This window comes from Chlamydiota bacterium, assembly GCA_012729785.1.
Lineage (GTDB): Bacteria > Auribacterota > Tritonobacteria > UBA1439 > UBA1439 > UBA1439.
In genome coordinates this window covers 1-113,293 of record JAAYCL010000036.1, presented here as the reverse complement: position 1 = coordinate 113,293, position 113,293 = coordinate 1, and the positions used below count along the sequence as shown (strand labels likewise).

The window sequence follows — 113,293 nt, the reverse complement described above, 5'->3', positions numbered from 1 at the left end:
CAGGTCGACCACCGGCATCCCCTCCCGCCGAACGTAACGCCAGATGTCGGTCTCGGTCATGTGGAGGATCGGATGCACGCGGAGGTGGTGGTGCCCCTCGCTGCTGGACTTGAACTGGTCCCAGAGCTCGGGGGGCTGGTTCTGGTAGTCCCACTCGAACTTCTCGTCGCGCGGCGAGAAGTAGCGCTCCTTGGCCCGGATGCCGTGCTCGTCGCGGCGGATGCCGAGGAGGATGGCGTCGAGCTTCTCGCGGGCGATGAACTCCTTCAGGGCCTGCGTCTTGAGGGCATGGCAGCAGTCGAGCTTCGCCCCCTTGTCGGGCCCCATCCCGGCGGCGAGCGCCGCGTCGTTTTTCGCGACCCGCAGGTCGAGCCCCCACTCCTTCGCGTAGCGGTCCCGGAATGCGTAGATCTCCTTGAACTTGTGGCCGGTGTCGATGTGGATGACCGGGAACGGGACCTTCCCGAAGAACGCCTTGCGGCAGATCCAGAGGAGCGAGGTCGAGTCCTTGCCGATCGACCAGAGCATCCCGATGTTGCGGAAGCGGCTGTACGCCTCCCGCACGACATAGATCGTCTTGTGCTCGAGTTCAGAGAGGTGGTCCAATGGTCGTCCTTTTGTTGCCGGGCGCACTGTTTGGAGAGCGACAGTATAGCCGCCCCGAGGTCAGAAATCAACTCCGAACGGCCTTTTCAGAAGCAGGCCGAAGGCGAGGGCGAGCACGAAAAAGGAGGCGCTCCAGTGCAGGCGCATCCCCGCCAGGCGGACCCGCTCGGGGGGGTAGGAGACCCGCACCGCCCGCACCGCGCTCCCGCGGGGTATCGGATCGCCCGCGGGGCAGAGAAGCCCCTGCCGCACGGGGGACCGAAGCCGCCGGCGGCAGAGCGGCCGCGCCGCCCCGCCGACCGCGACGGGGAGGGCGAGCGTCTCCTCGCCGACGGCGACCGTGACCGCCTGCGCGCCCTGCGCGACCGCGCGCACCCTCCAGTTCGTCTCCCCGGTGCCGCCGATCGCCAGGGGCGCCGTCTCGATCTGCAATCCGCCGGTGGAGGAGAGCGCGGGGGGCGGGGCGCTTGGGTCGAGCTCGACGGAGACGGTCATGCGTTCACCCGGGCGAAGCGGACGGTGCGCGTAGCGGAGATCGAGCTGCAGGCAGACGAGCGCCACGGGGACGAACGCGACCGCGAACGGGACGAGGGAATATGCCAGGTACCGCATGGAGTTTGACCAGACCCGGCCGAGGGAGCCGAGCATCGCGCGCGGGTCGTCCCGGTACAGGTAGATGCCGAGGAGGTGCCCCTGGACGCGCTTCTTGAGGCGGCGTATCGCATCCTGGTCGGAGACGAGCCGGTAGGAGATGAGGACGCCCGCGGCCGTCAGGAGGGCGGCGAGGGCGATCCCCCAGACCGGCGCGGCGCCCCTCGCCGGGAGGAGAATCAGATCGAAGAGGCGCGTCAGCGCCTGTCCCGCGGCACTGATCATGAGAGGTACCCGAGCCCCCTGAGCCGCTCCTTCACCCGTTCCGCGTCGTCGTCTCCGCCGCCGACTCCGGCGACGGCCTTCTCGAGAAGATGGACCACGAACTCATCGACGTTCGGATAGCCCGCCGCGGCCGCGGCCTTCTCGATCTTCCCGTACAGCCCCTCCTCGATCCTCACCTTCCTGGCCATCTGCGCCTCCCCTGCTCGTGCCGCGGATCTTCGCGGATCGTTTCGTCTGTCCCCGTCGCCCGCGTCCGTCGCGACGCTCCGCCTCCGTCTAGGAGCCGCGTTGCGTCCCCCGGCGGCGCCGATCGACCCCTCACTGTTCGAAGACGTTGCGGCCGATCATATCCGCGGGCTTCGGGAGCCCGAACTCCGCGAGGATGGACGGCGTCAGATCGTAGAGGTGCGGATCCGTGAGGGCGATCCTCTTGTTCGAGAAGAGGATGCCCGGCACGACCTCCATCGCGCCGCAATGGTCGCCGCTCCACTCCTCGGTGCTCGTGGCGAGGAGCGTCCCCTTCACGTCGCCCAGGGCGCTCTCCCACGAGGTCCGGTACCCCCAGTCGTAGCCGACCACAAGGTCGGGGGCCCGCCCCGCATACTCGCCCGAGTAGACCTCGTCCGCGCGGTAGACCCGCTTGATCACGGCCGAGCCGTTCCCCGGGTCCCGCACCGCCTCCAGCTTCGCGGCGAGCTCCCGCAGGAGCGCGTCCCGCTCCGCCCCCGGATCGACGATCCCGTCCCGCTCCCTCCCCGCCAGGTTCAGGTAGAGGGAGTTCAGGCCGATGGCGTAGGCGCGCGTCTTCCGCCAGTCCACGTTCGTGAAGAGCGACCCCTCCGCCGCCCCGTCCCTCAGGACCAGGTAGCCGTTCTCCCGCAGCCAGCCGTTCAGATTGAACGAGACGTAGAACGGCGCGAAGCCGTGGTCCGACATCACGATGAGCGTGGCGCCGTCGCCGATCTCGGCCATCACCTTCCCGACCACCCCGTCCATCTCCGCGTAGGTCTCCTCGATCACGTCGCCGAGGCGCGCGCGCGCCTGCGCGTTGTGGATCGGATGCTTCGGGTCGCGGAGGTGCCAGAAGATGTGCGTGCCGAGGTCGGTGCTCGAGTAGTAGTAGAAGAGGAGGCCGTCGCGGTACCGTTCCCAGATATGGTCGAAGAGGCGGTGGTTCTCGTCCAGAACCATCCGGAAGTGCGTGTAAAACTCGTCGATGGTGAAGGTGTCGTTGGTGAGCGTCTTCGTGTTCTCCGGCATCCCCTGCGTGTAGAAATAGCCGACCGCCTCCGCCACCCCGGCGGCGTAGCCGCGGGGGGTGTCGATCGGGAGTGCGGGGGCCTTCGGGTCGATGTTGATCGGAGTGACGTACAGTCTGAATCGGGGCCGGACCTCCTTCAGGTACAGGCGGCAGATCCCCCGCACCGCCGGGGCCAGCGCGAGGGGCTTGAACTCGAGGACCAGCCAGTCGCTCCACTCCCCCTGCCGCAGGATCAGGCTTTCGCCGGGCAGATCGATCCTGGCGGCGCCGTGCGCCTCGTCGATCCAGGCGGTGAAGGCGATGGAGAGCCGCGGCGCCTCCTTGCGGTAGGAGTTCGCGGGGCCCGCGATCTCCGCCCGCACGGCGCCGTCCCGGGGCTCGACCAGCGTGAACTCGGCGCCCGAGGGGTCCTTCGGGATGTCGGCGGGGTCGCTCGTGAAGAACTGGTAGATCCCGTAGGTGCCCATCAGGTCCGGCGTTCCCATCCCGGAGAGGCTTTGCGCGCGGCCCGGGACGGGGGGGAAGTTGGAGGGGATCCTGAAGATCGTCGCCGGTATCCCGCCCTCCTCGAGGTACTCCCAGAACGCCTTCCCCTCGCGCTTGAGGAGCACGGTCCCTGCGGAGAGGGGCAGGATGTAGTCGCCGAGGGCGAGCGTGCGGCGCGGGGGGATCGTCTCCGAGGTGGAGAGGAACGGCAGGTAGGTGGCGGGATCCCGGTGGATGAAGTCGAAGATGGCGTGCCCCCCGGGGTTCTTGCCGGTGATGAAATTGGACCAGGCGACCGGGCTCTGCGGCGGGACGCTCGACCAGAGCTCGGTGAAGCCGCCGGTCTCCGACAGTCTTTTCATGTTCGGCAGCCCGCCTTTGGCGAACATCTCGCGCACGATCCGGGGGTCCATCCCGTCGAAGGCGAGGACGACGACCCGCTTCCCGCCGGAGCGATCCCGCGGCGCGCAGCCCGGGAGGAGGCACGCGCAGACGAGCGCCGCGGCCACCGCCGCCGTCGCCGTTCTCCGTCTGTTCATCCGTTCCGCATCCCTTTCCCCGCCACGCCGAGCGGCCGGCCGTCCATGTGCGCGGGGGGCGCGACGCCGAACAGGTCGAGCACGGTCGGGCCGATGTCCACGATGCGCGGTGCCTCCGCCGCCGCCGGCCGGCTGCAGAAGAAGACCCCCGGCACGAACCGGTGGTCGATGCAATGGTCGGCGCTCCACGCCTTGTCGTTGTCCGAGAAGACCTGCGCGCCGACCCTGCCGGTGACCGATTCCCACGAGCAGCGGAACCCCGGCGCGTACCCCACCACGAGGTCCGGGGCGTTCTCGACGTAGGGGCCGGCGTAGACGGCGGCGGTATCGTACACCGCTGCGACCGCCTCCGCGCCCCCCGCGACGTCCCTGAGCCCCGCGAGCCTCCCCGCGATCTCCCGCTTCAGCGCCCCCGCCTCCGACGGCGTCACCGTGCCCCGGCTCTCCCGCCCCTTCAGGTTGAGGTAGAGCCCCGAAAGGCCGAACCCGTACGCCCTCGTCCGCTCCCAGTCGACCCCCTCGAACCAGTCCCCGCACGACGAGGCGCCGTCCTTGAGGGCGAGGTAGCCGTTCTCGAACAGCCACCGGTTCAGGTTCACGCAGCGTTTGAACAGCGTGAAGCCGTGGTCGGAGACGACCATCAACACGTCATCCGGCCCCAGCGCCGCCCGCACCCTCCCGATCAGGCCGTCCATCCTCCGGTACAGTTGTTCGATCACCGGGGGGCCGGGGGGGGGCTCCCCTCCCTTCAGCGCCGGGTGGCCGTCGGCCATGTAGCGCCAGAACTCGTGCTGGACGGCGTCGGTGGTGTCGAAGACGCAGCAGAGCATCCCTCTCCGCATCCTCTTCAGGGAGTGGAAGAAGATCTCTTCGAGCCTGTCGTGGATCCGGTACGCCTGCTGGAGGAACGCATCGTCGGTGAGGATCCCCTCGTTCAGCGCCCAGGTGTCCTGCGGGAGCCCCAGCGTGGCGAACGGGCCGACGACCTTGGCCAGGTACGAGGCGTAGACGCGCGGGTGCGACACCGGGAGGGCCGGGTTCTCGGGGTCGATGTTGACGGGGGAGAGGTAGAGCTCCACGCGCGGGGCAACCTGTTTCAGGAAGAACTGCGCGATGCCGCGGACCCGCGTGCCGAGCGGGGCGCGGAAGACGAGAGGGATCCAGTCCGAGAGCGTCCCCGCCCGCACCGTGTGCGAGCGTCCGGCTATCCGCAGGCGGGCGAGCCCCCGCGCCGCATCGACCTCGATCCGCATCGGGATCGACAAATCGAACCCCCTCCCGTACGGGTCGCGGGGACCGGAGATGCGCGTCTCGAACACCGGACCGTCCCCCTCCAGGCGCACGCGGCAGCCCCCGGTGACGGAGCCGGCGGGAGGGTCGGCCGTGGTGTAGAAGGCGAATGTCCCCTGGGAGCCCTTGAGATCAGGCGCGCAGAGGCCGGAGAGGAGCATGCCGCGGAATCTCTCCGGGGGGAAGGTGATCGGCACCTTGAGCACGACGCTGCGGATCCCGTGCTCCCCGAGTATCCTCCAGAACGGGACCCCTTTCCGGAGGAGCCGGATGGTCGGCTTCCCGAGGGGGACCCGCAGCCGCCCGAGGCGCAGCGTCCTCCGCGTGGGTTCGATCGAGGCGGAGGAGAGGGCGGGGAGGCAGTTCCGCCGGTCGGGCATCAGGAAATCGAATACGTTGTGCTTGCCCGGGTTCGAGCCGGTGATGAACGACGACCACGCCACCGGGGAGATCGGGGGATTCGAGGTCGCCAGCGGGGAGAAGCACCCCTCGGCGGCGAGGGCGGAGAGATTCGGCAGCTTCCCCTCCCGCATCCACCCCGACGCGAGGGCGGGGTCGAGGCCGTCGAGGCCGACGATGACGACCCGCTCCGCCGCGGCCCTCCGGAACGCCTTCCTGCCGCGCAGGCGCGCCAGGAGGATGCGCGCGGGGAGGGTGAGCAGCGCGACCACCGCCAGGAGCATCCCCCCCAGTATGAAGACGAACGAGCCGAGGAAGGCGAACCCCGCGCCCGGCCCGATGTAGGCGGAGGCCGCCGTCGCGCGCAGGCAGATGCCCGCGGCGGCCAGAAAGGCGATCCGCCTCGATGCTCCGTTCATGCCGCTCTCCGTGCGAGCGACCCTCCAAACGGCGAAACGGCCGCGGAAGGTCAGAACCGCGCGCGGGCCTGGACGCCGGCCCCCTCATCCAGCAGCACCGGTTCGATCGAGACGGCCGGATGGACCCTGAGGTTGTAGCGCGACACCGCGTGCCCGAAGATGCAGCCCACGGCGGCGCCCGCCACCACGTCGCTCACGAAATGCTTGTTGTCCTCGACCCGGCTCCAGGCGACGAACGCCGAGACGAGGTACGCCGGGACCGCCGCCTTCCACCCGTAGTACTCCGCGAGGACGGTGGCGTTCCCGAAGGTCGCGGAGGCGTGCCACGAGGGGAACGACATATGGTCGTCGCCGTCGGGCCGTTCGCGGTTGAAGATCCCCTTGAGGGCGACCGTGGCGAGGGAGGTGAAGATCATCGTCTCCGCCATCGACTTCCCGGTTTTGGCGAGCGTCTCGTCGCCGAGCGCCTGGCCGAGCGTGTAGGTGAGGCCCATCACGCCGGCCTGGACCCCCGGGTGCCCGACCAGGTCGCCGACGTCGCAGAGGTCGGCGCCGATCAGCCTGTCGCCGTCGCGCCACGGTTTCTGCATGTCGGCGTCGAGGAAGGCGAGCCCCCCCGCGAGCCCCGCGGTCGCGGCGACCGCGGCGAGGTTCCAGCCCCTGAACGTCTCCGTGGTCTCCCCCCAGAGGTCGGCCGGCCGCGGGGCGAGCTCCCGCCAGAACTCCGCGTCCGCGGGGCTGAGCCGCCGGGGGGCGGCGGACGGGGCGGCCGGGCGCGGCGACTCCTCGGCCCCGAGGCCGACGGCGGCCGAGGTCGCGAGCAGCAACGCCGCCACACGCGCCGACATATGCATCCGCACCCCTCCGTGACGGGTCAGACGATACCGTATTTCTTCAGCTTGTACCACAGGTTCCGCTCGCTGATCCCCAGCAGCTTCGCCGCGCGTGCCTTCACCCCGTTGGAATCGCGGAGCGCCTGTTCGATCAGCTCCCGCTCGAGGGCGGCGACCGCCCCGTCGAGGCCCGGCGGCGGAGCGGGGGAAACGCCCCCCTCCGGCGTCGCGGCGGCGCCCCGGACGATCTCGGGGGGGAGGTCCTCGAGGCCGATCCTGCCGGTGCTGTTCACCGCCACCGCCCGTTCGATGACGTTCTGCATCTCCCTGACGTTGCCGGGCCACGGGTAGGCGGCGAGGGCCCGCAGCACCTCCGCCGGGGGCGGGGCGGTCTCCTTGCCCCACTCCCGCGAATATTTCGCGACGAACTGCTCCACGAGCGCCGGGATATCCTCGGTCCGCTCGCGGAGCGGCGGGACCGTGATGCTGACGACGTTCAAACGGTAGTACAGATCCTCCCGGAAGAGACGGTCCCGGATCATCTGACGGAGGTCCCGGTTCGTGGCGGCGATCACGCGCACGTTGACGATGATCGTCTCGTTGCTCCCCACCTTCTCGAACTCCTTCTCCTGCAGGACGCGGAGTATCTTCGCCTGGAGCGCGGGCTCCATATCCCCGATCTCGTCGAAGAAGATGCTGCCCCCGTCCGCCTTCTCGAACCTGCCGGTCCGCTCCGCGGCCGCCCCGGTGAACGCCCCGCGCACATGGCCGAACAGCTCGCTCTCCAGGAGGGGAGCGGGGATCGCCGCGCAGTTCACCGCCACGAAGAGCCCCTCCCGCCGCGCGCTTTTTTCATGGATCGAGCGCGCGAGGAGCTCCTTCCCCGTGCCGGTCTCGCCGAAGAGCAGCACCGAGGCGTCGGTGGGGGCGACACGGTCGATCAGGGAGTGGATCGCGCGCATCCTCCCGCTCGCGCCCACGATCTCGGGGGCCGCGCGGGCGCGGACGAGCTCCTCCCTGAGGTAGACGTTCTCCCGCTTCACCTTCTCCAGTTCGAAGACCTTCGCGATGACCGTCTCGATGCTCTCGACGTCGAACGGCTTGAGGACGAAGTCACTCGCCCCGTGCCGCATCGCCTCGACGGCCCCCTTGATGGTACCGAAGGCGGTCATGATGACCACCGGGGTCGAAATCTCCCGGCGCCGCATCTCCCGGAGCAGGTCGATCCCGCTCATCCCGCCCGGCATCTTGAGGTCGGTCAGCACGAGGTCCACGCGCCGCGCGGCGAGGAGGTCGATCGCCTCCGCGGCGTTGGAGGCCAGGAGCGGCTCGTAGCCGGCCCGTCCCAGCATCATCTCCGCCAACCGGAGCATGTTCCGCTCGTCGTCCACCACCAGCACCCGCCGCTTCATCCTCTCCTCTCTTCCGCCGGCGCCCTGCGCGGCGGAACCGGTTGCCCCGACGTCAGACGACCGCCTCGGCTCCCGTCTCTTGTCGCCCGTCTCAGGCAGCCGGCAGCGTCACCGTGAAGGTGGTCCCCTTGCCCGGCGTGCTGTTCACCTCGATCCGCCCCTTGTGCGCCTCCACGATCCGGTAGACGATGGCGAGGCCGAGGCCCGCGCCGCCCTCCTTCGTCGAGAAGAACGGGTCGAAGATCTGCTCCAGGTCCTTCCCAACGATGCCGCCGCCGCTGTCGCCCACGCTCGCCACGACCGTCTCCCCCTCCCCCGTTCCGGTGGAGAGGGAGAGGCGCCCCTTCCCCGACATCGCCTGCACGGCGTTCAAGATCAGGTTCAGGAAGACCTGGCAGAGCTGCTCCCCGTCGGCGCGCACGCGCGGGATCCCCGGGGCGTAGGCGCGATCCACCTCCACGTCCTGGAGACGGTGCTGCGGGCCGACAAGGGCGACCGCGCGCTCCAGGATCCCGGCGAGGTCGCACGGAGCGCTGTTGGGCGCGGAGGGACGCGCGAAGTCGAGGAGTCTCGTCACGACGCGGTTCAGACGGTCGACCTCCTCCATCAGGAAACCGGCGAGCTCCCAGTTCTGCTCCCCCTCTTTGCTGCCCCGTCTGATCATGTCCGCCGAGGCCTTCATGATCCCCAGCGGGTTGCGGATCTCGTGCGCCACGCCCGCGGCGAGGGTGCCGATCCCGGCGAGCTTGGCCGACTGGAACAGCTTCCGCTCGAGCGCCTTCCTCTCGCTGACGTCCTTGGCGTACTCGATGACGTGCGTCACCGCCCCCTCCTCCTCGATGAGAGGGAAGCTGAAGATCTCCACGTCCCTCGCCTTGCCGCCGGGGACGTCCCAGCGGACCTCCCCGGAGGAGGTCGTCCCGCACCTGAAGGTCTCGGCGACGGGGCAGCCCGGGCACGGGCTGTCGCTCCCCCGGTAGACGCGGTGGCAGGTGCCGCCGACAAGCTCCGCGCCGTTACGTCCAACCATGGCGGCGATGCCGTCGTTGACGTTGACGATCCGGAATTCCCTGTCGATGACCGAGATGCCGTCGGAGATGCCGTTGAAGAGCCGGCGCAGCTGCAGGTTCGACGCCTCGAGCTCGCGCGTCCGTGCGCGGACGCGCTCCTCGAGCTCGCCGTACGACGCCTTCAGTCTCTTTGCCATCGTGTTGAAACGCTCGGCGAGGTCCTGCAGCTCGTCCCCGGTGTCCAACACCATCCGGTGATCGAAGTCCCCCTCGCCGATGAGACGCGCCCCGCGGTCGAGATCGGAGATCGGCCGCGAGAACGACCGCGACAGGTAGAGCGCCAACACCAGCCCGCAGGCGAGGACGATCACCCCGCCGACGAGGCTGATCTTCCTCGCCCGCCGGTCGGCGAGCGTGGCCGTCCCGATCGCCTGGAGCCCCTCCCGCTGGGCCAGCTCATGCAGCTCGGCGATCTTCTCGAGCGCCCGGTCCTTCGCCTCGACGAGCTGGAGCAAGAGCTCCTTCAGGCGCGACTCGGACTCCGAGATGGTCCGGCTCAGCACCTCCAGCTCCGCGAGGCGCCGCTGGGCGTCGCGGGTGCTGACGCCGAGCAGCCCGCCGAGCATCGCGAGCTCCTGCGACGGCGCGCCCCCGCCCCCCCCCTCCGCCTTCTTCTCGAGCGCGTCCTTCACCGAGGCGGCGACATCCTGGATGAGGCGGTGCCCCTGCGCCCGCTCTATCCTGTCGACGAGGGAGAGGATCTCGCGGGCGTTCCGGTCGATGACGGCGATCTCGGCCTTGAGCGCGGCGACGGCGGCGCGCTCGCGGGCGTCGCCTGTCCCTTTCCCCGCCGGGCCCGCGAGGGAGGACCGCTCGAGCGCCTCGATGTTCTTCGTGTAGAAGAGGACCAGCTGGATGAACGTCGCCCGGCGCGACTTCTTCCCCGAGACCATATACTCGCCGAGGGCCGTGACCGCCCGGTCGAGCGTCATCTGGAGGTCGGTGATGAGCCCCGACTTCTTCTGCACGTAGACCAGCCGGCGGGTGCCGTCGGCCATGATGCGGATCGAGAAGAGCGTGAAGAGCAGCAGGGCGATGATCAGGGCGACCATCGCCATGAAGCTGGCGAGTATCTTCGATTGGATCCTGATGCGCATGGGACGCACGGCGGGCGGGCGCCGCGGTCTACTCGACCGTGACGCTCTTGGCCAGGTTCTTCGGCTTGTCGATGTCGCAGCCCCGGGCGCGGGCGATATGGTAGGCCAGGAGCTGCAGCGGCACGGCGTTGACGATGGGCGACAACTCCTCCCGCGTCGGGGGGACCTGGATCAACTCCTCGGCGATCTCCGCCAGGGCGTCATCGCCCTCGGTGGCGAGCGCGATGATCCTCCCCCCCCGCGCCTCCACCTCCTTTATGTTGGAGAGCATCTTACCATAGTTCTCCCCCTTCGTGCAGATGCAGACGACGGGGAATTCGCGGTCGATGAGGGCGATCGGCCCGTGCTTCATCTCGCCCGCCGGATACCCCTCGGCGTGGAGGTAGGAGATCTCCTTCAGCTTCAGGGCCCCCTCGAGGGCGGTCGGGTAGTTGAACCCGCGCCCGAGGTAGAACGCGCTCCTCGCCCCGGCGTAGTTGGCGGCGATCTCTCGGATCTGCGCCTCCAGACGCAGCGCCCGGGCCACCTTTTCCGGCAGCGCCTCCAGCTCGGCCAAAATCCCCCGCGCCTCCTCGCCGTCCATCTGCCCCCTGATCCTCCCGGCGTGGACGGTCAGGAGGACGAACGCCGCGAGCTGGGCGGTGTACGCCTTGGTCGAGGCGACGCCGATCTCGGGCCCCGCCCGCGTGTAGAGCACCCCGTCGCTCTCCCGATCGATGCTGCTCCCCATCACGTTCACGATCGAGACGATCCGGCACCCCCGCTCCTTCGCCATCCTGAGGCTGGCGAGGGTGTCGGCGGTCTCGCCGGACTGGCTCACCGTCACCACGAGCGTGTTCCGGTCGAGCCTCGGGTTGCGGTAACGGAACTCGCTCGAGTAGTCGACCTCGACGGCGAGATCGGTGTACCGCTCGAGGAGGTAGCGCCCGCCCATCCCGGCGTAACAGGCGGTTCCGCAGGAGATGATGAAGATCTTGGTCAGAGACCGGATGGCCTCCTCGTCGACGCGGGGGAGTTCGAGGACGACGCCGGTCTTGTCGGGGAGGATCCTCCCGATGAGGGTGTTCCGCAGCGCCTCGGGCTGCTCGTGGATCTCCTTGAGCATGAACTTTTCGAAGCCGCCCTTCTCCGCCTGCTCGATCGTCCATTCGACACGGTGCGGGGTGCGGGAGACCGGGGCGAGGGCGCCGTCGAAGATCTCGATACCGTTTCGGGTGAGGCGCGCGAGGTCGCCGTCCTCCAGATAGACGACGCGGTCGGTGTACTCCAGGATCGCCGGCACGTCGGAGGCGACGAACTGTTCCCCCTCCCCGAGCCCGATCACCAGCGGGCCGGCCTTGCGCGCGACCACGATCTCCCCGGGGCTGTCCGCCGAGATCGCCGCGATGGCGTAGGCGCCCTCCGCCTCCGCGACCGCCTCCCGGACGGCGGGCAGCAACTCCCCGGCGTAGCGCTTCTCGATGAGGTGGACGAGGACCTCGCTGTCGGTCTCCGAGGCGAACCGGTGCCCCTCCTCCCGCAGCGCCTTCCGCAGCGCGGCGTAGTTCTCGATGATGCCGTTGTGCACGAGGGCGATCCGGCCGGTGCAGTCGGTGTGCGGGTGTGCGTTGGGCGTGTCCGGCTCCCCGTGCGTCGCCCAGCGGGTGTGCCCCACGCCCACGCGGCCGGCCAGCGGCGAGGCGCCGAGCAGGGCGGCGAGGCCCGCGAGGGGGCCCTCCTTCTTGCGGACGCTGATTGTTCCGCCGTCGAGTATCGCCACCCCCGCGGAGTCGTACCCGCGGTACTCGAGCCGGGAGAGCCCCCTCAGGAGGATCTGTTGCGCGTCCCTCCCGCCGATGTAGCCGACGATGCCGCACATCGCCGTCGCCCCCCTAGTGCGCCGCTTCGAATCCCGCCGCCGCGTAGACGAGCGCCCCGCCGACGAACGCCGCCTGCACGTCGAACCGTTCGTCGAAGATCGCGATATCCGCGTCCATCCCGGGCAGGAGCGCCCCCTTCCGGTCCGCGAGCCCCGCGAGCCGCGCCGGGACCGTCGTGGCGAGCGCCGCGATCTCCTCCGGGCGCTTCCCGGTCCATCGCGCCGCGTTGCGCAGCGCCCCGCCCATCGTGAGCACGGAGCCGCAGAGCGTCCCGTCGTCCCGCACCGGGGCGCCGTTGCGCACCGAGAAGACCTCCCCGTCGATGCTGAAGATCTCCGCCTCCGCGTCGAGGGCCTGCATGGAGTCTGTGACGAGGACGATGCCGTCTCCCCCCTTCTGCCTGAACGCCATCTTCGCCATCTCGGGGTGGACGTGGACGCCGTCGGCGACGAGCTCCGCCGCGACGCGCCCGTCCGCGAGGGCGGCGGCGGCGAGGCCGGGCCGGCGGTGGTGCATCCCGCTCATCGCGTTGAACAGGTGCGTGACGAGACGGACGCCCCCCGAGAACGCCGCGCACGCCTCGTCGAACGTCGCATCTGAATGCCCGGCCGCGGGGACCGCCCCGCGCGCGGCGACGGCCTCGACGAGCCGCATCGCCCCGGGGAGCTCCGGGGCCAGGGTGACGATCAGGGGGCAGCCTTCCGCCCCCTCGAGGAGCGCGTCGAGCGCGGCCAAATCGGGCGCGCGCAGCCAGCGGAGCGGGTGCACCCCCGCGCGCGCCGGGTTGATGAAGGGCCCCTCGAGGTGGATGCCGACGACGCCCGGGGCGCCGCCCGAGCGGATCAGTTGCCCGAGGAGGGAGACCGCCCGCCGCATCTCCTCCGGCGCGGCGCTCCGCACCGTCGCGAAGAGGGCGGTGCTGCCGCGGCGGGCGTGGGCCGCCGCGATGTTCCGCACCCCGGCGGGGTCGGCCGAGAGGAAGTCGCACCCGGCGGCCCCGTGCACGTGGAGATCGATGAACCCGGGGCAGACGTACCGCCCCCCCGCGTCGATCGCCCTCCCGGACGGCGGCGGGGCCCCTCCCGGCGGGCCCGCGTAGGTGACGACACGCCCGCGGACGCAGACCACGGAGTCCGCCTGCGCCACCCCGTTCCGGATCAGGCGCCCGTTTCTGATCGTCAGCGTCGACTCGGCCACGTCCCGTATCTCCCGTATTCTCCGCCGAAGTGCGCGAGAAGCCGTCCCCCGTCTCAGGTCTCTCCCCGTACGCCTTTCGTCAGCTTCATCGCCTCCGCGGCCAGATAGATGGAGCCGGCGACGAGCACCCCGTCCGCCGCGCCCGAGGACACCGCGCGTTCCGCGCGCCTCAGCGCCTCCGCGGGGCCCGCGGCGGCGGCGGCGCGCCTGCCGGTCCGGGCCCGACACAGCGCGGCGAGCGCCGCCGCGTCGGCGGTGCGCGCGCTCGGCACGGCGGTCGTGAACAGCTCCGTCGAGAGGGGGGCGAGGGCGTCGCAGACCCCCCCCGCGTCCTTGTCCCGGAGCAGCCCGAGCACGAGGGCCCACCGCAGCCCCGGGAAGAGACGCCGGAGGGCGGCGGCGGCGGCGCGCGCGCCGTCGGGATTGTGCGCGCAATCGACGACGGTCAGCGGAAGGCGGCGGACGATCTCGAGCCGGCCCGGCCACCGCGTCGCCCCGATCCCGCGGGCGACCGTTTCCGGGGCGACCGCCGCCCCCCGCCTCCGCACCGCCTCGACGAGGGCGACCGCCACGGCGCAGTTGGCCGCCTGGTGGCGCCCGGCGAGGGGGAGCGCAAGGGGGCCGTAACGCCCCCACGGGCCGCGCACCTCCACGACGCTCCCCTCCGGCCCCTCCCGGAGCACGGAGACGCGCACCTCGTCCCCCACGCGGAGCAGGGCGGCGCCTCGTTCCGCGGCCCGGCGCCGGATCGGATCGAACGCCTCGTCCCCCATCTCACCGCAGACGACCGACGCCCCCTCGGCGATGATCTCCGCCTTCTCGGCGGCGATCGCCGCGACGGTGCCGCCGAGGATCTCCGTGTGCTCCAGGCCGACGGAGACGATCGCGGAGACCGGGGCCTCGATCGGACGCGTCGCGTCGAGCCGCCCGCCGAGGCCGGTCTCGACGACGGCGTAGTCGACCTTCGCGCGACTGAATCCGAGGAAGGCCATCGCGGTCATAAACTCGAACCAGGTGGGCGGCCCCGCGGGGCCCGCCGCGATCCGCTCCGCGGCGGGGATCAGCTCCTCCGCGAGCGCGTCCGCCTCCTCCCCCCCTATCGGCTCGCCGAGGCGCCAGATCCTCTCCCTGAAGGAGAACAGGTGCGGGGAGGTGTAGAGACCCGTCCGCAGCCCGGCGGCGCGCAGCGCCGACTCGGTCATCGCGCAGACGGACCCTTTCCCGTTCGTCCCGGCGACGTGGATGCATTGGAAGGAGCGCTGCGGCTCGCCGCAGGCGGCGAGCAGGCGCCGTATGCGCTCGAGGCCGGGACGCATCCCGAAACGCTCGAGGGAGGCGAGGTACGCCTCCGCCGCGCCGGGCATGCGGCGGGGCGCGGAAGCGCTCACCCCTCCCCGGCCGCCCCGCTGCCCCGGGCGTCCGGCGGCACCATCGCAGGCGAGAAGGAGGGCGCGCCGAACATCCCGAGGAGCTCGGCAAGCGCCCCCTTGAGCTCCCTGCGCCCGACGATCATGTCGACCATCCCGTGCGCGATCAGAAACTCGGCGGTCTGGAACCCCTCGGGGAGTTCCTGCTGGATCGTCTGCTTGATGACCCGCGGCCCCGCGAACCCGATCAGGGCGCCCGGCTCCGCGATGATGATGTCGCCGAGCGAGGCGAACGAGGCGGTGGTCCCGCCGGTGGTCGGGTTCGTCATCACCGAGATATAGGGGAGCCCCTCCGAGGCGAACCGAGCGAGGGCGGCACTGGTCTTGACGAGCTGCATCAAACTGAGCGCCCCCTCCTGCATCCGGGCGCCGCCCGAGGCGGAGACAATGATCAGGGGCAGACGAACCCGGAGGGCGAGCTCCGTCAGCCGGGTGATCTTCTCGCCGACGACCGAGCCCATGCTCCCCCCCATGTACGGGAAGTCCATCGCCGCGAAGGCGGTGCCGTACCCGGCGAGGGACCCGACGCCGGTCACGATCGCCTCCGGGATCCCCGCCTTCTTCTCGGCGATCGCCTGGCGTTTCGGGTACGGGAGGGTGTCGACGAACCGGAGCGGGTCGGTGGGGCGCATCTCCGGGTCCGTCTCGAAGAACTCCCCCTCGGCGAAGATGCTGCGTATCCGCTGCCACGCCGGGAGCGGGTAGAGGTAGTCGCATTTCGGGCAGGTCTGGAGGTTGGTCGCGACCTCCTGGCGCGTGACCATCTCGCCGCAGCTCTTGCACTTCATCCAGAGCCCGGCCGGGATGTCGCGCTTCTTGACCTTGATCTGCGTGGAGAAGAATCTCATAGGCCGATCGTTCGCGGACACGCGCGCCTAACTGCAAGCGTACTACGGAACCGCCGTCTCGTCATCCGGTTTCTCCCGCCGGTTTCTCCCGCTCCCCCCCGGCCGGGCGGGGGCGCCGCTACCCCAGTCTCTCCTTCAGCAAGGCGCGCATTCGCTGCGGGTTTCCCTTCCCCTTCGTCGCCTTCATCGCCTGCCCCATCAGGAAGCCGAGCGCCTGTGTTTTGCCGGCCCGGTAATCCCGGGCGGAGTTCGGGTTGGCGGCGATCGTCTCGTCGACGATGCGGGCGAGTTCCCGCTCGTCGCTGATCTGGGCGAGGTTGGCGGCGGCGACGATTCTTTTCGCCCCCTCGCCGGTCCTGCGCATCTCGGCGAAGACCTTCTTGCCGGTCGCGGCGCTGATGCTCCCCGATGCGACGAGCGTGAGCAGCTCGGCAAGGCCCTCCGGGCGCGCGCGGCACGCGGAGGCCTCGATCCCCTCCTCCTTGAGCGCCCGCAGCATCTCCCCCATCATGAAGTTCGCCGCCGCCTTCGGAGCCGCCCCGGCCGCCACCGTCGCCTCGAAGTAGTCCGCGAGGCCGCGCTCCGAGGTGAGCAGATCCGCGTCGTAGGCGGAGAGGCGGTACGAGGCGACGAACCGGTCGCGCCGCGCGAGGGGGGCCTCGGGCAGCGCCGCGGCGAGGGAGCGCAGCCACGCCTCGCCGGGGACGACCGGGGGGAGATCCGGATCGGGGAAGTAACGGTAGTCGTGGGCCTCCTCCTTGCTCCGCATCGGGCGCGTCTCCTCGCGGTCGGCCTCCCAGAGGCGCGTCTCCTGCGCGACCTGTCCGCCCGCATCGACGAGGCGCGTCTGCCGCTCGATCTCGTGCGCCAGCGCCTTCCCGACCGCCCGGAACGAGTTCATATTCTTCACCTCGACCTTCACGCCGAGCGCGGAGGCGCCGCGGGGGCGGATCGAGACATTCGCATCGCACCGGAGGCTCCCCTTCTCCATGTCGCAGTCCGAGACGCCGAGGTACTGAAGCGAGAGCTTCAGGGCCTTCAGGTACGCGCACGCCTCCTCGGGCGAGGCGAGCTCCGGCTCGCTGACGATCTCGAGGAGCGGGACGCCGGCCCGGTTGTAGTCCACGGACGAGTCCCCGCCGGGCGTTTCGGAGTGGATGAGCTTCCCCGCGTCCTCCTCGAGGTGGACGCGGGTGATGCCGACGCGCCGCCGGCCCCCGGGCGCCTCGATCTCGAGAAAGCCGCCGGAACAGAGCGGGAGGTCGTACTGGGAGATCTGGTAGTTCTTGGGGAGGTCGGGGTAGAAGTAGTTCTTCCGGTCGAACTTGCTGAACGGGGCGACGCGGCAGCCCAGCATCATCCCCGTCAACACCGCGCACCGGAGCGCCTCCTCGTTCAGCACCGGGAGCGAGCCGGGCAGGCCGAGGCAGACGGGGCAGACCGCCTGGTTGGGCGGCAGGCCGAAGGCGACCGGGCAGCCGCAGAAGACCTTGGACCGGGTCTTCAGCTGCACGTGCACCTCGAGCCCTATGACCGCCTCGTAGTCAGGCATCTTTCGCCTCTCCGGCCGATCCGGGGCCCCGGGCGGGGGGCGCCGTCGATCGAATCGTCGTTCGCCGCCGCGTCATACCGGCGGCTTTCTCGTGTGCCACTCCGTGGCGCGCTCGTAGGCGTGCGCCGCCCTGAAGATCTCCGCCTCGCCGAACGGGCGGCCGAGGAGCTGGAGGCCGACCGGAAGGCCGCCGGAGGTGAAGCCGCAGGGGATCGAGAGGGCGGGGACGCCGGCCAGATTGGCGGAGATGGTGAAGATGTCCGAGAGGTACATCCGGAGCGGGTCGGCCGTCTTCTCCCCGAGCCTGAACGCCGCCGTCGGCGTGACCGGGGTGGCGATCATGTCGCATCGCTGGAACGCCTTCTCGAAGTCCTCCTTCATGAGCGTGCGCGCCTTCTGGGCTTTACGGTAGTAGGCGTCGTAGTAGCCGGAGCTGAGGACGTGCGTGCCGAGCATCACCCGGCGCTTCACCTCGTCGCCGAACCCCTCGGACTTCGTGCGCTCGTACATCTCGAGGAGGTCCGCCGGGCGCGAGGCGCGGTACCCGTACAGGACGCCGTCGAAGCGGGCGAGGTTCGAGCTCGCCTCGGCGGTGGCGATGATGTACTGGGCGGCGACGGCGTAGCCGGTGTGGGGCAGGTTCAGCTCCACCGTCTCGGCGCCGAGGGCCTGCATCCGGGCGATCGCGGCCTCGACCGCCGCCCGCACCTCCGCATCCATCCCCTCGATGAAGTACTCACGCGGGACGCCGAGGCGCATCCCCGCGAGGCCGGCCTCGAGTTGGCCGGAGAGACCGGCGACGGGGACGTCGACGGAGGTCGAGTCGCGCGGGTCGCGCCCCCCGATGATCTCCAGGAGCAGGGCGATGTCGCGCACGCTTCGGGCGATAGGCCCGATCTGGTCGAGGGAGGAGGCGAAGGCGATCAGACCGTAGCGGGAGACGCGCCCGTAGGTGGGCTTGAGGCCCGCGACGCCGCAGAAGGCCGCCGGCTGGCGGACGGAGCCGCCCGTGTCGGAGCCGAGGGCGGCCGGGATTTCACGGGCGGCGACCGCCGCGGCCGCGCCGCCGCTCGACCCCCCCGGCACCCGCTCCGTGTCCCACGGGTTCCTCGTCACGCCGTGGCAGGAGTTCTCCGTGGAGGAGCCCATCGCGAACTCGTCCATGTTCAGCCGGCCGAGGAGCACCGCCCCCTCGCGGCGGAGGCGTTCGACCGCGGTGGCGGTGTACGGGGCGGCGAACCCCTCCAGGCTTTTCGACGCGCACCCGGCGACCCTCCCCTCCACGCAGAGGTTGTCCTTCAGGCCGATCGGGACCCCCTCGATCCGTCCGGGCGCCTCGCCGGAGGCGAGGCGCCTGTCCGCGGCGTCCGCCTCCTTCAGGGCGCTCTCCTCGCAGCGCTCGATGAACGCATGGACGGCGCCGTCGGCCGCGGCGATGCGCGCGAGACAGGCGGCGGTGAGCTCGCGGGAGGAGCAGTCCCGTTTCCGCACCGCCGCAGCCGCCTCCGAAACCGTCAGATCCGTCAGTTCCACGCCACGCTCCCGTTCAGGCCGTTCACGCCTCATTCGATGATCTGCGGGACCCTGAAGAACCCCTCGCCCGCCTTCGGGGCGAGCCGCAGCGCCTCGTCGCGGTCCAGGCAGGGGCGCACCTCGTCCGGGCGGGTTATGTTCCGCAGCGGGAGGACGTGCGCGGTCGGCTCCACGTCCGCCGTGTCGAGCTCGTTCAGCTTCTCGACGTAGCCGACGATCTCCCCGAGTTGCACGGTGAGGCGTTCCTTCTCCTCCTCGGAGAGGCGGAGGCGCGCGAGGCGCGCGACGTACTCCACGTCCTTCCGGCTGATCGGCATACCTCCCCCCCCTCGAGATACCGTTCGAGAACTAGGCATTCTAGCATACGCGGCCCGCGCGGGAAAGGGGTACCGGGGATCGGCGGGGATTCGGGGGATTGCGGCGAAGACGCTACGAGGCGCGCGGGCGCCAGTTCGTCAGTTCGACCACGTTCCCCTCGGGGTCGGCCGCGAAGACGAAGGTGAACCTCCCCCGTTCGTCCTCGTGGGCGGTCACCTCCCCGAGCGCGGATCCGCCGCCCGCGACGATCCGTGCGAGCGTGCCCGCGACGTCTTCGACCTCGAAGGCGAGGTGGCCGAACCCCCGCCGGTTCGCCCGCGGGGGGTGCTTCTCCTCCTCCTCGGAGAACTGGAAGATCTCCAGGAGCGGCCCGTCTGCGCCGCAGCCCGGGAGCGTCAGCTTCAGCCCGCGCAAACTCGCCCCCGGCACGCCGGTCCCCCGCGTGAGCCACGGGTCGGAGATCCGGCGCTCGGGCGGGATCCGGACGCAGCCGAAGATATCCTCGTAGAACCGGGCGAGGGCGTCCCAATCCGCCGCGATGATATTGACGTGCGTGAATCTCACCGGTGGATCCTTTTCGCCGCGTCTGCGCGCGACCGATGCCGGCGGGCATGAGCTGGAGCGGGTGAAGGGAATCGAACCCTCATAGCCAGCTTGGGAAGCTGGAGCTCTACCACTGAGCTACACCCGCTCGCTGAAGAGCGGACACAGTATAGCACCGCGGACGTCCCGATGGCAACCTGCACCTCGGCGTTTCCGGGCGTCCCCCTTCCCCGCAACGGGGAGAAGGAATCACCGGTCGCGGGGGAAAGGATTGCCGCGGCTCCGCGGCCCGGGCGCGCCCCGCCTCCGCCGCCGCACGGGAAGACGGGGAAGACGCCCCCCCCTACTCGAAGCAGGCCAGCGTGACGAACTGGCGATACCGGTAGGCGATCTCCTTGTCGGTGAGCGTCCGCATCCGGTCGAGACTGAAATCCTCGACGTTGAACGACGCCATCACGCTGCCGTAGATCGTGGCCTGCCTGAGCGTCTGCCAGTCCGCCTTCTTCTCGCGCGCCAGGTGCCCCATGAACCCGCCCGCGAAGGTGTCTCCCGCCCCCGTCGGGTCCGCGATATCCTCCATCGGGAAACCGGGCGCCGAGAAGATCCCCTCTTTGCCGAAGAGGAGCGCGCCGTGTTCCCCCTTCTTGATCACCACGTTCGACGGGCCCCACGCCATTATGATCTTGGCCGCCTTCACGAGGTTGGGCTGCTCCGTGAGCTGGCGCGCCTCCGCCTCGTTCAGCACCACGATCTGGACCTTTTTGAGGAGCGCGACGAGCGCGTCCCGCTTCCCCCGGATCCAGAAGTTCATCGTGTCGCAGGCGACGAGCTTCGGGTTCTCCATCTGGTCGAGCACCGACATCTGGAGCTCCGGGTCGATGTTCGCGAGGAACAGGCACCCTTTGCCGCGGTACTCCTTCGGGATCTCGGGCTTGAACTGCTCGAAGACGTTCAGGCAGGTCGAGTGGGTGATCGCCTCGTTCATGTCGTACTTGTACGACCCGATCCAGTGGAACGTCTCTCCGTCGAGGACCTTCAGGCCGCGCGTGTTGATCTTGCGTGACTTGAGGAACTCGACGTGCTCCTTCGGGAAGTCCTTCCCCACCACGGCCACGAGGTTCACCGGGGCGAAGAAACTCGCCGAGACGGAGAAGAAGGTGGCGGAGCCGCCCAGCGCCCGCTCCCTCCTGCCGAACGGCGTCTCCACGGTGTCCAGCGCCACCGAACCGACCACGAGGATGCTCATCTGCACGTCCTTTCCGTTGCGCCGCGCGTATTCTCACCCTTTCCCGAGATACTTTTCAACCGTTTTTATCGCGCAAAACTCCCCGCACATCGTGCAGACGTCGGCGAGGCGCGGCGGGCTGGCCTTCCGGATCAGGCGCGCCCTCGCCGGATCCAACGCGAGCCGGAGCATCCCGTCCCAGTCCCGCCGCTTCCGCCGCCGCGCCATCTCCAGGTCCCACTGCGCCGCCCCGGGGACCCCCTTGGCGAGGTCCGCGGCGTGCGCGGCGATCCGGGCGGCGATCACCCCCTCGCGGACATCCGCGGGACCGGGGAGGCCGAGGTGCTCGGCGGGGGTCACGTAGCAGAGGAAGTCCGCTCCTGCCGCCCCGGCGACGGCGCCGCCGATCGCGCAGGCGATATGGTCGTACCCCGGGGCCACGTCCGTCACGAGCGGCCCCAGGACGTAGAACGGCGCGCCGCCGCAGAGCGCCTTTTCGAGCTTCACGTTCTCCTCGATCTGGTGAATCGGCACATGCCCGGGCCCCTCGATCATCGTCTGCACCCCCTCCCGGTGCGCGTGCGCCCGCAGCTCCCCGAGCGCGATCAGCTCCTGGAACTGCGCCCGGTCGTTGGCATCGGCGATGCATCCGGGCCGCATCGCGTCGCCGAGACTGAGCGCCAGATCGTACCGCGCCGCGATCTCGACGAGGCGGCCGAAGTCGCGCCAGAGCGGGTTCTCCCGGTCGTTGGCGACCATCCATGTCACGAGGAACGCGCCCCCGCGGCTCACCACGTCCATCAGGCGCCCCTGCCGGCGCATACGGTCGAGGGCGGCGCGCGTGACGCCGCAGTGGACGGTGACGAAATCCACCCCGTCCGCGGCGTGCTCCTCGATCGCCTCGAAGATCTCGTCCTCGGTCATCGAGGCGATCCCCCCGCCCGCCCGCGCCCTGCCCACCGCGGCCTGGTAGACCGGCACCGTGCCGACGGGCAGGCGGCTGGCGGCGAGGATTTTCCGCCTGATCGCCGCGAGGTCGCCGCCGGTGGAGAGATCCATCACCGCGTCGGCGCCGGCTCCGACCGCCGCCCGGAGCTTCGCGACTTCGAGGCCGAGACCCGCCACGTCCGCGGAGGTGCCGAGGTTGGCGTTCACCTTGGTCCGGAGGCCCGTTCCGATGCCGCACGGCCCGGCGTGCCGGTGCCGCCGGTTCCGCGGGATCACGACGGTCCCCGCCGCCACCGACTCCAGCACGAATCCGGGCGCCACTTTTTCGAGGCGGGCCACCGCCCGCATCTCGGCGGTGAGGTTCCCCTTCCTGGCCTCGACGATCTGCCTGACCGGTCTCTTCATCGCCCCCCCGCCCGCCGCGCCCTCCCGATCTCCTCGATGAGCAGCCGCGCCTCGGCGGCGGGATCGCCGGCGCGCAGCACCGCGGAGGCGACGGCGATTCCGGACGCGCCCGCCGCGAGCGCCGCCGCGACCCGGGTCCGGTCGATCCCGCCGATCGCCACGACGGGGATCTTCGCCGCCCGGCATATCCTTGCGAGGCCGTCCAGACCCAGGACCGCCGCGTCCTTTTTCGTGGCGGTCGGAAAGACCGCCCCCGCGCCCAGATAATCGGCCCCCGCGGCCGCGGCGCGCAGCGCCTCCCCGACCGTGTCGACGCTCCCGCCGATCAGCTTCCCCGGCCCGAGGGTCCGCCGCGCATCAACGACCGGCATATCCGACGCGCCCAGATGCACCCCGTCCACGCAGGCGGCGGCGGCGAGGGCCGCGCGGTCGTTCACGATGAGTTTCGCCCCCGCCGCGCGGCAGAGGGGCCCCAGCCGCCCCAGTTCGGCGGCGACCTCCCGGTCCGCCGAGCGCTTGTCGCGGTACTGGACCCACTCGACGCCCGCGGCGAGGAGCGATTCGAGCAGCGCCGCCGCGTCGCGGCCGCCGAGGAGATCGCGGTCGAGGACGAGGTAGAGGCCGTTGCGGGGGCGGCGCGCGTTCTGGTCCGCCGGACCGTGCGCCCCGCGGGGCGGGAGGGAGCGCGGTCGCCGTCTCATCGAACCGGCTTCTTCCCCGGGGTGCGGAGGCGCGCGGCCCTCGCGATGAGGCCGGTGGTGGAGCGCCCCTCCACCAGCGGGACGATGGCCACCCTCCCGCCCGACGCGGCGACCGTTTCGGCCCCCGCCACCTCCTCCGGCCGGTAGTCCCCGCCCTTGACGATGACGTCGGGCCGGATCTCCGCGACGAGCGCCGCGGGGGTCTCCTCGCCGAAGATCGTCACGTAGTCCACCGCCTCGAGCGCGGCGAGCATCTCCGCCCTGTCCGCCTCGGGCACCAGCGGCCTCCCCGCCCCTTTGAGCCTCCGGACGGAACGGTCGCTGTTGAGGCCCACGATAAGGACATCGCCGAGCGCCCGGGCCTTTTCCAGGTAACGGGCGTGGCCGAGGTGCAAAAGGTCGAAACAGCCGTTCGTGAAGACGATCTTCCTCCCCGCCGCCTTCAGGCGGCGCGCCTCGGCCCGCATCCCGCGCCTCGATCGGATCTTCGTCTTCATGGACTGCACAGCCCGACGGGATGCGCAAAGCCGCGGCCTCAGCTCCCGAAAAGCTCCTGCTCGACGAGGCCGCAGAGGATGTGGCCGAGCGCGGCGTGGGCTTCCTGGATGCGCGGAGAACTACGCGAGGGGACCGTGATGCACAGATCCGCCTCCCGGGCGAGCGGCCCCCCGTCCCTCCCGCTCAGGGCCAGGACGCACATCCCCCTCCGCCGCGCCTCGCGCGCCGCCTCGAGGAGGTTCGGCGAGACCCCGCTCGTCGAGAGGAGGAGCAGGACGTCCCCCTCCCGCCCGTGCGCGGCGACCTGCCGCGCGAAGACGTGCGCGAAGCCGTAGTCGTTCCCGACGGCGGTGATGACCGCGATGTCGGAGGAGAGGGCGAGGCAGCGCAGCGGCGCGCGCTCGAGCATGAACCGCCCGACGAGCTCCCCGGCGAGGTGCTGGGCGTCCGCGGCGCTCCCGCCGTTGCCGCAGACGAGGAGCGCCCTCCCCTCCCGGAGACGGTCCGCGACGGCCCCCGCCATCCGGCAGAGCGCGCCGCTCTCCTCCTTCGAGAGGCGCAGCAGGAGGGCGGCCGACTCGCCGAGCTCCGCCTCGACACGGGCCCGCATGCTAGCCAAAGAAAAGGCGCGCTTCTTCATAGAGCTCCCGCGGCACCGTCTTCAATCTCGACACGGCGTCCGCCAGGGGGACGGAGGTCACCGTGTTCCCCTGGAGGCTGACCATCCTGCCGAACCGCCCCTCCTTGACCAGCTCGACCGCGTGCGCCCCGAACCGGAGGCCGATGAACCGGTCGAGCGCCGTCGGCCTCCCGCCCCGTTGGAGGTGTCCGAGGACGACGTGCCGCGTCTCGTAGCCGGTCCGCTTCTGGATCTCCGCGGCGAGCCGTTCCCCGATGCCGCCGAGGCGAACGTGCCCGAACGCGTCCTTCTCGCCGCACTGGAGATGCATGTCGCCGCCGAGGTCCGCCCCCTCCGCCACGGCCACGATGCTGAAGTCGCAGCGGGTCTCGTGGCGCTCCCGCAGGACGCGGCAGAGGTCGTCGAGGTCGGTTTTGGCCTCCGGGATGAGGATGTACGCCGCCCCGCCCGCGAGGCCGGCCCAGAGGGCCATCCAGCCCGCGTGCCGGCCCATGATCTCGACGACCATCACGCGCTCGTGCGACTCCGCCGTCGTGGCGAGACGGTCGCACGCCTCCATCGCCGTGTTGACGGCCGTGTCGAAGCCGAAGGTGCGGTCCGTGCCCGAGAGGTCGTTGTCGATCGTCTTGGGGATCCCCACCGTGAAGAGCCCCGCGTCGAAGAGCTTCTTCGCCGCCCCCAGCGTGTCGTCCCCGCCGACGGCGACCAGGGCGTGGAGCTTCATCTTCCGGAAGTTCTCCACGACCTTCGTCATCAGGTCGGGGCTGGCGCACGGGTTCGTGCGGGAGGTCTTGAGGATGGTCCCCCCCTCGCGCACGATGCCGATGACATCCTCGATCCCGAGCGGGATCTCGTCGCACTCGAGCATCCCCTTCCAGCCGCGGCGTATCCCCGCCACCTCGAACCCCTCCCGCATCGCCCTGCGCACGACGCCCGCGATGACCGGGTTGAGGCCCGGGCAGTCGCCCCCGCCGGTGAGGATCCCTATCTTCTTCATCCGCCCCCTCCCGATTCAGTCCAGCGTGTCGTCGGCCTCGACCGTCTCGGCCGCGTCGCCGAGTATCCTGCCGACGCTGACGCTCACCCCGCTCACGTTGACCCCGAGCGAATCCTGGACCTTGTTCTTGATGGCGTTCTGCATATCCTCGATCAGCCGGGGTATGTTGACCCCCGACCAGACGTCCATCCGCACGGCGATGCCGATCCCCTCCGCCTCGGCGTGGATCCTCGGCACGAGGCTCTTGACGCCGTTGAACCCCGCGCCGACGCGTCGGATGAACTCCTCGACCGCGTCCATCGAGATCGCCACCTCGCCGCTGGGGTTGTCGAAGGCGATGCACTGCTCCCGGCGCATCTCGCGCATCTTCAGCAGGATGACCGCCGCCCCCGCCGCCAGGAAGACGAGCCCCGCGCGCCAGTTCCAGGGCGTCTGGAAGAGGGCCGCGACGGTCTCCGCCGGGTCGAACGGCATCGGGGCGAGGCCCGCGTCGGCGAAAAACGCCCAGAGCAGGATCGCGCCGAACGAGAGCGCGGCGGCGGTGAAGACGACCAGTATCGCGGATCGGACGAATCTCATCGGGTACCCCCCTCTGCGCGGCTACCCCCGTTTCTTCCGCTGGATCTCCATCAGCTCGTCCACGAAATCGGTGTAGTACCTCCCCTTGCGGAAGCGCGGGTCGCTCATGATGAAGCGGTGGCAGGGGATCGTGGTCTTGACCCCCTCGATCTGGTACTCGTCGAGGGCGCGCAGCATCCTGGCGATCGCGCTCTCGCGCGTGTGCCCGACGCAGATCAGCTTCGCGACCATCGAGTCGTACTGCGACGGGATCTCGTACCCGGCGCAGACGTGCGAGTCCACCCGCACCCCGGGGCCGCCCGGGGCGCGGTAGGCGGTCACCCTCCCCGGGCACGGGGCGAAGTCCCGCTCCCAGTCCTCGGCGTTGATCCGGCATTCGATGGCGTGGCCGTGAACCTTGACTTCGCCCTGCGAGATCCGCAGCGGATCGCCGGTGGCGATGCGGAGCTGCTCCTTGACGATGTCGACCTGCGCCACGATCTCGGTGACCGGGTGCTCGACCTGGATGCGGGTGTTCATCTCGAGGAAATAGTAGGCGTCGTTGCGATCGAGCAGAAACTCCACCGTCCCGGCGTTCACGTAGCCGATCGACTCGGCCAGGCGCGCCGCGGCCCGCCCCATCCGCGCCCGGAGCTTCGGGGAGAGGCGCGGCGAGGGGGACTCCTCGATCAGCTTCTGGTGCCGCCGCTGGATGCTGCAGTCGCGCTCGTTCAGGTGGACCACGGTTCCCCGCGCGTCGGCGAGGATCTGGACCTCCACGTGGCGCGGCTGATCGAGGCGCTTCTCGATGTAGACCCCGGGATTCCCGAAGGCGGCCTCCGCCTCGGTCTGGGCGGTCAAGAACGCGTTGACCAGACTCACATCGTTGTGGGCGAGCCGCAGCCCCCTCCCCCCGCCGCCGGCCACCGCCTTGATCATCACCGGGTAGCCGATGCGCCTGGCCACCTTGAGCGCCTCGTCGCGGTCGGTCAACGCCCTCTCGCTCCCGGGGAGGATCGCGATCCCCGCCGCCCGCGCGGCGCGCAGCGCCTGCACCTTGTCGCCCATCAGGCGGATATTCTCCGGCTTTGGGCCGATGAACCGGATGCCGCAGCTCTCGCAGATCTCGGCGAAGTGCGGGTTCTCCGCGAGAAAACCGTAGCCGGGGTGGATCGCCTCCACGTCGGCGATCTCCGCCGCGCTGATGATCGCGGCGATGTTGAGGTAGCTCTTGGCGCTGGAAGCCGGGCCGATGCAGATCGCCTCGTCGGCCATCCGGACGTGCAGGGAGTTGACGTCGACGTCGGAGTAGACCGCGACGGTGCGCACCCCCAGCTCCTTGCAGGCGCGGATGACGCGCAGGGCGATCTCCCCGCGGTTGGCCACCAGGATCTTCTGGAACATCCCCCGTCCTCCGCCCTACCCGATCCTGAAGAGCTGCTTCCCGAACTCGACGGCCTCCCCGTTCTCCGCGAGGATTTCGACTATCCTCCCCTTCCGTTCGGCCTTGATCTCGTTCATCACCTTCATCGCCTCGATGATGCAGACGACGGTCTCCTCGTGCACCTCGGCGCCGACCTCGACGAACGGGGGGGAGTCGGGGGAGGCCGCGGAGTAGAAGGTGCCCACCATCGGCGACACGATGTAGACCCCCGCGGGTTCCTCCTTCGCGGGCGGCGCCGCGGACGGGGAGGCCGCCGCGGCGGGGATCGCCGTCTGGACGATCGCGGGCGCGGCGCCCGCCCCGGGGTTTTTCCGGATCGCCAGCTTGATCCCCTCCCGCTCGATCACGAACTCGGTGATCTCGTTCTCGTTCATCATCCCCACGATCTCCCTGATCTCCTTGATATTCATAGCACGCTGTCTCCCAGTTCCCTGGCGGATCCGGTGAGCACGACGCAGCCGGTCGAGGTGACCGCCGCCATATCCTCGATCCGCACGCCGCCCCACCCGGGCAGATAGATCCCCGGCTCGACGGTGAAGACCATCCCCGCCTCGAGTTTCGTGGCGACCCCGGGCCCCAGGCGCGGCTCCTCGTGGACCTCGAGGCCTATCCCGTGCCCGAGGCTGTGCCCGAAGCAGGCGGCGTGGCCCGCCGCGGCGATCACGTCGCGCGCCGCCCGGTCCACGTCCCCCGCGCGCACCCCCGGCCTTATTGCCTGCAGGGCAGCGCGTTGCGCATCGAGAACGGTCCGGTAGACCCCCTCATACCGTGCGGTGACTTTACCGAAATGGAACGTGCGCGTCAAGTCGGAATTGTACCCGCGCATCCTCGTTCCGAAGTCGATGAGGAGCGGCGCGCCGCGGCGCGCGGTCCCGGCCCCCGGGCGGTGGTGCGGCATCGCCGCGTGCGCCCCCGCGGCGACGATCGGCCGGAACGCCGCCTCCTCCGCCCCCGCGTCGAGCGACGCCCGCTCCAGAAGGGCGGCGATCTCGCCTTCCGTCATCCCGGGCCTCAGGCGCGGGCGGCAGGCGGCCAGGACCGCGTCGGCCATCCGGGCGAGCCGCCGGAGGAGCGCGATCTCGGCGCGGTCCTTGACCGCGCGGAGCCGCGCGGCGAGCGGCGGGGCCGGCGCGAGGCGGACGCGGCGCCCGCATGCGCGGGCCAGGGCGCGCCAGTCGGCGTAGGTGATGGCGTCGGGTTCGAACGAGAGTGTGCGCACGCCGTCCCGCCGCAGGGCGTCGGCGACCGCCTCGAACGCCTTCCCGGGAGCGGCGACGGCGACGCGGCACCGGAATGCCTCGCGGGCGGCCTGGATTCGGTAGCGGCCATCGGTGACGAGGTGGGCCCGCCGCGGCGTGACGAGGAGCCGCGCGGCGCTCCCCGTGAAGCCGGCGAGGTGGCGGATGGAGGGGAGGTCGGTGACGAGGAGGGAGGCGACCCCCTCCGCGCGCATCAGCGCCCGAAGCCGAACGAGCCGGTCAGCGGTCGGCATTCCCGCGCCCCTTGAGCAGCCCGGCGACGGCCCGAAGGCCGAGGTAGTAGCTGCCGGGGCCGAAGCCGCAGATCATGCCGACGGCGACCGGGGCGATGAGCGAGATGCGGCGGAACTCCTCGCGGGCGTGGATATTGGAGAGGTGGACCTCCACGGCGGGGATGCGCACGGAGGCGATCGCGTCGCGTATCGCCACGCTCGTGTGGGTGTACGCCGCGGGGTTGATGAGGAGCGCGTCATAGCGCCCCGGCGCGCGGCCGATCAGGTCGACGATCTCCCCTTCGTGGTTCGACTGGACGATCTCGATCTCGAGCCCCTCCTCCCCGGCGACGGCCCTGAGCCGCGCGTCGATCTCCTCGATGGTCGTCTCGCCGTACGTCTCCGGCTCCCGCGCCCCCAGGAGCTGGAGGTTGGGACCGTGCAGCACCAGCACCTTCATCTCTCCCCCTCCGCGGCAGGCGGCGCCGCCTCCCGCTCCGCCTCCTCGATCTTGGCGATGATTGCCGCCTGCAGTCTCTCCATCGCCGCGGGGCCGTGGCGGCGCGTCCGGTGCGGCTTCGCGCGCGCCGTCTCGACGAGGGCGAGGCCGCGACGGTATTCTATCAGAGACGCCTCCCCCTGTCCGGTGATTTCGAGCCAGTGCCCCAGCAGGAGGCGGTAGTCGAAATCGTGCGGGTTGCACCGGACCGCCTCCTGGAGCTCGGCGATCGCCGCGGCGGCGAGTCGGGGATCGGCGTCCGCTTTTGACAGGCGCCAGAGGCAGAACGCGTGCTGAAGATGGTATGTCGGGATCCCCCTCCCGAGGGAGGCGGCGCGCGCGTAGGAGGGAAGCGCGTGCCTGTCGCCTCCCCGGTGCGCCTCCAGCGCGGCGTTGCGCAGCCAGTAGTCGGCGTTGTCGGGCTCCGCCAGGAGCGCCTTCTCCATCTCCGCGAGCGCCTCCGCGCGCCTCCCCGCGCCGGCGAGACGTTCGGCGGCGAGGCGGCGGATCTCCGCGCGCGCCCGGGGCGCGACGCCCCCCGCGGCGGCGGCGAGGAGCAGCGCCGCGAGGGAGACCCCCGCCGCGCGCGAGAGCCGTCTCCGCTCCCCCGGGCGCGTCGCCGCGCCGGCCCCGAGACCGGCGAGGTACCAGAGGGCGAACGTCGTCCCCGGCACCGTAAGGCCCACATCCCCGGCGTTGTGCATGAGGAAGGCGCAGACCGCCACGAAGGCGGCCGCGGCGAGCGGCTCTCCCTTCCGGGCCCCCGCGTGCAGGGAGACGAGCCACGCCCCCGCCATCGCGAGGAACGCGGCGAGCCCCGCGGCGCCGGTCTCCGCCGCGAGACCGAGGTAGGCGCTGTGCGCCATCCGCCCCTCCTCGGATCCGGGAAGCCTGTAGGCGGGATAGGCCCCCGCGAACGTCCCGGGCCCCAGCCCCGCGAGCGGGTGCTCCCGCCAGATCGCCGCCGCCGCGCGCCAGTAGTCCATGCGCACGTCGAGACTCCGCGCCAAACCGTCCGGGAGCGTCCCCGTGAGCAGGAGCGCGGCGAAGAGGACGGCGACGGCGAGAAACAGCGCCCCGGCGGCGATGAGACGCCCGGAGAGGAGGAGCGCCCCCAACGCGCAGGCGGCCGCGAGGGAGAGCCAGGCCCCCTCGGAGTCGGTGAGGAGGATGGCCCACACGGCCAGGGCCGCCGGGGAAAGCAGGAGGAAGGCGCGCAAAAGCCTTCCCGCCCGCAGCTCCGCAACGCGCACGCACGCGGCGAGGGCGGAGGCGGCGAGGAAGAGCCCCGCGAAAAGAAGCGGCTTCCCGCGGAGGCCGGGGAGGAAACCCCACGCCGCCGTCGCCGCGGCGAGGAGGCCGAGGCAGCCGGCGGATACGACCGGCGACGCATCCTCCCTCCGCAGCAGGGGGATCGAGGCCGCGAACGGGATCGCCACGACGAGAAACCCCGCGAGCGCGTTCGGGTAGAAGAAGGTCGAGAAGACCGCCCCGGAACGCAGACGGATCGCGAACGCGGAGTCCTGGTCCGCCCGCGCGCCCCCCGCCGCGGCGAACGCCAGGCGCGTCTCCTCGAATCCTTGAAAATGCTGGTAGAGGCCGTAGAGGGCGACGGCCAACGTCCCGGTTATGAAGGCGGCGCAGAGGAGGAGGCGCGCGCGGCGGGAGACGGCGGCGTCGGCGGCGACGAGGTAGGCGGCGGTGCAGGCGGCGGCCTGCAGGAGGACGCCCCGCGCCAGCCAGCGGCGCGGGGCGGCGATGGAGAGGGCGACGAGCACGAGCAGGTAGAGGAAGGCGCCCCCGTCCGCGGAGGCGCGCAGCCGCCACTCCCCCCCCGCGCAGCCGACCGCCGCGAGCAGCGCCGCGAGTAGCGCGAGGGCCGCGATGGAGACGAACGCGTCGCTCTCGGGATAGGTCACGCCCGTCCAGAGGAGACGGACGACGAGCAGCCCCCCGAGCAGGAGCGCCGCGGCGACGCGCGCCGCGTCGAGAAACCGGTTCGCCTCGAGACGGGGATTATGCACCCGCGCCCCCCGCTCGCCTCCGCGCCCGCCAGCGGCGCCGGAACGCCAGAACCGGCTCCGGCACGACGCGGCGCGCGCCTCGCTTCACGGCATGGGGGAGCAGGTCCCGCATCGCCGCGCCTCTTCCCGCCGCCCACGCGCGCAGGGCGCCCAGTGGCGCCGAGGAGTGCGCCTCCTTCGCCGCGGCGAACAGGCGCGGGTCGTACACATCCAGCGGGCAGACGCACCTGCCGAACGGGCAGCGCAGCAGCCCCCTCCTGAAGCGGATGCCCGAGTAGATGTTCCCAAGCCGCTCCCCGAGCGCGTCGCACGGCCGGATCTCGCCGTTCTCCCTGACCACGGCGACGTTGTACCCCGCGTTGCACAACCGCCCGTCGGGGGAGAAGATGCGCAGGTCGTCGGGGCCGAGGCCGAACACCGCCAGCTCCCCGGCGCTGAAGGCGTTCGGGTACCGTTTCCCGCGGTACGATCCGAAGAACGGGAAGAAGGACAGTTCGATCCCCCGCGCCCCGAGTCGGGAGCGCAGCGCGGGGACCCCCCGCAGCAGCGCCGGATGCGCCAGCTCCGCGCACCTGAGGGCGAACCCGTTCTCCTTCAGCAGCAGGAAGTGGCGGATGTAGGTCTCCAGCAGGCCGCGTTGTTCGAGCGCCGCGCTGTGCAGGGAGGCGTGGATGACGGTGACCCGCGCCGGATCGATCGTGCAGGCGAATCGCTCGACCGCGGGGGGGGTCAGGTTGGTGACGAATTCGACGTAGTGCCGCTCCGTGAGCCGTCGGCACGCCTCCACGATGTTCGGCACCAGGAAAGGCTCGCCCGCGCCGGTGAAGCTTATCTTGAAGACCCTGCCGGCGCGTTCGAGCGTGCGCAGGAGGGCGGGTATGTCGATCACCGTCACCGGGGCCACGGGCTTCGGCAGGCCGCTCGGGGGGACGTAGCTGCAGAAGTCGCAGTTGAGGGTGCACCGCTCGGACAGGTACCAGTGCAGCCAGGCGTCATACGGCGCCGTTCTATCCGCCTTCATGCCGGTTCCCGTTTTTCCCCGCGCCAAAATACTCGAGGATGGCGATCACGGAGACGACCATGGCGACCTGGACGAAGACGACGGCCCCGCCCCTCCAGCCGACGCGCGGCAGGAAGAAGGCGGAGAGCCCGGTGCAGAGGGAGACGAGCCAGACGAAGAGGACCGCCCCCCGCGCGCTCATCCCGAGCTTGACGAGGCGGTGCGAGAAGTGGCGGCGGTCGGCCCGGAAGATGCTCTCCCCGCGCGAGAGACGGATGCCGACGACCGACAGGGTGTCGTAGAGGGGGACGGCGAGGATGACGAGCGGCATCGCCACGGCGAGCGGGCCGGCCTCGGCGGGCCGGTACCAGGTCTGCATCACGCTCAGCACGGCGATCAGGTAGCCGATGCACATGCTCCCCGCGTCCCCCATGAAGATCGAGGCGGGGGGGAAGTTGTAGCGCAGGAAACCGAGGAGCGCCCCGGCCAGAACGGCGAACAGGGAGGCGATGAAGCAGTTGCCGTTGAGCGCGGAGATGCCGCCCATCAGGGCCGAGGCGATGAGGGCGACGCCCGCGCAGAGGCCGTCCATGTTGTCGAGCAGGTTGAACGAGTTGACGACGACTACGATCCAGGCGACCGTGACGACCGCCCCGACGAAAGCGCTCGGGATGAAGAGGGTGATACGCACGCCGAGGGCGGCCATCGAGACCGCCACGAACAGCTGCCCGAGAAGCTTGCGGCCGGGCGGGAGGTCGACCGCGTCGTCGCGGATGCCGAGCAGGAGGACGATGAGTCCGCCGAGGAGGATCGCCGCCAGCCTCGGGAAGGCCGAGAGGGCGCCCGCGAGGTACGGCGAGAGGCCGGCGGGGACCCGCGCCGCGAGCGGGCCGCCGCGGGAGGCGAGAAAGGCGAGGGCGGCGTTGAGGAGGATGACGAGGGCGACGGCGGCGAAGATCGCGAGGCCGCCGAGGAGGGGCGTCGGCCTGCGGTGCGCCTTCCTCGCGCCGGGGACGTCCACCATCCCGGCCCGGAGCGCCGCGCGCCGCGCGAGCGGCGTGAGGAGCAGGCTCAAAAAGAGCGCGGAGACGAACAGGTAAAGGTAGACGGCGGCCCACATCGCGGCACCAGTGTAACGGCCGAAGCGCCCCGTGTAAATACCGATCGCGCGCGCCGGAGGGGCGACGCGGAACGCTTCAGCGCCCCGCCTGCCGGTAGACCGCCCAGTGCAGTACCCCCGTGCCGTCCACGCGGCGATACCGGGCGGCGAGGAGGTCGAACAGATTCCCCATTGCGGGAGGGAGGGGATCGAAGGCGGACGGCAGGCGCCGTCTCCTCCTCGACGCCGGGTCAAGGGGGGGGACCAGGAGATTGGTGGCGGAGGTGTCGATGACGACCGCCGGGGGGCGGGAGGAGAGCTCGGCCAGGAACGTCTCCGCCGCCGCCGCCGCGTTCCGGTACCCGTTCGTATACAGCGGGTACTGGAACGAATATCTGGAGGGCGATTTCCTCCTCGAGAGGAAATTGACCGACGGCTCCGCTCCCCAGACGAGCACCGTCTCATCCGGCCCGGTGTGCGTGCGCAGGTAGTCGACCGCCGTCCTCTTCGCCGCCGTCTCCGGCGCGGAACGAAACAGGGCGATCCGCCGCGCCGGCGCATGGACCGGCCCGCCCGCCATCACCGCGAGGAGGGCGAAAAGCGCGAGGCCCCGGACGCGGTACGCGCCGGCCGCCTCCCCGCCCGAGGCGGCGAACCGGAGGGGGATGGCGCGGAGCACGGCGTAGGCGAGGAAGCCGGAGAGCACCGCGAAGACAGGCAGCCACGCCATGTAGTAGTGCGGATACGCGCGCCCCGAGACGGACGCGGCCGCGAGTTCGATCGGAAAGGCGACGACCGCGCACTGCACGAGCGCGCCCCGCGTCCCCTCCCCCGCCCCGCCGCCGCGCAGGAACACGCACCCGCCGCACCAGCCCAGCAGCGCGGTGAGGGACAGCCCCGACACCCGCATCAGTCGCCACCCCCTGGCGAGCGCCGCGAGACGGTCGCGCATCGTCGCGGCCGCGTACGCGCGGTTGTAGACGAAGACCGCCTCCAGCGCGTCGGGGAGCGCGCCGCGGGCGGCCAGACAGAGGGCGAACGGGAGGAGCGTCAGCGCCCCGCCGGCCAGAACGGCCGCGGCGGCGCCCGGGCGCACCCGTCCCCGTCGAAACGCGCGCAGCGCGACGCAGAGGAGGATCGCGCACCAGATCCCCGCGAGGTTCGGCCTGATGCAGAAGGCGAGGCCGCCCGACGCGCCGATCAGCATTCCCCTCGCCGAGAAGCCGGCCGCGGGGTCTGATCGGGCGAAAAGATACAGCGCCGCGAACTGCAGCGGGAGCGCGTACCCCTCGGGGAGGTTTCCGCCGTCGTGCACGAGGGAGAGGGTGAAGATCCACGCGACCGTGGCGAAGAACGCCGGCGCCGCGCCGAACGCATCCCGGAGCGCGGACCAGCCCAGCATCGCCGCCGCGAGGAGGAGGAGCAGCTCGAGGCCCGCGACGCCCCAGGTCGAGCCCCCGCCGAGGAGGAGGCCGAGCGCGTTGATGCAATAGATCGCGGGCGCCTTGTGGTCCCACGCGTCCCGGTAGAGAACGTCCCCCTGGAGGATCCGCCACCCCGCGTAGAGCGCCCCGCCTGAATCCCGGCCGGGGAGCGTTCGGTAGCAGACGAGCGCGGGGAGCGTCGCGAAGACGATCAGCAGCCCCAGGCACAACGCGCGCACCGCCCCTGTCGCCATTTCGATCCTATCCTTCCGCCATGGAGCCTTTGAACAGGTACTCGGTATTGGCCTCGCCGGTCCGGATGTTGCGCAGCTCGAGGCCGAGTTTCCTGTTGCAGAAATGCAGCACCTCCCCGATCTCCGCATCCTCGTACGGCCACCCCCCCAGCCAGTCCCGCACGTCCGTCAGGTACGACATCCCGCGCGACCTCCGGTAGTGTCGGATGAAGGCGAGGGGGCTTTTCCCGCGCACAAGGTTGGACGCGCAGGTGTGGCGCAGGAAATACGCGGCCTCCATGAGCCGCCTGCGCGCCGGCGAGGCCGCGTTATACCGTTTCTTCACCCGTACCCAGTGCGTCGACTGCGGGGTCGTGGTGTAGAGCGCGAGGTAGAACAGCCCGCCGTCGGCGACGAGCCGGGATGCGCGCTCGACGGCGTCCCACATCCGGCCGGTGTGGTGGAGCACCCCCCAGGCGTAGACGATATCCGCGCGGCCGAGCGAGGCGATGAACGCGTCGTCGAGGACGGAGCCGCGCACCACGGCCCAGTGCGGCGGGTTCCCGCTCATTTCCCGCACCCGTTCGGTTGCGCGCACCGAATCGGGATCGCAATCGAAGCTTATGATCCTCGCCGCCCCCGCGTCGAGGGCGGCGCGCGAGGAGAGCCCGCTCCCGCACCCGACGTCGATGAACGAACGGCCGCGGAGGTCCGGCAGTTCGAGGAACTCCAGGATATGCCGGCGCGCGATGTCGATCCGCCCGTCGTCGAGGGCGCGCGCGACGAACCGCTCCCAGTTCCGCCCGAACTCGAACGCCGTCTCCGTTTCGCTCACCCCGCACCCCCTTCCTCCAGGAGGCGCCCGTACAGCTCCCCAACGTCGCGGACGAGCCTCGCGCTCGTGAACCGCTCGAGGACGAACCTCCTCCCCTCCTCCCCCATCGCGGCCGCGCGCGCGGGGTCGTCGAGGAGCCGCAGGATCAGGGCGGCGATCTCCGCCGGGTCGCGGCCGGCGGCGAGGAGGCCGCTCCCGCCGTCCCGCACGACGTCCCCGACGCCGCCGACCGCCGTCGCGACGATCGGGCGCCCCGCCGCGGACGCCTCGATCAGGCTGACCGGCGTCCCCTCGTTCCGCGAGGTGAGGACCACCAGGTCGGAGTCCGCGTAGACGCGGTCGAGGTCGTCGCGCCAGCCGGTGAACCGCACCGCGTCCGCGAGCCCGCTCGTGCGCGCCTCCCGCTCGAGCGACGGCCGCTCCTCGCCGTCGCCGACGACGAGGAAGACCGCCCGCGGCCGCGCCGCGAGGACGAGGCGCGCCGCGGCGAGAAAGAGACGGTGGTCCTTGACCGGCGCAAGGCGCCCCGCCAGCGTGATCACGGACGCCTCCGGCTCCAGGCCGAGCTCCCTGCGCAGGGAGCCCCGGAGGGCCCGGCTCGCCGCGAACCGTTCGAGGTCGAGCCCCAGCGGAATGACCGCGTACTGCCCGGGTCGGCCGATGCGGCAGGCGCCGACGAGCTCGGCCCGCTGGGCCTCCGAGAGGGCGATGATCTTGTCCGTGCCACGCGCCAGCAGCCGTTCGACGGCGAGGAAGATTCGCGTGCGTGCGGGGGTGAAGTAGCCGCTGAAGACGTGCCCGTGGAAGGTGTGGACGGTCCGGATGCCCGGGACGGTTTTCGCGGCAATGCGGCCGAGCGCGCCGGCCTTGGCGAGATGCGTGTGGACGATGTCGGGCCTCTCGCGGCGGACGATCTCGATGAGCCGGGCCAGCGCGGCGGCGTCCGCCACGGGCGAGGGATCGCGCCGCAGGGAGCGGATCTCGATCAGCCGTATCCCGCGCTCCCGCGCCCGGGACGCCAGGTTCCCCTCCGCCACGCCCGGCCGGCCGCAGACGAGCACGGTCTCGAACCTGTCCCGGGGGAGGCCGGCGCTCAGTGCGATGGCGTTGATCGACGGGCCCCCGATATTCAAACGGGTGATGATCCGGAGGATCCTGGCCGGGCGGGGGTTCACGCGCCCCCCCCGCCGTCGATGAACTCGCGGTGCCACAGCTCGAGCGCCAGGAGGGCCCAGAGCCGGTAGCTGTGGTCGCGGAACCCGCGCTGGTGATGGTCGACAAGCTCCCGCACGCGGGCCGGATCGAAGTAGCCGCGCCCGAGGCTGGAGGGGTCGAGCAGAATCTCCCGGAGATATTCGCCGAGCTCGCCGCGGAACCAGCGGCTGATCGGAACGCCGAATCCCTGCTTCCCGCGGCGGAGGATCTCCCCAGGCAGCAGATCCGCGCAGGCGTCACGGAGGATCCGCTTCCCCTCCCCGCCCGAGATTTTCCACCGCGTGGGGAGCGCGGCGGCGAATTCGACGAGGCGATGGTCGAGGAACGGGGACCGGGCCTCGAGGGAGACCGCCATCGTGGCGATGTCCACCTTCACCAGGAGATCGCCGGGGAGGTAGCTGCACAGGTCGGTGAAGAGGAGCCGGGCGGTCTCGTCGTGTATCCGGCACGCCTCGTAGATACGGCGAATCTGGCCGGGGGCGTCGAAGGCGCCCGCCGCCTCCCGGAACCGCGGCGCGTAGAGTCGGGCCTTCTCCTCCTCTCCGAAGTAGGCCACATAGCGCAGGTACCGGGCGGGCCCCGGGAGGCCGAACGACTCGGCGAACCGCCGCGCGCGGTCCCGGAGGCTGTCGCGCGGTGCGCCGGCGAGAAACCGGGCGAGCGTCCGTCCGAGCGGCGCGGCGCCCGGTATGGCCCCCATCCGGCCGGCGAGGGAGAAGGCGCGGTATCGGTCGTAGCCGGCGAACAGCTCGTCGCCCGCGTCGCCGTTCAAGGCCACCGTGACCTCGCGGCGGCTCATCCTGGCGACGTGGTAGGTCGGGAGCGCGGAGGAGTCCGCGAACGGCTCGCCGTAGTGCCGGACAAGCTTCGGGAGGAGGCCGACGGCGTCGGGTTTCACGATGAGCTCATGGTGGTCGGTGCCGTACCGCTTCGCGACCATCCGGGCGTAGGGGAGCTCGTTGTAGCGCTCGTCGTCGAAGCCGATCGAGAAGGTCTTGACCTGCGCGCCCCCCTCCCGGCTCATCAGGGCGACCACGATGCTCGAGTCGATCCCCCCGCTCAGAAACGCCCCCAGCGGCACGTCGCTGACGAGCCGGAGGCGGGTCGCCTCGACGAGGAGATCACGCAGGCGCGCCCGCGCCTCGTCGTAGCCGATCTCGAGGGGGCGCTCCGGGTTCGCCTCCCAGTACCGCTCGACCGTGACGTTGCCGTTCTCGAGCACGAGGAAATGCGCGGGGGGGAGCTTGTGCATCCGGGCGAAGATCGAGAACGGCGCGGGGACGTACTGGTAGGTCAAATAGAGGTCGAGCGCCTCGAGGTCTACGCGGCGCTCGACGCCGGGATGGCTGAGGATCGGCGCGGGGCCCGAGGCGAAGATGAAGTCGCTCCCCGCGTGCCGATAGAAGAACGGCTTGACGCCGAGACGGTCCCGGGCGCAGAAGAGACGACGACGACGCCCGTCCCAGAGGGCGAACGAGAACATCCCGCGGAGCCGCTCCAGGCACCCGGTGCCATGCTCCTCGTACAGATGGAGGATCACCTCCGTGTCGCAGCGGGTGCGGAAGCGGTGCCCGCCGGCCTTCAGTTCCTCGGTGAGCTCCCGGAAGTTGTAGATCTCCCCGTTGTAGACCAGCCAGAGCGTGCCGTCCTCGTTCGTCATCGGCTGGACGCCGCCCTCGACGTCGATGACGCTCAGGCGCCGGTGCCCGAGGCCCACCGGGCCGTCGAGGTGAAAGCCCTCGCCGTCGGGGCCGCGGTGCGCCATCAGGCGCGTCATCGCCTCGAGCGTGGCGCGATCGACCGCCCTCTCCCGGTCGCCGTAGACGATCCCGCAGATTCCGCACACGTGAATACCGTTCCTCGTTTCTAGTTTCTCGGGAGACGACTTCCGTCCGACGTCTTCCGCTTCAGCAGCTCCCCGTACAGTTCCTCGTGCGCCAGGACCATCCGCTCGACGCTGAACAGCGTCCGCGCGCGGGCGAGCCCCCGCCGCCCCATCCCGGCGGCCTCCTCCGGGTTCCCGATCAGCCGGACGAGCGCGGCGGCCATCGCGGGCGGGTCGCGGGGGGGGACGAGGAGGCCGGTGCCGCCCTCCTCCACCGCCTCGGGGACCCCCCCGACCCGCGTCGCGACCACCGGTTTCGCCCGCGCCATCGCCTCGAGGACGACGTTCGGAAACCCCTCCTGGTGCGAGGCGAGCGCGAGCACGTCCGCAGAGGCCATGATCTCCCCGCTGTCCATGCGGGAACCGAGGAGAACGACGCGCCCGCGGAGGTCCGGCTCGGCCGCCCTGCGCTCGACCGCCTGCCGCAACCTCCCGTCGCCCACGAGCACGAACCGGGTCTCGGGGAAGGAGCCCAGCACGATCCGCGCCGCCTCGAGAAAATCCAGGTGCCCCTTGTAGGGAAAGAAATTCGCGACGAGGCAGACCACCGGCCCCCGGATCTCCCGCCCGGCGATCTCCCGCCGCCCGACTCGCGGCGGGGAGGAGGGGATCCGCACCCCGTTGTAGATGACGCGGAGCCGTTCCGGAACGATCCGCTCCCGGGCGAGGACGTCCCGGAGGACCGCCTCGGAGTTGGGGACGATCGCGTCGGCCCAGCGATTCACCAGATTCTCCAGAAACCGGAGGAGGGGCCGCCCCTCCTTGTAGCGCCCGAGCCCCCTTCTCCCCGTCACGAGGACCGGCACCCCCGCCCGGCGGGCGGCGAACCCCGCCGTCACCAGGGCGGCCGGCAGCAGCCCGTGGACGATCGCGATGCGTTCCCGCCGCATCAGGTTCGAGAGGGCGAGGATCTGCGGCAGAAAGACCCGCCACGGCCGCGCCCGTCCGGCGCGGCCACGGGCGCGCGGGGCGAGGACGGTGAGCGGAACGCCCGCGGCGGCGAGGGTATCGGCGAGCGGCCCCCCGCCGCGCAGGCAGCATACGCGCGGGGCGAAGCGCCGGCGATCGAGCCCGGCCGCCAGTTCGCAGAGCTGGCGCTCGGTCCCGCCGAGCTCCATGTTGATGGTGACGAACAGCACGGGCGCGGCTTCGCCCGCGGGCCGGGCAGTCGGCGCCGCAGGCACCTCATCCCTCCTTGGCGCCGGGCGTCTCCGCCTCGTCGACCAGCATGATCGGGATGCCGTCGCGGATCGGGTAGCGGCGCCCGCAGCCGAGGCAGACGATCTTCTCCCCTTCGAGCTTCACCTCCGCCTTGCAGGCCGGGCACGCGAGTATCTCCAGCAGCTCCTTGTCGATCATCGTTCCCCCCTCCCTGAAACGGGTTCAACCGGTTCGATCGGCGAGACGTTTCTCCCGTGGCGCCGGCGTGCAATCCGTGACGTGCGGCTTCGGCATCTTGTCCACCCCGGGCGTATCCGCACCGATCGGCGGCACAGACCTCAGAGCAGGTTCTCCTCCGCGAAGCTGAAGTGCCCTCCCCTGCCGACCACCAGATGGTCGAGCACCCGCACGTCCACGGTGCCGCAGGCGTCCGCGACCGCCCTCGTGATGGAGCGGTCCTCCGCGGAGGGCTCCGGGTGGCCGCTGGGGTGGTTGTGGACGAGTATGACGCCCGCGGCGTGCCGCTGGAGCGCCGCCTCGACGACCAGCCGCGGGTACACGACCGCGCGGTCCACCGTCCCCTTCTGGATCACCTCGTGCGCGATCAGCTCGTTCTTGGCGTTGAGGAGCAGCACCAAAAACTGTTCCCGGGGCAGGCCCGCGAGCTTGGCCCGGGCGAAGTCGACCGCCGCCTGCGGGGAGGAGACGAGGTTTCTCCCCCGCATCCTCGTCTCGCTGCAGGCCACGAACAGCTCCTTGACGAGCAGAACGAGCGACGCCGCGGCGGGGCCCATCCCCCTCACCGACTCGAGTTCCGCCGCCCCGGCGTCAAGGACCTGGGCGAGGCCCCCGAACCGGGCGAGCAGCGCCTTCGCGATCGGCTTGACGTCGACGCGCGGGACGGCGAAGGTGAGGAGGAGCTCCAGCTTCTCGTACTCCTGCAGCCCCGCGCCCCCCGCCCTTAAAAACCTCTCCCGGAGCCGGGCGCGGTGCCCGGCGTAGTGGGGACGGCCCGATCCGTCCATCGCCTCACCCCCGCGGCGGGGGACCGCCCGCGCCCGGGCGCTCCCTTTCAACCAGATACTCCGCGACCGCCTCGCGCCAGTGCCGCATCGGCGCGCCGGCGAAGGCGGCGTAGCGCCCGCAGTCGAGCGCGGAGCACGGCGGCCGGGGCGCGGCGCGGTTCAGCCGGTCGCTCGTGATCTCCCGCACGGCGACGCCGCCGATCCCGGCGATCTCGAGGATCGCCCGCGCGTAGTCGAACCAGGAGCAGACCCCGCTGTTGGCGACATGGATGACGCCGGCGCGCCGCGCCGCCGCGAGCCCGCAGAGCGCCCCCGCGAGGTCCCGGGCGTAGGTCGGGCTGCCCCGCTGGTCGCCGACGACCTCGATCTCCCGCCGCGTCTCCGCGGCCCGCAGGATGGTGTCCACGAAGTTCTTCCCGTGCGCCCCGAACATCCACGAGGTCCGCACGATGAGGAAGTCGGCGCCGGCGCGCCGCACCGCCTCCTCGCCGTCGCGTTTCGATCTCCCGTAGACGCTCGCCGGATTGACCGGGTCGTCCTCTGCGTACGGACTCCCCTTGAGGCCGTCGAAGACGTAGTCGGTGCTCACGTGGACGAGGCGCGCCCCCGCGGCCCGGCAGGCGCCCGCCAGGGTGCCGGCCCCGCGGGCGTTGACCGCGAACGCGGCCCCGGGATCGGCCTCGCAGCCGTCCACGTCGGTCATCGCGGCCGCGTTGACGACGATCGCCGGGCGGGCCGCCTCGACGAAACGGCGCGTCGCCGCCGCGTCGGTGATGTCGAGTTCGGGGAGATCGGCGCCCTCGACGTCGCCGCCGCGGGCGCACGCCTCCATCAGGGCGCGCCCGAGCATCCCGTTCGCCCCGACCACCAACATCTTCCCGCGCGCGGCCATGCCCCTTCCGCCCCCCCCGCCGCCTCGCTTACGATCGTTCGCGGTCGACGTACTGTCTCCGGTAGTAGTCCAGGTACTCGCCGCTCTTGAGGGGGCGCCACCACCAGTCGTTCTTCGCGTACCAGTCGACCGTCTCGCGGATCGCCTCGGCGAACCCCGCGCGCGGCGCCCAGCCCAGCGCCCGCAGCTTGCCGCAGTCGAGGGAGTAGCGCCGGTCGTGCCCCTGCCGGTCCTTGACCCTTGTGATCAGGGAGGCCGGTTTCCCCAGGCAGTCGAGGATGATGCGGGTGAGCTCGACGTTGGGGAGCTCGTTGCCGCCCCCGATGTTGTAGACCTCGCCGTCCGCCCCCTTCTCGAGGAGGAACTCGATCGCGGCGCAATGGTCATCGACGAAGAGCCAGTCCCGGACGTTCATCCCGTCGCCGTAGAGGGGGAGCGGGATGTCGTCCAGGGCGTTCGTGACGAAGAGCGGGATCACCTTCTCGGGGTACTGGTACGGGCCGAAGTTGTTGGAGGCCCGGGTGATGACCACCGGGAGGCGGTACGTCGCCCAGTACGAGTAGGCGAGCCGGTCGGCCCCGGCCTTGCTCGCGGCGTACGGGTTGCGGGGCATGAGCGGGTCCGTCTCCCTGAACGACCCCTTCTCGATGCTCCCGTAGACCTCGTCGGTCGAGATCTGGATGAACCTCCCGATCCTGTGTTTGCGCGCCGCCTCCAGCAGCACGAACGTCCCGTAGACGTCCGTGCGGATGAAATCGCCCGCGTCCCCGATCGAGCGGTCCACGTGCGTCTCCGCGGCGAAGTTGACGATCGCGTCGAACCGCTCCGCCGCGAGGCGGTTCACCAGTTCCGCGTCGGCGATATCGCCCCTGACGAACCGGTAGCGCGGGTCCCGCGCGACCTCCTTCAGGTTGTCGAGGTTCCCCGCGTAGGTGAGCTTGTCCAGGTTCACCAGCTCCGTCGCGGTGCCGCGGCGGAGGCAGCGGCGGATGAAGTTGGAGCCGATGAACCCCGCCCCCCCCGTGACCAGCATCCTCATCGTCATCCCCTCCCGGGGCCCTACAGGGCCATCTTGTTGGCGCCGCTCTCGTAGACCAGCGCATTGACCTTCAGCAGGCGGTCGATCGAGGCCCCCGCGTCCGCCCACCATCCGTCCAGGATGCCATAGGTCATCGTCCCCGCGGCGATGTAGGCGTTGTTGACGTCCGTGATCTCGAGCTCCCCCCTCCCCGAGGGCTCGAGGGTCCTGACGATGTCGAAGACCGCCGCGTCATAGAGGTAGATGCCGATGACGGCGTAGTTGCTGACCGGCTTCGCGGGCTTCTCCACGATGGCCACGATCTTGCCGTCCCGTATCTCGGCGACCCCGTACTCCTGCGGGCTGTCCACCTCCTTGAGGAGGATCTTCGCCCCCTTCTCCTGGCGGGAGAACTCCTCGACCGTTTCGACGATGTTCCCCTCGATGATGTTGTCCCCCAGCATCACCACCAGCTTCTCCCCCTCCGCGAAATGCTCCGCGAGGGAGAGCGCCTGGGCGATGCCGCCCTCCTTCTCCTGGTAGGCGTACTGGAGCCGCTTCAGGCCGAACTCGGCCCCGTTCCCGAGGAGACGCAGGAAGTCGCCGGCGTTGTTGCCGCCGGTCACCACCAGGATGTCCTCGACCCCCGCGTTGACGAGCGTCTGTATCGGGTAGTAGATCATCGGCTTGTCGTAGATCGGGAGCAGATGCTTGTTGGTGATCTTGGTGAGCGGGTGCAGCCGCGTGCCGAGACCCCCCGCGAGGATGACGCCCTTCATCTCTCCTCCTTTCGCCCCTTACGGCGGCGGCCGCACAGGGGAGCTCAGCGCTCCTTGATCGCCCAGTCGTACGGGATGTCGTTGTCGTGCGGGGGCACCCTGAACTCGTCCGGGTCGTTCGGATCGTAGCAGCGGGTGGGCAGATTGATCAGCAGGCACGGCTCAACGCCGATCGTCTTGTAGCCGTGCATCACCATCGCGGGGATGCGGATGAGTATCCGGTGGTGCTCCCCCACGAAGAACTCGTCGATCTCCCCGCGCGTCGGCGACCCCTCCCTCGCGTCGTAGAGGACGATCTTCGCCATACCCTTGACGACGGTCATGAAGTCGTTCTGCTTCCGGTGGTAGTGCCAGGCGCGCACGACGCCGGGGTAGTTCAGGGACACGTACAGCTGGGCGAACTCCTCGAAGATCTTTTCGTCTTTCCGCACAATCTCCTGGAGGTACCCCCGCTCGTCCGCGTGGGGCGTGAGTTCCTTGACCTTCACTCCCTCGATCATCGTTCCGACTCCTTTCGATTTTCGGCGCCACCGGACGAGTATACCACGATGCCCCCGTCAATTCAGCGAGGCAGTGCACCCGGCGGTCTGCCGCGGGGGAACGGCGTACAGCACGCCTCCGACAAGCCCCCACGAGATGGTCAGGGCGCGCGTCGCGAGATCCAAAGCCAGTGCCTGCTCGGCCGTGACCCCGAGGGCGGGGAAGAAGTAGACGAACGCCCACTCCATCGTCCCCCAGCCGGAGGGGGTGACCGGGACGGCCGCGATGGTACCGATGAGCGGCATGAGAAGGAGCAGGTGCCGATAGGCGACGCCGCGCATCCCGAGGGAGCGCGCGATCCCCAGCAGCACCACGATGAACACCAGTTGCATCAGGCACGAGATCCCGAGCGCCCGCGCGACGGCGCGCGGCCGGGCCCGGTAGATCTGCAGGGAATCGTAGAGGCGCCGCAGATGGTCCCCGAGCGTGCCGCGGTCGAGGATCCTCCTCGCGAACGGGAGCTTGGCGAGGAGATCCCGGCGGGAGAGGAAGGCCAGGCCGAGACAGATGGCGAGGAAAAGGGCGACGAAGATCTGCGACGCTTGGCGGAGGCCCGGGGCGCCGAGGTTGACCGCGAGGCCGAAAAACCCGATGGCGAAGAGTGAGAGGAATCCGACGATCCGGTCGGCGAACACCGAGCCCACCGCCGCCTCCTGCCGTGACCGGTCGACCTTCGCGCAGTACCAGGCCTTGAGGATGTCCCCCCCCATCGAGCCGGGCATGACGTTGTTGAAGAATGCCCCGATGAGGCAGAACCGGAGCAAGGACCCGTACCGCACGCGGATCCCGTGGACAAAGACCAGGGCTTGCCACCGGAAGGCGCTGAAGACGAAGAGCAGACCGTAGCCGAGCCCGCACGCCGCGAAGAGCCGAGGGTCGATCCCGCGAAGGCGGACGGCGAGTTCACCGGGATCGATTTTCCTCCAGAGGATACACGCGATGACCGCCGCCGCGAAGGCGAACCTGGCCGCGACGCCCGCCCTGCGGGCCCGCTCCCGTTTCATCCCGCACACCGGTTGCGCGGGGCGCAGCGCTGTGGTAGCATATATCGGTATTCGCGTTGGAACCCGGTCACGGAGTAGAACAGATGCGTGTGCGTGTCGTGCCCCTGTGTCTCGCAATCCTTCTCGCGGCCTCGTCCCTGGGCGCGCAGGAGTTCCGGGCGGAGGTTCCCCCGCTCCCATCGCGCGTCGCGACCGCAGGCCAGACGGCGGGCGAAACCGCCGGGGGGGCTGTCGTCTCCGCGGGCCGCCTGATCGGCGATGCCGGGAAGCGGCTGGGCGGCTTCTTCGCCCGCGGAGGGAAGAGTTTCGGGCGGATGTGCGCCGACCTCTCGGTCGGCCTCGGCCGGTACTGCCGGCGGGTCTTCGTCGGCGTCTTCACCGACTTCCAGGAAAAACCCGCGGGCACGCCGCTCCGCTACGATCAGATGTGAGCGGCGAGAAGCGCCCCCGCCCTGCAGCCCACCGCGCCTTTGAACTGCCTCCCCACGTACGCCTTGGCCTCCCGCACGGCGGCATCCAGCGCCAACCCGCGCGCCAGCCCCGCCGCGATCGCCGCCGAGAGGATGCACCCCGACCCGTGCAGGCGCGCCCCGCGCACGCGGACGGCGCTGAACGGCCGTTTCCCCTCCCGGTCGAAAAGCCAGTCGGTCGCCTCCCCCTCGCCGTGCCCGCCCTTGATCAGCACCGCCCGCGGGCCCTTCCCGAGGATGCGGCGCGCCGCCTCCTCGAGTCCGACCGCGCCGCGGATCTTAACCCCGCTGATCTCCTCCGCCTCCCGGAGATTCGGCGTGACGAGCGCCGCGAGGGGGAACAGGCGCCGGACCATCGCCCGCCCGGCGCCGGGGAGGGCGAGCGGATCCCCGCCGTGCGTGGCGAGAACCGGGTCCAGCACGAACCGGCGCAGCCGCCGCGCAGCCAGGAAACGCGCCACCGCCTCGACGATCCCGGCGCTCCAGAGCATCCCGGTCTTCACCGCCTCCGGGCGCCCGGCCCGCAGCGCCGCCTCGGCCTGCGCGACCACCGCGGCGGGCCGCACCGGGAAGACCCCGTAGACCCGGACGCCGTCCTGGGCGGTGACCGCGGTGACGGCGCAGAGGCCGTAGACGCCGCAGCGGCCGAACGTCTTCAGGTCCGCTTCGAGCCCGGCGCCGCCGCACGAGTCGGAGCCGGCGATCGTGAGCACCGCGGGCATCAAGAGACGTTCCGCCGCCATTTCCGCCTCAGTTCGCCCAGAGCCGCGCGACGACCTCCCCGACCACCGGGACGTCCGCGGCGGCGAAATCGTGGGCGACGATCTCGCCGGGTCCCACCCACCGCAGGTCGTGGCACTCCAGGGGGCGCGGCTCACCCGAGAGGTAGGTGCAGAGGTAGCAGAGCAGGAGGACGTGGCGGATTTCGCCGTCCTTGCGGTAATTGTGCGAGGCGACCTCGAAGATCCTTTCGACCTCGATCTCGAAGCCCATCTCCTCCCGGATCTCGCGGACGAGACAGGCGCGGGGGTCCTCCGCGAACTCGATCTTCCCCCCGGGGAACTCCCATTTGAGCGGCTCGAGCGACGAGTCCGGCTTCCGCTGGGCGATCAGGACGCGGTCCCCGCGCCGTATGATCCCCGCCGCGCAGACGATCGTCTTCCTCACGGCGCCCCTCCGGCGACGGCGCCCGGATTCGGGCGCGCGCAGCAATGCTTGATCAGGGCGACGAGCTTGGCCTCTATCGCCGCCGACACGGCGTCCTGCTCCTCGCCCGCCCGGATCCCCCGGCGCGCCCGGGCGATCTCCTCCAGGATCTTGGACGCCGCGTCCGCCGACGCCTCGTCCGCGAACACGCCGGCGCGGGCGAGGCGGCGCGCGGCGCGGCCGAGCGTCCAGCCGGCCCGCCACCGGGAGCCCGCCGCGGCCATCCGCCGGGCGTGGGCGGCGAGTATCTTCGCCCGCGCGAGCTGCATCCCGATGATCGCCGCGCGGAGTCTCTCCTTCGCCTCCCCCGCGCTCCGCAGCGCCTCGAACACCCTCCCCTTCGAGAGGAAGCCCCTCGCCACTGCGGTCTGCTCCCCCGCCCCGACCAGCGCGCGGCGGACCGGGTCGATCCGCGCCGCCTCGATGAGCGCGGGGATCCCGGAGAGGGCCGCCGGGCAGTCGCCCTTCTCCGCGAGCGCCAGGAGCGCCGCGCAGTTCGGCTCGGCGTCGCCCACGTCCCAGACGGCGGCGAAACGCCTGAGCTCCTCGCCGCCGCGGGACAGGAAACGGGCAGCATCGCCCGGCCTGTTTTCGCGGAGGAGACGCTCCGCGACGGAGATCTCCCTGAGCGCGTCGGCATCCGGGAGCGCGTCGGCGGCGTCGCGCAGCATCACCTCCGCGGCCCAGAGCAGCCAGTCCGCCAGCGTCCGGTGCCCGGTGTCGAGGGACTGCTCGGCCTGGGTGACGACGACGAGGGCGTCGCGGGCCCTTCGCGCGGCGCCGTCTCCCGTGTAACGGAGGAGATACTGGGCCTCCGCCGTTTCGGCGCCGACGCCGCACGCCGCGGCCGCGCACAGCGCGGCGACACACCATCCCGCCCGGCGCTTCTTCATCGCGGTCACCCCCCCTCGGCGGCTTCCGCCCGGCCGGACAGGCGCCGGGCGGGCGAACTGTCACTGGTCGGCGAAGCGGCCCCGGTAGTGGCCGTGGCCGATGGTCTTCTCGAAGACGAACTGGCAGATCCGCGTCCCGGGGTGCACCGCGAGCGGGAACGGGCTCGCGTTGTACATCTCGAGGACCTGGTGGTTGGAGATGCCGGGGTGCATGAAACTCGCGGTGATGTGGACCAGCAACCCGAGGCGCGAGAACCGGCTCCTCCCCTCGAGGCGGCCGCAGATGTCGTCGGGAAGGGTGATCCGCTCGACCGTCCGTGCGAGCGCCGACTCCCCCGGCATCAGGACGAAGAAGTCGTTCACGCGGATCGTCTCGCTGATGGTGCGGTAGTCGGTCTCGTCGGTGATGTGGAGAACCTCCCGCACCTTCTTGAAGACCGTGAACTCGTTGGCGAGGTGGAGGTCGATCGATCCGGGGCCGACCTGGTCCATCGAGAACGGCTCGACCTTGATGATCCCCTCCCTCAGGAGCCTCTCGAGCTCCGACTGCGCGATCACGCTCATGCTGCCTCCTGGACTGTGCGCCGGTGGAGAGTATAGCACAAACCCCGTGCGGTGGCGGGCGGATACCGGCCTCCGCCCCGTGGAGCGGCCTCAGGCGGGCTGCGGGCTCGGGCAGACGTCCCTTCCCCCCGGCGCGAACGGCGGGAGCTCGATGATGTCGAGCAGCTGGTCGAACCGGTCCACCGTCCAGGTCGGGGTGTAGGAGGCGTCGCCGGGTTGCGAGACGTTCCTGCGCTGTATCGCGGGGGCCGAGTAGAAGGAGAGCTTGTCGCGCATCTCCGTGGAGATCACCGTGCCGTAGCGGGCCCAGACATCGGCGATGCCCATCTCCTGCGCGATACGGATATCCTTCTTCAGGCTGTCCCCGATGATCAGCACGCGTTCCGGTTTCAGTCGTTCGTCCTCGAGTATGCGGGCGATGCCGCGCGTGCTCGGCTTCTCGAACGAGAGCGGCAGCTCGACCACCTTCTCGATCAGGGACTTGTAGTAGCCGACCCGGATGCGGTTGACGATCTCGCCGTCGAGCTCCCCGTGGCGCGGGACCGGGTACGACTTCAACGCGTAGAGGGCGTGCAGGTACCGGTCCACGCCGAGGTGCTTGATCCGCTGCTCCGCGGGGAAACAGGGGGCGTCGCTCAGACCGATGACGCGGATCCCGCGGCTGCAGAGGATCTGCAGGGTCTTGTGGACGCCCGGGTAGACGCGAAGGTTCGACTTCCGCGCCCTGTTGAACGAGTAGCGCGCCGGATCGACCACGTGCGTCTGGAACCAGCGGAAGTCTTTGCGGCGCATCCCCTCGAAGATGTCGGCCTCCTGGAGGACGAAGGCGTACTCGTTGGTGTTGTACGCGGTGAACACCTTCTTCATCGACTCCACGATCGCCTCGCGGGAAAAGCCGGTGATCCGGTGGAGCGTCTCGGTGAGCGCCTCGAGGCTCGGCACGATGTAGTCGATCCAGCTGTAGAGCGTGTTGTCCGCGTCGGTGATGACCGCCTTGATCCCCTTCAGCTTTTTCATCCGTCCATCCCCTCTCCCCCGGAAGAACCGGTCTCCTTGTCGCCGCCCTGTTCCCTCCTCAACCGCGCGGCATAGTATAGAGGGGGAGTTCCCGCAGCGCAAGGAAACGAAGAAGGCGAACCGTCCCGCCGATTCAAGGCAGCGCCTCGCCGACCCCCGCCATGCAACACTTTCGCCTCATTTTGTAAACTCTTTGCATATCGTTATTATTCGCGTTACTTCCCTTGACAAGAGCTCTGGATAGGTGTATCTTTAAACGAAATTGGGTGAAGGGCAGCTCGAAGATCGCGGGGAAGCGAACTCTGGAGGGGTTGAGGTGTTCTCGTTCATTGCCCAGTTGAGCATCATACTCATGATCGTCGCCATCGCCTGCACGCAGGTGTTTCTTATCCTGAAGTACCTGCATGTGCGAGGAACCATCCGCCGGATGCAGGAGACATCGTCCGGGGACCATATCCGCTACAAGAACGGCGCCGCCGCCAGGCGCCGGAACGGGAATGGAAACTCGGCCGCCCTCAACAAGCTCTATGCGCGCGCGCCGAAGACCGAACCTCCTCCCTCCGGCGGTCCCCGGTTCGCCGCCGCCGTGATCCCTCCGCTCGAACGCCCGGTCGCCCGGGCTCTCGACAGCTCGGTCGCCCGGTAGCTCATCTCCCCCGGAGCAGCAGCTGGTTCCTGTGCGGCAGCAGGCACCTGGCCTGCACGGATGCGGAGGCGGGCAGCGTCCCCTCCCCGACCAGGCTGTCGTAGACCTTCTCCCTGACGAGGACCACGTTCCCCCCCGACGCCTGAAGCGCCGCATCGAGCTCGGCCGGCGTCTCGAGCACCGGCAGGACGGCCCGCCGGTGGAAGCCCACGACGCCCAGTTCGCGCTCGCCCGGCCTGTACATGAAGAGCGTCTCCCCCTGCCGGACGTTGGCCTCCAGCATCGCGGCGAGCGGCGCGTATCCCTTCTCCCTCTCGAGCATCTCCCAGACGGCGGGCGTGAGGGGCGCCGCCCAGCCGATGATCGCCAGTGCGACCATCGACCAGGCGGGAATGCGATCCGGGGGCTTTCGGAGCTCACGCCGAAGCACCGCCGCGGAGGCCGCCAGGCCCGCCGCGGCCCCTGCGGCCGCCGCGACCGCCCCGTGGCGCGCGTAGACCGCGACGCCGAGCGCCGCGCACCAGGCGGCGGCCGCCGCCGCGGCGAAGACGACGAGGGCCGCGCGCGCCCACCGCCCTTCCCACCGGGCCGGCGGGGCCGCATCCGCCGACGCGGCCCAGCGGGCGACCGCGATCGCGAAGCCGGGGAGCAGCGGCAGGAGGTACAGGTGGCGCTTCCCGCTCGCGACGGAGAGGATCGCGAACGGCACCGCGAGGACGGCGAGAACGAACTGCCGCGACCGGCGATCCCCTTCCGACTCGCCCGGGCGGCGCCGGAGCCCGAGGAAGGCCGGGGGGAGAAGAAGCGCCCACGGGAGGAAGATTTCGAAGATCGCCGGCAGGTAGAACCACGGGGCCTTCGCGTGGTCGGCGCCCGGCGAAACGAACCGGAGGACCTGGTTGTCCCAGAGGAAGACCCTGAGCGCTTCCCGCCCGCCGCGGGCGGCGAGGAGCAGCACCCACGGCGCGGCGACGACGAGGAGCCCCGCGGCGGAGACGAGGGCGAGGAGGGCGAATTCCCGGTACTCGCGGCGGAGGAGGAGATAGGCCGAAACGGCGGAGAGCGGGAGCGCCACCCCCACCGTCCCCTTGGAGAGGAACGCCGCCCCCGCGGCGAAGGCGAAGCCGAGATAGCCGAGGGCCTTCGGCGCGCCCCGGCGCCGGTACCCCGCCTGGAACAGGGCGAACGAAACGACGACGGAGGCGGCCAGCGGAACGTCGACGAGGAGATGGCGGGTGATGTACAGCCACTCCACGCTCGTGGCCAGGATGAACGCGGCCAGGAGCCCCGCGCCGGGCCCCAGGAGCATCGCCCCGAGCCAGGCGGTCGCGAGGAGCCCCGCGAACCCCCACGCCGCGGAGGGGAGGCGGCACAGCCGGGCGTCGGGCCCGCCCGCGAGGTCGAAGACGATCACCGCCCCGAGGTGCGCCAGCGGCGGCTTCTCCAAGAACGGCTCCCCGTTCAGGCGCGGGACGACCCAGTCGCGCGAGGCGTGCATCTCGCGCGCGATCGCGGCCTCCCGGGGCTCGTCGCCTCCCCACAGCCCGTGCCGCTGCCCGGCGAAGGAGAGGACGGCAAGGGCCGGCACCGCCCAGAGCAGCGTCACGCCCGCCGATCTCTTCATAGTCCAGGCCCTCCGCATCGTACCGCCGCCATTCTAGCCGTTCCGCCCCCCCGCGGTCCAGAGCCGTGCGTCCGGCGCGGGGGGGGCGGATATGGACGATCCGCCCCGGAGCGCATATACTGTGCGCAGCGGGGGGCCTCCCCCCGGTTACGGAGGGTTCCTGCCATGCACGACCTGGTCATCATCGGCGGCGGCATCACCGGGCAGACGGCCGCCATCTATGCCGCCCGCAAGCGGATGGACTTCCTCCTCGTCGCCAGGGAGATGGGGGGGCAGTTCCTCGAGTCCGGCGAGGTCTTGAACTACCCCGGCATCGTCAAGACGACCGGCGCGGCGTTCAGCGAGCGGATGGAGAAGCAGCTCCACTTCAACGGGATCACGCCGCGGGACGGCGAGACCGTGCAGCGCATCGAGAAGATTTCGAACGGCTTCAGGGTCGTCTCCGACCGCGGCGTCCACGAGGCGCACGCCGTCATCGTCGCCACCGGCGCCCGGGCGCGCAAACTCGGCGTCCCCGGGGAGGAGCGGCTCGCCCGGAAGGGGGTCACCTACTGCTCCATCTGCGACGGGCCCCTCTTCTCCGGGATGGATATCGCCATCGTGGGTGGGGGCAACTCCGCGCTCGAGGGTGCGAACTTCACCAAGGATCTGGCGCGCACAATCACGCTCGTGAACCTCGGGCCTTCGTTCACCGCCCACGAGTACCTGGTCGAGAACATCGCCCACTACCCCAACGTCGAGACGATCCACGGGGCCAGGACGATCGAGATCGCGGGGGAAACGTCCGTCAGCGGGCTCGTCTACGAGAAGGACGGCGTTCGACACACGCTCCCGGTGCGCGGCGTGATCGTCGAGATCGGGAGGGTGCCGAACACCGAATTCCTCGAAGGATTCCTCGACCGCAACAGCCAGGGGCACGTCGTGATCGACTGCTGGACCCGGTCCTCGGTCACGGGCGTCTTCGCGGCGGGGGACTGCGCCTCCGGACAGGAGTACCAGTACGTGATCGCCGCGGGGCAGGGATGCATGGCGCTCCTCAAGGCGTCCCGCTACCTCGCCGGCCTGAAGAACGCCTTCTGACCCGGCGGCCCCAACGGGAAACGGCGCCGGCAACGGCGTCTCCGTCCTCTTCGCCGGCCATGCGGGGGGCCGCCGTCAACTGATCGTCCCCTGCACGTACTCCCTCGTCAGCTCCTCCCGCGGGGATGCGAAGAACTCCTCCGCGGGACCGTGCTCGATCAGCTCCCCCATGTACAGGAAGACGACATAGTCCGCAAGCCTCCTCGCCTGCCTGAGGATGTGGGTGACCAGCACGAGCGTGTAGTCCCTCTTCAACTCGAGGAAGATCCCCTCGATCCGGCGGCTCGAGATCGGGTCGAGCGCCGAGGTGGGCTCGTCCCCGAGGATGATCTCCGGCCCGACGGCGAGCCCGCGGGCCAGGCAGAGCCGCTGCTGCTGCCCGAGCGAAAGCCGGGAGGCGGGGAGATGGAGCCGCTCCCGCACCTCGTCCCAGAGGCCGGCGATGCGCAGGTGCCGTTCCACGATCGCGGCGAGCTCCCGCCGGTCGCGCACCCCGTGCAGGCGCGGCCCGTAGGCGACGTTGTCGAATATCGACATCGGGAGGGGGTGGGGCCTCTGCGACAGGAGCCCCATATGCCTCCTGATCTCCGTCACATCCACCCCGGGGGCGTAGACGTCGCGCCCCTCGACGATCACCCGTCCCGTGACGCGGGCCCCGTCGGAGAGATCGATGAGCCGGTTGAACGAGCGCAGAAGGGTGCTCTTGCCGCAGCCGGAGGGGCCGATGATGGCCGTGATCCGGCGCCGCGGGATATCCACGCTGACGTTCTTGAGGGCCTGCTCGGGGCCGTAGAAGACGTGCAGCCCCTGCACCCGTATGTGGGCTTCCGCGTGCATCGTATGCTCCTATCGCACCACGTGCCTCGAATACCGGTGGCCGAACAGACGCGCGGCCGCGCTGATCGCGAGGATGAGCGCGGTCAGCACCAGGGCGGAGGCGTACGCCCTGGCCTGCACCTCCGGGAACGGCGTCCCGAGCTGGAAGAAGATCGCAAGCGGCAGCGTCGCCGCCGGCCGGAACAGCGAGACGGGGATCGAGTCGGTGAAGCCGGCGGTGAAGAGCACCGACGCCGCGTCGCCGATCCCCCTCCCCATCGCAATCAACACGGCGGTGACGAGGCCGGGGAGGGTTTGGCGCACGACGACCTTCAGCGACGTCTCCAGGCGCGTCGCCCCCATCGCGTAGGAGGCGTCCGTGAGCTCCTGCGGCACGGTCCGGACCACCTCGTCCATCGCGCGCGCCATGATGGGGAAGATGAGGAGGGCGACCGCGATGATTCCGCCGAGCAGCGAGGCGCCGATGCCGAACCAGAGCATCACGACGAATCCGAAGGCGCCGTAGACGATGGAGGGGATCCCCCAGAGGACGTCGAGGGCGAAACGGGCGGCCGAGGCGAGCGGCGACCGGGGCGGGAGGTAGGCGTTGAGGCAGAGGACCACCGGGAGGCTCCAGGACAGGGCGAGCGCGGTCGCCCCGGCGGTAATGGCGAGCGACCCCAGGATGGCGTTCAAGATCCCCCCCTCCTTCCCGAGGTAGAACCCCCCGCGGGGGGGTTGGCTGATCATCGCCCAGCTCATCGCGGGGACGCCCCGCACGATCACCGTCCCGATGATGAGCAGCAGCACGGCGAGGACCGTGGCGACCGACGCCGCCATCAGCGCCCGGGCAATCCCCTCCGCAACCCGTCTCCGGTTCATCTACCGCATCCCCCGTTCGATCCGCGCCAGCACGCAGCGCGAGACCGCGTTGAACGCGACCACGACGGCCAGGAGGAGGAGCGCCGCGAGCATCATGGCGGCGTCGTAGAGCGGCACCGAGAGCATCTCCCCGTAGTTGTTGGCGATCAGGGCCGGAAGCGGGTACGCCGGATCGAAGATCGAACGCGGCGACACGGCGACGTTCCCCGCGACCATCAACACCGCCATCGTCTCCCCGAACGCCCGCGAGACCCCCAACACGACCGCCGCGATGACGCCCGGCATCGCCTTGCGCAGCACGACACGGGTGACCGTCTGCCATTGCGTGGCGCCGAGGGCGAGCGACGCCTCCCGCATCCCCCGGGGCACGGCCCCGAAGACCTCCGCGGCCACGTGGATGATCACCGGGAGGATCATGATCGCGAGCACGACGCCGCCCGCCAGGACGCAGTAGCCGCTCGACGAGACGCCGAACAGCGGGGCGACGCGGTCCCGCACCAACGGGACGACCGCCAGCACCCCCCATATCCCGTAGATGACCGAGGGGATGCCGGCGAGGAGGTCCACCAGCGGGGCGGCCAGCCGCCGCACGGCGGCGGGCGCGTACTCGGAGAGGTAGATGGCGGTGAAGAGGGAGAGCGGGACCGCGAGGAGCACGGCGGTGCCGGTGACCCAGAGCGTCCCGAGCAGAAACGGAAAAAAGCCGAACTCCCCCCGGAGCGGCTGCCAGGAGCTCGACCCGAGCAGCGTCCAGATCGAATGACGGGCCAGGACCGGGGCCGATTTCAGGAGGAGGGCGCACACGATGACGACGACGAGCAGCACGGTGCCCGCCGCGCAGAGCCGCATCGCGGACGCCGCGATCCGATCTGTCCGAACCCTCACCCGCCGGTGCATGCCGCCCCTAGAATGCGTACGAGACCCCCGTGCCGATCACGTGGCCGCCGTCCCAGTCGCCGCCGCGCCCCGCGCGCTCCGCCAGCCGCATATAGTAGACGTCCAGATTCAGGTGCGCGAGGAGCTTGAATGAGAGGCCGCCGTAGATCCGGTTCTGCCGGTACGCGATGCCGTCGGCGAGATCGAAGTAGAACGCGTCGGCGACGAACGGCGAGATCTGGAACCGCTCCCGCTTCACGATCGGGTAGGAGATCTTCGGATAGATGCGGTACTGCCAGCTGTTGCGGTGGGCCTTGTGCGGCCGGATGCGCCAGTCGAGCCGGTTCTCGAGCGTGCACGCCAAATCCCCCAGGCCGTGCCTCTCGATCCCGAGGTCCCGCAGCTTGAATCGCGGGGTCACGAAATGCATGAAGCGGTGCTCGGTCCGGAACTCCCCCGGCTCCCCCTCCTGGATGTTGCCGTACTGCCACCCCAGGGTGAGCCAGGGGTACAGATGGTAATCCGGCCCCATGTAGAACTGGTAGCGGTAGAACTCGTCGATATCCTCCCGGAAGCGCGTCTCGAAGCTCGCGTTCAAGTCCGCCTTCTTTTTGACCAGCGGGAGCTTGAACGCGTACTTGTTCCACATCTTCCAGTCGTCGCCCGCACAGACCGTTGCCCGGACCGCGAGGATCGCCGCCGCCCCGGCGATGACGATGCCCCGTTTCATCCGCCTCTCCTTTCGCCGCTACTCGTCTCCGCGCCGTCCAGCTTGTTCAGCTCCCCCCGCAGCGTCTCCGCGGCGAGCCGGATATATCCCGCCTCGGGCACGTACGCCTGCCCGTCGGTGAGCACCCACCGGATGAATGCGCGCACCGTCTCCCGCGCGGGCCTGCCGCCGCAGACGAAGTAGAGCTCCCGCGCGGGCGGGGACGGGTAGCGGCCGTCCCCGATCGCCGCCACAAGCCGGTCCCGGTCGTCGTAGAACCGTTCCCGCTCCCCGATCGTCCCGTCGCCGTCGAGGTCGATCGGGAGGACGCGGAGGCCCGCGAGCGGTTTCCGGGTCGCGGCGTCGTAGGCGAAGTTGACGTTGTTGTAGCCGATCCCGCGAGGATCCTTGCGGACCGCCTCGGCCAGGCCGGGATCGCCGTAGACGCCCACCCCCTTCAGCGCCTCCTGCGTCCCCCCGAGGTAGCCGGCCCATGTTTGGGCCGCGCCGCAGGCGTCGGAACGGGTGTAGACGCGGACCGGGTCGGGCCGCGCGGTCCCGGAGAGCTCGCCCCAGGTCGCCGGTCTCCCGGCAATCCAGAGCGCCGCGAACCGCTCCCGCGTCACCCCGCGTCGGAGCAGCTCCCGCAGCGCCGGGTTCCCCGCGTTGACGGTGGGCACCACCGCGTCCCTGGTGACCGCGACCGCCCAGGCGCCCTTGGCGAACTCCGCGGGGGCGATCGCCCGCGATACCATCCCGATGTCGGCGGCCCCCGCCAGCGCGTCGGCCATCCCCTTCCCCGCGCCGCCGGCGGCGATGTCGATGGAGACGGACGGATGCAGTTTCCGGTACTCCTCCGCCCACCGCACCGCCATCGGGTAGAGCGCCCACGCCCCCGAGATCGTGACCGTCCCGGCCCCCTCCGCCGCACACGCGGTGCCGCCGCCCGCAACCAGGCACAGCGCGGCGGCTACAGCGATCCGTCTCATCCCGCGCACCCCCTTCCAACCGTTCCGCCCCTCCCCGCGGAGGGGCGCCGCGCCGTGGCGCGGATGTCGGCGAACGTCGTCTTCTCCAGTATCCCCGCGATGGCGTTCCGCACCCTCCGCATCACCCGGTAGAGACCGCACCCCGCCTGGGCGGGGCATTCCAGGCGCGCCCAGTCGCTCGCGCAGCCGATCGGCGCCAGCGGCCCGTCGATGATCCGGATCACCCGCGCGAGCGTGATCAGGCGCGGCGGCCGCGCCAGGGCGTACCCCCCGTTTCTCCCGCGCACGCTCAGGAGGATCCCCGCCTTCTTCAGGTCGAGGAGGATCCGCTCGAGGAACCTCTCCGGGATCGCCTGCCGCGCGGCGATCTCGCGCGCCCTGAGCAGGCCCCTTCCGTGGTGGAGGGAGAGCATCGTCATCGCGCGGAGCGCGTACTCGCCCTTCCTGGATATCTTCACCCCGCCCCCTATAGTCGATAATGTCGACCAAGATAGAAGACATTATCCCCCCGGCGGCCGGACGCGTCAAGCGCTAACGATGGAAAAAGCGCTGGATGGTTCCCGCGAAAGGATGGGGGCGCGGCGAGGCGCCGTTCACTCGTAGCGCAGCGCCTCGATCGGGTTCAACGAGGCGGCCCGGCGCGCGGGCCAGACGCCGAAGACAAGGCCGACGACGATCGAGAAGAGGGTCGCCAGGGCGATCGAGGCCGCGGAGACCTTGACCGCCCACCCGGCGAGCACCGTGATCAGCATCGAGGCCCCGATCCCCAGGGCGACCCCCGCCGCCCCCCCGCTGACCGTCATCACCACCGACTCGATGAGGAACTGGTACATGATGTCCGCGTAGCGGGCGCCGAGCGCCTTCCGCAGGCCGATCTCGCGCGTCCGTTCGGTGACGGAGACGAGCATGATGTTCATGATCCCGATGCCGCCGACGAGGAGGGAGATCGCCGCGATGGAGCCCAGCAGCCAGGTCATCGTCTTCGTGGTGCTCTCCAGCGCCTCCTGCATCTCCGCCATGTTCCTGATCTCGAACGAGTCCTCGTTCTCCTTGCTCAGCCGGTGATTCTTGACGATGCGCGCCTTGATCTCGTCCTCGACGGCGTGCATCCGGGACGCCTCGGCGACCTCGACATAGAGCGAGTCGAGGTAGTCCTTCCCGAGGAGGCGGTACATCGCCGTCGTGACCGGCACGATGACCGTGTCGTCCTGGTCGCGGGGGCCCATCGCCCCCTTCTCCGGCAGGAGGCCGATCACCTGGAAGTTCACCCGGTTCAGCTTGATGATCGACCCCACCGGGGAGGAGTCGCCGAACAGCTCCCGGGCGACGGTCGCGCCGACGAGCGCCACCTTCCTCCGCCCCCGCACGTCGTCCTCGGTGAAGAAGCGCCCCGCCGTCGGGGAGGAGGCCCGGATCCCCTCGTACTCGACCCCCGTCCCCTCGACCTGCGTGTTCCAGTTCCTGTTCCCGTAGACGGCCTGCGCACGCCCGGTGACCGACGGGGAGATGCGGCGTATGTCGGGGAGGCGCGCGATATCCTCCAGATCCTTGAAGTTGAGGCGGGTCACGGAGCCGGCCTCGAGCGCCACCGCCCCGCGACGGTGGGACCCCGCGCGCACCCGGAGGAGGTTGGACCCCATCGAGGCAAGGCGCTGGCGGATGGACTCCCGCGCCCCCCCGCCGAGGGCGAGCATCGCGATCACCGCCGCGACCCCGATGAGGATCCCCAGCATCGAGAGGGCGGAGCGCATCGGGTGCGTGAGGATCGCGCGGAGCGCCTGGCGGAGATGGTCCGCGATGACCGCCCCCTCCCCGGGGGCGTGCAGGTCTCCGGGCGCCTCTTCCGGTTCGGCGCGGAGCGGCCGGCCTGTCCCGCGCACCCGCTCGTCGGAGACGACCGCGCCGTCCCGCATCCTGATGATCCTGGCGGCGTGGGCGGCGATCTCCGCCTCGTGCGTCACGACCACGATCGTCTTCCCCTCCCGGTTGAGCCGCTCGAGCACCGCGATGATCTCCGCCTCGCTCGCCGTGTCCAGGTTCCCGGTCGGCTCGTCGGCGAGGAGGATCGGGGGATCGTTGACCAGCGCCCGCGCGATCGCCACCCGCTGCTGCTCCCCGCCCGAGAGCTCTGACGGCCGGTGGACGGCGCGCGCCGCGAGGCCGACCTCGCGCAGGCGGTCCTGCGCGGACTCCCGCAGATGGCGCCTGCCCGCGTAGATGAGCGGCAGCTCGACGTTCTCCCGCGCGTCGGCATAGGGGAGGAGGTGGAACTGCTGGAAGACGAAGCCGAAGAGGCGGTTCCGCGCCGCCGCGAGCTCATCGTCGCCGAGGCGGGTGAGATCCATCCCGCCCGCGCGGTACGAGCCCTCGTCGGGCCTGTCCAGACATCCGATGATGTGGAGGAGGGTGGACTTCCCGGAGCCTGAGGGGCCCATGATCGCGACGAAATCGCCGGCCTGGATGTCAAGCGACACCCCCCGCACGGCGCGCACCTCCTGCGCCCCCATCCGGTAGGTCTTGACGATCCCCCGGATCTCGATCATCGCCGGCTCCCCATCCGCCGCGGCATGAACGGGTTGGTCCCCTGGGAGGCGGCGCTCCTCGGGGCCGTTGCCGGCTCCTTCCGCACGACGACCGTCTCGTCTTTCCCGAGCCCCGAGACGATCTCGACGTGCCGCTCGTTTGAGACGCCGGTCTCGATCTTCCGGACGACCTGCCGCCCCCCCTCGAGCACCGTCACCGTCGCCCTCCTCCTGCCCCGCGTCACCGCGCTGACCGGCAGGCGCAGGACGTTGTCCCTGTGCCGCGTGACGATCTCGACCACGGCGCTCATCCCGGAACGGAAGACGGAGGGGATCGTCCCGGGGAGGATGTCCACCTTGTAGATCGTGACGTTGTTCACGACCGTCGATTCGTAGGAGATGTGCGAGACCTTCGAGGCGACCTTGACATCCGGGTAGGCGTCCAGGCTGACGACAGCATCCTGGCCGACCTCCACGCTCCCGATGTCGGTCTCGTCCACCTGCGCACTGACGATAAGGCGGTCGGAGAGGACGAGGACCGCGTCGGCGGCGGTCACGGTCTGTCCCGGCTCGAAGGCGCGGACGATGACCTCCGCGTCGATGGGGGCGATCAGCGGCGTGGCCTTGTAGGCGTCCTTCCAGTAGGCGACCTGCTCGGGGCCGCGGGTGAGCGCCGCGTCGAGGAGCGCGGCCCGCTCGGTCGAGGACATCCAGGCGAGCGTCTGCCCCGCCTTCACCGTGTCCCCCTCCCTGACGAGGATCTCCTCGATCCGCCCGCCGATCGGCGGTTTGATCTGGAGCCGATTCTGCGGCTCGACCGTGCCGGTCGTGGAGACAATCTCCCTGATGTCGCCGATTTCGGGGCGGATCTCCTCGAACGCGGCCGCGCCGCTGTTCGGGCGGCAGCCGCGCACCGCGGCCGCGACGAGAACGAGGGCGGCGAGCCCCCCGATCGCGATCTTCCGGTTCTTCGTCATCCGCTGAGCCCCCTTTGTGGCCGTGCCCGTCACCGCAGCTCGTCCTCGAGCGTCCCCCCCCGCGCCTGGACCCACGCCGCCTCGGCCGTCCCCTCCGCCCAGAGGGCGTTGAGGTGCGACTTCTTCGCCCGGACCAGGGCGTCCTCGATGATGGTCCACGCGTCGAAGTCGATGATGCCGATCGCGTACTGCGCCTTGGAGATCTTGGACCGCTCCTCGGCGGCGGCGAGGACCTTGCGCTCTACCTCCACCGTCTCGAGGGCGTTGCGGAACTCCGTCCACGTCTCCGTGAGTGTCAGCACGACCCCGAGGCGCCCGCTCCGCTCGTCGGCCTCCGTCTGGAGGAGGTACTGCCGCGACTTCGCCACCCCCGCGACGCGCTCCCCCCCCTGGAAGAGGGGCCAGTCGACGCTGACGCCGATCTCCCTCTCGTCGCCGCGGGGCGGCCAGCCGTCGCCGGCCTTGTTCACGCCGAGGGTGCCGTACACGGCCGGGAGGAACTCCGCCTGGGCCGACTTCACCCCCCAGCGCGCCGCCTCCTTCACGGCCGCCAGCCGTTTCAGGAGCGGGACCGTGTCGCAGAGCCCCTCGAAGTCGGGCCGCGCGGGCCCCGGCGGGTCGAGGACGAAGTCCCCGGAGGTCCCGAGCGGCGCGGTGTGCGGCCTCCCCATGACCCTCGTCAGGCGCCGGCGCCCGAGCTCGACCGCCCGGAGCGCCGCGGCGATGTCGTACTCGGCCTGCGCGAGGTCGGCCTGCGAGAGCATCAGCGAGCCCTTGTGCTCGCGCCCCGCCTCGTAGCGGAGCTGGACGAGGTCCGTGTTCTGCTTCCTCCGGTCCGCGATCTCCCGCGCAATCGTCACGAGGTCCTGCGCCCTGAGTAGGTCGACGTAGGCCTTGCGGAGGGAGAGGCGCACGTCGGAGGAGGTCACCGCGTAGGCCCACTGCGAGGCCGTGACCCCCTCCCCCGCCCTCCCCATCTCAAACGGCGTCCGGAAGCCGTCGAAGAGGAGCTGCCGGGCGTCGAGGCCCCACGCGTGGGACTCGCCGCGGGTCCCGTCCGTGCCCTTGGACTCCCCCGCGCGCCCCGAGGCCGTCACCTCGGGGAAGAGGGGGCTCGCGGCGATGCGCCGCTCCGCCTTCGACTGCCCGAGTCTCGCCAGGGCGGCGGCGAGATCGGGGTTCCCCTGCCACGCCTCCCGGACGCACTCCTTCCAGGCGATCGTCTCCCCGGGATCCGTCCCCGCGGCGGGGCCGGAGGAAGCCGCCTGCGCGGCCATGAGCACGATCAGAAGCGCTGTGCACGTCATCGCGTTTCCCATCCCGCTTGCGGCGCCCCCTGTGTATTCCCGAAGCGGGGGGCGCGAAGGGCCGCGGCGCCTCCACCGACGGCGGCGGCGCGCCTCGTGGATCCGATGCAGCGGCCGCCGGAACGAGGCTGCCCGGCGTCCCGGGGGGGTCGGCGGGGACGGCGATCCCCTCTTTCCCTCTTTGACGTCCCCGAGCCCCCGAAAGTTCCCCCCGCCGCGCGTCTCTTCCGAATGCGGTATAGTAGCACGCGGCCGGCGTTGTTCAAAGCCGCAACCGCGCGGACGTCTTCCCGCGTCGCGGGCGCGCGCGATTTTCCGGATGCCTCCGCGGCGCCGGTGTGGTATGGTGATGCTGCACGTCGGCCGTCATACGGGAGGAACTCATGCACCGCGCACTGCGCACCGCCTTTGCCGTCCTGCTGGCCCTCGGCGTCTCCGCCCGCCACTCCGCAGCCCGGGCCGAGAATCCGCCGGAGGTGACTACCGCCGGTTCCGCCAAGACGCTCCGGTTCATCTCGGACTTCAAATCCCCCCCCTTCTCCTACCGCGAGGGGATGCGCAGGGTCGGCATCGAGGTGGACATCGCCGAGGCGCTCGGGAGGCAGATGGGGCGGGAGATCGAGTGGGTCCCGATGAACTTCAGCGCCTCCGCCTACGCATCCGCCCTTGAGATGGGGAAGGCCGACGCGGCGATCGCCTGCATCAGCATCACGGACGCGCGGCGCAAATCCCTCTCCTTCACCAAGCCGTACGCGCGGATGGGGCTGGCCCTGGCGGTGAAGAGCACGGTCGACTGGCGGCGCCACTGGTTCACCAACGGCCTCAAGCACTGGAAGATCTGCGTGGTGCGGGGCACCACCGCGGAGCGGTGGGCCCGGGAGAACCTCCTCGGGAAGGTGCAGACCTACTCGTCGCTCGACAGGATGGTCCAGGTCCTCAAGAACTCCCCCCTGCCCGAGGAGAAGCGGGGCGGGACCTGCATCCTGTACGACGAGGTGCCGCTCCGCTGGGCGCTCTCCAACTACAGCTACCACTACCAGGTCGTCGAGAGCCGCATCTCCCGGGAGCGGTACGGCATCGCGGTGAAGAAGGGGAACATCGCGCTGCTGGAGTCGTTGAACGAGGCGATCGGCCGGCTCGACAAGAGCGGGGAGGGGCGCCGCCTGCGCGAGAAATGGATCGATAAGGCGCAGGGGCTCGACTTCTTCGAGGATTACGGGGAGTAGGACCCCCGGCCCTCTGTTTCGCCGAGAAGCGGCCGGAAGCGGGGATCGAGGAGTTCCGCCTGCCACCGCATCAGCGGCCCGCACGCCGCGAGTTCCTCCGCGTCCCGCGGCCGGCGGCGCGACACCGCGACCAGCGCCGCGCGGCTGGCGATGACCGACGCCTCGAGACCGAGCTCCTCCGCCAGGCGCGTGCACTCCCCGCGCAGCTTCTCCAGCAGACCGACCGGGTACCGTTCCCCCCGACTGCGCGTCAACGGGGGGGGCCACTCCTCCTCGGGCGTTCCCCCCGCCCGCCTGAGCGCCGCCTCGAGCGCCGCGCGCCGGCGCCCGACGCAGTTTCTGGGGAGCCGCACGGCCGCAAGGCTGAACCGCTCCCCCTGCGCGGCCGCGTCGAGCGCAAGGGCGCAGAGCCCCTCGTTCACCAAAACCTTGAACGGCGGCTGGTCGGCCTCCCGCGCCTCCGCGTCCCGCCACCGCCACAGTTCGCGAAGGTAGCAGAGCTGCCGCCGGTCGAAACGCCCCGTCCCCTTCAGCCGCCACGCCGCGTCCCCGTTCCGCGGGGAATCCTCCGCGGTGGCCGCGACCACCCGCGCGCAGGACTCGCGGTGCCACCCCTCGCGCCCGCGCGCCCGGAGCTCCTCCTCGAGGCGCGCGGCGATCTCCAGCAGGTAGCGCGTGTCCAGGACGAGGTAGTCGAGCTGCCGGGGGGAGAGGGGGCGGCGCGACCAGTCAGACTTCTGGCCGTGCTTGGAGAGGGCGACGCCGAAAAAGCGCTCGACGAGCGCGGCAAGACCGAACTGCCGGTAGCCGAGGAGCTGGGCGGCGAGCATCGTGTCGAAGACCCCAGCGGCCGGCCGGAAGCCGAGCGAGGCGCGCATCAGGCGCAGGTCGTAGTCCGCGCCGTGGATGACCAGCGGCTTCGTCGCCAAGACCCGGGCGAGCCCCGAGAGGTCGAGGCCCGCGAGCGGGTCGACGATGTAGTCGAGGCCGGAGAAGGAGAGCTGGAAGACGCAGAGCTTCTCGCGGTAGTGGTAGAGACTGTCCGCCTCCGTGTCGAGCGCGACCCGGGGTGCCTCGCCCAGGCGCGCGACGAGATCCGCGAGCGGCCCGGCGGAGGCGATGCAGCGGGCCGGGCCCGCGGACGGCGGCGCGACGGCGGGACCGTTCACGTCGCCTTCCCGCCGGCGGGCCCGTCGCCCTCGCCGTCCGCCTCGCCGGTGAGATCCTCGATGACGTCCTCCTCCCTCAGCCCGCCGCGGCGGGCCCGGAAAGGGGCGTCTCCCGGCGCCTCCGGCTCCTCGCCCGTCTCATTGAGCATCGCCCGGAACTCCCGGTCGATCTGGTCGTCGACGCGCGGCTCGAGGGTGAGCGAGGGGGCCTTCAGCCAGAACACCACCCCGAGCGTCGCGACGACGACCCCCGCGCCGACCGCGAGCCAGACGCTGACGCGGGAGGCGTCGATCGCCGCGCTGCCGCCGCTCAGCGGCTTGGCGGACTGCGCGGGCTGGGCCGCCTTCTTCTGGAGCGCCTGTCTGGCCCGCTCCTCGAAGTACCGCTGCGGATCGAACTGCTCCGCCTGTGAGGCGGCGAGCAGGAGGCACCATGCCGCGGCCGCGAACAACGCCCGTTTCATCTCTCCTCCTCGCCCTGGACGCCGCCTCACGGGGCGGAAGCGGACGCCGACGGCTGCGCCACGACCTGGAACTGCGCGGAGGCGAGATTCGAGACGCGGTTCGACTCCCTGGCCGGATTCCTCCCCCGGCGGCACAGCGTTCCGTAGATCGTGTACAGGCCGGCGGGCGCGGGCGCGGGGATGGCGCCGAAACCGACCGGGATGGACAGGTTCTCTATCCTGATCCCGGCCGCGACCGGGGTCGGCTTCTCCGTGAGGTTCCCCCTCGGATCCCGGTACAGGAGCCCCGCCCCGGGGACGGCGACCGCGAGGTAGGCGTCCTCCCGGTCCCCCGCCCAGTCGTGCGCCCTGACCGCGCAGCGGACGACCGGCTCCTCGCCGCGCAGGTACACCGCGGTGGATTCCATTTGGAGGTTCACCTCCGGGGGTTTGCCGCTCGGCTTCGGCGTCGGCGCCGGGCCGCCGCCGACGATGGTGACCGAGCCGTACTGCGGCGTGGCGTCCTCCCACTCCTCCGAGCAGTCGTCTTCCCAGAGCGGCGTGCCCATGAACTCGACGCGCGTCGTCGTCGAGCGGGCGTTTGCGGAGATCCTGAATCGGAGGATGGCGAGGCGGCTGATCTTCTCGGCGTCGTAGTAGCAGTCCGATTCCGTTTCGATCTCGACCCTCCCGGGGGATGTCTCCCAATATAGGAGCCTCCAGATCCCGTTGTCCCACGCCTGGTCGCTGATCTCGATCTCGTCGAGCGTGAGCAGCGCCGGGTCGTACCTGAGCTCGCAACGAAAGTCTGTCACCCGCTCGCGGGGGCTGATGCTGAGCGAAAAGCTCACCCGCTCGCCGGGCGCGCCGGTGTCGTTTCCGACGCTCATCGTGGCGGCCCGCCCCGCCGCCGCGGTCAGCACGACGCACGCGGCCGCGATCGTTCCCGCCACGGCTCTCCGCCGCATAGCCTGCGCTCCTTTCAGACGACCTTCGCCCGCACGAGGGCGGCGAGGGTCTTCGCGTCGACGATCTTTCCGTTTCGCGCCATCGTCGCGACCTCGGCGCGGGTGAAGACGCGCGCCGTCATCACCTCGTCCTCCTCGCGCCGGCACGCCGTCTTCACGAGCCCCCGCGCCGCAAAGAGGTGTATCAGCTCGGTGGTGTAGCCCGGCCCCGGATAGAGCACGCCGAGCCTGTTCCACTCCGCCGCGACGCACCCGATCTCCTCCTCGAGCTCGCGCCGGGCGCAGCGCAGCGGCCGTTCCCCGGGTTTCAACGTCCCCGCCGGGAACTCCCACAGATACCTTCCGACCACCGGCCGGTACTGCCTGATGAGGACGAGGCGGCCGCGATCGGCGAACGGCACGACGAGCACCGCGCCCGGGTGCCGCACGATCTCGAGAGCCGCGACACGGCCGTTCGGGAGCCTCCGCGAGGCGAGGCGAAACTCGACGAGCCGCCCTCGGTGCACGACCCGCTCCCGTCCTGCGTTCGGCATGGCGGAAGTATAGCATCCCCCCCGGGTGGCGTCGAACGAAAACAGGGCGCCGGGGTTCTTGACATCGCCCCTCCCCGTTCTATAATGGGCTCGTGAAAGCCCCGCGCCGCCGTGGCGGCCGGCCCCCGGAGGGACGCGCCAGATGAAACCGCTCGAGCGGATCAGGGTCCTCGACTTCACCCGCGTCCTCGCGGGCCCCTTCTGCACGATGATCCTCGGCGATATGGGCGCGGAGGTGGTCAAGATCGAGCAACCGGGCAAGGGGGACGACACCCGCGCCTTCGGGCCGCCGTTCGACCGGGGGGAGAGCGCCTACTTCTTGAGCGTCAACCGCGGCAAGAAGAGCGTCACGCTCGACCTGAAGTCGGCCGCCGGACGCGAGGTCGTCCGCCGCCTGATCGCCCGCTCCGACGTGCTGGTGGAGAACTTCCGCCCCGGCACGCTGGAGAAGCTCGGCTTCGGTTACGACGCCGTCTCGAAGATCAATCCGCGCCTCGTCTACGCCTCCGTCTCGGGGTTCGGCCAGACCGGCCCCTGGGCCTCGCGCCCCGGCTACGACCTCGCCGTGCAGGGGCTCGGCGGGATCATGAGCCTCACCGGGGACCCCGACGGGCCGCCGTGCAAGACCGGCGTCTCGCAGGCGGACCTCGTCGCGGGTCTCTACGCCGTGCAGGGGATCCTCCTCGCCCTCTACGCGCGCGAGCGGACGGGACGCGGACAGCTCGTGGACGTGGCGATGTTCGACGCGCAGCTCTCACTCCTCACCTTCCAGGCGGGGATCTTCTTCATGACCGGCGTTTCGCCCGCGCGGATCGGCAACCGCCACCCCACCATCTGCCCGTACGAGACGTTCAGGGCGAGCGACCGCTGGATCACCGTCGCCGTCGGCAACGACCGGCTCTGGCGCACCTTCTGCGAGCTCCTCGACCTCGCGGAGATCTGCACGCACCCGGACTACGCCACCAACCCCGATCGCGTCAAGAACCGGGACAGCCTCTTCCCGATCATCCAGGAGGTGATCCGGGAACGCGACAGCGCGCACTGGCTCGCCCTGTTCGAGCGGCACGGCATCCCCTCCGGCCCGATCCTCTCCGTGCGGGAATCGCTCGCGCAGCCGCAGGCGGCGGCGCGCGAAATGGTGGCGACGGTTTCCCACCCGTCCCTCGGCCCCCTCGCGCAGACGGGGATACCGGTGAAACTGTCCGAGACCCCCGGCGCCGTCGAGACCCCGCCCCCGCGCCTCGGCGAGCACACCGCGGAAATCCTCTCCTCGCTCGGCTTCACGGGCGACGAGATCGAAACGATGCGTGCCTCGGGGACGGTCTAGCGCCCCCCCCGGCGAGGGTCCTGCGATGCGCGAGGAGACCGGCGACGCGAAACAGCGGTGGCGCGAAACCGTGCTGACGCGGGCGCTCGCCGCGCACCCCGACCGGCGTCCCGCGGCGGCGACCTCCTCCGGCATCCCCGTCGACCTCCTCTACGACCCGTCCGACCTCGGGCGATTCTCCTACCCCGACCGGCTCGGCTATCCGGGCGACTACCCGTACACGCGCGGCGTCCAGGCGACGATGTACCGGAGCAGGCCCTGGACGATGCGCCAGTACGCCGGCTTCGGCACGGCGGAGGAGTCGAACCGGCGCTTCCGCTACCTCCTCTCGCAGGGGCAGACCGGCCTCTCGATCGCCTTCGACCTCCCGACGCAGATCGGCTACGACAGCGACGACCCGCTCGCCGAGGGCGAGGTCGGGAGGGTCGGCGTCGCGGTGGATTCAATCGAGGAGATGGAGCTCCTCCTCCGGGATCTCCCCCTCGACCGGATCAGCACCTCGATGACGATCAACGCGACCGCGGCGGTGCTGATCGCGATGTACCTCGCCGTCGCCGACCGGCGCGGCACGAGCCGGCGCCTGCTCCGCGGGACGATCCAGAACGACGTGCTGAAGGAGTACGTCGCCCGCGGCACCTACATCTTCCCCCCGCGCCCCTCGCTCCGCCTCGTCACCGATATCGTCGCGTTCTGCAACCGCGAGACGCCCCGCTGGAACACGATCAGCGTGAGCGGCTACCATATCCGGGAGGCCGGGGCGACGGCGGTCCAGGAGCTCGCCTTCACCCTCGCCGACGGCATCGCCTACGTCGAGGCGGCCCTCGCCGCGGGGCTCGCGGTGGACTCGTTCGCGCCCCGCATCTCATTCTTCTTCAACGCCCACAACGCCCTCTTCGAGGAGGTGGCGAAGTTCCGCGCCGCCCGGCGGATCTGGGTCCGGATCATGCGGGAGCGGTTCGAAGCCAAAGACCCCCGGTCGCTCGCCCTCCGGTTCCACGCCCAGACGGCGGGCTGCGCCCTCACCGCGCAGCAGCCCGACAACAACGTCGTCCGGGTGACGATCCAGGCGCTCGCGGCGGTGCTTGGCGGCGCGCAGAGTTTGCACACCAACTCCCGCGACGAGGCGCTCTGCCTGCCCACCGAGGAGTCGGTGCGGATCGCGCTGCGGACGCAGCAGATCATCCTCGGAGAGAGCGGCGTCGCGGACACCGCCGACCCGATGGGCGGCTCCTACTTCCTCGAGCGCCTCACCGACCAGATCGAGGAGACGGCGGGCGGCATCATCGCCGCGATCGACCGGATGGGCGGGATGCTCGCGGCCATCGAATCGGGCTGGGTCCAGCGTGAGATCCAGGCCAGCGCCTACGCCCACCAGAAAGGCGTCGAGTCGGGGGAGCGGATCGTCGTCGGGGTGAACTCCCACCTCGACGAGGGCGGAGGGGGGGCCTGCCCCCTTCTCCGCGTGGCCCCGTCGGCGGAGGCGGCCCAGCGGCGGCGCCTCGCGGCGCTGCGCGCCGGGAGAGATTCCCGCCTGGCGATGCGGGCGCTCGACGCGGTGGAGACGGCGGCGCGCGGCACGGACAACCTCCTCCCCCCGATCATCGAGGCGGTCAAGGCCCGCGCCACCCTCGGGGAGATCTGCGGGCGCCTCCGCCGGGTCTTCGGGGAGCACCGGCCCGCGTCCGCGCTGTGACGCCGGGGAAGAAGGGACAACCGATGGGGAAAACGATCAGGGTTCTCATCGCCAAGCCGGGCCTCGACGGCCACGACCGCGGCGCGATCGTCGTGGCGCACGCCCTGCGCGAGGCGGGGATGGAGGTCATCTACACGGGGATACGCCAGACCCCCGAGCAGATCGCGGCCGCGGCGGTGCAGGAGGACGTGCGGGCGGTGGGCCTGAGCTGCCTCTCCGGCGCCCACCTGCGCCTCTTCCCCCGCGTGATCGAGCTTCTCCGGGAGAAGGGCGCCCCGGATATCCTCGTCTTCGGCGGCGGCATCATCCCCGCGGAGGATATCCCGGCGCTCAAGAAGGCCGGCATCGCGGAGATCTTCGGGCCGGGGACGACGACCGGCGCGATCGTGGGGTTCATCCGTGCGCGCCTCGGCGCGCCTTCAGCCGCGGACTGATCCGATGGATGTCGCCGCACAGGTGCTCGATCGAAACCCCCGCGCCGCGAGCCGCCTCCTCTCCTGGATCGAGGACGGCGACCCGCGCGCCGCGGCCGAGATGAAGACGCTCTACCGCCGGGCGAAGGCCGCCTATGTCGTCGGCGTCACCGGCCCCCCCGGCGCGGGGAAGAGCACGCTCGTCGACCGTCTCGTGGCGCTCCGACGCGGGCGCGGCGCCGTCGTGGGGGTTTTGGCCGTGGACCCTTCGAGCCCGTTCAGCGGCGGGGCGGTCCTCGGCGACCGCGTGCGGATGCAGCGGCACGCGGCCGATCCCGGGGTGTTCATCCGGAGCATGGCGAACCGCGGCCGAACGGGGGGGCTGAGCCGCGGCGCGGCGGAGGCGGTGCGGGTCCTCGAGGCGTGGGGCTGCGAAATCGTCTTCGTCGAGACCGTCGGCGTCGGGCAGAGCGAGATCGAGGTGTCGCGGCTCGCCTGCACCACGATCCTCGTCTGCGCCCCCGGCGCGGGCGACAGGATCCAGGCGATCAAGGCGGGGGTCACGGAGATCGCCGACATCGTCGTGCTCAACAAGGGCGACCGCCCCGAAGCCGCCCATGCCGCCTCCGCCCTCGAGATGATGCTCTCGCTCCGCCCGGGCGAGGACTGGACCGTCCCGCTCGTGCAGACCGTCGCCCTGGAGGGGCGCGGCCTGGAGGCGCTCGACGCGGCGCTCGACGCCCACCGCCGTTTCGCGGAGGGGCGCGGAATCGCGGCCGCGAAACGCCGCGCGCAGTTCAAGGAGCGGCTCCTCGAACTCGTCCGGGAACGGCTCATGCGGCGTGTCGCCGCGCGTGTCCCGGACGAGGAGGCCCTCGATGCGCTCGCGGCGCGGATGCTCGCGGGCGAAACGGACCCGTACACGCTCGCGGAGCGGATCGCCGGGGAGGATGCGGCGCGATGATCGAATCGGTCGACCATATCGGGATCGCGGTGCGGAGCATCGAGGCCTCGCTGCCGCTCTACCGGGACATTCTCCACCTCCGGGAGATCGAAATCGCGGAGGTGCCCGAGCAGAAGGTGCGCGTGGCGATGATCCGCGTCGGGGGGACGAAGATCGAGCTCCTCGAGGCGCTCGGCGACAACAGCCCGATCGCCCGATTCATCGAGAAGCGCGGCGAGGGGATCCACCATATCGCCCTCTCGACGAACGATATCCGCGCCGCGCTCGCCGCCCTGAAGGCCGCCGGCCTGGTGCTCGTCAACGAAACCCCGACGCCGCGCGCGGGGGAGTACGAGGTCGCGTTCATCCACCCCTCCTCCGCCGGACGGGTTCTGATCGAGATCTGCCAGCCGCTCACATGACGCCTCGGAAGGCCCGGCGCCTCGGACTCGAGGCACCATGCCGCGCGATAGGTACGCGACCCCGACGCCGCGCACCCGGCGCCGGCGTTGCGCCCGATCAACGGAGCGCACGCGGCATCCCCCTCCGGCGGCCGGAGCGGGCGGCGGAGGGTCCGCCGGCTCGGCGGCGCGTTTTCCGCCGATTGTGTCGGGGCGGCGGGGTCCTTTCCCGCTCGGCACGCCGGCCGCGAACCCGCGGAGCGCTTCGAACCCTCCGGGGACAGAGGCGCCCACGCGTGGCATACTGATGGTATACGGAGGTGACGATGAAGAACACGATCTGTGCGCTCCTGCTCATGGCCGTCTCCTCCGCGGCGCCCGCGCACGCGCGCCTGGCGGAGAAGGACGCCGAGGCCCTCGCCCACGACGACGCGTCGGCGCGCTACGAGCTCATCGAGACGTACCGGCACCCGGGTTTCGAGATCCTCCAGTTCAAGCTCGGCGTCCTCTCGCACTACTCCTACCTGCTCGTCAGCGGCGGGAAGGCGCTCGTCGTGGACCCGGGGCGCGACGTCGACGCGCACCTCGAGGCGGCGCGGGCGGCGGAGGCGGAGATCGCGGGGGTGTTCCTCACGCACTCGCACGCCGACTTCGTCGCCGGGCACCTCGAGCTCGCCGCGCGCGCGAACTGCCCGGTCTACGCGAACAAGGAGAGCGGCGCCGGCTACCCGTTCCAGCCGCTCTCGGACGGCTCCGAGATACGGGTCGGCGCGGCCCGGGTCCAGGCGGTCACGACGCCGGGGCACACCCCCGACGGAATGTGCGGCTACGTCTTCGGCCCCGAGAGCGGCGCGCAGCCGGAGGCGATCTTCACCGGCGACACGCTCTTCGTCGGGAGCGTCGGGAGGCCGGACCTCCTCGAGGGGACGATGTCGGCGGCGGCGCTCGCCTCGATGCTGTACGACTCGTGGACGCAGAAGCTCTCGAAGGCGGGGGACGCCGCGCGCGTCCTCCCCGCGCACGGCGCCGGCTCGCTCTGTGGCGCGCACCTGAGCGACGACCCGAGCTCGACGATCGGGGCCGAGAAACAGTCGAACCCGTACCTGCGCCACGCCTTCAGGAGCGACTTCATCGCCGCCGTCCTCGAGGGGCTCCCCGAGGCGCCGCGGTACTTCGCCCACAACGCCCGCCTCAACCGGACCGGCCCCCCGCTCGTCGAATGGGACGCCCCGCTGCCCCCCGAGACGCCGCCCGGCCCCGCCCTCGCGGACCCGTCGGAGTTCTTCGTGGTGGATCTCCGCGATGCCGCCGACCACGCCCGCGCGCACATCCCCAACTCCCTGAATATCGCCCTTCGCGGCCGGTTCGAGACCTGGACGGGGACCATGGTGCCGTGGGAGACGATGGAGAAGGGGCGGCTGATCCTCTGCGGCAGCCGCGGCGAACTGGCGGAGGCGCTCCGCCGCCTCCACCGCGTCGGCTACCGCGCCGGCATCGTCACGATGGAGTCGTGGAAGGCGGCCGGGCTCCCCGTGGCCGCGAGCGCCCTCATTTCCCCCGCCGAGCTGCACGCGGCGATGCGAGCGGGCACCGCGCCGATCGTCGTCGATGTCCGCCTCCCGAACGAGTGGATGGCGTCCAGAATCGGCAACGTGATCAACCTCCCCCTCACGCACCTGGCCGAGCTCTCCGCGAAGCTCGACCCGTCGCAGCCGGTCGTGGCGGTCTGCAACTCGGCCTACCGGTCGAGCATGGCGGCCGGCGTGCTTGCGCGGAACGGCTTCACCAAAGTCTCCAGCATGACGGGCGGCTCCGAGGCGTGGGTCGAGGCCGGCCTCCCGACGATCGGGGCCGAGCGCGCCGGCGGCGGGGCCGCCCCGGGGCCGGTCAGGGCCGTGCGCCTGCCCGAGCGGATCTCCCCCCTCGATCTGCACCGGATGATCGCCGACCTTCCCGGGACCTTCGAGCTCGTGGACATCAGGCCCGTCGCGCAGTTCTCCGACTACCACCTCCCCGGGTCGAAAAACGTCGACATCGCCGACCTGATCGCCGACCCGGCGTTCCTCGCGGGGACGGTTCCGCTCGTCGTCGTGGACAGGGACGGAACGCTCGCGATGGCGGCGGGGGGGATCCTGTCGCAGAAGACCAAGCGCCCGATCAAGGTGCTCCACGGCGGCCTCTCCCGCTACTGGGACGATTCGATGGCGGGGAGCTGGAACGCGGCCCCGGGGGCGGCCCCTCCCCCCGCCGCCTCGCCGGCCGGCGTTCCGACGCCGGCGCCGAAGACGAAGAAGAGGAGCGCCGGCTGCTAGGGTCCGCCCCGCAGGCCGATTGAACGGACGTCTGCGCCGCGGCGGGGGCGGAACAACGGGAGACGACGGATGGAACGAACGCAGAGGCCCCGTCGCGGTGCGTACATGAACCCGTACGTCGCCGGGATCATGCTCGGGGTCACGCTCCTTGGGTCGTTCCTCACGCTCGGGGCGGGCCTGGGCGCCTCCGGCGGGATCGCCAGGGCCGCGGCCTACCTCGAGCGCCTCGCCGACCCCGCGCGCGTGGAGGCGAGCGCCTACTTCGGCGCCTGGGGCCCGCGGCCGCTGCGCTACTACCTCGTCTTCATGCTCGGGGGCGTCTTTCTGGGCGGGGCGCTCTCCGCCTTCACCGCGCGCCGTTTCTCCCTTCGCCTCGAACGCGGCCGCGCCTGTTCGGTTTCCCGGAGGGTCCTGTCGGCCTTCGCCGGCGGCGTGCTCGCCGGCTGGGCGAGCCGCCTCGCCTCGGGCTGCACCTCCGGGCAGGCGCTCACCGGCGGGGCGCTCCTCCTGACGGGGAGCATGGTCTTCATGGTCTGCGTCTTCGCGGGCGGCTACGCCGCCGCCCGCATCGCGAGGGGGCAGTGGGATGATTGAGACCTGCTTCGAGGCCGGCCTGCTCGACTCGACGCGCGCCTTCGCCCTCGCCGCCCTGATCGGCGTCTTCTTCGGCTTCTTCCTCGAGGCGGCCGGCTTCGGCAGCTCGCGCCGGCTCTCCGGGATCTTCTATTTCCGCGACATGGCCGTCATCAAGGTCATCTTCACCGCCCTCATCACCGCGATGCTGGGCCTGGCCTACCTCGAGGCGTTCGGCTGGGTGCGGACGGAGGGGCTGCACCTGCTGCCCACCGTCTACGGGGCGCAGGTGGTCGGGGGACTCGTCTTCGGCGTCGGGTTCGTGCTGGGCGGCTGGTGCCCCGGCACCGCCGCCGCGGGGTGCGTCTCAGGGAAACTCGACGCCCTCGTCTTCCTGGCGGGCGCCCTCGCGGGCTCGATGTTGTTCAACGAGACCTACGAAACGGTCGCGCCGCTCCTGTCGACGGGGGACCGCGGCGTCCGATTCGTCTACGACTCGCTGGGCGTCCCCAAGTCGATCTTCATCTTCGCCTTCACGACCGTCGCGGTGCTCAGCTTCTGGACCGCCGAGTACCTCGAACGACGCGTCGCGGGGCGGGGGCGCTACCTCTTCTCGCCGTTCCTGACGATCTTCAGCCTCTGCCTCCTCCTCGTCGCGTGGGCGTTCTCCCTCGCCCTCCCGCCGACGGCGGGCACGGAGGCGTCGCTGCTGGCGGCGATCGAGGAGGGGGAAGACCATATCGAGCCCGAGGAGCTCGCCGACCGGCTGCTCGCGGGGGAGGCGGAGCTCTTCCTCGCGGATCTGCGCCCCGCCGACGAGTACCGCCTGTTCCGGATCCGCGGCGCGGAGAATATCGAGCTGCAGCGCCTCCCGGCCATCCTCGCCCCCTGGAAAAACCGGGGGACGATCGTCCTCTACTCCAACGGGATGACGCACCCCGCCCAGGCCCGCGACGCCCTTTCCCGGATCGGCTACCGGAATGTCCATATCCTCACCGACGGCCTCGGCGGCTTCATCGCGCGCTGCCTGAAGCCCGCCTCCCTCCGCGAGGAGCCGGTTTCCCCCGGAACGGCCGCGAAGATCTCCGCATGGCGGAGTTATTTCCTCGCCCGCTGACCCGCCGCGCCAGACGCGGGCGCCCCCCCTACTCCCGCCGGTACGCCCGCAGCAGCGCCCCGGGGTACGCCGGGTCGCGCGCGAAGGCGGCCAGGAGCAGGATCGTCACGAGGTACGGGAGGAGCAGGAGGTACTGGTACGGCAGGGCGGCGCCGGCCGCCTGGAGGCGCAGCTGGAGCGCGTCGATCAGGCCGAAGAGCAGCGCCCCGAAGAGGATCCTTCCCGGCCGCCATTTCCCGAAGACCACGAGCGCGAGCGCGATCCAACCGCGCCCCGCGACGATCCCCGGCAGAAACATGTTGAACTGGGCGATCGAGAGAAAGGCGCCGCCGACCGCCATCAGCCCCCCGCCGAGGACGACGCTGACGTACCGGACGCGAAAGACGTCCACGCCCATCGCGTCCGCCGCCTCCGGGTTCTCCCCGGTCGCCCGGAGCGCAAGCCCCCAGTGCGTCCGCCCGATCACCAGCATCAGAATCGGCACGAGGAGGACGGCGAGGTACGTGAGGAGATAGTGCTGGAACAGGACCGGCCCGACGAACGGGATCGAGGCGAACAACGGCACCCGCGCGATTTCGAACGGCTCGACCTGCGGCGGCGTCGCGGGGGTCCCGACGGCCAGACGGTAGACGAACAGGGCGAGACCGGAGCTGAAGATGGTCAGCCCGAGGCCGCTCACGTGCTGGGAGACGCCGAGGGAGACCGTGAGCGCCGCGTGCACGAGGGCCAGGAGGGCGCCGCTGGAGAAGGCGGCGGCGACGGCCAGCGAAAGGTCGCCGGTCTGGCGGGCCGTCAGGAAGGCGGCGAGGGCGCCGAAGAACATGATCCCCTCGATCCCGAGGTTCAGCACCCCCGACCGCTCCGAGAGGCACTCTCCCAGCGCCGCGTAGAGGATCGGCGTCGCCATCCGCAGCATCGCCGCGAGGAGGCCGGAGAGGAACGCCGCCGTGAGCATCTCCGTCATCGCGCGCCCCCTTCCGCCGCGCCCCGCGCGTTGCACACCGGGGACTTCTCCCCACAGCGCGTCACCCTGACCCGGTAGTTCGTGAGGACGAAGACCGCGCACATCACGAGCAGCACGATCCCCTGGATCACGTCCGCGAGGAAGACCGGGACGCCGGTGTAGCGGCTCATCAGCTCCGCGCCGGTGATGAGCACCCCGAACAGGATCGCGGCGCAGACGACCCCGAAGGCGTCGAGCCCCCCCAGCATGGCGATCACGATGCCCGCGTAGCCGTAGTTGGGCGAGAGCTTCTCGACGAGGTCGTAGTGGAGGCCGAGCACCTCCCCGGTCCCGGCCAGCCCGGCGAGCCCCCCGCTCACGAGGGAGACGAGCACCACGGTGCGACGGACCGGGATACCCGCGTACGCGGCCGCCGCCGGGTTCGCCCCGACCGCCGCGATCTCGAACCCGAGCACCGACCGCTTCATCATCCACCGGACCGCCGCGGCCGCGGCGAGCGCCGCGAGCGCCCCCGCGTGCAGCCGCGTCCCCGCCAGCAGGATCGGGTAGCGGGCGCAGTCGAGAATCGGGGGCGAGTTCGGCCACATGGTGCGCGGATCCTTCAGCGGGCCGTCCAGGAGGGCGGAGACGACGCAGATGACGATGTAGTTCGAGAGGAGGGTGACCACCGCCTCGTCCACCCTGCAGCGCGCCTTCAGGACGCCGGCGCAGAGCGCCCAGGCGGCGCCGGCGGCGCAGCCGGCGGCCATGATCGCCGGCACGGCGAGCGGGCGCGGGATCGCGAGGCGGAGGCCGAGCACCGCGGCGCAGAGGGCGCCCAGGTAGAGCTGGCCCTCGCCCCCCAGATTGTAGAACCGGGCCTTGAACGCCACGGCGGCCGCGAGGCCGGTGAGCACGAGCGGGGTGGCCTTCACCGCGGTCTCGGCCAACCCGGTCCGGGACCCGAGCGCCCCCTGGAGGATGTAGTAGAAGACGGTGAACGGGTTTGCCTGCGCGAGGAGGATCAAGACGAAGGAGAGGGCGAAGGAGATCGCCACCGCGACGAACGGAAGGGCCAGCCGCGCCCCGAACGGGAGGGGTTGCCGCTTCTCGAGACGCAGTCTCATCGCGTCCCCTCCCGCACGCCCGCCATCAGCATGCCGATGCGATCGCGGTCGATCTCCCCCCTCGGGCAGACGCGCAGGAGCTCCCCCCGGTAGATCACCCCGATCGTGTCGGCGAGCAGGAGTATCTCGTCGAGGTCCTCGGAGATGAGCAGCACCGCCGCGCCGCGGTCCCTCTCATCGAGAAGCCTCCGATGGACAAACGCCGCGGCCCCCACATCGAGCCCCCGCACCGGCTGGGCGGCGAGGATGAGCGACGGGCGGGGATCCAGCGCCCGCGCGAGGATCGCCTTCTGGATGTTCCCCCCGGAGAGGGTGCGCAGTTCGATCTCAATCGAGTGCGCCGCGATACGGTACTCCGCGACAAGGCGCTCGGCGCACGCGTCGATCTCCCCCGGCACCTGTCGGTACCGTTTCGAGAACGGGGCGAGGTGGTACCGCTCCAGGATCAGGTTCTGCTTCAGGGACAGGTCGAGTATCGCCCCGGTCTCCATCCGGTCCTCCGGGATCCTCCCGACCCCGCGCATCGCGAGCCGGCGCGGCGTCGCCCCGCGCATCCCGACGCCGCGCAGGAGGAATTCGCCCCCCGAGGCGGGGCGCAGGCCCGAGAGGATCTCCGCCAGCTCGCGCTGGCCGTTCCCGGAGACCCCGGCGAGGCCGACGATCTCCCCCTCCCGGACGGTGAACGAAACGCCCCTGAGGGCCTCGTGCCCCTGCGCGCCGCGCGCCCGCAGCCCCCTGACATCGAGGACCGGCCGCCCCGGCTTCCGCGCGGCGCGCCGCGACGGCGCCGGCGTCTCCCGCCCCATCATGGCCGCCGCGAGCGCCCGGACGTCTGTGCGCCGGGTGTCGGTGTCGAGGACGACCCGCCCCCCGCGCAGCACCGTCACGCGATCGGAGACCGCCATCACCTCCTCGAGCTTGTGGCTGATGAGGACGATCCCCGCCCCACCGCGTTTCAGCGATTCGATGACGCCGAACAGCTCCGCCGCCTCGCCCGGCGTGAGGACCGCGGTCGGCTCGTCGAGGACGAGGATCTCCGCCCCGCCCGCGAGGGCCTTGAGGATCTCGACCCGCTGGCGCTCCCCGACGGAGAGTTCCCCCACCCTCCCCGTCGGGTCGACCCGGATGCCGTACCGGTCGGAGATATCCCGGACGCGCCGCTCCACTCCCGCCAGGTCTAGGAGGACGCCGCGGCGGGCGGGCGGGGCGCAGAGGGCGATGTTCTCGGCGACTGTGAGCTCGGAGACGAGGGTGAAATGCTGGTGCACCATGCCGATCCCGAGAGAGATGGCGTGCCTCGGGGATCTGATGCAGGCGGGGCGCCCCCTGACTGCCAGTCGCCCCGCGTCGGGCGTGTAGAGTCCGTAGAGGATCTTGACGAGCGTGGATTTCCCCGCCCCATTCTCGCCGAGGAGGGCGAGCACCTCCCCTTTGCGCAGGGTGAGATCGACGCGATCGTTGACCGCCCTGCCGTAGAACCGCTTGACAATCCCCCGCATCTCCACAAGATATTCGGGGTCGGACCACGATATCTTATTGTTCTGCAACATGTTAGGTATATTTCATGCGCTAAAAAGGGCCTTAGAAGCGATTTTGGGGCCTGTTTTCAGCCTCTAAGGGATCTATCGGCTTATGCGCATCGGTGTATATTCCCCTTAGAATGCATTTTCAGGGTTAAAAATCGCTTCTAAGGCCGTTTGTAAGGCCTGGATTAGTCCTAACATATACAGCTGCAATCAGATACCGTGGTCCGCCCCCAACAGTTGTCAATCCGACACGGGGATCTGCTCATCGACCGGGACGGTGAAGCGGCCCTCCAGGATCTCGCGCTGTTTCTCCGCGACCATCTGGAGGATCTCGGAGGAGAGCTTCTTCTCGAAGTCGTGGTACGGGGCGAGCGAGGCGCCGCCCTTCCGCATCATCGTCCATTCTGCGAAGTCCTGCGCGATCCACCTCCCGCCCCTGACCCGGCCGATCGCCTCGCGCACGGTGGGCCACATGTCCCAGACCGGCCCGGTCACGACGGTGTCGGGGGCGAGCGCCGCCTGCGGCTGCATGTTGCTGAAGGCGAGGAGGCCCTTCTCGCGGCACGCCTCGATCACGCCGTAGCGCTCCCCGAAGAAAACGTCCGCGCCGAGCGCGGCCTGCGCGAAGACCGCCTCCTTGGCTTTCGGCGGGTCGAACCAGGAGTTGATGAAGACGACCTTCCGCCTGATCTGGGGATTCACCGAACGGGCGCCGGAGAAGAATGCGTTCAGCAGCCGGTTCACCTCCGGGACCGAGTAGCCCCCCACCGCGCCGATGCAGTTCGTCTTCGTGAGTCTCCCGGCGATCATCCCCGAGAGGTAGGCGGGCTCGTGGATCCAGTTGTCGAAGACGGAGAAGTTGGGGGCCTGGGGCTTGAGGCCGGATCCGAACAGAAAGGCGGTCTTGGGAGAATCCTTCGCCGCGCGGCGCACCGCCTCCTCGGACCCGAACGCGTCGCCCATGACCAGGTCGAAGCCGCGCCCTGCGAACTCCCGCACCACCCGCTCGAAATCGGGGTTCGCGACCGACTCGGCCCACTCGTAGTGCACCCCGAGTTCCCTCTTCGCGCGCAGCAGCGCCTGGTGGATGCACCCGTCCCACGGCTCCTCGATCGGCGTCGCGAAGACCGCGGCGACCCTCGTCTTCCCCGCATCGCTCGGCGCCTCCCCCCCGCAGCCGGCGAGCGCCGCGGCGAGGACGGCAACGATCGAACCCGCCCCGCACCTCATCGTCGCACCTCCCCCGAAAGGCCGCACCGCCCCCCCGGGGGGGACGGCGGGCGCTGCGCCTCCCCTCCGGCGACGGCGTGTGCGCGTAGTATAACACAGGCCGCCGCGGCTAGGTCACGAAGCCAGTTTACGCTTGCGCAAATTCCACCGTTTTTCCTATACTCCGGCCGTCCTTTCAGAGGGGAGGCAGGGATGCTCCGGAACATCGTGATACCCAACCGCTACGTGGACTCGGTGATGCTGATGTCCATCGCGGCCCGCGCGAAGGAGGCGTCGGGCGCCGGCGAGGTTTCGGCGATGATGGGGACCGACGCCAACAAGGAGCTCCTCGCCGCCTCCGGCGTCCTCGACGACGCCGGGGCCGCCGCCGGGCCGATGGATCTGATCATCGCCGTCCGCGCCGAGGATGAGGCCCGCGCGGAGAGCGCCGCGGCCGCGGTACAGGAGTTCCTCCTCTCCCGCCCCCAGGCCGCGCCCGGCGACGCGCAGGCGGCCCCGCCCTCCCTCGCCGCGGCCGCCAGGGCGCTGCCCGAGGCGAACCTCGTCTTCATCTCCGTTCCCGGCCCCTACGCGCGCCGCGAGGCCGAGGCGGCGCTCGACCGCGGGATGCACGTGATGATCTTCAGCGACAATGTGCCGATCGAGGACGAGGTCGCCCTGAAACGGAAAGCCGACCGGCTCGGCCTCATCGTGATGGGGCCCGACTGCGGCACGGCGATCATCGGCGGCGTCGCGCTCGGCTTCGCCAACGTCGTGAACCGCGGCCCCGTCGGCATCGTCGGGGCGGCCGGCACCGGGATCCAGGAGGTGAGCTGCATCGTTTCGAACCGCGGCCTCGGGATCAGCCACGCCATCGGGCTCGGCGGGCGCGACCTGGGGAAGGAGGTGGGCGGCATCAGCATGTGCAGGGGCATCGACCTCCTCGACGCGGACCCCGCCACGAAGCTGATCGTCCTCGTCTCCAAGCCCCCCGACCGGTCGGTCGCGGCCAGGGTCCTCGACCATGCGGCGAAATGTGCCACGCCGGCGATCGTCTGTTTCATGAATGGCGACCCGGCCGAGGTGGAGGCGCGCGGCCTCCGCTTCTGCCCCACGCTCGAGTCGGCGGCGCTCGCCGCGGTCGAGGCAGCGGGCGGGAAGGCGCCTCCCCGCGCAGGTATTTCTGACGCCTTCGCGCGGCGGGCGGAGAAGACGCGCCGGATGCTCGATCCCGGGCAGCGGTACATCCGAGGCCTCTTCTCCGGCGGCACGCTCACCGACGAGGCGCTCCTCGTGCTGAACGAGTCGGTGGGCCGTTGCCGGTCGAACACGCCGCTCGTCCCGGAGATGAAGCTCGCGGACGCCGCCGTGAGCGTGGGGCACTGCCTCGTCGATCTCGGCGACGACGAATTCACCCGGGGGCGGCCGCACCCGATGATCGATTTCACACTGCGATGCGAGCGGATCGTACGGGAGGCGGGAGATCCGGAAACCGCGCTGATCCTCTTCGACGTCGTGCTCGGATACGGCGCGCACCCCGACCCCGCGGGGGCGCTCGTCCCGGCGATCGAGGCGGCGCAGGCCCGCGCGGGGAAGAGGCGGATCGCGTTCGTCGCCTCCGTCACCGGCACCGACGCCGACCCGCAGTGTCGCTCCCGCCAGCGCGCCGCGCTCGAACAGGCGGGCGTCATCGTAACGGAGACCAATGCGGAGGCGGCGCGTCTCGCGGGCCTCATCGTCTCCCGCTGACCCGGGCGCACGGCGCCCATAGGATGGAACACGGATGAACAGACAGACCGCCGGCAACCTCCTCGAAGGGAAGCCCGCCGTCATCGGCATGGGGCTCGAGTCGTTCACCGCGGCGATCCTCCAACAGGGGGCGCGCGCGATCCACGTGGACTGGAAGCCGCCCGCGGGCGGCGACCCCGAATCCCTGGCCTTCCTCGACTCCCTGGCCCCGATCGCCGAGGCCATCAAAAAGTCCAACGACCGGGCCGTCGAGATCATGCTCGGCGCCCAGCCGGTCCTTGTGGACATCCGGCCCGCGCGCGAGGTGATCCCGGGGATGACCGACCGCACCATCCTGCACGCCGGCCCCCCGATCGCGTGGGAGGCGATGTGCGGGCCGATGCGCGGGGCCGTCGCCGGCGCCCTCGTCTACGAGGGGAAGGCGCGCGACATCGCGGAGGCCGAACGGCTCGCCGGGAGCGGCAAGATCGACTTCTCCCCCTGCCATCACCACTCCGCCGTCGGCCCGATGGCGGGGGTCGTCTCCCCCTCGATGTGGGTCTTCTGCGTCCGGAATGAGACCGCGGGGAACACCGCCTACACGACGCTCAACGAGGGGCTCGGCAAGGTGCTCCGTTTCGGCGCCAACGATCCGGAGGTGCTCGCGCGCCTGAAGTGGATGGAGACCGTCCTCGCGCCGGCGCTCGCGGAGGCGGTGCGGCGCGCGGGGGGGATCAACCTCAAGTCCCTCATGGCGCAGGCGCTGATGATGGGCGACGAGTGCCACAACCGGAACGTCGCCGGGACGAGCCTCTTCCTGCGCCTCATCACCCCGCACCTGTTGGCGACCGGCATCGACAAGAAGACGGCGGCGGAGATCTTCTCCTTCATCACCGGCAACGACCATTTCTTCCTCAACCTGACGATGCCCGCCTCGAAGGCGACCGCGGACGCGGTGAAGGGGCTCGAGGGATCGACGATCGTCTGCGCGATGGCGCGCAACGGCGTCGAGATCGGGATCCGCGTCGCGGGGCTCGGGGACCGGTGGTTCACCGCCCCCGCCGGGGAGCCGAAGGGGCTCTACTTCCCGGGCTTCACCGCCGCCGACGGCTGCCGGGACCTCGGCGACAGCACCATCACGGAGACGGGCGCGGTCGGGGCGATGGCGATGGCGGCGGCGCCGGCGATCGTGAAGTTCGTCGGCGGGTCCCCCGCCGACGCGGTCCGCTACACCCGCGAGATGTACGAGATCACCTGGGCGGAACACCGCGACTTTCTGCTCCCCACGCTCGACTTCCGCGGCACCCCGGCGGGGGTGGATATCCGCAAGGTGGTCGAGACCGGCATCACCCCGGTCATCAACACCGGCGTCGCCCACCGGAAGCCGGGGATCGGCCAGATCGGCGCGGGGCTGCTCCGGGCCGATCCGGACCTCTTTCGCCGGGCCCTCGCGGCGTTCGCCGAGCGATACGCCCCCTGAGCGCCGTCCAAGGAGATCCTGCAGGAGATGACCCCGAAAGACTACCGCACGCTCGCCCGCGACCGTGAACAACGCCTCGCCGCCGCCCGCCCGCTCCTCGCGGGAGGCGCCAAGATCGTCCCCCCCGCCAACGCCGCGGGGCTGCTCTACGCGGTGCTGCGCCCCGGCGACCGGGTGACTATCGAGGGCGACAACCAGAAGCAGGCGGCGTTCCTGGCCGCGACGCTCGCGGGCCTCGACCCGGCCAGGATCAACCGCCTCCACATGGTCCAGTCGTCGATCGTCCTGCCGGAACATGTCGCGGTCTTCGACCGCGGTATCGCCGAGAAGCTCGACTTCGCCTTCTCGGGGCCCCAGGCCAAGGAGATCGCCCGGATCGCAAACGAGAAGAAGGTGAAGATCGGCGCCATCCACACCTACCTCGAGCTGTACGGCCGCTACTTCGTGGACCTCACCCCGCGCGTCGCGCTCGTGGCGGCGGAACTCGCCGACGCCGACGGGAACCTCTACACCGGCTACAACACCGAGGAGACGCCGACGATCGTGGAGGCCGCGGCGTTCCGGCAGGGGATCGTCATCGCGCAGGTGCGGGAGATCGTTTCGCGGCTCCCGCGCGTGGATATCCCGGGGGACCGGGTCGACTACGTCATCCCCTGCGGCAGTTCGCCCTACATCGAGCCGCTCTTCACGCGCGACCCGGCCAAGATCACCCAGCTCCAGATCCTCATCGGGATGCTCGCCATGAAGGGGATCTACGCCCCGTACATGGTCGGGAGCCTGAACCACGGGATCGGCTACACGACCTGCGGGATCGAGCTCCTGCTCCCCACCTACGGCGAAACGCTCGGCCTCAAGGGGAAGGCGTGTACGCACTGGATCCTCAATCCCCACCCCACCCTCATCCCGGCGATCGAGGCGGGATTCGTCAAGAGCGTCCACTCGTTCGGGAGCGAGCCGGGGATGGAGGGGTACATCCGCGAGCGCAGCGACATCTTCTTCAACGGCCGCGACGGCAGCCTGCGCTCCAACCGCCTGCTCTCGCAGGTGGCCGGGATCTACGCCAGCGACATGTTCGTCGGGATGACGCTCCAGATCGACGAAAACGGGAACAGCTCGACCGCCACGATGAGCCGCATCGCGGGCTTCGGAGGCGCCCCCAACCTCGGGAGCAACGCGCGGGGGAGGCGGCACGTGAGCGACTCCTGGCTGAAGGCGGGAGCCGAGGACGAGGGGTCGATCCGCAGCGCCGGGGGGCTCGCGCGCGGCCGGAAGCTCGTGGTTCAGCTCACCCCCACCGTGAGCGAGAAGAAGGGGATTCCGGTGTTCATCGAGCACCTCGACGCCGAGAAGCTCCACACGCAGGGGCTCTTCCCCCTCCCCCCCGTGATGCTCTACGGCGACGAGATCACGCACATCGTCACGGAGAAGGGGATCGCCGTGCTCCACCGCTGCCCGGACATATCCGTCCGCCGGGCCGCCATCCGCTCCGTCGCCGGGGACACCCCGCTGGGCAGGAAGGAGAAGAAAGCGGAGACAGAGCGTTTGCGGGCCGAAAAGATCGTCCTCTACCCCGAGGACATCGGCCTCAAACCTGCAGACGCACGGCACGACCTTCTCGCCGCCGAGACGATCGACGACCTCGTGAAGGCCTCCGGGGGCCTCTACAAACCCCCCGCCTGCTTCCTGTAGACGTTGTATACAACTCTCTCTGCCGAAATATGATAAGGATCTAAACGCCGCCGGAAGCAACGGACGCCGGATAGATTCCCCGCACTGAATTGAAGAGCAACAGCAGGGGACTCCGGAGCGGCTCCTCCACTATGGTTTGGGGTCGGACCACGATATCTATCACGACAAGAACGTGTTACAGCATTTTTAGGCCCTAAAAAGGGCCTTAGAAGCGATTTTGACCCCTAAAAATCAAGTGTAAGGGCGCTTCTTCTCCTTGATACTCCAAATATCCGCTCCCGCAAATGTCTCGTCTTTCGTGGAATAGGTTCTCATGCGGGGGATGCGTTTCTTCATGGCGGCCACAAAAGCCCTGTCTCCAACCGCAAGACTTTCAGTCCACACAGGCCGGCGTTTCATATCTCCCGCGGCACTATGCAGCGCTATATCTTCCCTGTAAAATTTTCTTGCGTTCTCGACGTCAGAAAAGCCGAGCATTACAAGGAGCGTGGGTATATCCAGGATCCGGTATCTTACCCGAAGCCCCATGAACTCGCTGTAGCCGCACCATACCCATTCGCTGGGGTGTAGAACGACCCCGGCACGCATCATGTTTAAGTCTATGTAACGCAGGCAATTCCAAAGAGATCTGCCATTCTGAATCATTGTGCAGAAATATCGGTCCTCCCAGAATGCGCCCTTCCGTTTTTTCCTCGTATTGTATTGCTGGGCGCTCCGCCCTTCCACGAACTGCATGAAACGGCTGATCGAATGAGGGCGGAGGCAGCACACTATCAAGTGGATATGGTTGCGCGTAATGCAGTAGCCGAGTATGGATACTTTATACCGATGGGCCGCTTCGCGCAGGCATGCTCTGTAATAGTTGCGATCCACGGAAAACTTCAGAAGGAAGGAGCGGTTGTGACATCGATGCGTGATATGATACAGATGCCCTGGCAGGATATACCTGCTCGCGCGTGGCATAGCGCACCCCCTCTAGAGCGAGTGCTTATACGCTGAAAACAGGGGCAAAAAACGCGTCTAAGGCCTTTTTTAAGCTTTTGATTCAACCTAACTCATGCGACGCCAATAAGATAACGTGGTCCGACCCCGATGCCCCGATACTTCAGTATTTAATGCGCCGGGCGGGCTTGAAGCGGCTCCGGGCGGGGGCAAGAACGCCGTCGTAGGCGGCGAGATTGCGGTCCTCGAGGTGGTCGAAGCACATCGGCGCCGTGCTCCCGTAGGTCAGGTGCCGGATCGGGTCCGGGTCGAGCTCCGCGAAGATGATCTCCTCCCCTCCCCTCGCCTGCGCCAGCTTCCTGGCGATCGGGCTCACGATCATGCTGCCGCCGGAGTAGTGGTTGCCGGCCGCGTCGAAGCCGACGGCGTTCACCGCGACCCAGTAGACGTGGTTGTCGTAGGCGCGGGCGCAGTTGGTGATCTCCCAGATGTCGAAGCTCCGCATGAACGCCGACGGCCGGACGACGATCTCCGCCCCCTTCACGGCAAGCAGGCGGACGAGCTCCGGGAAATCCCCGTCGTAGCATATGACCATCCCGACCGCGCCGATCTTTGTCTCGTAGACCTCCGCGGAGACGCCCGGGGTCGTCCACCCGCCGCCCGCGAGCCGCTCGGTGGGAAACGGGTGCGTCTTCCGGTAGACCCCGATGATCTTCCCGTCGGGGCCGATGAGGGCGGCGCTGTTGTAGACGATCCCCGGCTTCTCCCCCCGCTCGTAGGTGGGCCAGACGATGTGGACGCGGTGCCGGCGGGCGAGCCGCTGCATCTCCGCCGTCAGGCGGCCGGGGATGCGGTCCACGAGGCGATGCAGCTCGCGCGGGGAAAGGGCCGGGGCGAAGCCGGTCGTCACCGATTCGGGGAAGACCACGAGGTCCGGTCGCGCCTCCGCGCACGCCCGGCGGAGCCACGCCGCCGCCTTCGCGATGTTGGCGGCGGGGTCGTTGGGGTGCACGGCGATCTGCACGCCCGCGGCGACGATGCGCTTCATTTCGAATCCCGCGCGGCGATGATGCGGATCGCCTCGATTGCCGTGGCGATCATCTCATCGATCCCGACCTTCTTGACGATCATCTCGCCAGAGTAGGTGGAGCCGATGACCGCGAGGATCTCCGCGGCGCGGAGTTTTCGGATCATCGCGACGCTGAAGATCGCGGACGATTCCATCGAGGAGGCGAGCACGTTGGCCTTCTGGTACGCCTTCCACTCGCGCTGGATCTCCTCGTAGCGCGGCAGCGTCGGGTCGTCCTCCTCGGTGTAAAAGGCGTCCTTCGTCTGCGTCACGCCGAGATGGGCGCGGTGGCCGAGCTTGCGCGCCGCCTCCCAGAGGGCCATCGTGAGGTGGAAATCCGACACCGCGGGCACGGAGCGCGGCAGGTACTGCCGCGAGGTCCCGTCGTCGCGCACCGTCGCGGTGGAGATCACCAGATCGCCGAGGGCCACGTTCATCTGGAGCGCCCCCGCGGTCCCGACCCTGATGAAGGTGTCGGCGCCGATGCGGGCGAGCTCCTCGACCGCGATCGCCGCCGAGGGGCAGCCGATCCCCGTGGAGGTCACGGAGACCCGCACCCCGTCCACCTCGCCGGTATAGGTGGTGTACTCCCTGTTCTGCGCCACCATGGCCGCGTTCTTCAGATGCGCCGCGATCACCGGCACGCGCCCGGGATCGCCGGGGAGCAGGACATACCGTCCGACGTCGCCGGGGCCGCAGTCGATATGGTGCTGCTTCTTGCTCATCGTGGATCCTCCTTCTCTCGCACGCCTCCGTCCGCGCCATGTCCCCCCGCTCGGGGAAGGAGTGGAACGGATCAGGGGGCCCGCTACTTCATGTCGAACGCCACGATGCGGCAGATCGACGACTCCCCGCCGACCCAGCGCCAGGGGAAGCAGCCGATGACCATCCGGCGGTTCAGCACCTTGTCGATCTCCCCGCCGAGATTCTCGGCGTGGATGATGTCCTGCGGGAAGAGGTCGATGTGCATCAGCTGGTAATGGTCTGGCGGGAACAGGTCGTCGATGGACTTGCCGTACCTCTTCTGGAAGTACGCCTCGCACTCGGCGGCCTGCTTCGGCATCCACTCGCGTATCTTCGTGTTCATCGGGTGGTCCGCCGAGCCGCAGTCGACCCCGATCCACTTGAACTTCATCTGCTGGCACCAGCGCGAGAACTCCCGCTGCGGGCCCGGGTGCTTCACCATGTAGCGGACCTCGTCGGCCGCAGGCTGGTCCCACGCGTACCGATGGTACCCGGTGTTGATGATCAGGATATCGCCCTTCCGCACCTCGACCCGGTCGGTGATCTGCTTGGAGGTGTAGATGCCGTAGTCCTCGGCGATGTCGCTCAGGTCCACGATCACGCCGTCGCTCACGAGCTCCTCGAGCGGGATCGAAGCGATGTCGCGGCCGTGCGTGCAGAAGTGCAGGGAGCCGTCGAGGTGGGTGCCCACGTGGTTGGAGTGCGTCACGAGCTGTCCGTTGGCGCCGTTGGGAGCGAGGCGCTTGAAGAACTTCACCTGCAGCGGCTCGTAGGTCGGCCAGGCGGGGGTGAGGTCGCTCAGCGGCTGCGTCAGATCGTACATCTTCAGTTTCATAACCCCTCCTTTTCGCGGCGGGACAGGACGAGAAACCCCAGCGCGACGCCGAAGACCAGGTCCGCGCCCGACGTGGCTCCACAGTGTAGCATCCGAACCGCCGCCTCCGCCACCGTTTTCTCGCCGCCGCCGCGCACCGCCTCGAGAAGATTTTTCGGCCGCTCCGCGAAGCGCCCGCGCGCCGCCGCCCGCAGGAAATGCCGGGAGACGGGGGTGGTACGGCTTCCCGCCTCCTCGACCGACACGGCGACCGCCGCGAGCGCGCCGCGCGCCCACGCCCCGTGGCGCCGGTCCCCGGAGAAGAGTCGAAGCGTCCCGGCGAGACCGGCGAGCAGATCGTCGCAGGAGGGGGTGAGCCCGTCCCCGAGGCCGACGAGGGCGGACGCGGCGGCCGCGACCCCGCTCCCCGCCGCGAGGGCGTCCGCGAGCAGGCGGACCCTCCGCTCGACCGTGCCGCACCCGCGCGGCGTCCCCCCCGCGGCGATCGCGGCGAGATCGCCGATGAGCGCGCCGAGCGCCCCCGCGGGACGCCCCGCCTGCGCGATTTCGAGCGCCGCATCCGCCCGCTCCCGGGCACCATTTCGTAACGGGAGGATTCGCAATTCGGCATCCCACGCCGTGGCCCCCTCCGTTTCGATCCCCAGCCGCCCCCCGCCGACGACCAGGAGCGACCCTGCCGCCTCCCACGGCTCGCCCGGGACCACCGCACCCGGCCCCGCGGCAAACGAGGAGACGCCCGGCACGACGACAAACCCGGGGCCGTTGCCGGCCTCCTCTCCCGCAAGGACAACCAGCCGCCCGTCCTGCGCCGCCAGATACGCCGCCTTCCGGTGCGTGGAGAGAACCTCGCCGCGACGCCCCCCGCGGCGGAGCGCACCTGCAAGTTCGCGATCGATCGACGCCGCCTGAATCGCTCTCACGGCGGCTATGGTACCTCACCGCCCCGGATTCCGCCACGGCCGGAGGCGTCGGGACCACAACCCTGTTGACATGAACGGTCAACCTGCTATCGTACATATGCGGGGCTCGCCTCCCCGCAAGGAGGCCGTTATGAAAGCCGTTTCCCTCTTCGTCGTCGCCCTGGCGCTCTTCGCGCTGCCGTCCGCGGGCGTTGCGCAGCCGCTCCCGGACGCCCCCGCGCAGGAGCTCGCCTCCCCGCCTCCGGCCGCCGAATCCGCTGAGGCCGTCGTCCCCGCTCCCCCCGCCGCGTCCGGGGACAGGGCGCCGGTGGCCAAGATATGGGACGGCACGAAGGAGCTCGGCTCCAGGACCGGGGAGTTCTTCACGGACGCCGCCAAGAAAACCGGTTCCTTCTTCGGCAACGGCGGCAAAAAGACAGGCGCCTTCTTCAAGGGCCTCTTCGTCAAGGAGTAACGCCGCATGCCGCGGCGTGACACGCCGGCGCATCCGACGTTCAGGCCCGGCGCGCCGTCCGCGGCGCGGTTGCACACGCACACCGGACAGGGGAGGATTCATGCGATGATCGTACGGGGTGGACTCATCCAGGCATCGAACGTCAAGGCCCCCACGGCGGACATCTCGAAGATGAAGCCCGCCGACGTCTCCAGGGAGCTAGCCGCGATCAAGGAGGCGATGGTGCGCAAGCACCTCGCCCGTATCGGCGAGGCCGCCAAACGCGGCGTGCAGGTCTGCTGCCTCCAGGAGATCTTCTTCGGCCCCTACTTCTGCAGCAAGCACGACAAGCGCTGGTACCGCACCGCCGAGCCGATCCCCGGCCCCACCGTCAAGCGCATGCAGGCCGCGGCGAAGAAGCACGGGATGGTTCTGGTCGTCCCCCTCTACGAGGTCACGATCACCGGCGTCTACTACAACACCGCCGCGGTGATCGACGCCGACGGGAAGCTCGTCGGGATCTACCGCAAGAACCATATCCCCAACGTCGAACCCGGTTTCTTAGAGAAATTTTATTTCAAGCCCGGCAATCTCGGCTACCCGGTATTCGAGACCGCCGTGGGGACGATCGGCGTCTACATCTGCTACGACCGGCACTTCCCCGAGGGGGCGCGCATCCTCGCCCTGCACGGGGCCTGGCTCATCCTCAACCCCTCCGCGACCGTCCGCGGCCTTTCCAGACACCTCTGGGAGCTCGAGCAGCCCGCGCACGCCGTGGCGAACGGGATCTACGTCGGCGCCGTCAACCGCGTCGGCGTCGAGGCCCCGTGGAACTTCGGCAAGTTCTACGGCGCCTCCTACTTCTGCGACCCGCGCGGCAAGATCATCGCACAGGGGGGAGAGGACCGCGACGAGATCGTCGTGGCGGACATGGACCTCGACCTGCTCAGGGAGGTCCGGGACGAATGGCAGTTCTTCCGCGACCGCCGTCCCGACACCTACGGCGACCTGGTGAAGCAGCTGCCGTAGCACGGCAGCAGCGGGGGGGGGACCCGTCGCCGCGTCCCTGTGCACCGCCGCCCCGCGCGCGAGCCTTGCGCGCGGGGGATCGCCCCGGGCAGCGGGGCCGGGGAGTGCACATCTCGCCATGAATGCGTTCACGGCCGGTAACCCAATGCAACATTGCGCGCGCGCGAAGATCTATGCACTGGCCATCTCCACGGTCGTCACCCTTGCCGCCGCGGAGGTGCTGCTGCGGGCATGTCACTACCACCGCTACGGCATTCCGTTCTCCTTCTCGGAATATTCCCGGTGCGATCCGGTGCTCGGCTGGCGGGGGAAGCTGGTATCAGAGGGGGCCTCCCCTCGCGCGCCGCGGATATTCGTCCTCGGCGACTCTTTCACCCAGGGCGTCGGCGTCCCAGAGGAGAAGCTGTACTACACCGTCCTCGGGCGCGCCCTCGGCGCCGGAATTTCCGCCTACAGCGCAAGCGGCTACGGGACCCTCCAGGAATACCTCGCGCTCGACCGGTACCTCGATCGGGTGAAGCCCGACCTAATCATACTGCAGGTGTGTTATAACGACTTCATCAACAACTCGTGGGACCTCGAACGCGCAAGCTACTTCAACAACAACCTCCTGATACGCCCCTACTGGGTGCACGGGAGGATCGAGTACCGCTTCCCACGGCGAGCGGGGGGGGTACGGGTGTTCCTGGCTTCGCATTCGAGGCTCTGCTCCGTGCTGATCACCCGATTGGAAAAAGCGCGCGCCCTGCTTGCACAGAACGGGATCCTGCACAGCGTCGAAGGGCCGATGGCACGGGGGATGGAGTATCCCGATTTCGCGCGCTCCGTCTCCGTCACCGAGGAGCTGATCGGGAAGATCAAGAGGCGGGCCGGGGCGACGCACGTCATCGCCTTCCCCGTGGACCTTCACCCCCCGTGCTTCGAACAGTTCAGCCGAATATTCGGTCGCGAGAAGATCCCCTTCATCGACGAGGTGCCCCTGCGGATACGGGAGGAGGAGCGCAGGGGCACCGTGCTGAAGCTGCCCGATGGGGCGCACTACAACGAGGCGGGGCACCGCATCTGCGGCGAGGTGCTGGCAGAGGCGATCCTCAAGAACGGATACCTGGTAAGACGTCCGCCCGCCGCCACCGTAAGGGACACTTATGGGGTGCTTTGTTATCCCCCCACCCCCTGCCTTCCGGCAGGCAGGCTCCCCCTCAAGGGGGAAGGGGAATAATGAGGGAGCACTCCTTAAGAAGTGCTCCCTTACCCGCCACTCCATAACGCACCCCCGAAAGCACCCCGACAACCCATAAACGACAACCCATAAACGACGACAACCCATAAAGCTCTGGCGCCTCCCCGCCGCATGATGCTATACTGTCGTCTCTTCAACCCCCCTCATCGAGGAGGCAGCCATGAGCGTGACGCGTTCGACTGAGCGGCCCGTCAAGGAACGCACCCGGGATTTTCAGGAGATCCTCAAACCGGTCCCGCACAACCTCGCCCGCAAGGAGGCCGTCCGCTGCAACTACTGCCTCGAGGCGCCGTGCAGCAGCGGCTGCCCGAGCGGCGTGGACGTGAGCGCATTCATCCGGCGGATCCACGTGGGCGACCTCAAGAGCGCCATCCGCATCATCAGGGAGGCGAACCCGTTCGCCAGCGTCTGCGGGCGCATCTGCCCCGCCGACGAGTTCTGCATCGGCGCCTGCCGCAACCAGTTCGCCACCTCCCCCCTCGACATCGCCACGCTGCAGCGCTACGTCGCGGATCTCGATCTCGTGGGCGGCATACGCCCGTTCGCGGTCGAGCCCCGCAAGGGGGCGAAGAAGGTCGCCTGCGTCGGCGCCGGACCGGCCGGGCTCACCTGCGCCATCGAGTGCGCCAAGCGCGGCCACCACGTCACCGTCTTCGAGCAGAACCGCAAGGCGGGGGGGATGCTCACCTACGGCATCCCCTCGTACCGGCTCGACCAGCGGATCGTCGACGCGGAGATCGAGGCGATCCGGAAGTCGGGTGTCAACATCGTCACCGGGAAGAAGATCGCCGGCCTCGCCGCCTTGAAGGCGTCGGGCTTCGCCGCGGTCTTCATCGGCACCGGGGCTTGGAAATCCCGCTGGCAGAACCTCGAGCAGACGAAGCTGGACGGCGTCTGGGACGCCCTCGACTTCATCGCCGCCGCCAAGTTCGGCCCGAAGAAGCCGCGGGTCGGCGAGACGGTCGCCATCTTCGGCGCGGGCAACACCGCGATGGATTGCGCCGGCTCCGCGCTCCGTCTCGGCGCCGCGCGCGTCCTCGTCATCTACCGCCGCGGGATGGCGGAGATGCCCGCATGGGAGGCCGAGGTCGCGATGACCTTCCGCGAGGGGACCGAGTTCATGTTCCTGACCGCCCCGAAGAAGGTCCTCGGGAAGAAGCGGGTCGAGGCGGTGGAGTGCATCAAGATGAAGCTGGGCCCCAAAGACGAGTCCGGGCGCCCGCGCCCCGTCCCGATCCCCGGTTCCGAGTTCATCGTGAAGGCGGACACCGTCGTCCAGGCGCTCGGCCAGGACCCGGACGCGGCGCTCCATAAGGCGTTCGGCCTCAAGACCGACGCGCGCGGCCGCATCAAGACGAAGGCGAACGGCCTCACCAGCATCCCCGGCGTCTTCGCCGGGGGCGACGCGGTGAACGGAGGCGCCACCGCCGTCGAGGCCGTGGCCGCCGGCAAGGCGGCCGCGGAGGCGATCGACCGGTACCTGAGGAAACGCTAGGCGGGACGGCGCAACGATCGGGCGCCACGCAGACGGCGCCGATGGATCGTTCGGCGACCGGCGCCGGAGATAGGGAGGAATTAGATGGCAACCGAAACGGAGCATTCGCTTCTCAAGGTCGACTTCTGCGGCGTGAAGTTCAAGAACCCGTTCATACTCGCCTCCGCGCCGCCCACCACCACCGGCGAGATGATCATGCGCGCCTTCGACGCCGGGTGGGGGGGCGCCATCATCAAGACGCTGGTCCCCGAGGGGGAACCGGTGCTGAACGTCGCCCCGCGGCTCGCCTCGCTCAACTACGGCAGGAACCGGATGGCGGTCGTCCAGAACATCGAGCTCGTGAGCGACCGCGGCATCAAGATCTGGCTGAAGGAGATCGGCCAGATGAAGAAGCGCTACCCCGACCGTGTCGTCATCGCCAGCATCATGGCCGCGGGCCCCGCCAAGAAGGACTGGCAGGAGCTCACCCGTCGCGTGCAGGGCAGCGGCGCCGACATGATCGAGTGCAACCTCGGCTGCCCGCACGGGATGCCCGAGCGCGGGATGGGAAGCATCTGCAGCCAGGACCCGGAGATCACCAAGCACATCACCCAGTGGGTCAAGGACATCTCCCGGATCCCCGTCATCATCAAGCTCACCCCGAACATCACCGACATCAAGATGACGGCGAAGGCCGCGCAGGCGGGCGGCGCGGACGCGATCTCCGCGATCAACACCGTCGCGGGGCTGCTCGGCGTCGATCTCGACACGCTCGACCCGCTCCCCTCGGTCAACGGGCGCAGCACCTACGGCGGCTGCTCGGGGCCGGGGATGAAGCCGATCGCCCTGCGGGCGGTCTGCGAGATCTTCAAGTCCACCAGCTGCCCCGTCTCGGGGATCGGCGGGGTCGGGACCTGGCGCGACGCGGCGGAGTTCATCCTCCTCGGCGCCACCACCGTCCAGGTCTGCACCGCGGTGATGCACTGGGGGTACCGGATCATCGACGACCTCTGCGAGGGGCTCGCCAACTACATGGAGGACCGGCGCTTCTCCTCGATCGAGAAGATGGTCGGGCTGGCCGCGCAGAAGATCACGATGCACGAGGCGTTGAGCCGCGACCACCGCGTGGTGTCGAGCATCGACGACGAGTCGTGCATCGGCTGCGGGCTCTGCCACGTCGCCTGCCGCGACTCGGCGTACCAGGCGATCGACTGGGACGCGAAGAAGCGCCAGCCGACGGTACACGAGGAGCGCTGCACCGGTTGCAGCCTCTGCGCGCACGTCTGCCCCGTCGACGACTGCATCACGATGAAGCGGTCGACGGTGCCGCTGAAGAAGCACTGAGCGCTACGCGGTCGACTCGTCTCGATCCTCTTGCAGCGTAGCGCGCACAGCTGGAGGGGCTCCTATGTGCACCATCATCAAGGGCGGGACGCTGGTCACCGAATCCGACCGCGTTGAGGCGGACCTCGTGATGGAACGGGGAAGGATCGTCGCGGTCGGCGACCGCCTCACCCCCCGCAAGAAGGCCGAGGTGGTGGACGCCCGCGGCGCCTACGTCATGCCCGGGGCGATCGACGCGCACGTCCACTTCCAGCTCCCGTTCTGCGGCACGGTCTCTTCCGACGACTTCGAGAACGGCACGAAGGCCGCCGCCTGCGGGGGCGTCACCACCGTCATCGACTACGCGATCCAGACGAAGGGCCACCCCGTGATGGAGGCGGTCGCGAACCGCCGCCGGGAGGCGGACGGAAACGTCTGCGTGGACTACTCCCTCCACGCCGGCATCACCGACTGGAAGGACGGGTCCGGCAGGGACCTCGCCCGCCTCGTGGACGCCGGGATCCCCACCGTGAAGATGTTCATGATCTACAAGGACCAGGGCTGGATGGCCGACGACTACACGCTCTACAGCGCCCTCGAGAAGACCGCGCGGATCGGCGCGATGATCGAGCTCCACGCCGAGAGCGTCTTCGTCCTCGACGGCCTCGTGCGCCGGTATCGCGCGGCGCGCAGGAGACTGGGCGCGCGCGGGCACGCCCTCTCCCGTCCGGCGTTCGTCGAGAGCGAGGCGGTCCAGCGGGCCGCCACGTGGGCGGAGGCCGCGAAGGGGCGCGTCTACATCGTCCACGTCTCGGCCGGCGCCTCCGTCGACATCGTCAAGTCCGCCCAGGAGCGCGGCGTCCAGATCTACGCGGAGACCTGCCCGCACTACCTCCTCCTCGACGAGTCGGTCTTCAGCCGGAAGGACGGACACCTGTTCGCCACCTGCCCCCAGGTCAAGACCGCCGCCGATTCGGAGCGCCTCTGGCGGGGCCTCGCCAACGGGGAGATCTCGCTCATCGCGTCCGACACCTGCACCTTCACGAAACGGCAGAAGGCGGCCTGGGGCGGCGACTTCGCCAAGATCCCCTTCGGGATGCCGGGCGTGGAGACGATGCTCCCGCTGATGCACGCGTTCGGTGCGGCGAAGGGGCGATTCTCCCTGAACCGCCTCGTGCAGCTGGTGAGCGCCAACCCCGCCCGCATCCACGGGCTCTACCCCCGCAAGGGGACGCTCGCCATCGGCGCCGACGCGGACGTGGTGATCTTCGACCCGAAGAAGAGGTTCACCATCGCGCCGCGCCGGCTGCAGTCCAACTGCGACTGGTCCCCGTTCAACGGTTGGACCCTCACCGGGTACCCGGCGATGACCTTCAGCCGCGGTCGGCTCGTCGCCCGCCACGGCAGGTTCACGGGCGAGAAGGGATGGGGGCGTTTCGTCAAACGCCTTCCCTGGGGGGGGGTCGAGGGGACGGTGAAACGCTAGCGCCCGCACAGCCACACGTCTGATGTCACACGCCTGATTGCCCCGGCCGCCCCGACTATGGTACGCTTCCCCCCGGTAGGGAGATCGACTGCGCACCCGTGCGCCGGGCAACGCGGCGGCGACGATACCGAAAGGGAGAGCACGATGCAGAGCCGGAACTACACGGTCGAGGAGATCAAGAAGATGCGGGAGGAGTACCTCCTCCCGAGCACGATGAGCTACTTCAGCACCCCGCTCGAGATCGTCCGGGGCGAGATGCAGTACGTCTACGACGCCGCGGGGCGGCGGTACCTGGACGGATTCGGGGCCGTCGTCACCATCAGCGTCGGGCACTGCCACCCGGACGTCATCCCCACGGTGGTGGAGCAGGTGCGGACGCTCCAGCACATGACCACACTCTACTACCACCCCGCAATCGCCGTCTACGCGAAGAAGCTCGCGGAGACGATGCCGGGGGAGCTGAAGGTGAGCTTCTTCACCAACAGCGGGTGCGAGGCGACCGAGCTCTCGGCGCTTTTGGCGAAGAACTTCACGAAGCAGCAGGAGTTCATCGCCCTGCGCCACTCGTTCCACGGCCGCACCCTGATGGCGATGAGCCTCACCGGCCAGTCGGCGTGGCGCCACAGCCTCCCCTACGTCTTCGGCGTCTCTCACGCCCCCGCCGGCTACTGCTACCGGTGCCCCTACTCCCTCTCCTATCCGGCCTGCGATCTCGCCTGCGCGCGGCAGATCGAGGAGATCGTCAAATACTCCACCTCGGGCCGCATCGCGGCGTTCATCGCCGAACCGATACAGGGGTTCGGCGGCGTGGTATGCCCCCCGAAGGAGTATTTCGAGATCGCCTACCGGATCGTCCGGAACTACGGGGGCCTCTGCATCTCCGACGAGGTCCAGACCGGCTTCGGGCGCACCGGCGACAGGTTCTGGGGGATCGAGCAGTGGGGCTGCGTGCCCGACATCATCACGATGGCGAAGGGGATCGGGAACGGCGTGCCGCTCGGCGCCGTGACCACGACGCGCCCGATCGCCGAGTCGATGCGGGGGAAGGTGCACTTCAACACCTACGGCGGGAACCCGGTGTCGATGACGCAGGGGTTCGCGGTGCTCGAGGCCATCGAAAAGCACCGTTACCCCCGCAACGCCAAGGCGATGGGGGATCTGCTCCTCGACGGGTTCAAAGGCCTCCAGGAGAAGCATCGCCTCATCGGCGAGGTGCGCGGGATGGGGCTGATGCTCGGGATCGAGCTCGTGCGCGACCGCGCGACCAAGGAACCCGCCGCGAAGGAGACGCTCCGCCTGATGGATCTGTGCAAGGACCGTGGGCTTCTCATCGGCAAGGGGGCGATGGCGGGGAACGTCGTGCGCATCAAGCCGCCGATGTGCATCGACAAGGGGGATGCGGAGTTCATCATCCGCACCCTCGACGAGGGGCTGGGAATCATCGAGAAGGAGGGCTGATCCCGCGGGAGCGTCCCCGGGCGCGCCTGCATGCCGGGCGGGGCGCGCGGGCCCCCCGGCGCCGGGAACCTTTCTCGGCCGGGTGCGCCGTCAGTACTCCCCCAACAGCTTCATGTTGTACCGGGCGCGCCGCGCGAGTTCCGAATCGTCCTCCGCCTGTTCCAGCGTCTTCCTGAAGTAATGGGCCGCGTCGTCCCTGTTGTGCAACCGCGCGCAGACGCAGCCGAGACTGTAGCATGCGGGGAGGTAGTCGGGACGCTTCCAGAGCACCGCCTTGTACTCGGCGGCCGCGGCGCGGTACCGTTCCGCCGCCGCCTCCCCCGCCCCCTCCGCATCGAGCGTCTCGGCCCATTTCTCCAGCGCCGTCCCGAGGCCATACCGGGAATCGATGTCCCCGCCCCCGGCCGCAATGGCCCTGCGGTAATCGCCGACCGCCCGCCGATAGTCCCCCTTCGCGAGCAGCAGCCCCCCGCGCAGGCGCCACGCCTCGAAGGATTCGGGGGCGCGTTTCAGGAGGGCGGTGAGCACCGCGATCGCCCCGTCGCCGTCCCCGTGCTCGGCGAGCGCCCGCGCGTCGCCGAGAAGCATCCCCGTGACTCCCTCTTGCCGCTCATCCGCGCCGGGCTCGGCGGACGCGGGGAGGGGCAGCGGGGCGGCGCGCGGAACGGATACGGTTTCGCGTATCGACACCGGAACGGGCGCGGGACGCAGCGGTTCCGTTTTCAGGCCGGGGTGCGGCCGCGCCCCGAAGAGGCGGCGCAACGAAAACCAGCCCGACGGCTCCCCCCCGTTCCCCGCCTCTTCCCTGCTTCGGGTGGCCGCCTCCTCCCTGGCAAGCGCCTCGGCGGCGGCGAGCGTCTCGGCCTCCTCCGCAAGGGAGGACGCCGCCCCTGGGAGCCCGGCGGGCGGGCCGTTCCGTTCCTGCCCCGGCGGTGCGCCGGGAGCGGAGCAGGCCACCGTGAGGATCGCGACAGCAATGGGCGCGTGCATGGTCGAGGAAGGAGGTTCCCCGCTTGACTCCGGTGCATGGTATGGTACCATAGATTCGCTCGTGGAAGTGCACGGGCGTTCCTGCAATGCGTATCCTGAAGGGCGTGATGCTGTGCGCGGCGCTCGCCGTCCCGGGAGCGGGCGCGGTTCCCGACAAGGGGTCCGCCGTCGGAGAAATCGTCTGCTTCTCGGATTCCGCGGCGGGGATGGAGCTGGCCGAGTCCGCGGCCCGTTTCCTCGTCGACCGGCGGCAGGATCGGCACTACGCGAAGTCGTTCGTCGTCACCGACAGGGAAGACCAGGCCTCGGACCGTTACCTCATCCTCATCCTCTCCCCCGACGGCGACACGGCGTTCGGCTCGTCGCGCCAGGGGTTCGAGGACACGCTCCTTGCCCTCCTCCAGAAGATGCGGAACCATTTCGGAGACGACAAGGCAAGGGTGATCCTCCAGCACCCCGACAAGTCCAACGCGATGGAGGCGTTCCTCGACGCCGCGGGCGCCGGCTCCCTGAAAACGCTCGATACCCCGCCCGCCTCTCCTTCGCCCGCCCCCGCGGCGGCAGCCGCGCCGGCGGCAAAATTGTAGTTGCAGCGGCCCTGCGTTCGTATATAATGGCGCTCCTCGTTACAAGGAAGGGACGATGAAAAATTTCACCATGGGGCTCCTGGGCAAGAAGCTTGGGATGACCCAGATATTCACCGACGACGGGAAGGCGGTGCAGGTCACCGTCGTGCAGGCGGGCCCCTGCACGGTCGTCCAGATCAAAAACGGCGCCGGCTCGTATCAGGCGCTGCAGCTCGGTTTCGACGAGGGGAAGGCGAAATCCTTCACCAAGCCGCTCCAGGGACACTTCGCGAAGGCCGGCACCCCGCCGTTCAAGTTTCTCAGGGAGGTGCGCCTTTCGGGAGACGAGGCGAAGAACTACGCCGCCGGCCAGGTCCTCGGCGCCTCCGTCTTCCAGGAAGGGGAATTCGTGGACGTCTGCGGCGTCTCGAAGGGTAAAGGATACGCAGGCGTCATCAAGCGCCACCATTTCGGCGGCTCCCCCGCCTCGCACGGCACGCACGAATATTTCAGGCACAGCGGGTCGATCGGCCAGCACTCGTTCCCCGGCAGGGTCTTCAAGGGGCTGAAGATGGCCGGCCAGCTCGGCAATGCGCGCGCCACCGTCCAGAATCTGAAGGTGGTCAAGGTCCTCGAGGACAAGAACCTGCTCCTCATCGGCGGCGCGGTACCCGGGGCGAACGGCGGCTACATCGTGATCAGGAAGGCGGTCAAGAAGAAGCCGAAGGCGGCGGCGAAGAAGTAGCGGCCGGACCGGCCGCGGGCGGCGTGCGGGGCTCACGCACAAGGAGGTCGACGATGGGCTCGATGGACAAGACGAAACACGAAGAGAAGAAGAAGGCTCAGAAGTCCCTCAAGGAGAAGCGCCGCGAGAAGAAGGAGAAGAAGCGCGTCTACTGAGCGCGCCTGTTCTCGCTGCACCGAATCGATGCCGGCGGAGGCGATGTTCCTCCCGCCGGCATTTTGTTTCTCCTCTCTCGAAAGGGGCGCACCCGGGGCGCCCTCCACGCCGCACCCGGAATCGATCGACGGCGGGGACAGGGGATCCGTCGAAAGCGACACGGAACGAAAACGCCCCCCCGGTAACGCACGCGTGCTACGCCGTCGATTCCTGCGTCACCTCTTCCGGAACAGATAGTTGGGGGTCTTCGAGATCAGTTCGTACCGTTGCCCCGCGGCGATTTCACGGGTCAATCGATTCACCTCCCATGTGCTGTCGTCGGAGGAGTCATCGAACAGGATAAAGCCGCCGGAAACCAGTACCCGATCCGTATTCTCGAAATCCCTTTTAGCGAATGCGTAGGTATGGTTCCCATCGATGTAGCTGAAGCTGATCTCCCCCCCGAGTGTGACGGAACGACCGAATACATCGACAACCATTTCGCGTGCAAACCAGCGCAGGAAGAACTCATCCGAAAAACAGTTGATGGTATACGGCAGTCTGCTCGACGCAAAGGTGTGCATGGTGCGAAGAAACGTCTCCTTCACGTACACCTGATACACGTCGTGCGTGACGGACGTCGAGTCCCCAAGGGGCGCCCCAAGCTGCTGCCCCTCGAACTCCCATTTGTCGCAGGAGAAGATCGGGGTTGTTCTCGAGTGCTTCTCGAGAAGGTACGACAAGACGACGGTGGAAAGCCCGCAGAATGAGCCGATCTCGACTATCGGCCCGCCGGGCGGCATATGCGCAATCGCGTAGTCCATTGCGTCGATATTGCCCGGCCGGAGCATCCCTGGAACGGCGAAGCGGACCCACGCAAGAAAGTCATTGGGGCGCTGCGTCTCCGGACTGTTCTCCATCTGATTTCGGGTTAGGAGATCCGCCGCACGGCGCAGTGCGCCGGCAAGAGCGCCCTGAACGCCGTATCGCTGCAATGCGCTTTTCATTCCCGACAGTGAAACCATTGGACTCATCCCCTCGTTGAGTGCCCCCCGCTCATCATCGCGCCGCCGGAGGCGCGTGCGGGCGGTTCGGTCAGCCGCGCGGTCAATCGCCCCGAAGCAGCATGCGATCGATCTCGTCGCGCGCGGGTATCGACGGCTGCGCGCCCAGCCGGGTCACCGACAGCGCCGCAGCGGCGTTGGCGAACCGCACCGCCTCCCGTAGCGGCTTCCCCTCCGCGACGGCCACGGCGAGCGCGCCGTTGAAAACGTCGCCCGCGGCGGTGGCGTCGACGGCGTCCACGGAGAAGGCGGGAAGGACCTCTGACGCCTCCCCTGTCTCCAGGAGCGCCCCCTTGCTCCCCATGGTGACAATGACGGTCTTCACCCCCCTCCCCCGGAGGGCGCGTACCGCCCGTCCCGCGCCCGATGCGTCCCGAACGGGAATACCCGTCAGCAGTTCCGCCTCGGATTCATTGGGGGTGAGGATGGTCACGGCGCCCAACACCGCGTCATCCAACGGGCAGGCCGGCGCCGGGTTCAGTATGACCGTGCCCCCCGCCTCCGCGGCGATCCCCGCGGCCCGGACAATCGTTTCAACGGGCGTCTCCAGCTGCATCAGCAGTATATCCGCGGACCGTATGAGCGCTTCGGCTTTCTCCACGTCCCGTGGGGAGAGCGCGGCGTTCGCCCCCGGCGCCACGGCGATGCTGTTCTCGCCGCCTCGGGCCAGGAGGATCAACGCCACGCCGGAGGGCTGATCCGGGTCGGTCGTCACATGGGTTGCATCGATGCCGTCCGCCTTGAACCCCGAGAGCGCCTGCGCGCCGAAGAGATCGTTGCCCACGCGGGCGATCAGCGCGACCTCGCCGCCCGCGCGCGCGGCGGCAACGGCCTGGTTTGCCCCCTTCCCGCCCGCCGCGGTGGAGAATCTCCCCCCGAGTATCGTTTCGCCCGGTTTGGGGATCCGGGGCACCGCGACGATCATATCCGTGTTGGAGCTTCCCACGACGACGATCTTCATCATCACCCCGCCATCGGTCTTGGCGCATGCCCCTCAGCGCCGGCTAGATCACCCTCGCGGCGATGATACACCCCAGGCCAAGGATGAAGAAGAGGAACATCGCGGCGACGAGCCGGTTCGTCCCGGCGGGGGCGCCCTTGAACTCCTTCCATATGCACACGCCCCAGAAGGCGGCGACCATCGTGGCCCCCTGCCCCAGCCCATAGGAGATGGCGGGGCCCGCCGCACCCGCGGCGATGATGCTGAACAGCATCCCCAAGCCCCAGATCGCGCCGCCGAGGATGCCGATCAGGTGCAGTCGCGGGGTTCCTTTCAGGAGATAGTCCCGGGGGGCCACCGGCCCGCCGCTGATCGGCTTCAGCATGATCGCCGTGATGAAGACTATGTTGGACAAGAGCAGCCCCGCGGCGAAGACCGCCATCGCCGTATACGGCGTCAGGAATCCGGCCTCGGGGTTGACCGGATCGGTCGCCATCGAATCGGCCACGAAACGATAGAAGAATCCCATCGAGATCCCGGCGATCACGGACAGCGCCAGCCCCTTGGCGGTGCCCCGCCGAGCCCCGGACTGCATCCGCCGGTACGCGACAGCATCGATGACGATGGCGGCGACGACCAGCGCGACCCCGATGAAGAGTATCGCCGGATTGCCTTCCGGCTTGGCGATATAGTTGATGAACACCCCCTGGCTCAAGGCGATGCCGACCCCCACCGGAAAAGCGACCGCCATCCCGGCAATGTCGATGGCCGCGACCAGGAGGATGTTCGCGAAGTTGAAGACGACCCCCCCGAAAAACGCCGCCAGGAGCATACTCCGGCCGGCCTGCCCGAGATCCTCGATGAATCCCCTCCCTTCCGCTCCTATGCTTCCCATCGTGAAGGCAAAAACCAGCGCAAGCAGGAGGACGCCAAGGGAATAGTCCCAGTAGAACAACTGAAACCGCCACTCCTTGCCGGTCAGTTTCTGGGTATTGGCCCAGGACCCCCAGCAGAGCATCGTGATGATGCACATCGCCACAGCCACGGGATACGAATCGACGATGACCATATGCCTCTCCTCCGCGGGTCGGTCCGCGATGTCCCGTTCGGATTGTTACCCTGCCGCCGCCACGCCCTCCCCCCCGCCGCGATGCGCCCCCCCCTGGAGACGCGCATGCCGCAGCTGCGTCTCCGGCACGGCATACCGTCCCCTTTCCTCCCCCCCTCGGCGAGGCCGGCGCCCGCGCGCCGGGGGCAACCTACGGCAGGCGCCCCACCGCCTGCGTCAACACCACCTTCTCGTGCTCCCGCAACCCCAGCAGCGCGTGCAGGGTGTCCCTGTCCACCATGGCCAAGACCACCGTTCCCAGGCCCGCGGCGGCGCAATACAGGTACACGTTCTGGCTGATATACCCGGTGTCGACCCACGCACAGAAGCGCTGCGCCTCCTTGCTCCTCACAAACGGGCTCTTCATGCGCGACAGATCGGCCACGAAGACAAGTCCCATCGGCGCGGATTTCACCATTTTCTGGGTGCCGATGTGGGTTCGAATATCCTTCCGGAGGATCTCGACCAGGCAGTGCCGCTCCTCGTCGTACAGGAATGCGCCGTCGGCCGTGAGCAGATACACCCTGATCTCCTGCGAATTGCAGGCGGAGGGGGCCGTCCTTTTGCTCTTCACATTGCCGTACGCCTTCTTGCTGATCCCGCACGCCGCCCAGAGAAGATTCGACAGCTCCTGCGCGTCGAGGGGGGCATCCTTCCAGCTCCTTGTGGAGCGCCTCTTCTCCAGCGCCTCCATCAGGCGATAGTCGAGATCCTTCTGCGGCGCCGGCAATCTGACGGTGCGTTTCATCGTCTCGTGCCTCCTTTGTATCGCTGCACAGGGACGGCAGGGCGCAGGTGCCGATCTACGCCGGCCCGGCGCCCTCCCCTACCCGGAACGCGGACGCTGCATCCGCGGCGCGGCGACGGCACCGGGGTGCGGAGCCCGGTCCCGCGACTCCTCGCGCCGGATGGCCTGCTGCCGTCGATTGCCGTGGAGGATGCCGAGGGGCAGCAGCACGCCGTACGGTATCCAGAGAAGCCAGCGATACGGATCCGGCAATGCCATGAGCAGTCCGAAGAAAAGCAGGAAAGCCGCCCAACAGACCGCGGCCGACCTGATCATGAATGCACGCTCGCGCGGCCCGTTCGTGTTCCGGATGCTGAGGTAGGTTCCCACGACGCCGCCCGCGAGGCCGAGCATGCCGCCGGCGATGCCGCCTATCCATCCCCACATCGCTCCCGTGGTCATCCCCGCATCCTCTCCGCGACCGTCCCGCCCCGCACGGGAATCCGCGGTGCAAACGACGCGCCCGGCGCAAAACGCGTCTCAGCCATTCCCGTCTGCGTCGTGCGGGCGGTTGGGTCTGTTCTCGAACAGCTGCAGGTAGAAGTAGTCGCCGACGTCGACGGTCGCCCCGGCGGTCATCCGGATGGCGGCCTTCAGTTCCTCAGGCGACACGCGTATCCCCATCGGCGGGCCGAAGGGCGTTTCGCGTTTCACGATCTCAACGACGGCCAGCCTGCCCCCGGGCGCAAGGAGACGTCCGACCTCTGCCTGGAATCCCGAGAACCGCTCCGGCGGGAAGCCATGGAGCACGGCCGACAGATAGATGAGGTCAAATACGCCTGCCGGGAGACCGGTGTCGCCCGTGATATCCCCTGCCATCGCCACGATGTTCGTTCCCGAGGTTTCGGCGCGGAGCGCGGCGATACTGCGCTCGTCGGTGTCGAACGCGTAGACGATCCCCGTGCTGCCGACTCGTTTCGAGAACTCCTTCGACATATAGCCGTTCCCGCAGCCCGCATCGAGGACCCTCCACCCCTCCCCTATCCGCAGCGCACCGAGGATAGCCCCCTTGTCCATGAGACGCTCCGATGACCTCCCCCGGTGGCGATGCGGACGCGCGGCACGCCCCCCGCGGTCCGCGATCTCGGCCTGGACCGCGTTTCGCGGTTTGCCCCGGCCGCCGCGTCTCCCCGCCGCGTGTCCGTCATCACGCCCCGGCCGAGGGGCCGGCATCGCCGGTTTCTTCACGCATCGACTCCGAGCTGTGCGACGGCCTTCTTCAAGACCCCGGCGGAGGCGGAGAGGGCCGCCATCTCGCGGTCCGGCAGGGTGCTCACGATGATCCTCTCGACGCCGCGCCGCGACACGATGCACGGGACGCTGAGGCAGACATCCCGAAGGCCGAACTCCCCCTCGACCATCGTCGATACCGTCAGCACGCTTTTCTCCCCGCGCAGGATCGCTCCGGTTATGCGGACCAGCGCCAAACCGACCGCGAAGCAGGTGGCCCCCTTGTAGCCGATGATATGGTAGGCGGAGTCCCTGACCTGCTGCTCGATCGTGTCGCGTTGCGTCTTCCAGTCTTCGCCCTGTCCGCAGTGCGAACAGAACTCGTCGACCGGCATGCCGGCGACATGCGCCATGGACCAGGCCACGAATTCGGAATCGCCGTGCTCGCCCAGAACGTACGCATGGACGTTGTGCACGTCGACCTCGCAGTAGGCGCTCAGCAGGTGCCGGAGGCGCGCGCTGTCCAGAACCGTGCCCGATCCGAAGACCCGGTTTCGTTCGCCCTCCGCATGCCGCAGGGCGACATGGGTCATCAGATCCACCGGGTTCGTCACGACGAGCATCATCCCCTGCGAGCCCTGCCCGACGATCTCCTCGACCACGCTCCGCACGATGGCGGCGTTCTTCTGAAAAAGCTGCAGGCGCGACTCGCCGGGCCGCTGCGCCGCACCCGCCGTGATCACGATCAGTTGGGCGTCCCGGTAGTCCGCGGCGTCGCCATGGCGGATGGCCACGGGGGGGAAAAACGGCTGCCCGTGGGCGAGATCCAGCGCCTGCCCGCGCGCGAGATCCTCGTTCTTGTCGATGAGCACGATCTCGTCGGGCAGCCCGCTCTGGGCGAGGGAGTAGGCGTAGGTCGATCCCACGGTGCCCGCGCCGACGACGGCGATCTTCCTATGGTTCCGGGGCGTCACTGAATCCTCCTTGCCGGACGGCGCATCGGGCTCGCCGGGGTCAGCAGATGGCCGTATCGGGTCTTCGCCATACGCCGAAGGCGATGCGGCCGATCTTGTCCGCCCGCTCTCCCAATCCCCGATTGTACCCCACCTGCTGTCGCAGCCGCACCTGATTGTTCCTCGGCGCGGCTCCGCCCACGCCGCCCGGGCGCCGCCGACCTCTCCGAGCGCCCTCCCCCCCATACGCAACCGAAGCGCGGTTTCCTCCCCGGTCGTCATCTCTCCGCGCCTCTTCAAACGCGCCGGAGTCAGCTCTATTCCCGCCCCGGGGACGCGCAGCGTCCCGCGAAGCCGGGCGACGCGACGATACCGCGTTTGCGAGGGAACGTACACGGCGGCGATATCAATAACTTCCACGCCGGCGGGCACACGCGTGTTCCACCTGGTCGATATGGTGGTGCGGTTCGTCCCTTTGGGCGTTGTATGCTGCGGGACGCAGGTCTTCGGGCTCCCATGGAAGTTGCCTGAAGGATCGTTCGTGAGAGCGCCCCTGGACCCTACCCCAGGCCGATCTCCATCAGGTCCTCGCCGATGATGAGTTTCCCGGAAAAGTTCCGCTGCGCCCTTTTCAGGCGTGAGAGCGGGGCATTCCCCGGGCCGATGTGGCTGAGCACAAGCGTCTTGACCTGGCACTGTTGTGCAACCTTCCCGACTTCCCGGATGGTCGTGTGGGCGGTGATGGCATGGTAGTAGAGAGGCCAGGCGGGATCGCCCTCCTTCACCCCTTTGAAGGCCGCGTCGATCCACACATCGTCAATGACCTCGTGGACAAGGACGTCCGCGCCCCTGGCGAGTTTTTGAAGGTTTCCACTGGTATCCGGGCCCGTGTCGCCTGAAATAACCAGCGATCCGTCGTCGGTGTCGAATCGGAAGGCGAAGGCCGGATAGACCTGGTGATGATCCACCAGAATGGTCGAGACCCGGACCAGTTCGTCCCTGTAAATCTCGAACGGACTCATGGCCGGGCAGGTCTCCTTCCTCGACCAGGGTATGGACGGATCCGGAGGGGTAAAACCCGCCGGCCAGGGTATTGTTTGGGGATCGCCTATCTCCTTGACGTCGATGATGCTGGAGATATCGGGGTATCCGGCGTCCAACGTGCAATCGTTGATATTCTGGGCGAACGCCTGCAGCAACAGATTCGTCATCTGTTTGGTGCCCGGCGTGGCGGTGACCGGCGTGGGACCGCCGCATTCCGTTTTGATGATCGTGCCGGTGTATCCGGTCTTGTTCACTTCCAGCCGTCCGCGATCCCCGGGGCCGATGATCTGCAGCCGATTCGGGACGCCGAAACCCGCCCTGGCGCCGATCATCAGGAAGGTCGGATAGTCCCCCATATGGTCCATATGCAGATGCGTGAGAAAGACCGCCCGGACACCCTTAAGAAAGGCGGATAGGTCAAGCTGTGTCTTCTCGCCGTCGATAGTGACGAAGTCCGCATGGTTGAACGCTTCCGCGAGCCGTTGGGTGGAACCGAATCCCAGGTCGATGATGTACATCGCATCGCCGACGACCAATGCCTGCGAGGCGCTGGCGCGGTTCGATCCGGGCCACCACGTCATGCCGCCGGTCGTGCCCAACAAGACAAGCTTGGTGCGATAGTTCCTCTTGGTTGGCCTCTTCTTCGGAACGAGAGAGGCAGCCAAGGACGAGTTCCTCTCGAGGTTCATCAAGAGCGGAGTCATTGCCAGTGTCCCGGCTCCCTTGAGGAACGAACGCCGTGACATCAGCACCTTGTCTGTCCTCTTTTTAGACATGAGATTCTCCTTTCACAACAGGATTGCAAGCCTGGGGAAACTCCTCCTTCGGGCAGGTTCGGGGTCCGTCCTCGACTGTTGACTGACTCGATCTTTACAAGATGATGCGGGTGGCTATGCTTCATCGCAGGAACGCCATCGCTCTCGGCCTTGTGCCGCGGGCAATGCTAACATCAAATCCGGGAGGGCAGAAAGGATAATACAAGGATAATACAAGGATTGTGTAAAACAGGGATTGCAAGGGATTATCGATATGAGAAGCGGGGCCGGCCTATTCTCTGTCAACAGTCGAGGGCTGGCCCCGCTGCTAAAGTTGATGACTGCGAAGCGGCGTCGGCTTGAATCAGTTGTCAGGCCTGCTTGAGGCAGATCCGCGGCATCAGCGCGAACACGCCCCAGCCCAGGTATTCACGCGTGTACGCGGCGTGGCGCGCGGGTTCCGAGGCCAATTTGGATCGCACCTCTTGGGCCAGCTCATCATCGGGATTGGCTTCAAGCCATCGGCGCATGGTGAGCCACTTGGCCGCCTCGTACCTGTCCCAGCTGTCTTGGTCCGCCAAGACCATTTCCACGACGTCGTAGCCGAGGCGGCCGAAAGACGCAAGGAGTTCTGGAAGCAGGAGAAAGTCGGAGATTTCCTTGGCAAGACACCCCCTGGCAACATCCTCCGTCGGCGGCATCTGCCGCCAGTAGGGCTCGCCGATGAGGATGATCCCTCCGGGGCGGAGGCTCTTCGCCAGAAGTTCAATCGTCCCGGCGACACCCCCGCCGATCCAGGTAGCGCCCACGCAGGCCGCCAGATCGACCTTTTCGTCCGAGACATAGCCGGCGGCATCGCCATGGATGAACGTGACTCGATCGGCGACACCGAGTTCTTCAGCGCGGAGTTTCGCGTGCTCGGTGAACAACCGGCTCATGTCGATGCCGGTGCCGATGATTCCATAGTCGCGCGCCCAGGTGCACAGCATCTCCCCCGAACCGCTGCCGAGGTCAAGCACCCGGATCCCCGTTTTCAGGCGCAGCGCCGCGCCGAGTGCGGCGAGCTTTTCGGGCGTAAACGGGTTATGGATCCGATGAGCGCTTTCGGTGATGTTGAAGATCCGTGGGATGTCCACTGCAGAAAGTCTCCTTTCGGATGCGAATGGATTCAGTCACCGCCTCACGGCGCTGCGGCTCAGCGGCTGACGAAACGGGCGTCCGCTGCAGCCGCCCTGTTCGTAGTAAAGAATAAAGGTCTGCCCCCGAGTCCGGGAGGTTCGGCCTTCATCCGGTTTTTACGCAGGCGAAGACCGTGTACGCATCCTCGCCGGCGGTGTACCGCCCCTCATGCAGTTCGAAACCCGTATCGCGCAGGACACGGCGCCATGTGTCGAGAGAGAAGAGGCCCATCCTCCAATGGTCCGTCTCAATCCGAAGGCGTCCGTGGTAGCGGATCAAGTACAGGATCGTCGTTTCATACTGCTCGTCCGCAGGATCGGGGTCATACATATTCTCGACAAAGAGGAGTTCAATACCGGCCGGTGCTACGCCGGGTACGGCGGGGGTAACGATCGTCTTGTTCTGCCGGAATGTCTCGGTCGTCACGTCCGGAGTGGCGACCATGACGCCGCCGGGATTCAGGTGAACATACGCGGTCCGGAACGCCGCCACGAAGTCGGCCCGGCAATTCATGTGCGAGATCGAGTCGTCCATCAGCACGGCGTCGAAGGTCCGGCCGAGTCTGAACGTCCGTATGTCGCCCTGGACAAATGTGCAGTCCGGGTTCAGTGCTTGCGCCTGCTTGAGCATAGCGGAACTTGCATCCAGGCCGGTGACGTTGTACTCCCGCTTCAGGTTCAGGGCGTTCTTCCCTCCCCCGCACCCTATGTTCAGCAGTGTGGTTGCCGGGCGCATGGCATATTGACGAATCAGGCCGGTGACGTGCCGACAGTAGTGCGCGTATTCAGTGGCGGCATCGCCCCACATCGGCCAGAGCCACGCCAAATCAGTGTAGAGGCGGCAGGTAGCATCCACTCCCTGTTTGATCTCCTCACGTTGTGGCAGGCCGCCGCGCGACAAAGAACTCATAGCCGTAGCAGTCCGAATGGTTACGGTGCATTTCCGGCTCACGCGCGAGTTCATCGAGCATCGCAAGCGCCTCGGCATCGTTGCCGTACTTGCGACGCAACTCCATGATTCGCTGTTCCATGGGCGAGTAAAAGTCGTCCCACCAGGCCTCATACGGCAGCGTGAAGCCGCCGAGAAACTCAAAGCCGCCAAGCCGGATGGCTGTCACCACGTCGGCCGCCGTGCCCATGGCCGGATATTCCTGTTCGAAGCACGCCTTCACCTCCGGTGGCGGATCCTCCTTCAGCCAGACCGCGTCGGTGAAAGCAAGAAAGCCGCCGGGGCGCAGCAACCCATGGCAGATGCGCAGGGCGTTCCCGATTCCGATGTTATAGAGCGCGCCTTCCGACCAGACCAGGTCGTAGCTTTCCGGCGGCAGTTCCAGATGTGTTATGTCGCCAACCTGCGCATGGACTCGTTGCGAAAGACCCCGCGCAGAGAGTGTCTTCTTCAGCCGCTCGATACTGGGGAGACGGCTATCGACAGCCACGATGGAACCGGCTGTCAGTTCGGCGAGATGCAGCGTTTGTGCGCCCACTCCGCATCCCAGATCGACAATCATGGGTGTGCGGGGAAGTCCCGCGCAGAGACGGAGCGCTCTCGCGGCGCAATCACGGTTGCCCGGCCCCTGCCTGGGCAAGCCGTCGAACAGCTCAAGGAATATCTCCCGGAAACGCGAATCGCGCTCGTTCATGGGCGCTCCTGTATGCCTCTCGATCGTGATCGCCCTGTTCGACGAAACTTAAAGTCAATAGTCGAGAGGCTTGCCCCCCGATTACTTGCACTGCGCGGCGCCGATTGAGGCGTCCGCACACGTGACTGGTTATGCCAAATTATCCATCTCCCTTTTGTAGCAATCCGGGCAGATTCCATGCGAAGGCATGGCGCCAGAGAGACTATTGATATACTGCTCCACCGGGACCCACTTGCCTGTTTCTTCCCTGATTTTCTTGCAATAGCTGCATATCGGATAAATCTTGCTCAAATCATCAAGCAAGCGGTCCCGGCGGTCTATCTCCCCTTGGGCTAAAATGATGCAAAGAGACAATTCGATCATTCTCTTAATCTGCTCGACCAGTCTGATGTGCAAGTCATTATGCGCATTCTGCTTGTTGTCTATGAAGCATACCGTCCCGAATTGTTTTCCATCGGGAAGGTTTATGGGCATCCCAAGATAAGAGAGCATATGCAGGTCGACAGCAGCGGCGTTATCCTTCCACCGAGAATCCTGTAATGCATTGGGAATAAGATTAAGCCCTTTGCTCTTCAGGGTATGCTCGCAGTACCATCCGGAATCAGGGTAGTGTGATCTGAATGCTGCGGGATAAGGATTGCCATCAGTCTCGCTGGAAAGAATGATCTCTATTTCCTTATCGTCAACACGAGTAATCAGCCCTGCAGGAACACCAATAATCTTAGCCGTATCATTGAGCATGTTTTGCCATTCCTTCAGAACGTCTTCGGTAAGCGTTTTAGGATCGAAAGGATTTGCGTTCATGATGTCCATATCTCCCCCTTAATGCTAGGTTTGTCAGCAATCAGCATAACGGCGCTGCGGATCAGCGGCGGACGCGGAGGCGGGCTCGCCCGGCGCAGCGGACCGTCCGCTGCATCCGCTAGTTCGAGGAGGCGAAGCGCCCGAGAACAGGCGGATGGCACTCCGCGGCGCCGTTCGCGGGATGCGCAGCGTCCCGCGAACACAATGATCAGCCGCGAGTGTAACGATTCGGCTGGATCAAATTATTGGGCAAGGTTTATGCTCTTTTTCTCAGCGCCATCTAATTCTACAAACCTGCTATTACCTACTCAATGAATATTCAACTGCGGCCGCTGAATGTAGTGCTGTGGTATCGAAGACCGGAATAGAAACATCCTCCTGCTTAATAAGTAATGGAATCTCCGTGCAGCCTAAAATAACGCCTTCCGCACCCTCCTCTTTTTGGAGACGATCAATGATCTTCTTAAATGCATCTCTGGATTCCTTCCTTATCCTATTGGCGCACAGTTCATCGAAAATCACAGTATTAATGTAATCCCGCTCTTTTTCGTTGGGTATGACAACCTTGAGCCCGTATTTATTGAGACGCTCCAGATAAAAAGGCTGCTCCATAGTGTATTTCGTTCCCAGCAATGCGACAGTGTGCAATCCTGTTTGGAAGACCGCTTTCCCTGTGGCATCGGCGATATGGAGAACGGGAAGCCCCACTTCTTGTTCAATGAGGCCTGCAAGTGAATTGAGTGTATTGGAAGCAATTACAATGAAGTCCGCGTCACCTCGTTTCAGTCGTTGCGCAGCATCAAGTATGGTCTTGGTCATCAATGTCCAGTCACCTTTGTCAGCCATTCGTTCCTGTTTGGAAAATTCACCGAACTCAATGGAGAACATCAGGATCTGAGCGGAGTTCACACCACCCAACCTATCACGGACGATTTCGTTCATGAGGCGGTAGTATTCTATGGATGACGCCCAACTAATCCCGCCTATGATGCCTATTGTTTTGATCGGATGCTTTTTTGAAGCCGTTTCACCCGAGAGATCTTGTTTGCCGTCATTGTCTTTCTGCAGATTCGGCACATGAGGCATAGCGCATCCGCTGACAATACACACCACCAGAAGAACAATACAAAAGCACCTACTCATTACCTTTGGATTCATTCCTCCCCGCCTAACGTTAGCGCTCTCCGGCGCGAGCCCTCCCGGGGCTCGCGTGCGCGAGCAGCGCCTGGTTCGAACATGTTGTGCTGCTTTCCTGTACTTTACTTTTGCCCACGACGACCATTTTCTTTTTCAGTCAGAATCCTGCGTCTCGTCTTGTTTACAGGAGTCAGAATCCTATGCTCATCATTCAGTCAGTCAGTTCCACTGATCCTTCATTCATCGATTTCGAACGTGAAGCTCACCCGTCTCGCAGCAGCGGGATCGGATTGAGCGACTTGTTAGACCTCTTTAGTTCTATTATGCCTCGTACCAGCACGATAGAAGCTGGGATGAAAAACCATTGCTCGATAGTCATGTTGAGAAGGAATGCAACCGGGGAACCTGCCCTCCCGGGCCTTCTAAACTGCCAGTCGATATTATATGCTGAACGCGCCTGATAGTTTGAATAAGCAGCGGCCACCAGAACAGATTTGCCACCAAGCAGGAGATCAGGAATGAGCGTGCCATATTTCTATGAAGTAGTATGAAAGAAATCCACCACAGGCCTAAGACTATCCCCAAAAATGCCACTTGCCACAGGCTGATCTTATCAATGCCCAAAAGAATAAAGAAAACGCACGGCACTGAGATAGCCAAACAACTGACCAAGTATGTTCTTTTATAACCGTTCATTATTATATTAGGTCTAACGGCGCTGCGGATCAGCGGCGGACGCGGAGGCGGGCTTGCCCGCCGCAGCGGCCGTCCGCTGCAGCCGCTTGTTCGAGGGCGCGAAGCGCCCGAGAACAGGCGGATGGCAATCCGCAGCGCCGTT

Annotated in this window: 108 protein-coding genes and 1 tRNA gene (1 of these 109 cut by a window edge); 24 read left to right on the top strand and 85 right to left on the bottom strand. The window is 69.1% G+C overall.

Annotated features, from left to right (window positions below):
- The 43 genes from GXY35_08755 to GXY35_08545 all read right to left on the bottom strand — a co-directional run.
- Positions 1-606 carry the 5' portion of a sulfate adenylyltransferase subunit 2 gene (locus tag GXY35_08755; protein ID NLW94666.1) on the bottom strand. Its footprint begins 198 nt before the window's first position, so only the first 606 of its 804 coding nucleotides appear in the window; the start codon lies at positions 604-606; the stop codon falls past the left edge of the window.
- A gap of 60 nt (positions 607-666) precedes the next feature.
- Positions 667-1,482 carry a hypothetical protein gene (locus tag GXY35_08750; protein ID NLW94665.1) on the bottom strand — a complete coding sequence of 272 codons (816 nt, stop codon included), beginning with the start codon at positions 1,480-1,482 and terminating at the stop codon, positions 667-669.
- Complete coding sequence (locus GXY35_08745; protein ID NLW94664.1) at positions 1,479-1,670, bottom strand: hypothetical protein; 192 nt, start codon at positions 1,668-1,670, stop codon at positions 1,479-1,481. Before GXY35_08745 ends, GXY35_08750 begins: the two co-directional genes overlap by 4 nt.
- Positions 1,671-1,800: 130 nt before the next feature.
- Positions 1,801-3,768, bottom strand: coding sequence for a hypothetical protein (locus GXY35_08740; GenBank protein ID NLW94663.1), 1,968 nt, complete (start codon positions 3,766-3,768; stop codon positions 1,801-1,803).
- A complete protein-coding gene (locus tag GXY35_08735) occupies positions 3,765-5,876 on the bottom strand; it encodes a nucleotide pyrophosphatase (GenBank protein ID NLW94662.1) in 2,112 nt (703 codons plus the stop codon). Before GXY35_08735 ends, GXY35_08740 begins: the two co-directional genes overlap by 4 nt.
- A gap of 50 nt (positions 5,877-5,926) precedes the next feature.
- Complete coding sequence (locus GXY35_08730) at positions 5,927-6,724, bottom strand: phosphatase PAP2 family protein (GenBank protein ID NLW94661.1); 798 nt, start codon at positions 6,722-6,724, stop codon at positions 5,927-5,929.
- A 26-nt stretch (positions 6,725-6,750) separates the two neighbouring features.
- The gene (locus GXY35_08725; protein ID NLW94660.1) at positions 6,751-8,121 is read right to left on the bottom strand and encodes a sigma-54-dependent Fis family transcriptional regulator; all 1,371 of its coding nucleotides are present in this window, start codon (positions 8,119-8,121) and stop codon (positions 6,751-6,753) included.
- 91 nt (positions 8,122-8,212) lie between these two features.
- Positions 8,213-10,288 carry a PAS domain-containing protein gene (locus GXY35_08720; GenBank protein ID NLW94659.1) on the bottom strand — a complete coding sequence of 692 codons (2,076 nt, stop codon included), beginning with the start codon at positions 10,286-10,288 and terminating at the stop codon, positions 8,213-8,215.
- A gap of 28 nt (positions 10,289-10,316) precedes the next feature.
- Positions 10,317-12,146: a glutamine--fructose-6-phosphate transaminase (isomerizing) gene (gene glmS, locus GXY35_08715; protein ID NLW94658.1), complete on the bottom strand. Its 1,830-nt coding sequence runs from the start codon at positions 12,144-12,146 to the stop codon at positions 10,317-10,319.
- Between the two features lie 13 nt (positions 12,147-12,159).
- On the bottom strand, positions 12,160-13,344 hold the full coding sequence (gene nagA, locus GXY35_08710; protein NLW94657.1) for an N-acetylglucosamine-6-phosphate deacetylase: 1,185 nt from the start codon (positions 13,342-13,344) through the stop codon (positions 12,160-12,162).
- Between the two features lie 53 nt (positions 13,345-13,397).
- Positions 13,398-14,732, bottom strand: a complete 1,335-nt coding sequence (locus GXY35_08705; protein ID NLW94656.1) for a dihydrofolate synthase — start codon at positions 14,730-14,732, stop codon at positions 13,398-13,400.
- On the bottom strand, positions 14,729-15,619 hold the full coding sequence (locus GXY35_08700) for an acetyl-CoA carboxylase carboxyltransferase subunit beta (protein ID NLW94655.1): 891 nt from the start codon (positions 15,617-15,619) through the stop codon (positions 14,729-14,731). The genes GXY35_08705 and GXY35_08700 overlap by 4 nt, the downstream gene beginning before the upstream one ends.
- Positions 15,620-15,737: 118 nt before the next feature.
- Complete coding sequence (gene gatB, locus GXY35_08695) at positions 15,738-17,171, bottom strand: Asp-tRNA(Asn)/Glu-tRNA(Gln) amidotransferase subunit GatB (protein NLW94654.1); 1,434 nt, start codon at positions 17,169-17,171, stop codon at positions 15,738-15,740.
- A 72-nt stretch (positions 17,172-17,243) separates the two neighbouring features.
- Positions 17,244-18,704 carry an Asp-tRNA(Asn)/Glu-tRNA(Gln) amidotransferase subunit GatA gene (gene gatA / locus GXY35_08690; GenBank protein ID NLW94653.1) on the bottom strand — a complete coding sequence of 487 codons (1,461 nt, stop codon included), beginning with the start codon at positions 18,702-18,704 and terminating at the stop codon, positions 17,244-17,246.
- Between the two features lie 29 nt (positions 18,705-18,733).
- Positions 18,734-19,021, bottom strand: a complete 288-nt coding sequence (gene gatC / locus GXY35_08685) for an Asp-tRNA(Asn)/Glu-tRNA(Gln) amidotransferase subunit GatC (protein NLW94652.1) — start codon at positions 19,019-19,021, stop codon at positions 18,734-18,736.
- A 112-nt stretch (positions 19,022-19,133) separates the two neighbouring features.
- A complete protein-coding gene (locus GXY35_08680; protein NLW94651.1) occupies positions 19,134-19,586 on the bottom strand; it encodes a VOC family protein in 453 nt (150 codons plus the stop codon).
- Positions 19,587-19,639: 53 nt separating this feature from the next.
- Positions 19,640-19,713 (bottom strand) — tRNA-Gly (locus GXY35_08675).
- 195 nt (positions 19,714-19,908) lie between these two features.
- Positions 19,909-20,811 (bottom strand): sugar kinase, encoded by a 903-nt coding sequence (locus GXY35_08670; protein NLW94650.1) that lies wholly within the window; start codon positions 20,809-20,811, stop codon positions 19,909-19,911.
- Between the two features lie 33 nt (positions 20,812-20,844).
- A complete protein-coding gene (gene thiC / locus GXY35_08665) occupies positions 20,845-22,143 on the bottom strand; it encodes a phosphomethylpyrimidine synthase ThiC (protein NLW94649.1) in 1,299 nt (432 codons plus the stop codon).
- Entirely contained in the window at positions 22,140-22,844 is a 705-nt protein-coding gene (gene thiE / locus GXY35_08660) for a thiamine phosphate synthase (protein NLW94648.1), read from the bottom strand. The genes thiC and thiE overlap by 4 nt, the downstream gene beginning before the upstream one ends.
- Positions 22,841-23,341 carry a D-glycero-beta-D-manno-heptose 1-phosphate adenylyltransferase gene (rfaE2, locus tag GXY35_08655; protein NLW94647.1) on the bottom strand — a complete coding sequence of 167 codons (501 nt, stop codon included), beginning with the start codon at positions 23,339-23,341 and terminating at the stop codon, positions 22,841-22,843. Before rfaE2 ends, thiE begins: the two co-directional genes overlap by 4 nt.
- Before the next feature lie 38 nt (positions 23,342-23,379).
- Positions 23,380-23,952: an SIS domain-containing protein gene (locus GXY35_08650; protein NLW94646.1), complete on the bottom strand. Its 573-nt coding sequence runs from the start codon at positions 23,950-23,952 to the stop codon at positions 23,380-23,382.
- A gap of 1 nt (position 23,953) precedes the next feature.
- Positions 23,954-24,979 (bottom strand): 6-phosphofructokinase, encoded by a 1,026-nt coding sequence (locus tag GXY35_08645; GenBank protein NLW94645.1) that lies wholly within the window; start codon positions 24,977-24,979, stop codon positions 23,954-23,956.
- A gap of 15 nt (positions 24,980-24,994) precedes the next feature.
- Entirely contained in the window at positions 24,995-25,558 is a 564-nt protein-coding gene (gene amaP, locus GXY35_08640) for an alkaline shock response membrane anchor protein AmaP (GenBank protein NLW94644.1), read from the bottom strand.
- Between the two features lie 21 nt (positions 25,559-25,579).
- Positions 25,580-26,941, bottom strand: a complete 1,362-nt coding sequence (gene accC, locus GXY35_08635; GenBank protein ID NLW94643.1) for an acetyl-CoA carboxylase biotin carboxylase subunit — start codon at positions 26,939-26,941, stop codon at positions 25,580-25,582.
- A gap of 15 nt (positions 26,942-26,956) precedes the next feature.
- Positions 26,957-27,391, bottom strand: coding sequence for an acetyl-CoA carboxylase biotin carboxyl carrier protein (gene accB, locus GXY35_08630; protein ID NLW94642.1), 435 nt, complete (start codon positions 27,389-27,391; stop codon positions 26,957-26,959).
- Complete coding sequence (locus tag GXY35_08625; GenBank protein NLW94641.1) at positions 27,388-28,473, bottom strand: aminopeptidase P family protein; 1,086 nt, start codon at positions 28,471-28,473, stop codon at positions 27,388-27,390. The genes accB and GXY35_08625 overlap by 4 nt, the downstream gene beginning before the upstream one ends.
- The gene (gene aroQ / locus GXY35_08620; protein NLW94640.1) at positions 28,460-28,912 is read right to left on the bottom strand and encodes a type II 3-dehydroquinate dehydratase; all 453 of its coding nucleotides are present in this window, start codon (positions 28,910-28,912) and stop codon (positions 28,460-28,462) included. Before aroQ ends, GXY35_08625 begins: the two co-directional genes overlap by 14 nt.
- Positions 28,909-30,975 (bottom strand): O-antigen ligase family protein, encoded by a 2,067-nt coding sequence (locus GXY35_08615; GenBank protein NLW94639.1) that lies wholly within the window; start codon positions 30,973-30,975, stop codon positions 28,909-28,911. Before GXY35_08615 ends, aroQ begins: the two co-directional genes overlap by 4 nt.
- A complete protein-coding gene (locus GXY35_08610; protein ID NLW94638.1) occupies positions 30,968-31,996 on the bottom strand; it encodes a radical SAM protein in 1,029 nt (342 codons plus the stop codon). Before GXY35_08610 ends, GXY35_08615 begins: the two co-directional genes overlap by 8 nt.
- Positions 31,983-33,095, bottom strand: a complete 1,113-nt coding sequence (locus GXY35_08605) for an undecaprenyl/decaprenyl-phosphate alpha-N-acetylglucosaminyl 1-phosphate transferase (GenBank protein ID NLW94637.1) — start codon at positions 33,093-33,095, stop codon at positions 31,983-31,985. The genes GXY35_08610 and GXY35_08605 overlap by 14 nt, the downstream gene beginning before the upstream one ends.
- Positions 33,096-33,171: 76 nt before the next feature.
- Positions 33,172-34,752, bottom strand: coding sequence for a hypothetical protein (locus GXY35_08600; GenBank protein NLW94636.1), 1,581 nt, complete (start codon positions 34,750-34,752; stop codon positions 33,172-33,174).
- A gap of 7 nt (positions 34,753-34,759) precedes the next feature.
- A complete protein-coding gene (locus GXY35_08595) occupies positions 34,760-35,566 on the bottom strand; it encodes a class I SAM-dependent methyltransferase (GenBank protein ID NLW94635.1) in 807 nt (268 codons plus the stop codon).
- Positions 35,563-36,741 (bottom strand): glycosyltransferase family 4 protein, encoded by a 1,179-nt coding sequence (locus GXY35_08590; GenBank protein ID NLW94634.1) that lies wholly within the window; start codon positions 36,739-36,741, stop codon positions 35,563-35,565. Before GXY35_08590 ends, GXY35_08595 begins: the two co-directional genes overlap by 4 nt.
- A complete protein-coding gene (gene asnB / locus GXY35_08585; GenBank protein ID NLW94633.1) occupies positions 36,738-38,627 on the bottom strand; it encodes an asparagine synthase (glutamine-hydrolyzing) in 1,890 nt (629 codons plus the stop codon). The genes GXY35_08590 and asnB overlap by 4 nt, the downstream gene beginning before the upstream one ends.
- A 20-nt stretch (positions 38,628-38,647) precedes the next feature.
- Positions 38,648-39,850, bottom strand: coding sequence for a glycosyltransferase (locus GXY35_08580; GenBank protein ID NLW94632.1), 1,203 nt, complete (start codon positions 39,848-39,850; stop codon positions 38,648-38,650).
- A 1-nt stretch (position 39,851) separates the two neighbouring features.
- Positions 39,852-40,025, bottom strand: a complete 174-nt coding sequence (locus tag GXY35_08575; GenBank protein NLW94631.1) for a Trm112 family protein — start codon at positions 40,023-40,025, stop codon at positions 39,852-39,854.
- A gap of 140 nt (positions 40,026-40,165) precedes the next feature.
- Positions 40,166-40,852, bottom strand: a complete 687-nt coding sequence (gene radC / locus GXY35_08570; GenBank protein NLW94630.1) for a DNA repair protein RadC — start codon at positions 40,850-40,852, stop codon at positions 40,166-40,168.
- A 4-nt stretch (positions 40,853-40,856) separates the two neighbouring features.
- Positions 40,857-41,726 (bottom strand): dTDP-4-dehydrorhamnose reductase, encoded by an 870-nt coding sequence (gene rfbD / locus GXY35_08565; protein NLW94629.1) that lies wholly within the window; start codon positions 41,724-41,726, stop codon positions 40,857-40,859.
- Between the two features lie 46 nt (positions 41,727-41,772).
- Positions 41,773-42,783, bottom strand: a complete 1,011-nt coding sequence (rfbB, locus tag GXY35_08560; protein ID NLW94628.1) for a dTDP-glucose 4,6-dehydratase — start codon at positions 42,781-42,783, stop codon at positions 41,773-41,775.
- Between the two features lie 20 nt (positions 42,784-42,803).
- Positions 42,804-43,541: an NTP transferase domain-containing protein gene (locus GXY35_08555; protein NLW94627.1), complete on the bottom strand. Its 738-nt coding sequence runs from the start codon at positions 43,539-43,541 to the stop codon at positions 42,804-42,806.
- Between the two features lie 44 nt (positions 43,542-43,585).
- Positions 43,586-44,041 carry a dTDP-4-dehydrorhamnose 3,5-epimerase gene (locus tag GXY35_08550; protein NLW94626.1) on the bottom strand — a complete coding sequence of 152 codons (456 nt, stop codon included), beginning with the start codon at positions 44,039-44,041 and terminating at the stop codon, positions 43,586-43,588.
- A 57-nt stretch (positions 44,042-44,098) separates the two neighbouring features.
- On the bottom strand, positions 44,099-45,085 hold the full coding sequence (locus GXY35_08545; GenBank protein ID NLW94625.1) for a flippase-like domain-containing protein: 987 nt from the start codon (positions 45,083-45,085) through the stop codon (positions 44,099-44,101).
- 83 nt (positions 45,086-45,168) lie between these two features.
- Here GXY35_08545 and GXY35_08540 point away from each other — a divergent pair, with 83 nt between their 5' ends.
- Positions 45,169-45,516 carry a hypothetical protein gene (locus GXY35_08540; GenBank protein ID NLW94624.1) on the top strand — a complete coding sequence of 116 codons (348 nt, stop codon included), beginning with the start codon at positions 45,169-45,171 and terminating at the stop codon, positions 45,514-45,516.
- Here the strand turns inward: GXY35_08540 and thiD are convergent.
- The 5 genes from thiD to GXY35_08515 form a co-directional block, all read right to left on the bottom strand.
- Complete coding sequence (gene thiD / locus GXY35_08535) at positions 45,507-46,277, bottom strand: bifunctional hydroxymethylpyrimidine kinase/phosphomethylpyrimidine kinase (GenBank protein ID NLW94623.1); 771 nt, start codon at positions 46,275-46,277, stop codon at positions 45,507-45,509. The genes GXY35_08540 and thiD overlap by 10 nt on opposite strands.
- Before the next feature lie 28 nt (positions 46,278-46,305).
- Complete coding sequence (locus GXY35_08530) at positions 46,306-46,722, bottom strand: (deoxy)nucleoside triphosphate pyrophosphohydrolase (GenBank protein NLW94622.1); 417 nt, start codon at positions 46,720-46,722, stop codon at positions 46,306-46,308.
- Positions 46,719-47,654 carry a hypothetical protein gene (locus GXY35_08525; GenBank protein NLW94621.1) on the bottom strand — a complete coding sequence of 312 codons (936 nt, stop codon included), beginning with the start codon at positions 47,652-47,654 and terminating at the stop codon, positions 46,719-46,721. Before GXY35_08525 ends, GXY35_08530 begins: the two co-directional genes overlap by 4 nt.
- A 60-nt stretch (positions 47,655-47,714) precedes the next feature.
- Positions 47,715-48,218 carry a dCTP deaminase gene (gene dcd / locus GXY35_08520; GenBank protein NLW94620.1) on the bottom strand — a complete coding sequence of 168 codons (504 nt, stop codon included), beginning with the start codon at positions 48,216-48,218 and terminating at the stop codon, positions 47,715-47,717.
- 90 nt (positions 48,219-48,308) lie between these two features.
- Positions 48,309-49,235 (bottom strand): HAD family hydrolase, encoded by a 927-nt coding sequence (locus GXY35_08515; protein NLW94619.1) that lies wholly within the window; start codon positions 49,233-49,235, stop codon positions 48,309-48,311.
- Positions 49,236-49,551: 316 nt separating this feature from the next.
- Here GXY35_08515 and GXY35_08510 point away from each other — a divergent pair, with 316 nt between their 5' ends.
- A complete protein-coding gene (locus GXY35_08510) occupies positions 49,552-49,881 on the top strand; it encodes a hypothetical protein (GenBank protein NLW94618.1) in 330 nt (109 codons plus the stop codon).
- A 1-nt stretch (position 49,882) separates the two neighbouring features.
- On the opposite strand, the gene GXY35_08505 is transcribed toward GXY35_08510, so the two are convergent.
- A complete protein-coding gene (locus tag GXY35_08505) occupies positions 49,883-51,505 on the bottom strand; it encodes a phospholipid carrier-dependent glycosyltransferase (GenBank protein ID NLW94617.1) in 1,623 nt (540 codons plus the stop codon).
- A gap of 165 nt (positions 51,506-51,670) precedes the next feature.
- On the opposite strand from GXY35_08505, the gene GXY35_08500 reads away from it, so the two are divergent.
- Positions 51,671-52,585 carry an FAD-dependent oxidoreductase gene (locus GXY35_08500; GenBank protein ID NLW94616.1) on the top strand — a complete coding sequence of 305 codons (915 nt, stop codon included), beginning with the start codon at positions 51,671-51,673 and terminating at the stop codon, positions 52,583-52,585.
- Positions 52,586-52,660: 75 nt separating this feature from the next.
- On the opposite strand, the gene GXY35_08495 is transcribed toward GXY35_08500, so the two are convergent.
- The 9 genes from GXY35_08495 to GXY35_08455 all read right to left on the bottom strand — a co-directional run bounded on the left by GXY35_08495 (position 52,661) and on the right by GXY35_08455 (position 61,663).
- Positions 52,661-53,422: a phosphate ABC transporter ATP-binding protein gene (locus GXY35_08495; protein ID NLW94615.1), complete on the bottom strand. Its 762-nt coding sequence runs from the start codon at positions 53,420-53,422 to the stop codon at positions 52,661-52,663.
- A gap of 9 nt (positions 53,423-53,431) precedes the next feature.
- The gene (locus tag GXY35_08490; protein ID NLW94614.1) at positions 53,432-54,283 is read right to left on the bottom strand and encodes an ABC transporter permease subunit; all 852 of its coding nucleotides are present in this window, start codon (positions 54,281-54,283) and stop codon (positions 53,432-53,434) included.
- Positions 54,284-55,180, bottom strand: a complete 897-nt coding sequence (gene pstC / locus GXY35_08485) for a phosphate ABC transporter permease subunit PstC (GenBank protein ID NLW94613.1) — start codon at positions 55,178-55,180, stop codon at positions 54,284-54,286. It lies immediately after the preceding gene.
- A 7-nt stretch (positions 55,181-55,187) separates the two neighbouring features.
- Complete coding sequence (locus tag GXY35_08480) at positions 55,188-55,889, bottom strand: DUF2490 domain-containing protein (GenBank protein ID NLW94612.1); 702 nt, start codon at positions 55,887-55,889, stop codon at positions 55,188-55,190.
- Entirely contained in the window at positions 55,886-56,857 is a 972-nt protein-coding gene (locus GXY35_08475) for a phosphate ABC transporter substrate-binding protein (protein NLW94611.1), read from the bottom strand. The genes GXY35_08480 and GXY35_08475 overlap by 4 nt, the downstream gene beginning before the upstream one ends.
- Positions 56,854-57,276, bottom strand: coding sequence for an Rrf2 family transcriptional regulator (locus GXY35_08470; GenBank protein ID NLW94610.1), 423 nt, complete (start codon positions 57,274-57,276; stop codon positions 56,854-56,856). Before GXY35_08470 ends, GXY35_08475 begins: the two co-directional genes overlap by 4 nt.
- 174 nt (positions 57,277-57,450) lie before the next feature.
- A complete protein-coding gene (locus GXY35_08465) occupies positions 57,451-59,400 on the bottom strand; it encodes an ATP-binding cassette domain-containing protein (protein ID NLW94609.1) in 1,950 nt (649 codons plus the stop codon).
- Positions 59,397-60,356, bottom strand: a complete 960-nt coding sequence (locus GXY35_08460) for an HlyD family efflux transporter periplasmic adaptor subunit (protein NLW94608.1) — start codon at positions 60,354-60,356, stop codon at positions 59,397-59,399. The genes GXY35_08465 and GXY35_08460 overlap by 4 nt, the downstream gene beginning before the upstream one ends.
- Before the next feature lie 29 nt (positions 60,357-60,385).
- Positions 60,386-61,663, bottom strand: a complete 1,278-nt coding sequence (locus tag GXY35_08455; GenBank protein NLW94607.1) for a TolC family protein — start codon at positions 61,661-61,663, stop codon at positions 60,386-60,388.
- 383 nt (positions 61,664-62,046) lie between these two features.
- Between GXY35_08455 and GXY35_08450 the strand changes: the two genes are divergently transcribed.
- Entirely contained in the window at positions 62,047-62,889 is an 843-nt protein-coding gene (locus tag GXY35_08450; GenBank protein ID NLW94606.1) for an amino acid ABC transporter substrate-binding protein, read from the top strand.
- On the opposite strand, the gene GXY35_08445 is transcribed toward GXY35_08450, so the two are convergent.
- From GXY35_08445 to GXY35_08430, 4 genes are read right to left on the bottom strand one after another with little or no spacing between them, the layout of a single operon-like run.
- Positions 62,877-64,058, bottom strand: a complete 1,182-nt coding sequence (locus GXY35_08445; GenBank protein ID NLW94605.1) for a hypothetical protein — start codon at positions 64,056-64,058, stop codon at positions 62,877-62,879. The genes GXY35_08450 and GXY35_08445 overlap by 13 nt on opposite strands.
- On the bottom strand, positions 64,055-64,522 hold the full coding sequence (locus tag GXY35_08440; protein NLW94604.1) for a hypothetical protein: 468 nt from the start codon (positions 64,520-64,522) through the stop codon (positions 64,055-64,057). The genes GXY35_08445 and GXY35_08440 overlap by 4 nt, the downstream gene beginning before the upstream one ends.
- 26 nt (positions 64,523-64,548) lie before the next feature.
- On the bottom strand, positions 64,549-65,469 hold the full coding sequence (locus GXY35_08435; protein NLW94603.1) for a hypothetical protein: 921 nt from the start codon (positions 65,467-65,469) through the stop codon (positions 64,549-64,551).
- Between the two features lie 14 nt (positions 65,470-65,483).
- Positions 65,484-66,002 carry an NUDIX hydrolase gene (locus tag GXY35_08430; protein NLW94602.1) on the bottom strand — a complete coding sequence of 173 codons (519 nt, stop codon included), beginning with the start codon at positions 66,000-66,002 and terminating at the stop codon, positions 65,484-65,486.
- Between the two features lie 142 nt (positions 66,003-66,144).
- On the opposite strand from GXY35_08430, the gene GXY35_08425 reads away from it, so the two are divergent.
- The 8 genes from GXY35_08425 to GXY35_08390 all read left to right on the top strand — a co-directional run bounded on the left by GXY35_08425 (position 66,145) and on the right by GXY35_08390 (position 74,781).
- A complete protein-coding gene (locus GXY35_08425) occupies positions 66,145-67,329 on the top strand; it encodes a CoA transferase (GenBank protein NLW94601.1) in 1,185 nt (394 codons plus the stop codon).
- A 25-nt stretch (positions 67,330-67,354) separates the two neighbouring features.
- Positions 67,355-69,022, top strand: coding sequence for a methylmalonyl-CoA mutase (locus tag GXY35_08420; GenBank protein ID NLW94600.1), 1,668 nt, complete (start codon positions 67,355-67,357; stop codon positions 69,020-69,022).
- Between the two features lie 23 nt (positions 69,023-69,045).
- The gene (locus GXY35_08415; protein NLW94599.1) at positions 69,046-69,456 is read left to right on the top strand and encodes a cobalamin B12-binding domain-containing protein; all 411 of its coding nucleotides are present in this window, start codon (positions 69,046-69,048) and stop codon (positions 69,454-69,456) included.
- A gap of 4 nt (positions 69,457-69,460) precedes the next feature.
- The gene (gene meaB / locus GXY35_08410; GenBank protein ID NLW94598.1) at positions 69,461-70,399 is read left to right on the top strand and encodes a methylmalonyl Co-A mutase-associated GTPase MeaB; all 939 of its coding nucleotides are present in this window, start codon (positions 69,461-69,463) and stop codon (positions 70,397-70,399) included.
- Entirely contained in the window at positions 70,396-70,800 is a 405-nt protein-coding gene (mce, locus tag GXY35_08405; protein NLW94597.1) for a methylmalonyl-CoA epimerase, read from the top strand. The genes meaB and mce overlap by 4 nt, the downstream gene beginning before the upstream one ends.
- A gap of 335 nt (positions 70,801-71,135) precedes the next feature.
- Complete coding sequence (locus tag GXY35_08400) at positions 71,136-73,091, top strand: MBL fold metallo-hydrolase (protein ID NLW94596.1); 1,956 nt, start codon at positions 71,136-71,138, stop codon at positions 73,089-73,091.
- A gap of 69 nt (positions 73,092-73,160) precedes the next feature.
- Entirely contained in the window at positions 73,161-73,685 is a 525-nt protein-coding gene (locus GXY35_08395) for a YeeE/YedE family protein (protein NLW94595.1), read from the top strand.
- Positions 73,678-74,781 (top strand): rhodanese-like domain-containing protein, encoded by a 1,104-nt coding sequence (locus GXY35_08390; GenBank protein ID NLW94594.1) that lies wholly within the window; start codon positions 73,678-73,680, stop codon positions 74,779-74,781. Before GXY35_08395 ends, GXY35_08390 begins: the two co-directional genes overlap by 8 nt.
- Before the next feature lie 28 nt (positions 74,782-74,809).
- Here GXY35_08390 and GXY35_08385 read toward each other — a convergent pair whose 3' ends face one another.
- The 4 genes from GXY35_08385 to GXY35_08370 form a co-directional block, all read right to left on the bottom strand.
- A complete protein-coding gene (locus GXY35_08385; protein ID NLW94593.1) occupies positions 74,810-75,745 on the bottom strand; it encodes an ABC transporter permease in 936 nt (311 codons plus the stop codon).
- Complete coding sequence (locus GXY35_08380; protein NLW94592.1) at positions 75,742-76,845, bottom strand: ABC transporter permease; 1,104 nt, start codon at positions 76,843-76,845, stop codon at positions 75,742-75,744. The genes GXY35_08385 and GXY35_08380 overlap by 4 nt, the downstream gene beginning before the upstream one ends.
- Positions 76,846-76,847: 2 nt before the next feature.
- Positions 76,848-78,401: an ABC transporter ATP-binding protein gene (locus tag GXY35_08375; protein NLW94591.1), complete on the bottom strand. Its 1,554-nt coding sequence runs from the start codon at positions 78,399-78,401 to the stop codon at positions 76,848-76,850.
- A 216-nt stretch (positions 78,402-78,617) separates the two neighbouring features.
- Positions 78,618-79,607 (bottom strand): BMP family ABC transporter substrate-binding protein, encoded by a 990-nt coding sequence (locus GXY35_08370; GenBank protein NLW94590.1) that lies wholly within the window; start codon positions 79,605-79,607, stop codon positions 78,618-78,620.
- A gap of 192 nt (positions 79,608-79,799) precedes the next feature.
- Between GXY35_08370 and fdrA the strand changes: the two genes are divergently transcribed.
- From fdrA to GXY35_08355, 3 genes are read left to right on the top strand one after another with little or no spacing between them, the layout of a single operon-like run.
- The gene (fdrA, locus tag GXY35_08365) at positions 79,800-81,335 is read left to right on the top strand and encodes an acyl-CoA synthetase FdrA (protein ID NLW94589.1); all 1,536 of its coding nucleotides are present in this window, start codon (positions 79,800-79,802) and stop codon (positions 81,333-81,335) included.
- A gap of 34 nt (positions 81,336-81,369) precedes the next feature.
- Complete coding sequence (locus GXY35_08360) at positions 81,370-82,794, top strand: DUF1116 domain-containing protein (GenBank protein NLW94588.1); 1,425 nt, start codon at positions 81,370-81,372, stop codon at positions 82,792-82,794.
- Positions 82,795-82,821: 27 nt separating this feature from the next.
- Complete coding sequence (locus GXY35_08355) at positions 82,822-84,483, top strand: malonate decarboxylase subunit alpha (protein ID NLW94587.1); 1,662 nt, start codon at positions 82,822-82,824, stop codon at positions 84,481-84,483.
- Positions 84,484-84,714: 231 nt separating this feature from the next.
- On the opposite strand, the gene GXY35_08350 is transcribed toward GXY35_08355, so the two are convergent.
- The 5 genes from GXY35_08350 to GXY35_08330 form a co-directional block, all read right to left on the bottom strand.
- Positions 84,715-85,446 carry a transposase gene (locus GXY35_08350; GenBank protein ID NLW94586.1) on the bottom strand — a complete coding sequence of 244 codons (732 nt, stop codon included), beginning with the start codon at positions 85,444-85,446 and terminating at the stop codon, positions 84,715-84,717.
- Between the two features lie 142 nt (positions 85,447-85,588).
- Positions 85,589-86,473, bottom strand: coding sequence for a carbon-nitrogen hydrolase family protein (locus GXY35_08345; protein ID NLW94585.1), 885 nt, complete (start codon positions 86,471-86,473; stop codon positions 85,589-85,591).
- The gene (locus tag GXY35_08340; GenBank protein ID NLW94584.1) at positions 86,470-87,219 is read right to left on the bottom strand and encodes a nucleoside phosphorylase; all 750 of its coding nucleotides are present in this window, start codon (positions 87,217-87,219) and stop codon (positions 86,470-86,472) included. Before GXY35_08340 ends, GXY35_08345 begins: the two co-directional genes overlap by 4 nt.
- A gap of 83 nt (positions 87,220-87,302) precedes the next feature.
- Complete coding sequence (locus tag GXY35_08335; protein NLW94583.1) at positions 87,303-88,073, bottom strand: cyclase family protein; 771 nt, start codon at positions 88,071-88,073, stop codon at positions 87,303-87,305.
- On the bottom strand, positions 88,070-88,993 hold the full coding sequence (locus tag GXY35_08330) for a DUF2877 domain-containing protein (GenBank protein NLW94582.1): 924 nt from the start codon (positions 88,991-88,993) through the stop codon (positions 88,070-88,072). Before GXY35_08330 ends, GXY35_08335 begins: the two co-directional genes overlap by 4 nt.
- Positions 88,994-89,123: 130 nt before the next feature.
- Here GXY35_08330 and GXY35_08325 point away from each other — a divergent pair, with 130 nt between their 5' ends.
- From GXY35_08325 to GXY35_08295, 7 genes are all read left to right on the top strand, one after another.
- Positions 89,124-89,447 (top strand): hypothetical protein, encoded by a 324-nt coding sequence (locus GXY35_08325; protein NLW94581.1) that lies wholly within the window; start codon positions 89,124-89,126, stop codon positions 89,445-89,447.
- Between the two features lie 171 nt (positions 89,448-89,618).
- Positions 89,619-90,455, top strand: a complete 837-nt coding sequence (locus tag GXY35_08320; GenBank protein NLW94580.1) for an acyltransferase — start codon at positions 89,619-89,621, stop codon at positions 90,453-90,455.
- 145 nt (positions 90,456-90,600) lie between these two features.
- Entirely contained in the window at positions 90,601-91,674 is a 1,074-nt protein-coding gene (locus GXY35_08315) for an SGNH/GDSL hydrolase family protein (GenBank protein ID NLW94579.1), read from the top strand.
- A 181-nt stretch (positions 91,675-91,855) separates the two neighbouring features.
- On the top strand, positions 91,856-93,190 hold the full coding sequence (locus GXY35_08310; protein ID NLW94578.1) for an FAD-dependent oxidoreductase: 1,335 nt from the start codon (positions 91,856-91,858) through the stop codon (positions 93,188-93,190).
- Between the two features lie 84 nt (positions 93,191-93,274).
- On the top strand, positions 93,275-94,513 hold the full coding sequence (preA, locus tag GXY35_08305; GenBank protein ID NLW94577.1) for an NAD-dependent dihydropyrimidine dehydrogenase subunit PreA: 1,239 nt from the start codon (positions 93,275-93,277) through the stop codon (positions 94,511-94,513).
- A 64-nt stretch (positions 94,514-94,577) separates the two neighbouring features.
- The gene (gene hydA, locus GXY35_08300; GenBank protein NLW94576.1) at positions 94,578-95,978 is read left to right on the top strand and encodes a dihydropyrimidinase; all 1,401 of its coding nucleotides are present in this window, start codon (positions 94,578-94,580) and stop codon (positions 95,976-95,978) included.
- A gap of 144 nt (positions 95,979-96,122) precedes the next feature.
- Positions 96,123-97,436 (top strand): aspartate aminotransferase family protein, encoded by a 1,314-nt coding sequence (locus tag GXY35_08295; GenBank protein NLW94575.1) that lies wholly within the window; start codon positions 96,123-96,125, stop codon positions 97,434-97,436.
- Positions 97,437-97,526: 90 nt separating this feature from the next.
- On the opposite strand, the gene GXY35_08290 is transcribed toward GXY35_08295, so the two are convergent.
- Positions 97,527-98,426, bottom strand: coding sequence for a tetratricopeptide repeat protein (locus GXY35_08290; GenBank protein ID NLW94574.1), 900 nt, complete (start codon positions 98,424-98,426; stop codon positions 97,527-97,529).
- 86 nt (positions 98,427-98,512) lie between these two features.
- Here GXY35_08290 and GXY35_08285 point away from each other — a divergent pair, with 86 nt between their 5' ends.
- Complete coding sequence (locus GXY35_08285; protein NLW94573.1) at positions 98,513-99,013, top strand: hypothetical protein; 501 nt, start codon at positions 98,513-98,515, stop codon at positions 99,011-99,013.
- 70 nt (positions 99,014-99,083) lie between these two features.
- Positions 99,084-99,737 (top strand): 50S ribosomal protein L3, encoded by a 654-nt coding sequence (gene rplC / locus GXY35_08280; protein ID NLW94572.1) that lies wholly within the window; start codon positions 99,084-99,086, stop codon positions 99,735-99,737.
- A 371-nt stretch (positions 99,738-100,108) separates the two neighbouring features.
- Here rplC and GXY35_08275 read toward each other — a convergent pair whose 3' ends face one another.
- The 13 genes from GXY35_08275 to GXY35_08215 form a co-directional block, all read right to left on the bottom strand.
- A complete protein-coding gene (locus GXY35_08275; GenBank protein NLW94571.1) occupies positions 100,109-100,897 on the bottom strand; it encodes a class I SAM-dependent methyltransferase in 789 nt (262 codons plus the stop codon).
- A gap of 82 nt (positions 100,898-100,979) precedes the next feature.
- Entirely contained in the window at positions 100,980-101,900 is a 921-nt protein-coding gene (rbsK, locus tag GXY35_08270) for a ribokinase (GenBank protein ID NLW94570.1), read from the bottom strand.
- A gap of 40 nt (positions 101,901-101,940) precedes the next feature.
- Positions 101,941-102,945 carry a multidrug DMT transporter permease gene (locus tag GXY35_08265; protein NLW94569.1) on the bottom strand — a complete coding sequence of 335 codons (1,005 nt, stop codon included), beginning with the start codon at positions 102,943-102,945 and terminating at the stop codon, positions 101,941-101,943.
- 190 nt (positions 102,946-103,135) lie between these two features.
- Positions 103,136-103,732, bottom strand: coding sequence for a SagB/ThcOx family dehydrogenase (locus GXY35_08260; protein NLW94568.1), 597 nt, complete (start codon positions 103,730-103,732; stop codon positions 103,136-103,138).
- 78 nt (positions 103,733-103,810) lie between these two features.
- Positions 103,811-104,173: a hypothetical protein gene (locus GXY35_08255; protein ID NLW94567.1), complete on the bottom strand. Its 363-nt coding sequence runs from the start codon at positions 104,171-104,173 to the stop codon at positions 103,811-103,813.
- Between the two features lie 78 nt (positions 104,174-104,251).
- Positions 104,252-104,944, bottom strand: a complete 693-nt coding sequence (locus GXY35_08250; GenBank protein ID NLW94566.1) for a class I SAM-dependent methyltransferase — start codon at positions 104,942-104,944, stop codon at positions 104,252-104,254.
- A gap of 11 nt (positions 104,945-104,955) precedes the next feature.
- The gene (locus GXY35_08245; GenBank protein NLW94565.1) at positions 104,956-106,140 is read right to left on the bottom strand and encodes an L-lactate dehydrogenase; all 1,185 of its coding nucleotides are present in this window, start codon (positions 106,138-106,140) and stop codon (positions 104,956-104,958) included.
- 314 nt (positions 106,141-106,454) lie between these two features.
- Positions 106,455-107,714, bottom strand: a complete 1,260-nt coding sequence (locus GXY35_08240; protein ID NLW94564.1) for an MBL fold metallo-hydrolase — start codon at positions 107,712-107,714, stop codon at positions 106,455-106,457.
- Positions 107,715-108,064: 350 nt separating this feature from the next.
- Positions 108,065-108,829, bottom strand: a complete 765-nt coding sequence (locus GXY35_08235) for a class I SAM-dependent methyltransferase (GenBank protein NLW94563.1) — start codon at positions 108,827-108,829, stop codon at positions 108,065-108,067.
- 148 nt (positions 108,830-108,977) lie between these two features.
- Positions 108,978-109,727, bottom strand: coding sequence for a class I SAM-dependent methyltransferase (locus GXY35_08230; GenBank protein ID NLW94562.1), 750 nt, complete (start codon positions 109,725-109,727; stop codon positions 108,978-108,980).
- Between the two features lie 16 nt (positions 109,728-109,743).
- Complete coding sequence (locus tag GXY35_08225; GenBank protein NLW94561.1) at positions 109,744-110,514, bottom strand: class I SAM-dependent methyltransferase; 771 nt, start codon at positions 110,512-110,514, stop codon at positions 109,744-109,746.
- Positions 110,515-110,643: 129 nt separating this feature from the next.
- Positions 110,644-111,327 carry a GAF domain-containing protein gene (locus tag GXY35_08220; GenBank protein NLW94560.1) on the bottom strand — a complete coding sequence of 228 codons (684 nt, stop codon included), beginning with the start codon at positions 111,325-111,327 and terminating at the stop codon, positions 110,644-110,646.
- Between the two features lie 291 nt (positions 111,328-111,618).
- Complete coding sequence (locus tag GXY35_08215) at positions 111,619-112,323, bottom strand: aspartate/glutamate racemase family protein (GenBank protein ID NLW94559.1); 705 nt, start codon at positions 112,321-112,323, stop codon at positions 111,619-111,621.
- Positions 112,324-113,293: the final 970 nt, after the last annotated feature.

Bases quoted from the DNA above. Each gene is read 5' to 3' on its own strand.
- GXY35_08750 (NLW94665.1), bottom strand. From the start codon at position 1,482: ATGATCAGTGCCGCGGGACAGGCGCTGACGCGCCTCTTCGATCTGATT.
- GXY35_08745 (NLW94664.1), bottom strand. From the start codon at position 1,670: ATGGCCAGGAAGGTGAGGATCGAGGAGGGGCTGTACGGGAAGATCGAG.
- GXY35_08740 (NLW94663.1), bottom strand. From the start codon at position 3,768: ATGAACAGACGGAGAACGGCGACGGCGGCGGTGGCCGCGGCGCTCGTC.
- GXY35_08735 (NLW94662.1), bottom strand. From the start codon at position 5,876: ATGAACGGAGCATCGAGGCGGATCGCCTTTCTGGCCGCCGCGGGCATC.
- GXY35_08730 (NLW94661.1), bottom strand. From the start codon at position 6,724: ATGTCGGCGCGTGTGGCGGCGTTGCTGCTCGCGACCTCGGCCGCCGTC.
- GXY35_08725 (NLW94660.1), bottom strand. From the start codon at position 8,121: ATGAAGCGGCGGGTGCTGGTGGTGGACGACGAGCGGAACATGCTCCGG.
- GXY35_08720 (NLW94659.1), bottom strand. From the start codon at position 10,288: ATGCGCATCAGGATCCAATCGAAGATACTCGCCAGCTTCATGGCGATG.
- glmS (NLW94658.1), bottom strand. From the start codon at position 12,146: ATGTGCGGCATCGTCGGCTACATCGGCGGGAGGGACGCGCAACAGATC.
- GXY35_08700 (NLW94655.1), bottom strand. From the start codon at position 15,619: ATGAGATTCTTCTCCACGCAGATCAAGGTCAAGAAGCGCGACATCCCG.
- gatB (NLW94654.1), bottom strand. From the start codon at position 17,171: ATGCCTGACTACGAGGCGGTCATAGGGCTCGAGGTGCACGTGCAGCTG.
- gatC (NLW94652.1), bottom strand. From the start codon at position 19,021: ATGCCGATCAGCCGGAAGGACGTGGAGTACGTCGCGCGCCTCGCGCGC.
- GXY35_08670 (NLW94650.1), bottom strand. From the start codon at position 20,811: ATGAGCATCCTCGTGGTCGGTTCGGTGGCGCTGGACACCGTGGAGACG.
- thiC (NLW94649.1), bottom strand. From the start codon at position 22,143: ATGAAGAGACCGGTCAGGCAGATCGTCGAGGCCAGGAAGGGGAACCTC.
- thiE (NLW94648.1), bottom strand. From the start codon at position 22,844: ATGAGACGGCGACCGCGCTCCCTCCCGCCCCGCGGGGCGCACGGTCCG.
- rfaE2 (NLW94647.1), bottom strand. From the start codon at position 23,341: ATGAAGACGAAGATCCGATCGAGGCGCGGGATGCGGGCCGAGGCGCGC.
- GXY35_08650 (NLW94646.1), bottom strand. From the start codon at position 23,952: ATGCGGGCCCGTGTCGAGGCGGAGCTCGGCGAGTCGGCCGCCCTCCTG.
- GXY35_08645 (NLW94645.1), bottom strand. From the start codon at position 24,979: ATGAAGAAGATAGGGATCCTCACCGGCGGGGGCGACTGCCCGGGCCTC.
- amaP (NLW94644.1), bottom strand. From the start codon at position 25,558: ATGAGATTCGTCCGATCCGCGATACTGGTCGTCTTCACCGCCGCCGCG.
- accC (NLW94643.1), bottom strand. From the start codon at position 26,941: ATGTTCCAGAAGATCCTGGTGGCCAACCGCGGGGAGATCGCCCTGCGC.
- accB (NLW94642.1), bottom strand. From the start codon at position 27,391: ATGAATATCAAGGAGATCAGGGAGATCGTGGGGATGATGAACGAGAAC.
- GXY35_08625 (NLW94641.1), bottom strand. From the start codon at position 28,473: ATGCCGACCGCTGACCGGCTCGTTCGGCTTCGGGCGCTGATGCGCGCG.
- aroQ (NLW94640.1), bottom strand. From the start codon at position 28,912: ATGAAGGTGCTGGTGCTGCACGGTCCCAACCTCCAGCTCCTGGGGGCG.
- GXY35_08610 (NLW94638.1), bottom strand. From the start codon at position 31,996: ATGAAGGCGGATAGAACGGCGCCGTATGACGCCTGGCTGCACTGGTAC.
- GXY35_08605 (NLW94637.1), bottom strand. From the start codon at position 33,095: ATGTGGGCCGCCGTCTACCTTTACCTGTTCGTCTCCGCGCTCTTTTTG.
- GXY35_08600 (NLW94636.1), bottom strand. From the start codon at position 34,752: ATGGCGACAGGGGCGGTGCGCGCGTTGTGCCTGGGGCTGCTGATCGTC.
- GXY35_08575 (NLW94631.1), bottom strand. From the start codon at position 40,025: ATGATCGACAAGGAGCTGCTGGAGATACTCGCGTGCCCGGCCTGCAAG.
- radC (NLW94630.1), bottom strand. From the start codon at position 40,852: ATGGACGGATCGGGCCGTCCCCACTACGCCGGGCACCGCGCCCGGCTC.
- rfbD (NLW94629.1), bottom strand. From the start codon at position 41,726: ATGTTGGTGGTCGGGGCGAACGGGATGCTCGGGCGCGCCCTGATGGAG.
- rfbB (NLW94628.1), bottom strand. From the start codon at position 42,783: ATGAGGATGCTGGTCACGGGGGGGGCGGGGTTCATCGGCTCCAACTTC.
- GXY35_08555 (NLW94627.1), bottom strand. From the start codon at position 43,541: ATGAAGGGCGTCATCCTCGCGGGGGGTCTCGGCACGCGGCTGCACCCG.
- GXY35_08550 (NLW94626.1), bottom strand. From the start codon at position 44,041: ATGATCGAGGGAGTGAAGGTCAAGGAACTCACGCCCCACGCGGACGAG.
- GXY35_08545 (NLW94625.1), bottom strand. From the start codon at position 45,085: ATGAAACGGGAGCGGGCCCGCAGGGCGGGCGTCGCGGCCAGGTTCGCC.
- GXY35_08540 (NLW94624.1), top strand. From the start codon at position 45,169: ATGCGTGTGCGTGTCGTGCCCCTGTGTCTCGCAATCCTTCTCGCGGCC.
- thiD (NLW94623.1), bottom strand. From the start codon at position 46,277: ATGCCCGCGGTGCTCACGATCGCCGGCTCCGACTCGTGCGGCGGCGCC.
- GXY35_08525 (NLW94621.1), bottom strand. From the start codon at position 47,654: ATGAAGAAGCGCCGGGCGGGATGGTGTGTCGCCGCGCTGTGCGCGGCC.
- dcd (NLW94620.1), bottom strand. From the start codon at position 48,218: ATGAGCGTGATCGCGCAGTCGGAGCTCGAGAGGCTCCTGAGGGAGGGG.
- GXY35_08515 (NLW94619.1), bottom strand. From the start codon at position 49,235: ATGAAAAAGCTGAAGGGGATCAAGGCGGTCATCACCGACGCGGACAAC.
- GXY35_08505 (NLW94617.1), bottom strand. From the start codon at position 51,505: ATGAAGAGATCGGCGGGCGTGACGCTGCTCTGGGCGGTGCCGGCCCTT.
- GXY35_08500 (NLW94616.1), top strand. From the start codon at position 51,671: ATGCACGACCTGGTCATCATCGGCGGCGGCATCACCGGGCAGACGGCC.
- GXY35_08495 (NLW94615.1), bottom strand. From the start codon at position 53,422: ATGCACGCGGAAGCCCACATACGGGTGCAGGGGCTGCACGTCTTCTAC.
- GXY35_08490 (NLW94614.1), bottom strand. From the start codon at position 54,283: ATGAACCGGAGACGGGTTGCGGAGGGGATTGCCCGGGCGCTGATGGCG.
- pstC (NLW94613.1), bottom strand. From the start codon at position 55,180: ATGCACCGGCGGGTGAGGGTTCGGACAGATCGGATCGCGGCGTCCGCG.
- GXY35_08480 (NLW94612.1), bottom strand. From the start codon at position 55,889: ATGAAACGGGGCATCGTCATCGCCGGGGCGGCGGCGATCCTCGCGGTC.
- GXY35_08475 (NLW94611.1), bottom strand. From the start codon at position 56,857: ATGAGACGGATCGCTGTAGCCGCCGCGCTGTGCCTGGTTGCGGGCGGC.
- GXY35_08470 (NLW94610.1), bottom strand. From the start codon at position 57,276: ATGACGATGCTCTCCCTCCACCACGGAAGGGGCCTGCTCAGGGCGCGC.
- GXY35_08465 (NLW94609.1), bottom strand. From the start codon at position 59,400: ATGATCGAGATCCGGGGGATCGTCAAGACCTACCGGATGGGGGCGCAG.
- GXY35_08460 (NLW94608.1), bottom strand. From the start codon at position 60,356: ATGACGAAGAACCGGAAGATCGCGATCGGGGGGCTCGCCGCCCTCGTT.
- GXY35_08455 (NLW94607.1), bottom strand. From the start codon at position 61,663: ATGACGTGCACAGCGCTTCTGATCGTGCTCATGGCCGCGCAGGCGGCT.
- GXY35_08450 (NLW94606.1), top strand. From the start codon at position 62,047: ATGCACCGCGCACTGCGCACCGCCTTTGCCGTCCTGCTGGCCCTCGGC.
- GXY35_08440 (NLW94604.1), bottom strand. From the start codon at position 64,522: ATGAAACGGGCGTTGTTCGCGGCCGCGGCATGGTGCCTCCTGCTCGCC.
- GXY35_08435 (NLW94603.1), bottom strand. From the start codon at position 65,469: ATGCGGCGGAGAGCCGTGGCGGGAACGATCGCGGCCGCGTGCGTCGTG.
- GXY35_08430 (NLW94602.1), bottom strand. From the start codon at position 66,002: ATGCCGAACGCAGGACGGGAGCGGGTCGTGCACCGAGGGCGGCTCGTC.
- GXY35_08425 (NLW94601.1), top strand. From the start codon at position 66,145: ATGAAACCGCTCGAGCGGATCAGGGTCCTCGACTTCACCCGCGTCCTC.
- GXY35_08420 (NLW94600.1), top strand. From the start codon at position 67,355: ATGCGCGAGGAGACCGGCGACGCGAAACAGCGGTGGCGCGAAACCGTG.
- GXY35_08415 (NLW94599.1), top strand. From the start codon at position 69,046: ATGGGGAAAACGATCAGGGTTCTCATCGCCAAGCCGGGCCTCGACGGC.
- meaB (NLW94598.1), top strand. From the start codon at position 69,461: ATGGATGTCGCCGCACAGGTGCTCGATCGAAACCCCCGCGCCGCGAGC.
- mce (NLW94597.1), top strand. From the start codon at position 70,396: ATGATCGAATCGGTCGACCATATCGGGATCGCGGTGCGGAGCATCGAG.
- GXY35_08400 (NLW94596.1), top strand. From the start codon at position 71,136: ATGGCCGTCTCCTCCGCGGCGCCCGCGCACGCGCGCCTGGCGGAGAAG.
- GXY35_08395 (NLW94595.1), top strand. From the start codon at position 73,161: ATGGAACGAACGCAGAGGCCCCGTCGCGGTGCGTACATGAACCCGTAC.
- GXY35_08390 (NLW94594.1), top strand. From the start codon at position 73,678: ATGATTGAGACCTGCTTCGAGGCCGGCCTGCTCGACTCGACGCGCGCC.
- GXY35_08385 (NLW94593.1), bottom strand. From the start codon at position 75,745: ATGACGGAGATGCTCACGGCGGCGTTCCTCTCCGGCCTCCTCGCGGCG.
- GXY35_08375 (NLW94591.1), bottom strand. From the start codon at position 78,401: ATGTTGCAGAACAATAAGATATCGTGGTCCGACCCCGAATATCTTGTG.
- GXY35_08370 (NLW94590.1), bottom strand. From the start codon at position 79,607: ATGAGGTGCGGGGCGGGTTCGATCGTTGCCGTCCTCGCCGCGGCGCTC.
- fdrA (NLW94589.1), top strand. From the start codon at position 79,800: ATGCTCCGGAACATCGTGATACCCAACCGCTACGTGGACTCGGTGATG.
- GXY35_08360 (NLW94588.1), top strand. From the start codon at position 81,370: ATGAACAGACAGACCGCCGGCAACCTCCTCGAAGGGAAGCCCGCCGTC.
- GXY35_08355 (NLW94587.1), top strand. From the start codon at position 82,822: ATGACCCCGAAAGACTACCGCACGCTCGCCCGCGACCGTGAACAACGC.
- GXY35_08350 (NLW94586.1), bottom strand. From the start codon at position 85,446: ATGCCACGCGCGAGCAGGTATATCCTGCCAGGGCATCTGTATCATATC.
- GXY35_08345 (NLW94585.1), bottom strand. From the start codon at position 86,473: ATGAAGCGCATCGTCGCCGCGGGCGTGCAGATCGCCGTGCACCCCAAC.
- GXY35_08340 (NLW94584.1), bottom strand. From the start codon at position 87,219: ATGAGCAAGAAGCAGCACCATATCGACTGCGGCCCCGGCGACGTCGGA.
- GXY35_08335 (NLW94583.1), bottom strand. From the start codon at position 88,073: ATGAAACTGAAGATGTACGATCTGACGCAGCCGCTGAGCGACCTCACC.
- GXY35_08325 (NLW94581.1), top strand. From the start codon at position 89,124: ATGAAAGCCGTTTCCCTCTTCGTCGTCGCCCTGGCGCTCTTCGCGCTG.
- GXY35_08320 (NLW94580.1), top strand. From the start codon at position 89,619: ATGAAGCCCGCCGACGTCTCCAGGGAGCTAGCCGCGATCAAGGAGGCG.
- GXY35_08315 (NLW94579.1), top strand. From the start codon at position 90,601: ATGCAACATTGCGCGCGCGCGAAGATCTATGCACTGGCCATCTCCACG.
- GXY35_08310 (NLW94578.1), top strand. From the start codon at position 91,856: ATGAGCGTGACGCGTTCGACTGAGCGGCCCGTCAAGGAACGCACCCGG.
- preA (NLW94577.1), top strand. From the start codon at position 93,275: ATGGCAACCGAAACGGAGCATTCGCTTCTCAAGGTCGACTTCTGCGGC.
- hydA (NLW94576.1), top strand. From the start codon at position 94,578: ATGTGCACCATCATCAAGGGCGGGACGCTGGTCACCGAATCCGACCGC.
- GXY35_08295 (NLW94575.1), top strand. From the start codon at position 96,123: ATGCAGAGCCGGAACTACACGGTCGAGGAGATCAAGAAGATGCGGGAG.
- GXY35_08290 (NLW94574.1), bottom strand. From the start codon at position 98,426: ATGCACGCGCCCATTGCTGTCGCGATCCTCACGGTGGCCTGCTCCGCT.
- GXY35_08285 (NLW94573.1), top strand. From the start codon at position 98,513: ATGCGTATCCTGAAGGGCGTGATGCTGTGCGCGGCGCTCGCCGTCCCG.
- rplC (NLW94572.1), top strand. From the start codon at position 99,084: ATGGGGCTCCTGGGCAAGAAGCTTGGGATGACCCAGATATTCACCGAC.
- GXY35_08275 (NLW94571.1), bottom strand. From the start codon at position 100,897: ATGGTTTCACTGTCGGGAATGAAAAGCGCATTGCAGCGATACGGCGTT.
- rbsK (NLW94570.1), bottom strand. From the start codon at position 101,900: ATGATGAAGATCGTCGTCGTGGGAAGCTCCAACACGGATATGATCGTC.
- GXY35_08265 (NLW94569.1), bottom strand. From the start codon at position 102,945: ATGGTCATCGTCGATTCGTATCCCGTGGCTGTGGCGATGTGCATCATC.
- GXY35_08260 (NLW94568.1), bottom strand. From the start codon at position 103,732: ATGAAACGCACCGTCAGATTGCCGGCGCCGCAGAAGGATCTCGACTAT.
- GXY35_08255 (NLW94567.1), bottom strand. From the start codon at position 104,173: ATGACCACGGGAGCGATGTGGGGATGGATAGGCGGCATCGCCGGCGGC.
- GXY35_08250 (NLW94566.1), bottom strand. From the start codon at position 104,944: ATGCCGGCCCCTCGGCCGGGGCGTGATGACGGACACGCGGCGGGGAGA.
- GXY35_08245 (NLW94565.1), bottom strand. From the start codon at position 106,140: ATGGGGGGGAGGGCGCTCGGAGAGGTCGGCGGCGCCCGGGCGGCGTGG.
- GXY35_08240 (NLW94564.1), bottom strand. From the start codon at position 107,714: ATGTCTAAAAAGAGGACAGACAAGGTGCTGATGTCACGGCGTTCGTTC.
- GXY35_08225 (NLW94561.1), bottom strand. From the start codon at position 110,514: ATGAACGAGCGCGATTCGCGTTTCCGGGAGATATTCCTTGAGCTGTTC.
- GXY35_08220 (NLW94560.1), bottom strand. From the start codon at position 111,327: ATGGACATCATGAACGCAAATCCTTTCGATCCTAAAACGCTTACCGAA.